Source organism: Rhodoferax sp. GW821-FHT02C08, assembly GCF_059421805.1.
Genome location: NZ_JBWKVR010000012.1, coordinates 1 through 114,212 on the forward strand (window position 1 = coordinate 1; position 114,212 = coordinate 114,212).

The 114,212-nt window shown below is 63.3% G+C and carries 101 protein-coding genes and 2 pseudogenes (1 of these 103 running past the window's edge); 54 read left to right on the forward strand and 49 right to left on the reverse strand.

Going from position 1 to position 114,212, the window contains the following annotated elements; genetic code table 11:
• Positions 1–7 precede the first annotated feature (7 nt).
• From AC07VY_RS15440 to AC07VY_RS15530, 19 genes and pseudogenes are all read right to left on the reverse strand, one after another.
• Positions 8–526, reverse strand: coding sequence for a hypothetical protein (locus AC07VY_RS15440; protein ID WP_495098325.1), 519 nt, complete (start codon positions 524–526; stop codon positions 8–10).
• 12 nt (positions 527–538) lie between these two features.
• Positions 539–1,324, reverse strand: coding sequence for a hypothetical protein (locus tag AC07VY_RS15445; RefSeq protein WP_495098324.1), 786 nt, complete (start codon positions 1,322–1,324; stop codon positions 539–541).
• Positions 1,305–1,853 carry a helix-turn-helix domain-containing protein gene (locus AC07VY_RS15450; RefSeq protein ID WP_495098323.1) on the reverse strand — a complete coding sequence of 183 codons (549 nt, stop codon included), beginning with the start codon at positions 1,851–1,853 and terminating at the stop codon, positions 1,305–1,307. The genes AC07VY_RS15445 and AC07VY_RS15450 overlap by 20 nt, the downstream gene beginning before the upstream one ends.
• Before the next feature lie 374 nt (positions 1,854–2,227).
• Complete coding sequence (locus AC07VY_RS15455; RefSeq protein WP_495098322.1) at positions 2,228–3,382, reverse strand: hypothetical protein; 1,155 nt, start codon at positions 3,380–3,382, stop codon at positions 2,228–2,230.
• 93 nt (positions 3,383–3,475) lie between these two features.
• Entirely contained in the window at positions 3,476–3,808 is a 333-nt protein-coding gene (locus AC07VY_RS15460) for a helix-turn-helix domain-containing protein (protein ID WP_495098321.1), read from the reverse strand.
• A complete protein-coding gene (locus AC07VY_RS15465) occupies positions 3,805–4,134 on the reverse strand; it encodes a type II toxin-antitoxin system RelE/ParE family toxin (protein WP_495098320.1) in 330 nt (109 codons plus the stop codon). The genes AC07VY_RS15460 and AC07VY_RS15465 overlap by 4 nt, the downstream gene beginning before the upstream one ends.
• Before the next feature lie 51 nt (positions 4,135–4,185).
• Positions 4,186–5,529, reverse strand: coding sequence for a tyrosine-type recombinase/integrase (locus tag AC07VY_RS15470; protein WP_495098319.1), 1,344 nt, complete (start codon positions 5,527–5,529; stop codon positions 4,186–4,188).
• Positions 5,530–5,867: 338 nt separating this feature from the next.
• Positions 5,868–6,206, reverse strand: a complete 339-nt coding sequence (locus AC07VY_RS15475) for a hypothetical protein (protein WP_495098318.1) — start codon at positions 6,204–6,206, stop codon at positions 5,868–5,870.
• Between the two features lie 293 nt (positions 6,207–6,499).
• A complete protein-coding gene (locus AC07VY_RS15480) occupies positions 6,500–8,074 on the reverse strand; it encodes an acyl CoA:acetate/3-ketoacid CoA transferase (protein WP_495098317.1) in 1,575 nt (524 codons plus the stop codon).
• Positions 8,075–8,090: 16 nt separating this feature from the next.
• Positions 8,091–8,501, reverse strand: coding sequence for a hypothetical protein (locus AC07VY_RS15485; RefSeq protein ID WP_495111321.1), 411 nt, complete (start codon positions 8,499–8,501; stop codon positions 8,091–8,093).
• Between the two features lie 63 nt (positions 8,502–8,564).
• A pseudogene (locus tag AC07VY_RS15490) lies at positions 8,565–9,293 on the reverse strand (thiolase family protein); the annotation flags it as partial.
• Positions 9,294–9,424: 131 nt separating this feature from the next.
• Positions 9,425–10,381 (reverse strand): alpha/beta hydrolase, encoded by a 957-nt coding sequence (locus AC07VY_RS15495; RefSeq protein ID WP_495098316.1) that lies wholly within the window; start codon positions 10,379–10,381, stop codon positions 9,425–9,427.
• 25 nt (positions 10,382–10,406) lie between these two features.
• Positions 10,407–11,237 carry an alpha/beta fold hydrolase gene (locus AC07VY_RS15500; protein ID WP_495098315.1) on the reverse strand — a complete coding sequence of 277 codons (831 nt, stop codon included), beginning with the start codon at positions 11,235–11,237 and terminating at the stop codon, positions 10,407–10,409.
• 28 nt (positions 11,238–11,265) lie between these two features.
• On the reverse strand, positions 11,266–13,683 hold the full coding sequence (locus tag AC07VY_RS15505; RefSeq protein ID WP_495098314.1) for an efflux RND transporter permease subunit: 2,418 nt from the start codon (positions 13,681–13,683) through the stop codon (positions 11,266–11,268).
• Between the two features lie 49 nt (positions 13,684–13,732).
• Positions 13,733–14,812 (reverse strand): WD40/YVTN/BNR-like repeat-containing protein, encoded by a 1,080-nt coding sequence (locus AC07VY_RS15510; protein WP_495098313.1) that lies wholly within the window; start codon positions 14,810–14,812, stop codon positions 13,733–13,735.
• Positions 14,812–16,170, reverse strand: coding sequence for a DUF1329 domain-containing protein (locus AC07VY_RS15515; protein WP_495098312.1), 1,359 nt, complete (start codon positions 16,168–16,170; stop codon positions 14,812–14,814). Before AC07VY_RS15515 ends, AC07VY_RS15510 begins: the two co-directional genes overlap by 1 nt.
• 37 nt (positions 16,171–16,207) lie before the next feature.
• Entirely contained in the window at positions 16,208–17,887 is a 1,680-nt protein-coding gene (locus AC07VY_RS15520; protein WP_495098311.1) for a DUF1302 domain-containing protein, read from the reverse strand.
• 30 nt (positions 17,888–17,917) lie between these two features.
• Positions 17,918–18,685, reverse strand: a complete 768-nt coding sequence (locus AC07VY_RS15525; protein WP_495098310.1) for a coniferyl-alcohol dehydrogenase — start codon at positions 18,683–18,685, stop codon at positions 17,918–17,920.
• Positions 18,686–18,724: 39 nt separating this feature from the next.
• Positions 18,725–20,179, reverse strand: coding sequence for a benzaldehyde dehydrogenase (locus AC07VY_RS15530; RefSeq protein WP_495098328.1), 1,455 nt, complete (start codon positions 20,177–20,179; stop codon positions 18,725–18,727).
• Between the two features lie 253 nt (positions 20,180–20,432).
• On the opposite strand from AC07VY_RS15530, the gene AC07VY_RS15535 reads away from it, so the two are divergent.
• Complete coding sequence (locus tag AC07VY_RS15535; protein ID WP_495076454.1) at positions 20,433–22,253, forward strand: sigma 54-interacting transcriptional regulator; 1,821 nt, start codon at positions 20,433–20,435, stop codon at positions 22,251–22,253.
• Positions 22,254–22,341: 88 nt separating this feature from the next.
• On the opposite strand, the gene AC07VY_RS15540 is transcribed toward AC07VY_RS15535, so the two are convergent.
• Positions 22,342–23,583, reverse strand: a complete 1,242-nt coding sequence (locus AC07VY_RS15540) for a thiolase family protein (protein ID WP_495098327.1) — start codon at positions 23,581–23,583, stop codon at positions 22,342–22,344.
• 208 nt (positions 23,584–23,791) lie between these two features.
• Here AC07VY_RS15540 and AC07VY_RS15545 point away from each other — a divergent pair, with 208 nt between their 5' ends.
• The 10 genes from AC07VY_RS15545 to AC07VY_RS15590 all read left to right on the forward strand — a co-directional run bounded on the left by AC07VY_RS15545 (position 23,792) and on the right by AC07VY_RS15590 (position 39,163).
• Positions 23,792–24,580, forward strand: a complete 789-nt coding sequence (locus tag AC07VY_RS15545; RefSeq protein WP_495098309.1) for a crotonase/enoyl-CoA hydratase family protein — start codon at positions 23,792–23,794, stop codon at positions 24,578–24,580.
• Between the two features lie 79 nt (positions 24,581–24,659).
• Positions 24,660–26,531, forward strand: a complete 1,872-nt coding sequence (locus AC07VY_RS15550) for a feruloyl-CoA synthase (protein ID WP_495098308.1) — start codon at positions 24,660–24,662, stop codon at positions 26,529–26,531.
• 1 nt (position 26,532) lies between these two features.
• Positions 26,533–28,110, forward strand: coding sequence for a methyl-accepting chemotaxis protein (locus tag AC07VY_RS15555; RefSeq protein ID WP_495098307.1), 1,578 nt, complete (start codon positions 26,533–26,535; stop codon positions 28,108–28,110).
• A 62-nt stretch (positions 28,111–28,172) separates the two neighbouring features.
• Complete coding sequence (locus AC07VY_RS15560; RefSeq protein WP_495076450.1) at positions 28,173–28,937, forward strand: SDR family NAD(P)-dependent oxidoreductase; 765 nt, start codon at positions 28,173–28,175, stop codon at positions 28,935–28,937.
• 34 nt (positions 28,938–28,971) lie between these two features.
• Positions 28,972–30,207, forward strand: a complete 1,236-nt coding sequence (mhpT, locus tag AC07VY_RS15565; RefSeq protein WP_495098306.1) for a 3-(3-hydroxy-phenyl)propionate transporter MhpT — start codon at positions 28,972–28,974, stop codon at positions 30,205–30,207.
• A 69-nt stretch (positions 30,208–30,276) separates the two neighbouring features.
• Complete coding sequence (locus AC07VY_RS15570; RefSeq protein WP_495098305.1) at positions 30,277–31,926, forward strand: acyl-CoA dehydrogenase family protein; 1,650 nt, start codon at positions 30,277–30,279, stop codon at positions 31,924–31,926.
• A 101-nt stretch (positions 31,927–32,027) separates the two neighbouring features.
• Positions 32,028–32,327 (forward strand): flagellar basal body protein, encoded by a 300-nt coding sequence (locus AC07VY_RS15575; protein ID WP_495098304.1) that lies wholly within the window; start codon positions 32,028–32,030, stop codon positions 32,325–32,327.
• A 299-nt stretch (positions 32,328–32,626) separates the two neighbouring features.
• Complete coding sequence (locus AC07VY_RS15580) at positions 32,627–36,457, forward strand: EAL domain-containing protein (RefSeq protein WP_495098303.1); 3,831 nt, start codon at positions 32,627–32,629, stop codon at positions 36,455–36,457.
• Positions 36,458–36,613: 156 nt separating this feature from the next.
• The gene (locus tag AC07VY_RS15585) at positions 36,614–38,326 is read left to right on the forward strand and encodes a tetratricopeptide repeat protein (RefSeq protein WP_495098302.1); all 1,713 of its coding nucleotides are present in this window, start codon (positions 36,614–36,616) and stop codon (positions 38,324–38,326) included.
• A 6-nt stretch (positions 38,327–38,332) separates the two neighbouring features.
• A complete protein-coding gene (locus AC07VY_RS15590; RefSeq protein ID WP_495098301.1) occupies positions 38,333–39,163 on the forward strand; it encodes an urease accessory protein UreD in 831 nt (276 codons plus the stop codon).
• A gap of 220 nt (positions 39,164–39,383) precedes the next feature.
• Here AC07VY_RS15590 and AC07VY_RS15595 read toward each other — a convergent pair whose 3' ends face one another.
• On the reverse strand, positions 39,384–40,466 hold the full coding sequence (locus tag AC07VY_RS15595) for an adenylate/guanylate cyclase domain-containing protein (RefSeq protein WP_495098300.1): 1,083 nt from the start codon (positions 40,464–40,466) through the stop codon (positions 39,384–39,386).
• 102 nt (positions 40,467–40,568) lie between these two features.
• A complete protein-coding gene (gene alaC / locus AC07VY_RS15600) occupies positions 40,569–41,780 on the reverse strand; it encodes an alanine transaminase (protein ID WP_495098299.1) in 1,212 nt (403 codons plus the stop codon).
• 311 nt (positions 41,781–42,091) lie between these two features.
• On the opposite strand from alaC, the gene hutC reads away from it, so the two are divergent.
• The 12 genes from hutC to hutG all read left to right on the forward strand — a co-directional run bounded on the left by hutC (position 42,092) and on the right by hutG (position 55,453).
• Positions 42,092–42,886, forward strand: coding sequence for a histidine utilization transcriptional repressor HutC (hutC, locus tag AC07VY_RS15605; RefSeq protein WP_495098298.1), 795 nt, complete (start codon positions 42,092–42,094; stop codon positions 42,884–42,886).
• Positions 42,887–42,947: 61 nt separating this feature from the next.
• Positions 42,948–44,483 carry a histidine ammonia-lyase gene (gene hutH, locus AC07VY_RS15610; RefSeq protein WP_495098297.1) on the forward strand — a complete coding sequence of 512 codons (1,536 nt, stop codon included), beginning with the start codon at positions 42,948–42,950 and terminating at the stop codon, positions 44,481–44,483.
• 11 nt (positions 44,484–44,494) lie between these two features.
• Entirely contained in the window at positions 44,495–46,189 is a 1,695-nt protein-coding gene (hutU, locus tag AC07VY_RS15615; RefSeq protein ID WP_495098296.1) for a urocanate hydratase, read from the forward strand.
• A 113-nt stretch (positions 46,190–46,302) separates the two neighbouring features.
• Positions 46,303–47,151, forward strand: coding sequence for a transporter substrate-binding domain-containing protein (locus AC07VY_RS15620; RefSeq protein ID WP_495098295.1), 849 nt, complete (start codon positions 46,303–46,305; stop codon positions 47,149–47,151).
• Positions 47,152–47,194: 43 nt separating this feature from the next.
• Positions 47,195–47,920 carry an ABC transporter permease gene (locus AC07VY_RS15625; protein ID WP_495076437.1) on the forward strand — a complete coding sequence of 242 codons (726 nt, stop codon included), beginning with the start codon at positions 47,195–47,197 and terminating at the stop codon, positions 47,918–47,920.
• Between the two features lies 1 nt (position 47,921).
• The gene (locus tag AC07VY_RS15630) at positions 47,922–48,644 is read left to right on the forward strand and encodes an ABC transporter permease (RefSeq protein WP_495098294.1); all 723 of its coding nucleotides are present in this window, start codon (positions 47,922–47,924) and stop codon (positions 48,642–48,644) included.
• A gap of 7 nt (positions 48,645–48,651) precedes the next feature.
• Positions 48,652–49,440 (forward strand): ABC transporter ATP-binding protein, encoded by a 789-nt coding sequence (locus tag AC07VY_RS15635; protein WP_495098293.1) that lies wholly within the window; start codon positions 48,652–48,654, stop codon positions 49,438–49,440.
• A 107-nt stretch (positions 49,441–49,547) separates the two neighbouring features.
• Positions 49,548–51,050: a histidine ammonia-lyase gene (gene hutH / locus AC07VY_RS15640; RefSeq protein ID WP_495098292.1), complete on the forward strand. Its 1,503-nt coding sequence runs from the start codon at positions 49,548–49,550 to the stop codon at positions 51,048–51,050.
• Positions 51,050–51,616 (forward strand): HutD/Ves family protein, encoded by a 567-nt coding sequence (locus AC07VY_RS15645; protein ID WP_495098326.1) that lies wholly within the window; start codon positions 51,050–51,052, stop codon positions 51,614–51,616. The genes hutH (AC07VY_RS15640) and AC07VY_RS15645 overlap by 1 nt, the downstream gene beginning before the upstream one ends.
• A 64-nt stretch (positions 51,617–51,680) precedes the next feature.
• Positions 51,681–52,907: an imidazolonepropionase gene (gene hutI, locus AC07VY_RS15650; RefSeq protein ID WP_495098291.1), complete on the forward strand. Its 1,227-nt coding sequence runs from the start codon at positions 51,681–51,683 to the stop codon at positions 52,905–52,907.
• Between the two features lie 359 nt (positions 52,908–53,266).
• Positions 53,267–54,646, forward strand: coding sequence for a formimidoylglutamate deiminase (locus AC07VY_RS15655; RefSeq protein ID WP_495098290.1), 1,380 nt, complete (start codon positions 53,267–53,269; stop codon positions 54,644–54,646).
• A 3-nt stretch (positions 54,647–54,649) separates the two neighbouring features.
• Positions 54,650–55,453 (forward strand): N-formylglutamate deformylase, encoded by an 804-nt coding sequence (gene hutG, locus AC07VY_RS15660; RefSeq protein WP_495098289.1) that lies wholly within the window; start codon positions 54,650–54,652, stop codon positions 55,451–55,453.
• Positions 55,454–55,468: 15 nt separating this feature from the next.
• On the opposite strand, the gene AC07VY_RS15665 is transcribed toward hutG, so the two are convergent.
• On the reverse strand, positions 55,469–57,025 hold the full coding sequence (locus AC07VY_RS15665; protein WP_495098288.1) for a sensor domain-containing diguanylate cyclase: 1,557 nt from the start codon (positions 57,023–57,025) through the stop codon (positions 55,469–55,471).
• Here AC07VY_RS15665 and AC07VY_RS15670 point away from each other — a divergent pair.
• Positions 56,998–57,159: a hypothetical protein gene (locus tag AC07VY_RS15670; RefSeq protein WP_495111316.1), complete on the forward strand. Its 162-nt coding sequence runs from the start codon at positions 56,998–57,000 to the stop codon at positions 57,157–57,159. The genes AC07VY_RS15665 and AC07VY_RS15670 overlap by 28 nt on opposite strands.
• A gap of 36 nt (positions 57,160–57,195) precedes the next feature.
• Positions 57,196–58,029, forward strand: a complete 834-nt coding sequence (locus AC07VY_RS15675; protein ID WP_495098287.1) for a M90 family metallopeptidase — start codon at positions 57,196–57,198, stop codon at positions 58,027–58,029.
• A 238-nt stretch (positions 58,030–58,267) separates the two neighbouring features.
• Here AC07VY_RS15675 and AC07VY_RS15680 read toward each other — a convergent pair whose 3' ends face one another.
• The 3 genes from AC07VY_RS15680 to AC07VY_RS15690 form a co-directional block, all read right to left on the reverse strand.
• On the reverse strand, positions 58,268–58,543 hold the full coding sequence (locus AC07VY_RS15680; protein ID WP_495098286.1) for a hypothetical protein: 276 nt from the start codon (positions 58,541–58,543) through the stop codon (positions 58,268–58,270).
• Between the two features lie 7 nt (positions 58,544–58,550).
• On the reverse strand, positions 58,551–58,763 hold the full coding sequence (locus tag AC07VY_RS15685) for a hypothetical protein (protein WP_495076425.1): 213 nt from the start codon (positions 58,761–58,763) through the stop codon (positions 58,551–58,553).
• 75 nt (positions 58,764–58,838) lie between these two features.
• Entirely contained in the window at positions 58,839–59,705 is an 867-nt protein-coding gene (locus AC07VY_RS15690; protein WP_495098285.1) for an AraC family transcriptional regulator, read from the reverse strand.
• Positions 59,706–59,779: 74 nt separating this feature from the next.
• Between AC07VY_RS15690 and AC07VY_RS15695 the strand changes: the two genes are divergently transcribed.
• The 8 genes from AC07VY_RS15695 (at position 59,780) to fahA (ending at position 68,781) form a co-directional block, all read left to right on the forward strand.
• Positions 59,780–61,171 carry a cytochrome P450 gene (locus AC07VY_RS15695; RefSeq protein WP_495098284.1) on the forward strand — a complete coding sequence of 464 codons (1,392 nt, stop codon included), beginning with the start codon at positions 59,780–59,782 and terminating at the stop codon, positions 61,169–61,171.
• Positions 61,172–61,284: 113 nt separating this feature from the next.
• Positions 61,285–62,163: an EamA family transporter gene (locus tag AC07VY_RS15700; RefSeq protein WP_495098283.1), complete on the forward strand. Its 879-nt coding sequence runs from the start codon at positions 61,285–61,287 to the stop codon at positions 62,161–62,163.
• Positions 62,139–62,684 carry a GNAT family N-acetyltransferase gene (locus AC07VY_RS15705; protein WP_495098282.1) on the forward strand — a complete coding sequence of 182 codons (546 nt, stop codon included), beginning with the start codon at positions 62,139–62,141 and terminating at the stop codon, positions 62,682–62,684. Before AC07VY_RS15700 ends, AC07VY_RS15705 begins: the two co-directional genes overlap by 25 nt.
• A gap of 350 nt (positions 62,685–63,034) precedes the next feature.
• Positions 63,035–63,748: a TetR/AcrR family transcriptional regulator gene (locus tag AC07VY_RS15710; protein WP_495098281.1), complete on the forward strand. Its 714-nt coding sequence runs from the start codon at positions 63,035–63,037 to the stop codon at positions 63,746–63,748.
• Between the two features lie 177 nt (positions 63,749–63,925).
• Positions 63,926–65,179 (forward strand): 3-(3-hydroxy-phenyl)propionate transporter MhpT, encoded by a 1,254-nt coding sequence (gene mhpT / locus AC07VY_RS15715; protein WP_495098280.1) that lies wholly within the window; start codon positions 63,926–63,928, stop codon positions 65,177–65,179.
• Positions 65,180–65,263: 84 nt separating this feature from the next.
• The gene (locus AC07VY_RS15720) at positions 65,264–66,061 is read left to right on the forward strand and encodes a cyclase family protein (RefSeq protein WP_495098279.1); all 798 of its coding nucleotides are present in this window, start codon (positions 65,264–65,266) and stop codon (positions 66,059–66,061) included.
• A 128-nt stretch (positions 66,062–66,189) separates the two neighbouring features.
• A complete protein-coding gene (locus tag AC07VY_RS15725; protein WP_495098278.1) occupies positions 66,190–67,332 on the forward strand; it encodes a porin in 1,143 nt (380 codons plus the stop codon).
• A gap of 162 nt (positions 67,333–67,494) precedes the next feature.
• Positions 67,495–68,781: a fumarylacetoacetase gene (gene fahA / locus AC07VY_RS15730; protein WP_495098277.1), complete on the forward strand. Its 1,287-nt coding sequence runs from the start codon at positions 67,495–67,497 to the stop codon at positions 68,779–68,781.
• 81 nt (positions 68,782–68,862) lie between these two features.
• Here fahA and AC07VY_RS15735 read toward each other — a convergent pair whose 3' ends face one another.
• From AC07VY_RS15735 to urtA, 6 genes are all read right to left on the reverse strand, one after another.
• Positions 68,863–70,212 carry an HDOD domain-containing protein gene (locus AC07VY_RS15735; RefSeq protein ID WP_495098276.1) on the reverse strand — a complete coding sequence of 450 codons (1,350 nt, stop codon included), beginning with the start codon at positions 70,210–70,212 and terminating at the stop codon, positions 68,863–68,865.
• A gap of 99 nt (positions 70,213–70,311) precedes the next feature.
• Positions 70,312–71,004, reverse strand: a complete 693-nt coding sequence (urtE, locus tag AC07VY_RS15740) for an urea ABC transporter ATP-binding subunit UrtE (protein WP_495076415.1) — start codon at positions 71,002–71,004, stop codon at positions 70,312–70,314.
• Between the two features lie 537 nt (positions 71,005–71,541).
• Positions 71,542–72,420: an urea ABC transporter ATP-binding protein UrtD gene (gene urtD / locus AC07VY_RS15745; RefSeq protein WP_495076414.1), complete on the reverse strand. Its 879-nt coding sequence runs from the start codon at positions 72,418–72,420 to the stop codon at positions 71,542–71,544.
• Complete coding sequence (gene urtC, locus AC07VY_RS15750; RefSeq protein ID WP_495098275.1) at positions 72,417–73,529, reverse strand: urea ABC transporter permease subunit UrtC; 1,113 nt, start codon at positions 73,527–73,529, stop codon at positions 72,417–72,419. Before urtC ends, urtD begins: the two co-directional genes overlap by 4 nt.
• Before the next feature lie 4 nt (positions 73,530–73,533).
• Positions 73,534–75,114, reverse strand: a complete 1,581-nt coding sequence (gene urtB / locus AC07VY_RS15755; RefSeq protein WP_495098274.1) for an urea ABC transporter permease subunit UrtB — start codon at positions 75,112–75,114, stop codon at positions 73,534–73,536.
• A gap of 210 nt (positions 75,115–75,324) precedes the next feature.
• On the reverse strand, positions 75,325–76,584 hold the full coding sequence (gene urtA / locus AC07VY_RS15760; protein WP_495098273.1) for an urea ABC transporter substrate-binding protein: 1,260 nt from the start codon (positions 76,582–76,584) through the stop codon (positions 75,325–75,327).
• A 228-nt stretch (positions 76,585–76,812) separates the two neighbouring features.
• Here urtA and AC07VY_RS15765 point away from each other — a divergent pair, with 228 nt between their 5' ends.
• The gene (locus AC07VY_RS15765; protein ID WP_495098272.1) at positions 76,813–78,222 is read left to right on the forward strand and encodes a CoA transferase; all 1,410 of its coding nucleotides are present in this window, start codon (positions 76,813–76,815) and stop codon (positions 78,220–78,222) included.
• 34 nt (positions 78,223–78,256) lie between these two features.
• Here AC07VY_RS15765 and AC07VY_RS15770 read toward each other — a convergent pair whose 3' ends face one another.
• Positions 78,257–79,036, reverse strand: a complete 780-nt coding sequence (locus AC07VY_RS15770; protein WP_495098271.1) for an arylamine N-acetyltransferase family protein — start codon at positions 79,034–79,036, stop codon at positions 78,257–78,259.
• A 116-nt stretch (positions 79,037–79,152) separates the two neighbouring features.
• On the opposite strand from AC07VY_RS15770, the gene AC07VY_RS15775 reads away from it, so the two are divergent.
• On the forward strand, positions 79,153–80,628 hold the full coding sequence (locus AC07VY_RS15775) for an aminotransferase-like domain-containing protein (RefSeq protein ID WP_495098270.1): 1,476 nt from the start codon (positions 79,153–79,155) through the stop codon (positions 80,626–80,628).
• A gap of 95 nt (positions 80,629–80,723) precedes the next feature.
• Positions 80,724–81,968, forward strand: a complete 1,245-nt coding sequence (locus AC07VY_RS15780; RefSeq protein WP_495098269.1) for a D-arabinono-1,4-lactone oxidase — start codon at positions 80,724–80,726, stop codon at positions 81,966–81,968.
• A 72-nt stretch (positions 81,969–82,040) separates the two neighbouring features.
• On the opposite strand, the gene AC07VY_RS15785 is transcribed toward AC07VY_RS15780, so the two are convergent.
• The 8 genes from AC07VY_RS15785 to AC07VY_RS15820 are packed head-to-tail and all read right to left on the reverse strand — an operon-like array spanning position 82,041 to position 89,938.
• A complete protein-coding gene (locus AC07VY_RS15785; protein WP_495098268.1) occupies positions 82,041–82,976 on the reverse strand; it encodes an ornithine cyclodeaminase family protein in 936 nt (311 codons plus the stop codon).
• A 49-nt stretch (positions 82,977–83,025) separates the two neighbouring features.
• Positions 83,026–84,600 (reverse strand): methyl-accepting chemotaxis protein, encoded by a 1,575-nt coding sequence (locus AC07VY_RS15790; RefSeq protein ID WP_495098267.1) that lies wholly within the window; start codon positions 84,598–84,600, stop codon positions 83,026–83,028.
• Between the two features lie 24 nt (positions 84,601–84,624).
• Positions 84,625–85,494, reverse strand: coding sequence for an amino acid ABC transporter substrate-binding protein (locus tag AC07VY_RS15795; RefSeq protein ID WP_495098266.1), 870 nt, complete (start codon positions 85,492–85,494; stop codon positions 84,625–84,627).
• Positions 85,495–85,505: 11 nt separating this feature from the next.
• The gene (locus AC07VY_RS15800; protein ID WP_495098265.1) at positions 85,506–86,909 is read right to left on the reverse strand and encodes an amidase; all 1,404 of its coding nucleotides are present in this window, start codon (positions 86,907–86,909) and stop codon (positions 85,506–85,508) included.
• Positions 86,906–87,592, reverse strand: a complete 687-nt coding sequence (locus tag AC07VY_RS15805) for an amino acid ABC transporter permease (protein WP_495098264.1) — start codon at positions 87,590–87,592, stop codon at positions 86,906–86,908. Before AC07VY_RS15805 ends, AC07VY_RS15800 begins: the two co-directional genes overlap by 4 nt.
• Positions 87,589–88,245: an amino acid ABC transporter permease gene (locus AC07VY_RS15810; protein WP_116603838.1), complete on the reverse strand. Its 657-nt coding sequence runs from the start codon at positions 88,243–88,245 to the stop codon at positions 87,589–87,591. Before AC07VY_RS15810 ends, AC07VY_RS15805 begins: the two co-directional genes overlap by 4 nt.
• Complete coding sequence (locus tag AC07VY_RS15815; RefSeq protein WP_495098263.1) at positions 88,245–89,033, reverse strand: amino acid ABC transporter ATP-binding protein; 789 nt, start codon at positions 89,031–89,033, stop codon at positions 88,245–88,247. The genes AC07VY_RS15810 and AC07VY_RS15815 overlap by 1 nt, the downstream gene beginning before the upstream one ends.
• Before the next feature lie 38 nt (positions 89,034–89,071).
• On the reverse strand, positions 89,072–89,938 hold the full coding sequence (locus tag AC07VY_RS15820; RefSeq protein WP_495098262.1) for an ABC transporter substrate-binding protein: 867 nt from the start codon (positions 89,936–89,938) through the stop codon (positions 89,072–89,074).
• Between the two features lie 111 nt (positions 89,939–90,049).
• Here AC07VY_RS15820 and AC07VY_RS15825 point away from each other — a divergent pair, with 111 nt between their 5' ends.
• Positions 90,050–91,126 (forward strand): GlxA family transcriptional regulator, encoded by a 1,077-nt coding sequence (locus AC07VY_RS15825; protein WP_495098261.1) that lies wholly within the window; start codon positions 90,050–90,052, stop codon positions 91,124–91,126.
• A gap of 49 nt (positions 91,127–91,175) precedes the next feature.
• Here AC07VY_RS15825 and AC07VY_RS15830 read toward each other — a convergent pair whose 3' ends face one another.
• Both AC07VY_RS15830 and AC07VY_RS15835 read right to left on the reverse strand, forming a co-directional pair.
• A complete protein-coding gene (locus AC07VY_RS15830; RefSeq protein WP_495098260.1) occupies positions 91,176–91,760 on the reverse strand; it encodes a YceI family protein in 585 nt (194 codons plus the stop codon).
• A 4-nt stretch (positions 91,761–91,764) separates the two neighbouring features.
• Positions 91,765–92,379, reverse strand: coding sequence for a secretin GspD/PilQ domain-containing protein (locus tag AC07VY_RS15835; protein ID WP_495098259.1), 615 nt, complete (start codon positions 92,377–92,379; stop codon positions 91,765–91,767).
• 181 nt (positions 92,380–92,560) lie between these two features.
• Here AC07VY_RS15835 and AC07VY_RS15840 point away from each other — a divergent pair, with 181 nt between their 5' ends.
• Positions 92,561–92,779 carry a hypothetical protein gene (locus AC07VY_RS15840; RefSeq protein WP_495098258.1) on the forward strand — a complete coding sequence of 73 codons (219 nt, stop codon included), beginning with the start codon at positions 92,561–92,563 and terminating at the stop codon, positions 92,777–92,779.
• Here AC07VY_RS15840 and AC07VY_RS15845 read toward each other — a convergent pair.
• Together AC07VY_RS15845 and AC07VY_RS15850 are read right to left on the reverse strand one after the other, a co-directional pair.
• Positions 92,776–93,597, reverse strand: coding sequence for a Rossmann-like and DUF2520 domain-containing protein (locus AC07VY_RS15845; protein WP_495098257.1), 822 nt, complete (start codon positions 93,595–93,597; stop codon positions 92,776–92,778). The two genes, AC07VY_RS15840 and AC07VY_RS15845, sit on opposite strands and share 4 nt — an antisense overlap.
• Entirely contained in the window at positions 93,594–94,886 is a 1,293-nt protein-coding gene (locus AC07VY_RS15850; protein WP_495098256.1) for a sensor domain-containing diguanylate cyclase, read from the reverse strand. Before AC07VY_RS15850 ends, AC07VY_RS15845 begins: the two co-directional genes overlap by 4 nt.
• Positions 94,887–95,035: 149 nt before the next feature.
• Between AC07VY_RS15850 and add the strand changes: the two genes are divergently transcribed.
• The 11 genes and pseudogenes from add (at position 95,036) to AC07VY_RS15905 (ending at position 104,791) form a co-directional block, all read left to right on the forward strand.
• On the forward strand, positions 95,036–96,055 hold the full coding sequence (gene add / locus AC07VY_RS15855; RefSeq protein ID WP_495098255.1) for an adenosine deaminase: 1,020 nt from the start codon (positions 95,036–95,038) through the stop codon (positions 96,053–96,055).
• A 146-nt stretch (positions 96,056–96,201) separates the two neighbouring features.
• On the forward strand, positions 96,202–96,414 hold the full coding sequence (locus AC07VY_RS15860; protein ID WP_495098254.1) for a YjfB family protein: 213 nt from the start codon (positions 96,202–96,204) through the stop codon (positions 96,412–96,414).
• A gap of 126 nt (positions 96,415–96,540) precedes the next feature.
• Positions 96,541–97,008 carry a CopD family protein gene (locus AC07VY_RS15865; protein ID WP_495098253.1) on the forward strand — a complete coding sequence of 156 codons (468 nt, stop codon included), beginning with the start codon at positions 96,541–96,543 and terminating at the stop codon, positions 97,006–97,008.
• A 73-nt stretch (positions 97,009–97,081) separates the two neighbouring features.
• Positions 97,082–98,113 (forward strand): annotated as a pseudogene (locus AC07VY_RS15870) (IS30 family transposase).
• A gap of 157 nt (positions 98,114–98,270) precedes the next feature.
• The gene (locus AC07VY_RS15875) at positions 98,271–98,885 is read left to right on the forward strand and encodes a TetR/AcrR family transcriptional regulator (RefSeq protein WP_495098252.1); all 615 of its coding nucleotides are present in this window, start codon (positions 98,271–98,273) and stop codon (positions 98,883–98,885) included.
• An 86-nt stretch (positions 98,886–98,971) separates the two neighbouring features.
• Complete coding sequence (locus AC07VY_RS15880) at positions 98,972–100,132, forward strand: iron-containing alcohol dehydrogenase (RefSeq protein WP_495098251.1); 1,161 nt, start codon at positions 98,972–98,974, stop codon at positions 100,130–100,132.
• A 23-nt stretch (positions 100,133–100,155) separates the two neighbouring features.
• Positions 100,156–101,190: an NADPH-dependent curcumin/dihydrocurcumin reductase gene (curA, locus tag AC07VY_RS15885; RefSeq protein WP_495098250.1), complete on the forward strand. Its 1,035-nt coding sequence runs from the start codon at positions 100,156–100,158 to the stop codon at positions 101,188–101,190.
• Between the two features lie 28 nt (positions 101,191–101,218).
• Positions 101,219–101,899: a type 1 glutamine amidotransferase domain-containing protein gene (locus AC07VY_RS15890; RefSeq protein WP_495098249.1), complete on the forward strand. Its 681-nt coding sequence runs from the start codon at positions 101,219–101,221 to the stop codon at positions 101,897–101,899.
• A gap of 78 nt (positions 101,900–101,977) precedes the next feature.
• Positions 101,978–102,406, forward strand: a complete 429-nt coding sequence (locus AC07VY_RS15895) for a hypothetical protein (RefSeq protein WP_495098248.1) — start codon at positions 101,978–101,980, stop codon at positions 102,404–102,406.
• A gap of 59 nt (positions 102,407–102,465) precedes the next feature.
• Positions 102,466–102,675: a hypothetical protein gene (locus AC07VY_RS15900; protein WP_495098247.1), complete on the forward strand. Its 210-nt coding sequence runs from the start codon at positions 102,466–102,468 to the stop codon at positions 102,673–102,675.
• On the forward strand, positions 102,659–104,791 hold the full coding sequence (locus AC07VY_RS15905) for a putative bifunctional diguanylate cyclase/phosphodiesterase (protein WP_495098246.1): 2,133 nt from the start codon (positions 102,659–102,661) through the stop codon (positions 104,789–104,791). Before AC07VY_RS15900 ends, AC07VY_RS15905 begins: the two co-directional genes overlap by 17 nt.
• Positions 104,792–104,851: 60 nt before the next feature.
• Here the strand turns inward: AC07VY_RS15905 and AC07VY_RS15910 are convergent, their stop codons facing one another.
• The gene (locus AC07VY_RS15910; protein WP_495098245.1) at positions 104,852–105,604 is read right to left on the reverse strand and encodes a phosphodiester glycosidase family protein; all 753 of its coding nucleotides are present in this window, start codon (positions 105,602–105,604) and stop codon (positions 104,852–104,854) included.
• 159 nt (positions 105,605–105,763) lie between these two features.
• Here AC07VY_RS15910 and AC07VY_RS15915 point away from each other — a divergent pair, with 159 nt between their 5' ends.
• The gene (locus AC07VY_RS15915; RefSeq protein ID WP_495098244.1) at positions 105,764–107,059 is read left to right on the forward strand and encodes a beta/alpha barrel domain-containing protein; all 1,296 of its coding nucleotides are present in this window, start codon (positions 105,764–105,766) and stop codon (positions 107,057–107,059) included.
• Between the two features lie 31 nt (positions 107,060–107,090).
• A complete protein-coding gene (locus AC07VY_RS15920; protein ID WP_495098243.1) occupies positions 107,091–108,038 on the forward strand; it encodes a sensor domain-containing diguanylate cyclase in 948 nt (315 codons plus the stop codon).
• Positions 108,039–108,175: 137 nt separating this feature from the next.
• Here the strand turns inward: AC07VY_RS15920 and AC07VY_RS15925 are convergent, their stop codons facing one another.
• The 3 genes from AC07VY_RS15925 to AC07VY_RS15935 all read right to left on the reverse strand — a co-directional run bounded on the left by AC07VY_RS15925 (position 108,176) and on the right by AC07VY_RS15935 (position 111,720).
• Positions 108,176–108,721: a hypothetical protein gene (locus AC07VY_RS15925; RefSeq protein ID WP_495098242.1), complete on the reverse strand. Its 546-nt coding sequence runs from the start codon at positions 108,719–108,721 to the stop codon at positions 108,176–108,178.
• Positions 108,722–108,882: 161 nt separating this feature from the next.
• Complete coding sequence (locus AC07VY_RS15930) at positions 108,883–110,133, reverse strand: hypothetical protein (protein ID WP_495098241.1); 1,251 nt, start codon at positions 110,131–110,133, stop codon at positions 108,883–108,885.
• A gap of 309 nt (positions 110,134–110,442) precedes the next feature.
• The gene (locus AC07VY_RS15935) at positions 110,443–111,720 is read right to left on the reverse strand and encodes a YihY family inner membrane protein (RefSeq protein ID WP_495098240.1); all 1,278 of its coding nucleotides are present in this window, start codon (positions 111,718–111,720) and stop codon (positions 110,443–110,445) included.
• Between the two features lie 21 nt (positions 111,721–111,741).
• Between AC07VY_RS15935 and AC07VY_RS15940 the strand changes: the two genes are divergently transcribed.
• The 3 genes in view from AC07VY_RS15940 to AC07VY_RS15950 are tightly spaced (at most 32 nt apart) and all read left to right on the forward strand, a layout consistent with a single transcriptional unit that may run on beyond the window.
• On the forward strand, positions 111,742–112,122 hold the full coding sequence (locus AC07VY_RS15940) for a DUF2069 domain-containing protein (protein ID WP_495077143.1): 381 nt from the start codon (positions 111,742–111,744) through the stop codon (positions 112,120–112,122).
• Positions 112,123–112,135: 13 nt separating this feature from the next.
• Positions 112,136–113,632: an FAD-binding oxidoreductase gene (locus AC07VY_RS15945; RefSeq protein WP_495098239.1), complete on the forward strand. Its 1,497-nt coding sequence runs from the start codon at positions 112,136–112,138 to the stop codon at positions 113,630–113,632.
• A 32-nt stretch (positions 113,633–113,664) separates the two neighbouring features.
• Positions 113,665–114,212 carry the 5' portion of a thymidylate synthase gene (locus AC07VY_RS15950; protein ID WP_495098238.1) on the forward strand. 292 nt of this gene lie beyond the right edge of the window, so 548 of the gene's 840 nt are visible here — the first part of the coding sequence; the start codon lies at positions 113,665–113,667; its stop codon lies off the right edge, out of view.

Consider the following 114,212-nt stretch of genomic DNA (forward strand, 5'->3'; position numbering starts at 1 on the left):
TTAATGGTCAGATGAGGGATGGCTGAGCGGCAGCAGGGAATCTTTTGAGCAAGGCGCCTTCTTTGCCTTGTGTGGGCACCACCACAGCAATCTGCTGGCCATGCACTGGCATAGGTTCGTCATCGGCTGGGGGCTGTGATACCTGGCCCACTTCCAACGCGCCAATGTCAATGCAGAACTCCTCGGCCAGCTCCCGCGTGCATTGCGAATAGGTGCGCTCGTAGTCAAGATCCGCATGATCGGAATCGGATAGGTTCCACAGCCAGTGGTCTAGGTGCTCAATGCGGTCGCGCAGCTTCTGCAATCGGCGCTCAAGCGTGGCAATAGCCCTATGGGCCTGCGCATCGCCGGAGCCGACCAGGCCGAACTGTTCGCAGACGGCGCGAAGCTGCCAGGGGTGGCAGATCACGGTGTTCGGGTCGGTCATCCCGTCCGACTGCTGCTCCAGGATGATGGCCTGGCCCTGCTCGTCGGTGAAGCATTCGACTGTCAACGGATGGTGTGTGAGTTTGGGTGCGTCGTTCATGGCTTTGGTCTTTCAATGCAAGGTGCCTGCGATGGCTGGTGTCGGTGCCATGCGCTTGGCTGGCTTTGTGGCTTGCCGACCAGCACTAGGGATGGCAACAATACTTAGGACTTCACTTTTTGAAGTATGGTTTTTCAGATTTGGAAAATGCTCTGAATTAGCGGAAGCCGCACCAGTGTTGGGCTCCCGGGCGTCTGAGGCTGTTTCGCCATGTTCATTTTTTGAAGCATGGCTAGGGGCCCATACTTCAATTTCTAAAGCGGTTTTTGGGGCTACCGCTTCATTTTTTGAACTGGTGGCGTTCAATTTTTGAAGTGGGGTTTTTAATTTTTCAGCCTTCTTTTTGGTGGCGTTGGTCCTGGCCAGTACCTCAGCCGCGCTGACAAGATTCAAGCCCATGCCGATATTCGTAACAGCCTTCCACTCGTTGGTTGCCTTGTAGGCGGGCACGTTCTTTTTGGGCAACTCAAAGCACGGGTAATCCGTCAACCGGTACAGAGTCGGCAGCCGCTGGCCGCCCTTGGTGCAGCCCCCCTCGCGGGTCACGGAAACCAGGCCCACCGCAATCAAGGCACGTAAGCTTTTCGCCAGCGTTGCTGATGACTTGATGCCGTGGTGTTTCACCAGGCTAAGCGGCAAAGACAGATCACCGTTATTGGTGCTGCGCAACTGGCGCAAGATGGCGACATAGGCGCGCTGATCGCTCGGTGTGAGGCTCCGCCATGCTGGGCTGTCGATAATTTCCCAGTACAGCCTGGCATGTCCCCCACGCGGATCATTAAACTTGTTCGCCGCCATGGGCCTCCAGCACGGCTGCACCGGAACCCAGAAGCGGGCCGCCAGCGGGATCAATGGCCAAGCTCAGCGGGTCACCGGGTGGCGAACTCATCAGTTTGTAGCGCGCCATCCGGGGGTGCAACAGTTGGTCGTCGGTCACAACATGCTCACGAGGCACCGCAATGACGTAGCCACGGTCCTCCAGATCTTGAATGCGGGTTGCAATGCGCCGGTAGCCCAAAGCCTCCGCCTCGACCGTGCCCAGCCCACGTGCGCCAAGGTAGCGCAAGACCCGCGGAAGCATCACCAACTGGCTATCACCCAAGGCGCTATCCAGGCGAAGGCCAGCGAGTGCAATTTCTGCACGGATTGCGTCACATGCAGCTTTGCCGATCCGAACGATTCGAAAATTTTGTTTTCCGCCTGTGAGCGGCAATAGTTCCTCTTGGATAAAATCGGTCGTACTGGTTTTTTGAGATTTGAGGCCTTCAGCATTTGCAGTGTTGGAGGTCTCGCCGTTTGTGGGGTCGGGTTTTGGGGCCTCGATCATTACCGCACCCCCAGCACACGTTTGATCTCTGCAGTGGGCCAGTGAAGCTTTGCACTGCCAGGGATACGCAGGGGACGGACTGGCCCCGATTCTTTGCAAGCGTGGATGCGTGCCGTCTGCTGAGCAATGTGCATGTAGTGTGCATATGCTGCAGTGTCCACAGTGGGGCGGGTTTCAAGCTCCAGCGGCGTGAAACGTTGATCGGTTTGAGTTTGCACTTAGGAACCTTTCTGCGCGTTGTGCGCTGTTGAGGTTCACTATTGGGATAGTGCTTTTAAGGCTTGCAAGCCGTTGTGAAAGTTTGCAAAGAGCCGCATGAATAAAGGCTTACAGCCCGATTTATGCAAAAACTTTCAGTGAAAGTTTGAGAGTTTTTAGCTCAGCTGCACCTTCGCGAAGGCCTTTAGAATCGTGCCGCTATCAAGCTTTTTTACGCCCCCACGCTTTTTAAATCCGGCATTGAAAAGTGCTGTAGATACTTGGTCAGCCAATAGGGTTCGGTTTGCAAGCAATGTTGGCTTCTCGATTCCCAGTTGACGCGCAAAGTACCTGGCGGGTGTATACCACGGCTGTTTGGCTGGCGGGTCTCTTTGGTCAATCGACAACCACGGCTTCGCATCGCTGGCAGTCTCCTCGGCCTTCACCGGAAAGATTGCCTGCTGTACCGTGCTTGGTGCTGCTCCTCTTAACGTATCCCAGTCCTTTACAGTGAAAGCAGGACGATCGTATAACTCCTGCAGACGTCGCAATCTAGCGCGAAGCTCGGTCAGCTCGACATGCTTGATCTTCGCTTCACTAGGCAAGACATCAGGTTTCAACTCCCAATCTCTTATCTCCGATTCGGTTTCGTGCACTCGAGCATTTAGTTCCCACCAGTATTCATTCTCCGGCTTCAATGATGGATCGTGCTGTATGTCATATTGACAGGCCAGCGATGCACGCTGGCTGGGGGCTAATTCGTCCCAGTGGGGCATGGGAGCAAAGGCCCTGGTCACAAGCTGCGCCAGCTCATAAGGCAGGCTGGCAAATGGGCCATTGATATACGGTTCTATGAGTTTTTCAAGTGCTTCATATGTGGCATCAGCAACGGTTACAGCAGACGTGCCAATGAAGGTAGGTCCAGCCATATCCGGGCACTCCGGCTGGTAATACTCAATTAATTGCGCATCCCCTATGGTCCTGGCGTAGATTAGCGCGGACCGACGAAACACTTCTCGTCGGCCGTCAATTTCCCTTTGCTGATTTGTCGTTAAAGTGCCTGCTGGGGATAGGTCGCCCACGTCACGAGCTGGAAATACTTCAGTCCAAATTGCGCGACTTCGTATTTCATAGTTGGCCAGGTCAGCCAGCGCGTTTGCGGCTTCTGTTTCCCGAAGGTTCAGACAATATCGCGCAGGCTCGCGCAGTAGAGGCTCGACCAATTCTTGATCGGCCTTCGGGTCATGATCACGCAGCCAATAGTGTGAGGCCGGGGTGAACCTCTGCAAATCGATCCTTGCAGAGGCCTTTAAGCGATTGTCTTGACTCACAGCACGCCCTCAGTGCAGCCCTAAATAAGAGCCCCAGCAGGCGGACAGGGAAATCCGCTTTTCAGCCGCTAAACCTAGCTGGGGCAAACTGTTTCAGGCGTGCGCAGCGGCGCGGCGTGCGGCGGGCCGTTTGGCATGGGCCACTTTGGGCATCGACACCTTGACGGTAGGCACCATGCCGGCAGTGGCTGCCATATCAATCAAGGTGTCCAGCGAGAACAGGTTCACCTTGCCTCGCATCAGGTCGGATATGCGCGGCTGGGTTACGCCAAACAACGTGGCGGCCTGGGCCTGGGTAATGTCCTGTTGGCGGATGACTTCGGTCAGGCTCATCATCAAAGACGAGCGAGCGCGCATGCTGGCCGCCTCTTGAGGGGTGTCCTCGATGGCATCCCACACACTGGCAAAACGCTGTTTATCGGTCATGGCGCAATTTCCTTCATCAAGTCTTTGAGCCGCTTCTTGGCTAGTTCAATATCCCGCTTGGCTGTTTGCTGGGTCTTCTTCTGGAAGCAATGCAGCACATAGACAGCATCTGCTAACTTGGCCACGTAGACCACACGGAAAGTGCCCGCCTCGTCCCAGATGCGCAACTCCACCACACCGGCCCCGATGCTGGGCATCGCTTTGGCATCATCAGGCGCCAGGCCGTTTTGCACCCTGTCCAGTTGATACCCTGCCTCACGCATCGCGGTTTGCGGAAAGCTGCGCAGATCATCAAGGGCCGCGCCTCGAAACTCAATAGGTTTCATGGATTGAATTATATAGAATTTTGTATTTTTATTGCGCCATGAAAACGCTCACTAGGCCACTGCACGCAGTTTGCCCGGCTCGGCATCAGCCATAAACGGCACTCCGGCCTGCTCCAATATCCACGCCTCGATGCGCTCATGGTGAACACGCAACAGGTCCAGCGGGCGCACGGTGTAGTGCTTCTCAGCGGTGGCGCTGGGCTTGTGGCCCATGATCTGCGCCACTACGCCGGCAGGAATCTCCAGCCACTCGGTCAGGCTTTTAAACGAACGGCGCAGACCGTGCAGCGTCAACCCTTCCAGGCCGGCCACTTTGCAGGCGTTGACGTGCTGCGCGCGCGGAGTGGCCAGCACATCGACATCAACCGCCGCGCTCGAAAAGACCCACTTATTGCGCTTGGGCAGCGTAGACAACAACTGCGACACATAGGGCGTCAGCGGTATGACGCGCTCCCCTTCCACCTTGTCGCGGATGGTCAGCCCCCGCCACTGGTGATTCATATCTTCCCAACGCATGGCCAGCACCTCACCCGGGCGGGCACCAGTCAACAGCACCGTCTGCAGGTAGGCGGCAATGGTGGGATTGCCGATATTGCGCACCGCCACGAACCAGGCCGCCAGTTGCTCACGCATCAAAGCATCCTGCTTGACTCCGGCACGGCCGAACGCCTCTCGCGCCTTCTTGGTTGAGGCCGGGTTCACCGAAGACAACAAGCCTGCATATTCAGGCTGTTCCGCGCACCAGCTCAGAAAGGCCTTCAACAGCCGCCAGGCCAGCCGGGCCGACGTAGGCCGGGTCTTGGCCTCCCGCTTGGCCCACGCCTCGATAACCGATGCATCTAGGTTGCGCAAGGGCAGCGCCAGCAGTGGATAGATCGGCCCGGCCACCGTCACACCTCGCCCACGCGTACCGCGTTTCGACACCTCGCCACCTGGCTTACTCAGCTTTGCATGGTCTTGGTAGTGGCGCTCGCCCCAAAACGGCAGGCGTTCTGCTTGGTACACAGCCCACACCTCGCCCACAGTAGCGGCTTCCTGCTTCGTCTGCGCCTTCAGTAGCTCAGCCTCCGCCTGCTTCTTTCGCTCCAGCTCTCGGGGATCATCGCCACCATCCAAGGTGACGCGCATCCGGTTCGCCTCATTGCGGGCGGCCTCAATGCTCCAGGCGCGCACGTCGCCAATAGTGCGCCGAATGGTCTGGCGGTTCAGCTTGGCCTCAAACACGAATGATTTGGCACCAGCAGCAGTAACGCGCACGCGCAATCCGGGGGCTTTTGCATCACGAAGGAATGCCTGGGCTTTGTCCGCCGGGCAGGCCAGTCGGTCGATCAAACCAGCCGTCAACTCATGCGTTTCTCGCAAATCGATTGCTGCATCCTTCTTTGGTCTTGCCATCGCTTGCCCCTTTTGCCGACCCATGTAGCCACCATGTAGCCACTTTTGCACTATTTTGGTGAATATCAATCAACACCATAGCTGTGAATATGACCAGCAAATGCTGGGTAAGCTGTTGATTTATATTGATTGTAGCAACGACAATCAACACAGCAAAATATACCGGTGCTCGGACTCTTAATCCGTAGGTCGACAGTTCGAATCTGTCAGGACCCACCACTTTCAAGCCCTATGGGCACTGCAAAGCCTGCTATTTAAACGATAGCAGGCTTTTTTGTTTTTTTGGAACAATATGAGACGGCTTACGTGACAAGTCTCATATCCAGCAGCAACGCGTCTTATTGCTCCTGCCGCTGTTCATCCGCCAGCCCTAGATGCGCCATCGAAGTGCGAATTAACTGCACATCCCCTATGCCAATTGCCACTTCCTCGCATTGGCTGAAACAGGGCTGCTGACGCAGGCGCGCAAGCCGGCGACACACTTCGATCAGGTCAACGATCTTCTCCACTACATAGTTGTCGCACGCTGGTTGACCGGGGCCGGCACTCGCGTTCGCCAAGCGATTTCGCAGCGCCTGTAGCTTTCCGATCTCTTCAGTTCTTTTGACCTCAGGCAGACTGCGAAAGCGTGACCAAAAGTCCTCGACGTCCCGAACGGCTTGCTCTCCATATTTCATGATGGCTCCTATGGAACAACTCCATCATGCGCCCGAGGGCCGCCAAAGCAGTGCGAACTATTTGGCAAATTCATAGAACCTAAGCATCCGCTGACGTAGCATCTTTAGTCCTCAGACAACGCTCCCACCCCTTCCAAGCCCACTCCCTCACATGTTCAGCCGCGCCGCGCGGAAAAACAAAACAAAAAGCCTCCAGCGCAGGTGAAATCTGCGCCAGATGCTTCCATTTTTATAGCAACTTCAACACACCTTTGGACCGTAGTGCGGTAAAACGTAGCACCGCAGCACGCAATTTATCCGGCGCGCGCGGTCTTCTGGGCCATGGCCTGGGCCAAGCCGCCCCACTGGGCGCGAAACAAACCCGCGTCCATGGTCTTGACGTTCTTCATGATGGGTTTGAAGCCCATGTGGGCCAGCACATCGAGCTCCAGGTCCACACCGGGGGCAATCTCGGTCAGCTCCAGGCCGTCGGTGGTCAACTGGAACACGGCGCGTTCGGTGACGAACAAGACTTCCTGCTGGCGTAGCGCCGCGTCGTGGCCGTTGAAGGTGATCTGCTCGACCTTCTCGATGAACTTGCGCGACTTGCCTTCTTTGACGATGGTGAGCTGGCCATCGGCGACCTTGACCTCCAGGCCGCCGGCGGTGAAGGTGCCGCAGAACACCAGCTTCTTGGTCGAGCGGGTGATGTTGACGAAGCCGCCACAGCCCACCGGCCGGCCGTTGAACTTGCTGACGTTGACATTGCCCCAGTTGTCCGCCTGGGCCAGGCCCAGGAAGCTGGCGTCCAGGCCACCGCCGTCGTAGAAGTCGAACTGCAGCGACTGCTCGATGATGGCGTCGGCGTTGTAGGCCACGCCGAAGTCGCCCAGCTGCGCCGGGATGCCGCCGGTGATACCGCTCTCGATGCTTAGCGTCAGTTGGTCGGACACGCCCTCTTCCGCCGCCACGGATGGCACGCCGGCGGGGATGCCGATGCCGAGGTTGGTGATGGCGCCGGGGGTCAGCTCCATCGCGGTACGGCGGGCAATGACCTTGCGCTCGTCCAGCGCCATGGGCTCCAGCGAATTCACCGGCACGCGCACATCGCCGCAGAGCGCGGGGTTGAACTGGGTGGCAATGGTCTGCATGTGGTTCTCGGGTTTGCTGAGCACCACGTAGTCCACCGACACGCCGGGGATCTTCACCGCCTTGGGGTGCAGCGTGCCAGCCTTGACGATGCGCTCCACCTGCACGATGACGATGCCGCCGCAGGCCTTGGCCGCGTGGGCAATGTTGATCTGCTCGAGCAGCATGCCTTCCTTGTCCAAGGTGATGTTGCCGTTTTCATCGGCCACGGTGCCGCGGATGATGGCCACGTCGATCTTGGGCGTGGGGTAGAACAGCCATTCTTCGCCGTTGAACTCCACCAGCTTGACCAAGTCTTCGGTGGACTTGCTGTTGAGCTTGCCACCTTCGATGCGCGGGTCGACGAAGGTGCCGAGCCCCACCTTGGTCAGCAGGCCCGGGCTGCGGCTGGCGATGTGGCGCGTCAGGTGCGACAGGCTGCCCTGCGGAAAGTTGTAGGCCTCGACCTGGCCTTCGAACACCATCTTCATCATCTCGGCACCGGTCTGGCCAAAGTGGCCGGCCACGGTGCGCTTGATCATGCCGGGGTGGGCGAAGTGGACCATGCCCGCGTCCTTGCTGTTGCCAATCGCGCCGCAGGCCCAGGTGGTCACGTTGCGCGGGTGGCCGGTGCCCAGAAAGGTTTGCTCCACACCTTTGAGCACTTCTTCGGGCAGGCTGGTGACGGCCAAGCCGCCGAGGAAGATGGTGGCGTCGTCCTGGATGAGGGCGCCGGCTTGGGCGGCAGTAATGATTTTCATGGTGTGTTTCTGTACTTTATTGGCTGCCGTCGGTGACGCGCAGAATGGTGGCGTAACCGCTGTCGCCGGCTGCACAGCCGGTAAACATGCCGGTGCCGCCGCCGCGCAGCACCAGCTCTTCGATCAGTTCGATGATGGCGCGCAGACCGGTGGGCGCTTGCGGGTGGCCCCAGATGATGGAGCTACCATAGTTATTCATCTTTTCCCAGGCAAAACCGGTGTCGCGCGCCAGAGCAATGTCGTTGACTGCGAAGGGGTTGTGGGTCTTGATGGCGTCAATGTCCTTGATGGTCAGGCCGGCGTTCTTCAGGGCGTTGAAGCTGGCCGGTGATGGGGCCATGGGCATGTAGCCGGGCTCCACACGGGCCATGCCAAAACCCAATATCTCGATTTCGATGTGCGGGTTGACGGACGCCGCGCGGGCCAAGTCGCGGGTGGTGACGATGGCGCCGGCATTACCGTCCGCCGGGTGGGTTTGGCCACCATAGGTCACAGTGCCGCCCTCTTTCACCGGCTTGAGTTTGGCCAAGCCTTCGGCGGTGGTGGGAAAGATGCCTTCATCGCTGCTGAGCACGCCGGTCTGCTTGCGGAATTTGGAGTCGCTCAGCGGCACATCGGCCATGTAACGCTTCTGGAAAGCACGGTCGTCTGCCAACGCCTGCTGGTACTGGGTGTAACGGTGCAGCTTCAGATCATGCTGCTCGGCGGTGCTGATGCCGTAGCGCGCAGCCACGTTTTCGCCGGTCTGCAGCATGGGGTTCTTGGCGTACGGGTCATGGCCCATGTTGTCGGGCACCCAATGTTCGCTGATGCCGTAGCCGCCGGCGCCACTGGAGTCAGGGTAGTAGACCACCGGGCCGTTGGACTGGCGGTCCGCCATCACCAGCAGCGCGCTGGTCGCCGTGCCACAAACCACTTCCTGCGCGGCCATTTGCAGAGCGCGCACGCTGGTGGCGCAGGCTTGCTGGATGGTGGGGCCAGCCACGCGGTCTATGCCCATCAGGCCGGTGACCCAGGGCAGGCCGTAGAAACTGCCTTTTTGCGGATTAGTCAAGCCCAGAATGGCCAGGTCGATCTGCGCCATGTCATAGCCGCGCGCTGCCAGTGCCTGCTTGCCGGTGTAGGCCGCCAAGGGCAAGGCATTCAGGTTGGCCAGTGCGCCCTGCCATTTGGCAAACGGAGAGGACCAGTAAATTCCGTAGGGAATATAGGCTTGCATGGGAGGTTTTCTCGCTTTGAGAACAGGTCAATTTAGTTATTTATCATAACCAAATTGACCGCCGTCCGACCTAGGGAAAACACTTGGTCACCCGGGCCGAACTACCCACCCAGGACGACAGATACGCGCTGTCAAACGTTCAAGCGCAGCCATTGCGCCAAGTCCGCCACCAGCTGTGTACCCACCGGCGACACGGCACTGAAGTGGATGCAGGCATGGATAGCGCCAGGATAATGCTGATGGGTCACCGCCACACCCGCCGCTGTGGCACGCAGGGCCAGCGCATGGCCTTCGTCGCGCAACGGGTCGTGCCCCATGGTGGCGAGCCAGGTGGCGGGCAAGCCCGCCAAGTCAGACTGCAACAGCGCCATATCGGGATGCCCGGGCGATTGCCCGCCCAGGTAGCTGGCAATGAACCAGCGCATCGCGTCCATGGTGAGGAACTTGCCCTCGCCGTTCTCCTGGTACGAAGGACTGGGTTCGTCGGGGTGCTGGGCGACTGGGTAAATCAGACCCAGCGCGCGCACCGCGGCGGCTTTCACCCGCCGCGCCGCTACCAAAGCCAGCTGCGCGCCCGCGCTGTCGCCCACGACGGCGATGCGCTGGGGGTCGGCACCCTGGCTGCCGGCGTTAGCCAGCAGCCAGCGCAATGTGGCTTCCACATCGTCGGGCGCGGCCGGAAATGGATGCTCGGGCGCCAGCCGGTAATCCACAGCAACAACCAGCATCTCGGCATGGTGGCACAGGGTTCGGCAGACGTTGTCATGGGTCTCCAGATCACCCATCACAAAACCGCCGCCATGTACGTAGAACACCAGCGGCAAAGGCTGCTGGCTCCTCGCGGTATCGGGCGCATAAACACGCAAAGGCAACGCTCCTTCGGGGCCGGTAATGGCGGTGTCAAACACCCGCCCAATCCCGGGGGGTGGCAGGCCCAGGGCCTGCGCCTGCTCGCGGTAAATTTGCCGTATCACAGGTGGTGGCAAGCTCTCCAGGGGCGGGTTGCCCTGGGCGGCGGCTTGGGCCAGAAATCCGGCCAGAGCCGGGTCCAAATCGGCCGAGGCCAGGGTCGGGAGATCGTTCATCATTTTGCTTGCTCTTAGGTGGTAGCTCTTAGGCCTCGACGACCAGCGCCCGCAAAGCGGCGTTGAAGACGGCAGGCTGCTCCAGTTGGGGCGTGTGGCCGCAGTCATCGATGGGCTGAAACCGGCTCGCCGGGGCCCGCTTGTGCGCGTGCTCCGAATGCGCGAACGGAATCACGCGGTCTTGCCGGCCATGCAACAGGAGCAGGGGCACCGAGGCCGAAGCGAGCGCCGTATGCGCATCGGCCACCAGCGACGCACGCTGCCCACCCAGGTCCGTCATCCGCCGCAAGGTGGCGAGGAAGGCGGCCTGGGCACCCGGTCGCATCACGCTGCGCTCTATCGTCTTGCGCAACTCGTCGGTGACAACAAACGATGGGCCGAAGATGGCCTGAATCTGCTGCGTGACGGCCATGGGACCAGCCCGCGACATCAGCGTGCCCAGCACAGGCAGCATCATCAGCCGGAAGGGCACGGGGCAGTCGCGCCCGAGGTTGGCCGCCGCGGCGAGCAGCACGGTCTGCACCCGCGCGGGCTGCTGGGCCTGCATCTGCAGGCAAATGGCCCCACCCAAAGAATTGCCGGCCAGATGCACCTTGTGCAAACCGAGCGCGTCGGCCACCTTCCATACGAAGGCGGCAAAAGTCTTGGGCGCATACGGCTGCCGACCGAAGCCGGACAGACCGTGCCCCGGCAGGTCCAGCGCGATCAGACGCATGCCCAGGTTGGCGTCGACAAACTGCGCCGACCAGAGTTCCAGCGAGCCGCCGATGCCGTGCAGCAGCAGCACGACCGGACCAGCACCACCCGAGTCGCAGTACCGCACCTGGACTCCATCGACCAAAATGAATGAATCGATCACGTCTCGTCCCCTTGAATACGCATATGTTTCATGCCGCGACCCGGCTCTGGACGCCCGCCACCCTCTCAGCCGTGGCAGGCCGAAGGAGAAAGTAGCCAAGCGCCGGCAGCAACACCAAGGCCCCCACCATGTTCCAGATGAACATAAAGGCCAGCAGAATCCCCATGTCGGCCTGGAACTTGATAGGCGAAAACGCCCAGGTGCCTACCGCCAGTGCCAGGGTGATGCCAGTCAACATAACCACGCGGCCGGTGAACTGCAGCGCGTGGTGGTACGCGTCCGACAGGCTGGCACCTTCACGCATGCGGGCCAAGGTGATGCTGAGCACATACAGCGCGTAATCCACGCCTATGCCCACGCCCAGGGCAATCACCGGTAGCGTGGCCACCTTTACGCCCATGCCCAGCCAGACCATCAAGGCCTCGCACAGAATAGAAGTCAGCACCAGCGGCAGCACCGCCACGAGCACCGCGCGCCATGAGCGGAAGGTGATCCAGCACAGCAGCACTACAGCTGCATACACCCACAGCAGCATCTCGTGCATGGCCTTGGCCACCACGATGTTCGTGGCCGCGGCGATGCCCGCGCTGCCGGCTGCCAGTTGGAAGTGGATGGCGTCGGTGTTGTTGGCTGCGGCGAACTTTTCCACCTCGGCGACCACCCGGGACAGGGTCTCGGCCTTGTGGTCCTTCAGATAGACATACAGCGCAAGAAAGGAGCAGTTCTGGTTAAACAGCTCGCGCGGCGCCCGCGTCTGCACGCCGCCCAGGGCTCCGTCATTCGGCAGCAGTTCAAACCATTTGAAGTTGCCTTCGTTGTAGCCCACCATCGCCAGTTTGGACAGCGCCGCCATGGAGTTGGTGGACTCCACGCCAGGCAGTTGCTCCAGCCCCCAAGCCAGAGTGTCGAGCTTGGCCAATGTGCCATAGCTGGTGCACTGGTCTTCCGGCGTGGTGACCATCACCGTCAGGATGTCGGCGCTGGCCGCGTAGTGCGCGATCTGGTAGGCGCTGTCGCGGTTGTAGCGGGAGTCGGGGCGCAGCTCGGAGGCGCCAGGGTCCAGGTCACCCACCTTCAGCTGCAGACTCACGGCGTAGCCGCCCACCGCCATCAGCGTGGAGACCACAATCGCCACAGCAGCCCAGCGCTTTTGCGTGAAGTGGTCCAGCAGCGCCCACAGCCAGGCACGTTGGGTGCCGTCCTGCACCGCGTCTTCACGCAGGCTACGCGCCGCAGCCTTGGCTCCAACACCGGTGTAGGACAGCAAAATCGGCAGCAGTACCAGATTGGTGAAGATCAGTACGGCCACGCCTATGCTGGCAATCACCGCCAGGTCCTGGATCACCTTGATCTGGATGATGACCAGCACTGCAAAACCCACAGCATCACACAGCAGGGCCGTCAGCCCGGCCATGAACAGGCGGCGAAAGGTATAACGCGCAGCCACCACGCGGTGCGTGCCACGACCTATGTCCTGCATGATGCCGTTCATCTTCTGCGCGCCATGGCTCATACCGATGGCGAACACCAGGAATGGCACCAGAATGGAATACGGGTCCAGCTCATAGCCCAGCAGCGCCAGCAAACCAAACTGCCAGACCACAGCCACCAACGAGCATGCCACCACCAGAGCCGTGCTGCGGGCACAGCGGGTGTAGCCGTACAGCACCACGGTGGTAATGGCTAGCGCCAACAGGAAGAACAGCAGCACCTGCTGCAGGCCCTCGATCAAATCGCCCACCACCTTGGCAAAGCCGGTCACGCCGATCTGCAGCTTGTCGCTGGCGTACTTGGCGCGTATGACCTCGATCTGGCGTGACAGGTCACCGTAGTCCAGCGCCTTGCCGGTTTGCGGGTTGCGGTCCAGCAAAGGCACGAAGATGATGCTGGACTGGAAGTCGCCCGCCACCAGCTGGCCGATCTCACCGGAGCGCTCCACGTTCGCGCGCAGCTCGGCCAGGCTGGCGGGGCTCCCGTCAAAGCTGTCGGGCACCACTGGGCCGCCATCCAGCCCCTCTTCGGTCACCGCTACCCAGCGCGTGTTCGAGGTCCACAGCGATTTCATAAACGGCCGGTCCACACCCGGCAGCAGAAACACCTCGTCGTTTATTTTCTGCAGTGTGTCCAGATAGCTCTTGTCGAAAATCGTGCCTTGCTTGGCCTGTACAACTAGGCGCAGTGCATTGCCCTGCCCCGCCAGATCGCCCTTGTGCGCCAGGTAGTTGACGATGTAGGGATGGCTGGTGGGTATCGTTTTTTCAAAACTGGCATTGAGCTGCAGGTGCGTCCCCAGCCAGCCCAGCACCAGGGTCAAGGCCAGGCAGATCGCCATCACCCAAGGACGGTGGTTGAAGAAGGCGCGCTCCACCACATTGCCGGAGCGGGTGTCGAAATCTTCCAGCCGCGCAACCACGGGCTGGGTTTGGGAGGATGTATCGGCGTGCATTATTCTTTCGCGGCTGCGCGCAGCCTTGTTCCAAAAATCAATTCCAAAATCAATGGGCAGACAGGGCCGGCAGGCGGCGCATGCCCCGCAAGCTGGCCACGACCAGGCTGCCGTCGTCGGCCTGCACCACACCCGATACGGGCACGGGTTCACGTGCCGCCACACGGCGCAGCGCCACGCCGTCGTCGCGTCCCACCAAGGCATCGCCGGCCTGGCTCATCAGCACAAAGCCACCGCCAGGCAAGCCCATGCCGGCACCCACCGCCATGGGTACACCGGTGTCCAATTTGTCCCAATGCACTCCGGCATCACTGGAGCGGTAGGCAGTACCGCGCAGACCGTAGGCCACCCACACGTCGCCCACGCTGCGCAACAAACCAAAGAAGCTGCCCTTGTACGGCGACTCCAAAGCCGCAAAGCTGGCACCACCATCGGCGGAGCGCAGCAGCAGGCCCTGTTCGCCAGCAATCAGCAGCGTGCTGCCGCTGGTACGCACGCCGTACAGGTGCAAGCTTTTGGGATTCGGCAAGCGCGGGGTCACGGCGGCCCAGGTTTTGCCCCCGTCCGCAGTGGACAGCATCAGGCCGTAGGCCCCCACTACATAGCCATGCTGGGCGTCGCTGAATTCCAGGTCAAAGAAGGGTTTGTCGGCGCCCTCCTCCACCAGGCGCTGGGCGTTGGCGATAGCCTTGGCATCACCCGTGGCCTGGGCGGCTTGCAGCACCAGCGCAGCGGCCTGGATGCCATCCAGCTGCTTGTGCCAGGTGGCGCCAGCATCGTCACTACGCAACACCACGCCCAGGTGTCCTGCGGCCCAGCCAGTTTGCGCATCGGCAAAGCACACTGCGGTCAGTGTGGCCTGCACCGGCACCTGGGCCTGCCGCCAGCTTACGCCGGAGTCGTCGGACAGCAGCACGGTGCCGCGCTCGCCCACCGCCACCAGGCGCTTGCCCGCGCGGGCCACGGCCAGCGTGGCCGCCCCCAAGGCCTTGGGGGTTTGCACGGCGGCCTGCGTCAACACAGCCGGCGTGCTGGCCGCCCGCGCTGGCAAAGCCAGCACCGTGGCCCAGCCGCACAAGCCCAGCAGGGCCGTGCGCCGCGCCACCCCATATTGAGCGGCCTGTTTCATCAGCGTGCGCCTTCGCTGGACAGGGATTCGGCGCTGAAGAAATTGCGCGGAATCGGCGGCACGATCTCGTACTGCTTGGGCAACTCGTTGGACGCCATGTTCAGGTAGTAGGAGCCGTTTTGCAGGTCATAGCCGCCCCACAGCACAAAGTTGGAGACCACAGGCACATCGGGCGCGGTCAACATCAATGCAAAGTTGGTGCGCCAGAGCTGGCCCTTGGCATCCCAACCGTCGAACAATGCGGTCTGCCAGCTGTCTTCATCGATGTAGTACTTGCGCTTGGGCACCACATGGCGCTTGCCAGCGGCCAGCGTGGCCTCCACTTCCCACACGCGGTGCAGCTCCCAGCGCACCTGGGCCGGGTTCAGCGTGTTGGGCGTCACCAGGTCTTCCACCTTGGCGGCAGCGGCGCGGTTGTTGTTGTAGGGGATGTACATCTCCTTCTTGCCCACCAGCTTCAACTCGTGCTTGTCTATGGGGCCAAACAAGGTAAACGCTTCGTCGAACAGGCCGATGCCGGATGTCACCGAATCGGGCGTGTCATAGGCCACGGACGGGGCCTTGCGCACGCGACGCTGGCCTACCAGGTACTGCCACAGCCCACGCGGGGCGGCATCAGAAACGCCGTCCAGAGCCAGAATGGCTTCACCGGCCTTGGAGCCCGGTGCATTGGCCACGAACTTGCCCAGGGAGTAGTAGCCATCGAACTTTTCCAGGCTGCCGTCCTTCGCAAAGAAGGGCTGGCTCAGCGTCTGCGTGCCCCCCGAGGCCATGGCGCGCCGACCATCCGCGGTCACCACCCATACCCGCATGGGTAGAGTGATATTGCCGCCGCGCCAGGCGGTGCGCTGGTTCCAGATGGCTTCATAGCCGTCCTGCGGAATAGGGAATGGCACACCGCCAAACGCCCCCTCCATGCCAAAGCCGCCTTCTATGGTCTTGGCACGGGTGGCATTCTTGAAGGTGTTGTCATACACCGCCTGGGGTGCAGCCGCCGTACGGTGCGTGGGGTACACGTCGATGCGGAAGTCGGGGTACTTCTTCATCAAGGCCTGCACGCCGTCTGACAACTTGTCGGCATACTGGGCCATGTTCTTGGCGCTGATGGACAGCGTCGGCTTCTCGCTAGGGAACAGATCGGGGCGCACATCCCCGCTCTTGTAGCCGGCCGGAGCCTTGGTGGCACCACCCTCCCACGAGGGAATCGTGCCCTCCTTGTTGCCCGCCTTTTCGGCCCCCATCGGGGTCAGGGTGGTTTTGAGCTTGGCTGCCTCGTCGGCGCTCACGGCGGCCTGGGCGCCTCCAGCGACCGCCAGCAAGGCGGCTGCGAGCAAGGTGTTTATTGCAAACTGCTTCATGGTGTGTCTCGTTGAAATAGATAGGGGTGTGACAGGTTCAGAAAGTGCGCGACATGTTGAAAGACACATAGCTGCGGTCCTTCAAGGTCTGGCCGTAAGACAACATCCGTGAACCGGCGGGGTCCACCACGGTAAAGGTGCTCTCAGGGCCGAAGTAGCTGGTGTAGGTCAGGCCGATATTCCAGTCGTGGTATTTACCTTTGACCCCCAGGTTGAAGTCGCCGGCCTTGCTGGCACCACCGGCAAAGTTCATGATGGCCGAGGAGCGGCCCGCAAAGTTGTAGCCCAAGCCCATGGGCAGCGACAGATCCAACCCCGGCAGTACCTGGAAGTACTGCGGTTCAAAGATCATGCGAAAAGCCGCCGCATCGCGCGTGGTGTTCGGGTCCAGGCCACCGTTGCCACGCGTGCTGGGGTTCTTGGTCACGCTCAGGGTGCGGTTCCAAGCCAACTCGGCCACCACCGAGCCGCCGTCCCACAGACCCGATTTGGTCAGCACATAGATGCCAGACAAGTTCAAATGGGCGGTCTTGCCGATGGCAAAGCAGGGGTTGCTGGGCGAGCCACTGCAGTCAGCAGCAGGCCCCCCCGCTCCCAGAAAGGCGGGCAGCAACACGGCAGGGTCGCCGGCTAGAGGTGCATCGGCACGGAACGAGCCTTCCAACGCCCAGTTCAGCGGCCCCACGGAGGATGTCACGCTGGCGCCTACCGTCTTGATGCCCTCTGCATACACCTTGTGCGCGTTGCCGTTGATGAAATCAAACACCGGCACCGCTGGCGTCTTTTCGTTATAGCGTGCGGCGTAGAAGCCATATTCAAACGCGCTACCAGCAGGAGCCCAGCGTACTTGCGCACCAAACTGTCCGTTGTTGCCCGGCGTCTGGTCCTTGCTGTCGTCGGTGTTCAGCACCGTGGTCGGCCCCAGGTAGACACGCCCACCGCCCAAGTAATCCTGGTTGGAGAAATAACTGCCCACGCCGGGCAGCTTGCTGGGCCGCCACTTGAGTTGGTAGTAGGCGCCCAGGGTCACATCTTCGGCCACCTGCAGGCTGCCGGATATCTGCTCCACCGGCAGCAACACTTCCTTGAACTGCCAGTTGGGCACCGACGAAATCTTGGCAATATCTACCGGACCCTGCGCGTTGGCTATACCGTTCTGACCGAAGAACAGACTTTCACCATATTGCAGCGCGTGCTTGCCTATGCGGATGGAGGCCGGCATACCGCCCAGGTTGCCCTTACCAAACACGAACACGTCCAGGAACTGGTCGCCCCGACCGCTTTGCATGGTGGTCAGCGGGATGTAGTCATTCACCGCCTGGTTGGCGTAGTTATTCACCCCCAGCGAACCGTCATTGCTGCTGTGGCCTGTGTACTTGGAGTCGTACCAGGCGGCATGGCTGACGCGCAAACCAAAGTTGCCATGGGTCACGTCAAACTCGGTCAAAAGGTCAAACCGGTTGGACACAAAGCCCTTCTTACGGAAGTTCACATCGCCGTCGTTTTCGTTCACAACACCGGCGTCGCTGGACGGCACGGTCAGTCCGGGTGAGGCATCCTTCAAGCGATAGGCCGTGCTGTACTTGGGTGTCAAGTCCAGGCGGATCTTGGTGTCCGGATCAGAGCCCAGTTCCAGGGCCTGGGCCGATACGGCGCACAGCAGGCCACTGGCTACCGCCAGCGCGCTGAGTGGAAAGGGCGTGGTTTTTTTTGTCATCAATGTCTCCTCGGGTAGTACTTTTTTGTTTTACAGATAGGTCGAAGCCAAACCACCATCGACCGGGATATTCACGCCGCTGACCCAGCGCGCGGCATCGCTGCACAGCCAGGCAATCACCGCCGCCACTTCGTCGGCAAAGGCCGGGCGCAGCATGCGGTGGGCGTCTTTTTGCACACGCTCTTCGCCCAGCATGGAAACGAAATCGCCCAGAATGGGTGTGAACACCGGGCCGGGTGCCACGCAATTCATGCGCACGCCCTTGCCCAGAAACCACTCTTGGGATTGCACGCCGTTCCACACGATCAGCGCCTCTTTGAAGTACTGGTAGCAGGTGGCCTGCGGCACCGGGTGGTCACGCAACCAATGCGCTCCGGCATCGAAGCCCTTGATCGCGGCCAGCTCTTTGTGCAAGTCCAGCCGCAAGGGCCATTCAGCCCCCAGGATGGACGCCACGTTGACGATGCTGCCGCCGCGTGGAATGCGCGGCAGCACCGCTTCGGTCAGATGGCGCAGGCCCAGGTAATTGACCCGCGCCACCAGATCCACATCCGCCGTACCGGGCACGCCGGCGATATTGCAGAACGCATCGATGTGCGCGGGCAGCTGGGCCACGGCCGCATCTATGGCTGCCGTGGTGCCCAGGTCGGCTTTGACAAAACCATCCAGCGTCAGGCTGGGGTCGTTGCGGTCCATCCCAATCACCTTGGCGCCCTGAAAGCGGGCCAACCGCGCCACCTCGGCACCAATGCCGGATGAGGTGCCCGTGACGACAATGGTTTTTCCTTGCAAGCTCATGTTGTTCTCCTGGTTGTTATGGATATGTCAGAACGTGTGTCAGAACGGGTACGTGGGGGCCTGGTCTTTGACCGTGACCCACTGCCACATGGTGTATTCCTCCAGGTCGGCAGGGCCACCCACGCTGGTGCCATTGCCCGCGATACCGGGGCCGCCGAACGGATTCACACAATCGTCATTCACGGTCTGGTCGTTGATGTGGACCATGCCGGACTTGAGCTGCTGGCCCACCGCCATGGCGCGGCCCACCGACTTGGAAATCACCGCAGATGCCAGACTGCCGGTGTTGTTGTTTGCCAGCGCAATGGCTTCGTCATCCGTCTTGTAGGTAATGATGTTGGCCACAGGCCCAAAGGTTTCTTCCTCGAACACGCGCATACCGGACTTGACGCCCGTCAGCACCGTGGGTTTGTAGAACAGGCCCTCATAGCTACCGCCAGCTTCCAGCTTGGCTCCGGCCTTCACGCTGTCTTGCACCAGGGCGTGCACGCGGTCACGCTGCTTGGCGTCGATCAGTGGGCCCAGGGCCACTTGGCCACTGGCGCCGTTGCCCATGGGCAGATGTGTGGCTTTGGAAATCAGGCGTTTGGTGAACTCCGCTGCCATGCTTTCGTGCACCAGGATGCGGTTCGATGCCATGCAGATCTGGCCTTGGTGAAAATACGCGCCCCAGGCGGCATTGCATGCGGCCACATCCAGATCGGCGTCGTCCAGAATCACCAGCGAGTTGGTGCCGCCCAGCTCCAGGGAAACCTTCTTCAAATGCCGGCCGGCCAGCTCGCCGATGCGACGCCCCACCGCGACCGAACCGGTAAAGGCAATCATGGGCACCAACGGGTCCACTACCAGGGCCTCGCCGGCTTCGGCGTCTCCGGCCAGCACCTGCAGCAGGTCTTTGGGCAGGCCGGCTTCGGCAAAGATGCGGGCAATCATGAAACCACCGGAAACCGGCGTACGGCTATCGGGCTTGACCACCACGCCATTGCCCGCAGCCAGCGCCGGCGCAATGGCCCGCAAGGCCAAGATCAGCGGAAAGTTGAAGGGCGAAATCACCCCCACCACGCCGTGCGGCACCCGCCGGGCAAAGCTGGTGCGGCCAGGCACACTGGGCAGCACATGGCCCTGCGATTGCAGGGGCAGATTGGCGGCCAGTTGGCAAATCAGCGCGGCCTCCCGGATTTCGTGCTGGCCCTTGGCCAAGATGCCGCCGGTTTCCCGCGCCGTGTACAGGGCCAGCGCGTCAAAATGCTGTTCAAACAAAGCCCCGGCACGGCGGAAGATGGCGGCTTTCTCGCGCGGGGGCATCGCTACCCAGCTCTTCTGCGCCGCTGCGGAAGCGGCCGTGGCGGCAGCCATGTCTGCGGCATTGGCAATGCCTACACGGCACAGCACCTCGCCGGTGGCCGGTTCAATCACATCCCGTACCCCAGCGCCCAGTGCGGCTTGCTGCAGGCCCACAAAGTTGAAAATTTCCGTCGCATCGGTCGCGCCCATGGCCATGTCCTTTAGGTGAATTACGTTCATCAAGTCGCCACATTTCTTTGCAGCACACCTACTTATCGCAATGCACGGACCAGCCTTCTCCCAAAGGCATGCCAAAGGCCGTAAATCAAGCCCTCCGCCAGAGAGGAATTAGGTAGATACCCGAGCCCGCTTTACCGCGCTGCAGCATAGGGAAATCACCCACCATTAATTTCAGCAATTCGTTACATTCCTGAATCAAATTTAACCAATTGATGAAGTCCCCATGCGCAATTCCCCACGGGTTTCCCTGGCAGATGTCGCCCGTGCCACGGGTACGGTGCTCAGCAACTTCGACAGCAGCTCCGTCAACAAGGCCTTGGGGGGTTTTGCCAGCACCCACATCGGCAGCGAAGCCCACCCCAACGTGGCCGACATCAGCGAATGCCTGTTCTTTTCGCCGGGCGATGGGCGCATTTGGCTGCAAGACCAGCGCATGGTCTTGCTGCACACCGAGGCCCTGGGTTCGCTGCGCCGCGAGATGATTGACAGCCTGGGCACCAAGCAGGCCCGTGGCCTGTTCACGCGTGCGGGCTACGTCAGCGGCGCGCGGGATGCCCATCTGGTCAGAAAGCAGTGGCCCGATGCCGACCCCTCGGCCGCCGCCATCGCGGGTACGCGCCTGCATGCCCTGGAAGGCGTCGTAAAAGTCGAGCTGGTGCAGGTGACGTATGACGCCAACACTGGCAGCTACGAGGGCGAATTCCTGTGGCACAACTCTAGCGAGGACGACGAGCACATCGCCGCCTACGGCATCGGCGGATCGCCTGCCTGCTGGATGCAGGTGGGCTATGCCACCGGCTACGTCAGCACCTTGTTCGGGCGGCTCATCGTCTTCCGCGAAACGCAATGCCGCTCCATGGGCGACGCGCAATGCCGGGTCATCGGCAAGTCGGCAGACCGGTGGGACAACGTGGAAGAAGACATGCGCTACCTGAACGTGCGCGACTTCGTGGACACCGCCGCCTACGCCCGCTCGCCCAGCGACGCCGCCGAGCTACCCGCTAGCGGTGCGTCTGCGGGCGACGCCATGGTGGGCGCATCCTCGGCATTCAACGCGGCCTGCCACCAGCTCAGCCGCGTAGCACGCACCACCGCCACCGTGCTGTTCACGGGAGAGTCCGGCGTGGGCAAAGAGAAGTTCGCCAGCATGCTGCACAAGATCAGCCCGCGCAAAGACAAGCCCTTCATCGCCGTCAACTGCGCCGCCATTCCCGAGACGCTGATCGAGTCCGAGCTGTTCGGCGTGGAACGCGGCGCCTACACCGGTGCCAGCGTGTCACGCCCGGGGCGGTTTGAGCGCGCCAGCGGCGGCACCCTGTTTCTGGACGAGATCGGCACGCTAAGCTTCGTCGCCCAGGGCAAGCTGCTGCGCGCGCTGCAAGAGGGCGAGGTGGAACGCGTGGGCGGCACCCGCAGCATCGCCGTGGACGTGCGTGTGCTGGCCGCCACCAACGAAACCCTGCGCCAGGCCGTGCGCGAAGGGCGCTTTCGCGAAGACCTGTTCTTCCGGCTCAATGTCTTCCCCATCCACCTGCCGCCGCTGCGCGAACGGCGCGACGACATTCCCCTGCTGATGAGCCATTTTCTGAACCACTACCGACGCAAGCATGGCTGCGACATCCAGGGCTTCACCCAGGCCGCCGTGCGCACCCTGCTGAACTACGACTTCCCTGGCAATATCCGCGAGCTGCAAAACCTGGTGGAGCGCGCCGTCATCATGGCCGATGTGGGCGGCCTCATCGACGTGCACCACCTGTTCACCAGCGGCGAGACCCTGGCCCCCGACGTCATGACACTCAAGTTGCAAGACGGCAGCGACACACTAAACCTGACAACTACACCCCACCCTGCCGCCAAACCGCCCCCCCCAGCCCCCGCCAAAACACCTACCGCTGCAAGCGCCCTGTCGCTGGAGCAAACCGAACGCGCCATGCTCCAGCAGGCCATCAGCGGCGCCCAGGGTAATTTGTCCGCCGCCGCCCGCCTGCTCAACACCACCCGCGCCAAGCTGGCCTACCGGGCCCGCAAGCACGGGCTGGTGTGATGCGGGCACACTTCCGGATTTATAGAAATAGGCCTCTGGCGCAGGTAAATCGTGCGCAAGCAGCTACTTATTTAATAGCAACCAGCATTTAAGCCTCAGGATTTTCGATCAGCAGCGCCATGCCCTGGCCGCCGCCCACGCAGGCGCTGGAGATACCGAACCGTTTGCCGCGCTGGCGTAATGCGCGGGCCAGAGTCACCGTCAGGCGCACGCCGGTGGCGGCCAGCGGGTGGCCCAGCGCGATGGCGCCGCCGTGCACATTCAGCTTGTCCAGGTCCAGGCCTAGCTCGCGGCCCACGGCCAGGGTTTGTGCGCCCTGGGCCTCGTTGATTTCAAAGAGGTCGATGTCGGCCAGCGTCAGGCCGCAGCGCTCCAGCAGCGCACGGATGGCGGGGGCCGGGCCTATGCCCATGTACTCGGGTGCCACGCCCACTGCCGCGGCACCGCGCAGACGGGCCAGGGGCTGCACGCCGCTCTTGCGTACATAGGCGTCGCTGGCCACCAGCGCGCTGGCGGCGCCATCTACCAGGGCCGAACTGTTGCCGGCCGTCTGTACGCCGCCAGGGTAAACCGTGCGCAAGGCAGCCAGGGCGTCCACCGGCGATGGCCGGGGGTGGGTATCGTGGGCTATCTGGGTCACTTTGCGCGGCAGCTGGATGCCACGGTTGGCATAGCCTTCCAGTGCAAACACCTCGTTGGCCACGGGCACGATTTCGCCGGCATGAAAGTCCTTGGCGCGCAGAGCGCGGTCAAACGACTGGGCCGCGAATGCATCCACGTCAGCCCGGCTGATGCCGTATTGCACAGCCAGGTTTTCAGCGGTCTGGATCATGCTGACCGGGCCTGCTGTATCGACCAACGCCTCCACCAAAAAGTCCTTGAACTCCACCGGCGCACCCAGCTTGAAGCCGCTGCGGTGGGTGTACGCAGCAATCGGGTTGCGTGTCATGGACTCGGTGCCTACCACCAGCGCCAGGTCGGCATAGCCCAGGGCGATCTGGTCGGCCGCCTGGCGGAACAATTCAAAACCAGTGCCGCAGATGCGCTGCACCAAGATGGAAGGCACGGCCAGCGGCACGCCGGCGTACAGGCCCACATGGCGTGGCAGCACATAGGCATCGAAGTCGGCCTGGGCCATGGAGCCCACCACCACCGACTCCACATCGGCCGCCGGCAGCCCGCTGCGCTCCAGCACGGCGCGCGCCACCTTGATGCCCATGTCGGTAGGCGACAGCGCACCAAAAGCGCCGCAATAGTCCACCAGCGGCGTGCGCACGCCGTCGACAAGCCAGGCATTGTGGAAAGAAGAAGAAAAGTGTTTCATAGAAATCCGTGGATAGTTGAGGCAGGCTGCAGCAGCTGGAAACCGCCGCAAAAACATACGCCGCAGTAGGTGGTGCAAGGTCTATTTTGATTATTAAATATAACTTTATATGCGCCCACCAAAGCTAGGGAAAGCACCTAGGATTCAAGCCTCTTTCAATCTTGTTTTAGTTATTTTTAATAACTATAGTTTGGCAAACTAAACCTGTATTCCCATGCGCACACCACACACCGACATCTCTTTGGAAATCCGCGGCGACAGCGAAGAAATCGCCGTCATCCGCCTGACCCGCCCCGCTAAGCGCAATGCGCTGAACGACGGCCTGATCCTGGCGATGCGCGACATCATGGACGGCCTGCCCGCCAGCGTGCGAGCCGCCGTGATCAGCGGCGAAGGCGAACACTTCTGCGCCGGCCTGGATCTGAGCGAACTCAAGGAACGCGACGCCGGCCAGGGCCTGCACCATTCCCGCATGTGGCATGCCGCGCTGGAGCGCGTGCAGTTCGGCCCGGTACCGGTGGTTGCAGCACTGCACGGCGCTGTGGTCGGCGGCGGCCTGGAGCTGGCCAGCGCCTGCCATATCCGCGTGGCCGATGAGTCCACGTTCTACGCCCTGCCTGAAGGCTCGCGTGGCATCTTCGTGGGCGGCGGCGGCGCGGTGCGCATCCCCCGCCTGATCGGCACCGCCCGCATGATGGACATGATGATGACCGGCCGCGTCTACAACGCGGCAGATGGCGAACGTGCGGGCTTCGCCCAGTACCTGGTGCCCAACGGCACGGCGTTCGACAAGGCCGTGGAACTGGCCGGCCGCATCGCCCAAAACGCCCCGCTGACCAACTACGGCCTGATGCACGCCCTGCCGCGCATCGCCGAGCAACCCAGCGACCAAGGCCTGCTGACCGAATCCATGATGGCCGCGATTGCCCAGAGCGCGCCCGAGGCCAAGGAACGCGTGCGCGCCTTCCTGGACGGCCGCGCCGCCAAGGTGAAAAAAGACTGAGGCCCCTCCGATACGCCCCCACCTAACCGTACGCGCCAGCCACACGACCAAGTTGCCCGCAGAGCACCGGAACCCAGACATGTCCGCCATCACTACCCCACCCCGCTTCCGCCCCTTGCAGTTTGGCGTTACCGAAGTCCGCACCCGCCAGGGTGAGCAGGGCTGCGTCTATGTGCAAGCCGCCCAGGAGCTGCAGCCCTACCCCACTCGGCTGACCGACCGGCTGGCCCACTGGGCCCAGACCCGGCCCGACCAAACCTGGATGGCCCAGCGCCAAAAGAATGCCGATGGCAGCCTGGGCGACTGGCAGCACATCAGCTACGCGCAAGCCTGGCAGTCGGCGCGCAACATCGCCCAGGCCCTGCTGGGCATGGAGCTGAGGCCAGAACGGCCGGTGGTCATCCTCAGCGAGAACGATCTGGACCACGCCCTGCTGTCGCTGGGCTGTCTGGTGGCCGGCATACCGCAGTGCACGGTGTCTGCCGCCTACTCCACCATCAGCCAGGACTTCGACAAGCTGCGCCATGTACTGAGCACCCTGACCCCTGGCCTGGTTTTCGCCAGCGTAGGCAGCCGCTTTGCCCGCGCCATCCAGACCACGGTGGCCAGCGATGTGCGGGTCGTGCTGGGCACCGGCAGCATTGAGGGCCGTGACACCATTCCGTTCAGCCAGTTGCTGCACACACCCGCCACCCCAGCGGTGGATGCCGCGCACGCCGCCATTACCGCGGACAGCATCGCCAAGTTCATGTTCACCTCGGGCTCCACCAAGCTGCCCAAGGCGGTCATCATCACCTACCGCATGTGGAGCGCCAATCTGCAGCAGATGAACCAGGCCATGCCCGTGCTGGCTGAGACGCCGCTGGTGCTGGTCGATTGGCTGCCCTGGAACCACACCTTTGGCGGCAACCACAACTTTGGCATCGTGCTCTACAACGGCGGCACGCTGTACCTGGACGAAGGCAAGCCCACGCCCAAGGGCATGGGCGAGACCATCCGCAATCTGCGCGAAATTGCACCCACCGTGTACTTCAATGTGCCCACCGGCTTCGAGGTGATCGCCAACCTCATGAAGACCGACGACCAACTGCGCAAGAACCTGCTGAGCCGGGTGAAGATGTTCTTCTTCGCCGCAGCAGCACTGTCGCAGCCGATATGGGACTCGCTATTTGAAAGCGCCGAGCGCGAAGTCGGCGAACGCATCGTGATGGGTACTGGCCTGGGCATGACCGAATGCACGCCCTACTCCCTGGGCGTGAACAGCCCCCACGTGCAAGCCGGCCACATCGGCGTGCCCGCCCCCGGCCTGGAGCTGAAGCTGGCCCCCGTGGACGGCAAGATAGAGGTGCGCTACCGCGGCCCCAACGTCACCCCCGGCTACTGGCGCAACCCCGAGGCCACGCGTGAGAGCTTTGACGAGGAAGGCTTCTTCTGCTCCGGCGACGCCGTGCAATGGATAGACGAAGGCGACCTGCACAAGGGCCTGCGGTTCGACGGCCGCATTGCCGAGGACTTCAAGCTCAGCACCGGCACCTTTGTCAGCGTGGGTCCGATGCGCGCCAAGATCATCGCCGCCGGCGCACCCTATGTGCAGGACGTGGTGCTGACCGGCATCAACCTGAAAGAAGTGGGCGCCCTCATCATCCCCACCAACGCCTGCCGCAGCCTCAGCGGCCTGCCGGACGACGCCAGCATGCAAGCAGTGTTGGAGAGCGCACCCGTGCAGGCCCGCTTTCAGCAGCTGATGGACCAGCTGGCCGCCAGCGCCACCGGCAGCGCCAGCCGCGTTGCCCGCGCCTACCTGCTGGCCGAGCCACCCTCGCTGGACAAGGGCGAGATTACCGACAAGGGCTCCATCAACCAGCGCGCCGTGCTCAAGCACCGCGCCGCCCTGGTGGAGGCCATGCACGCAGACCAGTTGCACCCCACCCTCAAGCCCACAGAAAAATAACATGGCAACGGCTCCATGGATCCTCCTGCCCGGCGTGCGGGTGATGGCACGCCTGAACGTGGGAGGCAAACTCGCCTTCGCGTTTGCCCTGCTGGCAGCCGCGCTCGCACCCGCACTCTGGGCCGCATTCGGCGCCAGCGCAGACGGCATAAATGGCGTATCGCGCCAGTGGCTGCTGTGCTGGACGGCGGTGGCAGTGGGTGCACTGGTCTACTTTGGCGCATGCATCCAAGCGAACTTGTCGACGGGTTTGCAGGAGCTGGCCCAGCTGGTGGAAGCCGTGTTGGCTGGCAACCTACGGCACAGCACGTCCATCACCGGAACGGACGAGTTGGCCCAGATCACGCGGCGCATGGAATCCATGAGCCGCAACCTGTCCGCCATCGTGGCCGCCATCCGCAGCGAGGCCGAACTGGTGAGCATGGCCGGCGACCAGCTGTCCAGCGGCACCTACAGCTTGTCGGAGCGCACCGAGCAACAAGCGGCCAGCCTGGAGCAGACCACAGCCAGCGTGTCCGAGCTGGCCTCTACCGTGCAGCGCAGCGCCGAAGACGCGCTGGAAGTACACCGCCATACCGAGCGCGTGCAGCTCACGGCCGACAACGGCGGCGCCATCGTGCAATCTGCCGTGGGCGCCATGGAAAGCATTGCCAAACGCTCCAAGCAGATGACCGAAATCATCAGCGTGATTGACGGCATTGCATTCCAGACCAACATCCTCTCGCTGAATGCCGCCGTGGAAGCCGCGCGGGCCGGCGAAGCGGGGCGCGGCTTTGCCGTGGTGGCGTCCGAGGTACGCACCTTGTCGCAACGCAGTACCAAGGCGGCCGGCGAAATCAAGAAGTTGATCGAGGGCTCGATCGACGAAGTCGCCAGTGGCGTGGTGCACATCCACAAGACCAGCCGCCTGCTGCAGGACATTGTGAGCGGCATCCACGAAGTGACCGTCAGGGTGGGCCATATCTCCGCCTCCAACACCGAGCAAAGCACCAGCATCCATGAAATAGCCCAAGCCGTGCGCAGCCTGGACGACATCACCCAGCGCAATGCGCAGCTGGTCGAAGTCTCCGCCCGCTCGGCCGACAAGCTGCGCTCGCAGGCCAGCAATCTGTCGTCCAGCGTCATCTCCATGCGGCTGCGCCAGGGCTGCGCCGATGAAGCCCGCGTACTGGTAGAAAAGGCCTGCGCACTCATTGCGGCTGAAGGGCTGGAGTCCGCTGTGCGCCGCATCCATGACCGGCAAGGCGGCTTCATGGAACGGGATCTGTTCATCATCATTCTGGACCGCCGGGGCTACTTCCGCGCCTTCGGCATGGATCCGAGCAAGGCCAACAAACCGGCCGTGGCCGCACCGGGCGTGAATCTGGAAGAGTTGAACCGCAAGACCACCGCAATCGCCGACGAAGGCGGTGGCTGGATTGAGTTCAAGGGCATACACCCCATCACCAAGCTGCCCGCAGACAAGATGGCCTATGTGCTGCCCGCTGCGAGCCATGACTGCATGGTCATGTGCAGCATCAACAAAAACGATGGCAGCCAGGCCGCTGCACGCCTGCAGCTTGTGACACCAGCCGTTTAAGCCCGCAGCGCATACAAACCCTACGACAACCGCTACACATTCAATAGCATAGAGAGCATCACATGAACATTCAAGGACACGCAGCACTGGTCACCGGCGGTGGCTCCGGCCTGGGCGAAGCCACCGCCCGCGAACTGGCCCGCCTGGGCGCCAAGGTCGCCATACTCGACGTCAACCTGGCGGGTGCCGAAAGGGTCGCAGCCGACATCAACGGCATCGCTTGCCAGTGCGACATCACCAGCCCCGACAGCGTCACCGCCGCCATCGAAAAAGCCGCCGCCGCCCACGGCCCGGCCCGCATTCTGATGAACGTGGCCGGCATCGGCGGCGCCAAGCGCGTGGTGCAAAAGGACGGCAGTGCCGCCCCGCTGGACGCCTTCAGCAAGGTCATCACCGTGAACCTGATTGGTAGCTACAACATGACCCGCTTGTTCGCCGCCGCCTGCGCCAAACTGGAGCCGCTGGAAGATGGCGCGCGCGGCGTGATCATGTTCACCGCCTCGGTAGCCGCCTTTGACGGCCAGGTGGGCCAGCAGGCCTATAGTGCCTCAAAGGGTGGCTTGGTCGGCATGACCCTGCCCATGGCGCGCGACCTGGCGCAGCACGGCATCCGCGTGTGCACCGTGGCGCCCGGCCTGTTCGCCACGCCGCTGATGCAGGAGCTGCCCGAGGCGGTGCAGGCATCCCTGGCGGCCAGCATCCCCTTCCCATCCCGTCTGGGCAAGCCTTCCGAGTTCGCCGAGTTGGCCGCGCACATCGTCACCAACGGCCACCTGAACGGCGAGGTCATCCGCCTGGACGGCGCACTGCGCATGGCGCCGCGCTAAGCGCTGCAGCCCCACAACAACAAGGAGACACAACATGCCCAGCCCCCAAGCCAACACCGGCGCTGCCAGCAGCAGCAAGGTCCTGACCCTCTTCCTCTGCTTCATCGTGGCCCTGCTCGAAGGCCTGGACCTGCAGTCCGCCGGCATTGCAGCCTCGGGCATCGGTGCCGAGTTCAAACTGCTGCCGCCGCAAATGGGTGGCATGTTCAGCGCCGGCCTGGTCGGCCTTCTACCCAGCGCCTTGTTTGGCGGCTGGCTGGCCGACCGCATTGGCCGCAAGAAGGTGCTGGTCGGCTCGGTGCTGCTGTTTGGCCTGTTCTCGCTGGCCACGGCCCATGTGTGGGACTACCAGAGCCTGCTGGCCGCACGCTTCATGACCGGGCTGGGCCTGGGCGCGGCGCTGCCCATCCTGATCGCCCTGTCGTCTGAGGCCGCCGACGAGCGCAACCGCAGCGTAGCCGTGAGCGTGACCTATGCCGGCATCCCGCTGGGCGGTGCACTGGCCTCGGTACTGGGCATGCTGAACGTGGGCGGCGGCTGGCGCGGCCTGTTCTACGTGGGTGGCGTGGTGCCGCTGCTGATTGCTTTTCTGCTGATCCTGCTGCTGCCCGAATCCCGCGCTTACCTGAGCCGCCAACAGGCTGCTGCCGCCACGGCGCGCCCCGTCTCCAGCGAGGGCCTGGCGGGTCTGTTCAAAGGCAGCATGTGGAAGTCCACCCTGCTGCTGTGGCTGGCCAGCTTCTTTGTGTTGACCGTGCTCTACATGCTGCTGAACTGGCTGCCGTCATTGCTGCAGGGCAAGGGCTTTAGCCGGGCCGATGCGGGCATGGTGCAGCTGCTATTCAACTTCGGCGGTGCGGCAGGCTCGCTGATGGTGGGCCGGCTGATGGATTCCAAGGGCCGCATGTTCACTGCCGTATGCATCTACGTGGGCATGCTGCTGTCACTGGCCGGGTTGGGCCTGTCGGACAGCTTCAGCATGATGTTGCTGGCCGGCTTGGGCGCGGGCTTCTGCGCGCTGGGCGGCCAACTGGTGCTGTATGCAATGGCACCGGCCCTGTACCCCACTTCCATCCGTGGCACGGGTGTGGGCGCGTCCATCACCGTAGGCCGGCTGGGTGCGATTGGCGGCCCGATGATCGCCGGGCAAATCCTTGCGGCCGGCATGGGCGTGGGCGGCGTGATGGCTGCGTCATCGCCCGGCATCGTGGTTGCAGCCGTGGCCGCCATGGCCCTGATGCGCACCCAGCAGGCGCTGCATAGCCACTAGAAATTTATATAAAAAAGACCTGTAGCGCAGGTATTACCTGCGCCAGCAGCTATCTAAAAAGAGCAACCCATGGCCGCACTGAGCGACATCGCCTTCCTGTTATCCGAGGTGCTTCAGGCACCGCAGCAATGGCAGGCCTTACCGGCATTTGCCGATACCGATGCGGACTTGGCGCTGCAGGTGCTGGAGGAAGCCGGCAAGTTCGTCAGCCAACAAGTGGCACCGCTGCAGCGCGTAGGCGACGAGGTGGGCTGCCGCTTCCACGCCGGCCAGGTCAGCACGCCGCCTGGCTTCAAGGAGGCCTACCAAGCCTTCTGGCAAGCCGGCTGGCCGTCGCTGTCCTGCGCCCCCGAAGACGGCGGCCAGGGCCTGCCAGCGGTGTTGGAATGCGTGCTGTTTGAGCTGCTGGCCGGTGCCAACCACGGCTGGACCATGGCGCCCGGCCTGCTGCACGGCGCCTATGAGTGCGTGAAGCACCACGGCAGCGACAGCCTCAAGGCGCAATACCTGGAAAAGATCGCCAGCGGCGAATGGTTGGCCACCATGTGCCTCACCGAAGCCCACGCCGGCAGCGACCTGGGTCTAGTGCGCAGCAAGGGCGTACCGCAGCCGGACGGCAGCGTGCAGGTGAGCGGCAGCAAGATCTTCATCTCCGGCGGCGAGCACGACCTGAGCGACAACATCATCCACCTGGTGCTGGCCCGCCTGCCCGATGCGCCGGCCGGGCCCAAGGGCTTGTCGCTGTTCCTGGTGCCCCAAATACTGCCGGGCGGCGAGCGCAACGCCGTAGTCTGCGAACGTATTGAGGAAAAAATGGGCCTGCACGGCAGCCCCACCTGCGTGATGCGCTTTGACGACGCGACCGGCTGGCTGGTGGGCGAACCGCACAAGGGCCTGAACGCGATGTTCGTGATGATGAACGCCGCCCGCCTGCACGTGGGTCTGCAAGGCCTAGGCCTGCTGGAAGCAGCTTGGCAAAAAGCCCACGCCTATGCGCTAGAGCGCCGGCAGATGCGCGCCCCGATGGCCGCACAAGGCCCCAGCACCATCGCCGAGCACCCCGCCATCCGCCGCATCCTGGACACCCAGCGCGCCTGGATAGACGGTGGCCGGGTGGTGGCCTACCACACGGCCTTGCAGCTGGATGTGGCCAAGCACAGCCCGGACGCAACCCAGCGCGCCAGCGCCCAGCGCTGGTGTGCCCTGGTCACGCCGGTGCTGAAGGCGGCTTTCAGCGACCAGGCCTTCCAGGGCGCCAGCGCCTGCCTACAGGTGTTTGGCGGCCACGGCTACGTCAGCGAATGGGGAATTGAGCAGATCGTGCGCGACTCCCGCGTAGCCATGATCTACGAGGGCACCAACGAAATCCAGGCCATCGACCTGCTGGTGCGCAAGGTGCTGGCCGATGGCGGCGCAGGCATCAGCGCCCTGCTGGCCGAGCTGCCTGCCACCGCGCGACGCGACGCCCTGCTGCAAGCCAGCGCGGACCTGATCCACGCCGCCAAGGCCGCGCCCGAGCTGCCCTACTGGGTGGCAGACGACTATCTGCGCGCCGTGGCCCTGGTGCTGCTGGACTGGGCCTGGGGCCGCATCCACACGACCCCGACCGCCAACGGTCCGCGCTGGAGCGTACCGGCCCAGGCCTTCCAGACCTGGGTGCTGCCAGAATTCGATATGCGCCTGGCCATCATCCGCCAACGGTTGGACGCGCAGACATAGCGATTACTTCACACCGCGGCCCGATTTGCGCGGGCCGCGCTTGTCCGTGGGTAGCCCGGCTTTTAAAATGGAGCTTCCTTTGCCCGCCGGAGCCCTGCCGTATGAATGCCATCTCGTCCATTTCGCTATCCGGCATGCAAGCTGCGCAAACCCGACTGGATGCGTCGGCCCACAACATCGCCAACCAGCAAACCGAGGGCTTCCAGCCCCTGGAGGTGCAGCAAAGCACCCAAGCAGACGGCGGCGTCAACAGCCAGGTGGAACGTAGCACCGGCGCCGGTCCCAGCCTGGAAGACGACGTGGTCGCCCAGCTGCAGGCCAAAAACAGCTTCCTCTCCAACCTCAACGTCTTCAAGACCAACGACAGCATGCTGGGGTCGCTACTGAATATTCGCGCCTGAGAAGGTGATGCCAACCAAGCCCTGAAGCGCGCTCGTTTAATCTTGAAGCAGTACCACGCGATGCTGCGACCGAATACCTAAAAACGTGATGGAAAAAGCGGTCGCAGGCTGAGCGAGGTCGTCGTTGTCGACCCCGGTCTTTGGGGCCCGCCCTTGCAGGGGTGCGACGCAGCCAATCCTTGGAGCGCTCGGGTGGAGCATTACAATTTTCGGGAGCATGTTGAATTCGAACATCATGGTGGATTTTCAAAACACTGATCAAGACAGTCCGAAGACCCAGCAACCAATAGGATGAATGGATGATCAGCGCAAGCATGCAAGGTGACGTTAGGCATCTGATCCTGACACGGCTGCGTATAGCTTACCAACGGGTCAGGCTTTCTACAGTTTCCAGCCTGCTGGTGTCATTACTGGTAGTGGTAGCCCTGTGGCCGGCCGTCGCCCGACCGGGGCTAATAGCTTGGCTTTTCGTGCTGTGGCCGATCTTGGCGATTCGCTACCTGTTCGCCCGCCGCTTTTTGAAGCTGGACCAAAGCGCCCGTGTCAAACCAAACAAGTGGATCACCGGCTATGTGATCGGTGCGGCAGCCACGGGGTTGTGCTGGGGGGTTACGGTTTTTTGCTTCCCGGAGTCGCCCCGGGATCAAACTGCCCTCCTGTTGGTCTTCGTGATCGCAGGGGTTAGCGCATTTGCCTGTGTGACCATGGCGTCGGTCCCGCTGGCATCCAACGCCTTCATGCTGTCCTCTTTGCTGCCGATGGCCCTGTGGCTGTTTTCATTTGACCAGTACGCCATGACTTTGATCACGCTGGTCTATCTGGGGCTGATGCTGCTGCTTTCGCGCCAAGTGCATGAAACCGTGCTCTCTTCTATGGTGTCGAACCAACAGAATAGGGAATTAACTTTGGCAGATCAGGAACGCGAAACGCGTTACCGCGCCCAAAACAAGCTACTGCATTCTGTGATGGAAGGCGCATCCGATGTAAGCATTTGGGCAATCGACCGAGACTGCCATTACCTGATGTTCAATGCCCAGCACCGGGCAAGTTCAAAAAAGCTGAGGGGGGTAGACATTGCCATCGGAATGAGCGCCATCGACATGCTCAAACGCGAGGAATTCCGGGCGTTTCTCGATCGTGGATTCGGGCCTGCGTCAGCAGGTAATGGTTTCGCCGCCGAGACCAGGGAAGAAGTTGTGCAAGATGGCACCACAACCTACGAATACTTTGAGCACCACGGTTCGAGAATTTACGATGATGATGGTGAAGTCTTCGGGCTGACCATCTTTTCGCACAACATCACCGAGCGCAAGCGTATGGAACTCGAGCTGGAGGAGTCGCGCAACTTCCTCAGCAAGGTCATCAATTCCATTTCCGATCCGATTTCCGTCAAAGACAGTGAGCATCGGTGGATACTGCTCAACGACACCTGTTGCGCCATGATCGGCCACCCCCGTGAGGTACTGCTTGGCAAATCTGACTATGAGTTTTTTCCCAAAGAACAAGCCGATGTGTTCTGGGAAAAAGACGATCTGGTGTACAAGTCCGGCCAAATCAACGTCAACGAGGAGACCCTCACGGATGCGAATGGCAACACACGCTATCTGCTAACCCAGAAATCTCCTTTCACGTTCCGTGATGGGCAGCGCTACATTGTGGGCATCAGTCGCGACATCACCGAGCGCAAAGCTATTGAAAAAGCTTATCGCGACAGCGAGCATATGCTCCGGGAAGCCCAGCGCATCGCCCATGTCGGCAGTTGGGACGTCGATATGGTGAACGACAAGCTCACCTGGTCAGACGAAATTTTCCGCATCTGGGAAATTGACAAAACAAAATTCAAAGCGGACTTCGTGGCGTTCCTCGAAACGGTACACCCGCAGGACAGGGAGCGTGTATTGCAGGCTTACAACGAAGCCGTTGTCAACCATTCGCTCTATGCAGTCGAGCACCGCCTGCTATTCCCGGATGGGCGGGTCAAACACATCTTGGAGCAGGGCGAGCCACAATACGATGGGCAAGGCAAGCCGGTACGTTTCATCGGCACATCGCTGGACATTACCGAACGAAAACGTCTGCAAAATGAGTTGGCCGAGCGCGAACGCGAGTTTCGTTCGCTGGCGGAAAACCTGCCGGACAATATTGCGCGCTGGGATGTGAACGGGCGCTATCTGTATGTGAATCCCGCCCATGAACGAACGCTGGGCATTGCGGCAAGCGATCTGATCGGGCAGCCGCTCCCCGATACGCACGCGCACGTCAGGGCGGCCATCGCACAGGTTGTTGCCACCGGGCAGATGGTTGAACTGGTGCGTCAATCTGTGCCGGTTGGTGACGAGATTCAAATCCACGAAGTCAGCCTGGTACCAGAGTTCGATGCCGAAGGCCGTCTCGTCAGCGTGCTGGGGTTGGGTCGCAACATGACGGAGTTTTACCGCATGCAGCAGGCTGTCGTTGAACGCGAGCATGAGTCGCGCACCCTTATCGACAACACACCAGACACCATCGCCCGTTACGACCGCGATGGCATCCGCATCTTTGCCAACCAGGCCTTGGCCAACGGCATAGAAGGCGGCTTGGATGCTGCACTTGGCAAGACCCCCACCGAGGTTCCTGGCGGAGAGCAATCTAAAACCTACGAGGCCAAACTGCGCGAGGTCTTGGCAACCGGTGTCAACACCGAATTTGAACTGGTCTGGCCGGGCAAGAATGGGCAGGCGCTTTGCAGCCACATCCGGCTCACGGCGGAGTTTGATGCCAGTGGCACCGTAGTCACGGTGCTGGCGGTGGGGCGCGACATCACCGATCTGTACAACTTCCGCCAGAAGATTCACCAGATGGCGTTCTATGACAACCTGACCTCGTTGCCTAACCGCGCCCTATTCAACGACCGCCTGCATCAGGTGCTTCACGATGCTGAATGGCACGGCCAACTTGCTGGAGTGATGTTGCTGGATCTGGACCGTTTCAAGGCCATTAACGATTCGTTGGGCCACCCCGCTGGAGATACCCTGTTGCGCGAAGCAGCGCTGCGACTCACCTTTTGTGTGCGTACCTACGACACCGTGGCGCGTCTCGGTGGGGACGAGTTCGCCATTTTGTTACCCGATATCCGCAGTGGCGCTGACCTCGGGCGAGTGGCCAGCAAAATTCTCACAGCGTTCAATGAACCGTTTTTGCTGGAGGGCAACGAAGTGTTCGTGTCCACCAGCATCGGTATTGCGGTGTACCCCAATGACGACACCGATCCCCACGGGTTGATCAAGCAGGCCGATTCGGCCATGTATTTCGCCAAGCGCTCCGGTCGCAACAATTTCCGTTTCTATTCCAAAGACCTCACGGCCAGCGCGACTGAGAAGCTGTCACTGGAGTCAGAGTTGCGCAGGGCGCTTGAACGCAACGAGCTGGAACTGTATTACCAACCGAAAATCCGCTTGGACGACAACATGCTGGTTGGCTCAGAGGCCTTGTTGCGCTGGAACAATCCGCAGCGCGGCATCGTGCCGCCGAACGAGTTCATCGCGATTGCAGAAGACAGTGGGCTGATCGTCGACATCGGCCATTGGGTACTGCGTGACGCATGCCGCACTGCCTGCGATTGGAATGGCGCGGAGAAGCCTTTGCACAAGGTGGCCATCAATCTGTCAGCACGCCAGTTCCAGTCCAACGATCTGGTCAGTGTGGTGTGCAATATTCTCGAAGAAACCGGCTGCCATCCGGAATGGATCGAGCTGGAGATCACCGAAAGTCTGTTGCTTGACGAGCAGGGTCAGGTGCTGGAGATGCTGAAAAGCTTCAGTGACATGGGCGTCACCATTGCCATTGACGATTTTGGCACCGGCTATTCGTCACTAAGCTACCTAGCACGCTTCCCAATCAACACCCTGAAAATTGACCGCTCTTTCATAGGCACCATCACTACCGAACATTTCCGCGGAGAGCTGGTCAAGGCTATTCTTTCCATTGCACGCTGTCTGGGGCAGGAAGTGGTGGCCGAAGGGGTCGAGACGCTTGAGCAAGCAACCTTCCTGCAGACCCATGGTTGCCAGATTGCGCAGGGTTACCTCTACGGCAAGCCTGTGCCCAAGGTGGCGTTTGAGGCCATTAAGTTCGCCAAGCGCGGTGGGTAACGGTTTACTATTCCAATAAATACAAAAATGCCCGTATCCGGGTAGTTTCTGATGGCCCTCGGGACGGCTACGCTATACATTTAGATACATTTGCTGTCATACAGCACAGTAGCCCCATTCCCTAGTCCGCCTGCGAGGCAGACGCCAAGGAGCCTTGTGAACCAACGTGCGGATGACCTCTCCACCAGCCAGGCCATGGTGATAGATAGTCACGCCACTTCGCGCTCCATCCTGGTGGCCCAGCTACGCGACTTTGGCGTGGGAAAGATAGTGCAATGCATGTCCACCGCCCACGCGCGCCGCCTGTTGGAGCACGAGCAGTTTGACGTTGTGCTGTGCGAACACCAGTTTGCCGGCAGCTCATCCTCTGGCCAGGATTTGATCGACGATCTGCGTCGCAACCAGTGGCTCCCCTTCTCCACCGTATTCATCATGGTGACCGCCGAAGCCACCTACACCAAGGTGGCCGAAGCGGCTGAGTCCGCGCTGGACGGCTACCTGCTGAAGCCGCACAGCGCCAACAGCCTGGGTGAGCGCTTGCTGCAGGCGCGCGTGCGCAAGATTTCGCTCAAGGACATCTTTGAAGCCATCGACGCGGGCGACTTTGAAAAGGCCGCGCAGCTTTGCGTCAACCGGTTCAACGCCAAAGGGCCGTTCTGGCTGTACGCCGCCCGCGTGGGTGCCGAGCTGCTGCTGCGCACCAACCAGTATGACCAGGCGCAGACCCTGTACGAGGCCGTGATTGCCGCCAAGACCCTGCCCTGGGCCAAGCTGGGCGTGGCGCGTTCGCTGCTGGATTCCGGCCAGACCGCCAAGGCCACCAGCGCCATCGAAAGCCTGATCGGCGAGAACCCGCAGTACGCCGATGCCTACGACATCCTCGGCCGCGCCCAATTCGAGCAAGGCAAGTACGAGCAGGCCATGGCCTCCTACCAGATGGCGGTGGACATGGCGCCCGACTCCATCAGCCGCGCGCAAAACCTGGGCCTGATGATGTACTACGTGGGTGACCGCAAGCAGGCCGAGAAAATGCTGGACCGCACGGTGCGCCTGGGGTTGGACTCCAAAATGCTGGACTGCCAGACCGTTGTGCTGCTGGCGTTCATGCGCCTGGAAGCCAAAGACCGCAAAGGCCTGCAGCGCTGCTTCGACGACTTCAAACGCGTCATGGAGCGCAGCACCGACACTGCACGCAATGAGCGCCTGCTCGGCATCATGCAAACCCTGCTGTACATCCACGACCAGTTGGTGGGTCAGGCCGTGCAGTCGGTACGCGAGCTCACCCGCAGCGTCAACCAACAAGCTTTTGACTTCGAGTCCGCATGTAATCTGCTGGCCCTGCTGAGCGTGCTGGCGCAGCGCAGCATCCAATTGGATGAAATCCAGACCGTCATCGACGCGCTCGGCAAGCGCTTTTCCACCACCCGCCCCTTGAGCGAATTGCTGGCAGCCTCTTGCGCCGCACATGAACCCTATGCAGAGCGCATCCGGGAATGTCAGCCGCAAATCGCCAAAATCACAGAAAGCGCCATGGCCCTCAGCCTGCGCGGCGACCCCAAAGCTGCCGTGGAAAATCTGATCCTGCATGGAACCAACACGCAGAATGCCAAACTGATCGAAACCGCCTTCCTGGTCCTGCAGCGCTACGAAGCCAAGATCGACGACCACGCCAAGCTGCTGGCCACGGTGCAGGATTTGCGTGCGCGCTTCGCTCCAGCCAACTCTCGTTCGGTCCTGGGTGAACCCAAGCGGCAGGCGGGCCAACTAAGCCTGCGCACGGGTGGTGCGGCAGCACGTACATTACCGGGTTTGACTCCTGCCGAACCCGCGCCCCAACGCCACGCCTTTTTGCCCCCTGGCTCCACCTGAATACCCATGTCCTGGCACGCCCAACTCGACCTGCATTACCAACAAGAAGCCGCCCGCAGCATTGCCCGCCACCTGCACAAGGGCCCGCTGCGCATTCTGCAAAGCCTGTACCCCGAAGGCGATGCCATCTGCCACAACGTGCTGGTCCACCCGCCCGGCGGCCTGGTCGGCGGTGACACGCTGGACATCACCGTGCGGGTAGACAGCAGCGCCCACGGCCTCATCACCACGCCCGGTGCAACCCGCTTCTACAGATCCGCCGGCCAACCCGCGCTGCAAAACACCCAGATCACGCTGGCGCCCGCGGCCCGGATGGAATGGCTGCCAAGCGAGGCGATTTGCTACAACCAGTGCCTGGCCGAAAACCGCCTGCGCTTCCAGCTGGAGCCCGGCGCCGAACTGCTGGGCTGGGACGTGACCGCATTTGGCCTGCCGCAGGCGCAGCAGCCGTTTGCGCAAGGCCGCTTTTGCCAGCACCTGGAGCTACCCGGCGTATGGCTGGAACGCGGCACCATAGACGCCAGCGACACCCGCCTGCTGGACAGCCCGCTGGGTCTGGCCGGCAACAAGTGCATGGCCTCGCTGTTCTTCCTGACCGGCAGTCGCCTAGAGAATGCGCGCCGCGCCGCCGCGCTGGACGTGGCCCGCCAAGTCATCGACAACCACCCGCTGCGCGACAAGGCAGGCGCCACCAGCCCCGACGGCCAGGTCGTCATCGTCCGCGCCCTGGCCCCGCTGGTAGAGCCAGCCATGGATTTGATGAAACAGGTCTGGGCCGCCTGGCGAGCCCACTTCTGGCAGCTACCCGCCACCAAGCCACGCATCTGGGCGATGTAGAAGAAAAAGGCCGCCAGCGCAGAGAAAACCTGCGCCAGCAGCTATCAAAAATATAGTATCCAGGTATCAAACAAACTCGGTGGAAAAACTGGGCACACCATCAAAAACGAGACTGTCTGTTCCAGAAACACCGCAGAACCGGCTCCGCCGGGCTGCTGGTGTTGCCCCCTGCAAGGGGGGAGGAGGCCACACGAAGTGGGCAAGCCTGGGGGTGAGCCAGCTAAGCCGCTCCGACCAGCATCTGCACAAACATCTGCAGCTTGGTATTGGTCTCGGCGCTCAGGGCGGTGAATTCCAGCCCGGCCAGCAGCAGGCCTTCTTCGTGCTTGGTCTTCATCACGCGGGCATAGATGTCTGTGACCGGGTATTCCACCAGGGTCATGTCGAAGTTCAGCTTCACGTCGAAGCCGACTTCCAGCGGCAGGTCCAGCTCCAGCAGTACGCCGTGGTAGCCGATGTCCAGGATATGCGCGCGGATCGGGTGGGGCAGCACCGTGCTGCCTTCCAGCACCTGCAGGTCGCAAGGAATGCGCACCTCAGCACGGTGGCTGCGGCGAAACTCCTGGCGGGGCACTTTAAGGTGTAGCGCGGGTATGGCGATCAGCTCGCGCACCTTCACCGGCACCAGCTTGCCCGCCACGAACACGTCCACCGGGTCGGTCACCACCACCGAGCCATCGCAACGCTGGTAAGTGTTCTCGCTGATCAGCACCTGGCCGCGCAGGCTGAAGGATTCGATGCGCGAAGCCAGGCTGACCTCGTTGCCAATCACTGTGTACTGTGAAAAGGCTTCGGAGCCAAAGCGCCCGGCCATCACCGTGCCGGTGTTCAGGCCTATGCCCATATACAACTCAGGCATGCGGCCGCGTTGGTACTGGTCGTTCAGCAGGCGCATGGCGATCTGCATTTCCACCGCGCAAGACAGGGCGCGCATCACATCGTCCGGGCGCTCCACCGGCGCACCGAACAGCACCGTCATGGACTCGCCGGTGAACTTGTCGATAGTCCCCTGGTAGCGGTAAATCACCTCGCTCATGCGCTCCAGGCACAGGTTGAGCATGGTCACGATGGTGCCCGCAGGCTGGGTGGCGGTCAGCGCGATGAAGCCGCGCAAATCCGCCACCAGTATGGTCACCTCGCGCTTGACCACCGCCAGCTCGGGCCCTGAATCGGGGGCGCCCAGGGCGCCGTCCACGATGGCCGACAACTCGGCTTGCAGCGCGGGCGACACAGCTGTGCCGGTTTCGCGCGCCACCAGTGCTTGCAAGCGGCGTTGTGTCTCCGTCCGGGTATCAGTTTTCATGCGATTGGACATTCTGTAATGGTTGCGCGGTATGCGCTACCAACAGAATAGTGCCGCACCCGGTGGCGGTCAAGCTGCAAGACCCGCAGCCTGCGCGCCGCATCAATGGCCCAGCAGCCCGTCTGCCTTGAACATGGCTTTGATACCGCGCACCGCCTGGCGGATACGTGCCTCGTTCTCGATCAAAGCAAAGCGCACATGCTCGTCACCATGGTCGCCAAAGCCTATGCCGGGCGAGACCGAGACCTTGGCCTTGGCCAGCAGCTGCTTGGCAAACTCCAGCGAACCCAGCGCACGGTAGGGCTCGGGAATGCGTGCCCAGATGTACATGCTGGCCTTGGGGCAATCCACCTGCCAGCCCGCTTCGATCAGGCCTTTGTAGAGCACGTCGCGGCGGCTCTGGTAGGTGGCGGCAATCTCAGTCACGCAGCTCTGGTCGCCCTCCAGCGCGGCGATGGCTGCCACCTGCAGCGGAGTGAAAGTGCCGTAGTCGTGGTAGCTCTTGATGCGCGCCAGCGCCGCCACCAAATCCGGGTTACCAACCATGAAACCCACGCGCCAGCCGGCCATGTTGTAGCTCTTGGACAGGGTGAAAAACTCCACCGCAATATCCTTGGCGCCCGGCACCTGCATAATGGACGGAGCCTTCCAGCCGTCGAACACGATGTCGGCATAAGCCAGGTCATGCACCACGAAGATGTCGTGTTTCTTGGCCAGCGCAATCACCTTCTCGAAGAACGGCAGCTCCACGCACTGCGCCGTCGGGTTACTGGGGAAGCCCAGCACCATCATCTTCGGCTTGGGGTAGCTGCCGCGAATGGCCTTCTCCAGCTCGGCGAAGAAGTCCACGCCCTCGGTCAGCGGCACGCTGCGGATGTCAGCGCCAGCAATCACCGCGCCGTAGATATGAATGGGGTAGCTGGGGTCCGGCACCAGCACGGTGTCGCCCCGGTCCAGCGTGGCCAGCATCAGATGGGCCAGGCCTTCTTTCGAGCCGATGGTGACGATGGCCTCGCTGTCGGGATCAATGTCCACCTCATAGCGCGTTTTGTACCAGTGGGAGATGGCCCGGCGCAGGCGCGGAATGCCCTTGCTTGCCGAATAACCGTGCGTGTCGGGCCGCTGCGCGACCTCGGTGAGCTTGGCAACGATGTGCGCAGGCGTGGCCCCGTCGGGGTTGCCCATGCTCATGTCGATGATGTCCTCGCCACGCCGGCGCGCCGCCAGCTTCAGTTCGGCCGTGATGTTGAAGACGTAGGGGGGTAGGCGGTCAATGCGCGCAAAGCGGCGCTTGCCTGCAGAAGAAGCAGCCATGTTGATAAATCTCACGTAAGCGCCCGGAACCGTCCGAGCGACGTGGTTTGCCATGTGGGCAAACCCGTTTGAATGCTAGCAGAAAGCCTGGCCGCCCCAGACAAGCCAGCGCACGCAAAACCTGGCACGCAAACTGCATAGATAAACCTGTCTATACAGATTAAACAGGCCTACTTTCTAAATTTTCACCAAATTTGTGCCTGACATGACCCGAATCCAGCCGTCAAATCCAGCCTCACGCACCATTCGGGTGAAAATAATGGTTTACCTGTATGTACAAGTTGTCAAGTAACGCCGACCATCGCACCACTATGAGCACATCCACACCTTCCGTACGCCGCACATCCAGGCCCCGCGCCCATGTGGCGGAATCCCCGCTGGAGCCTACCGTGGCCCGCTACCAGCAGGTCAAGGACTTCATTGCCGGCAAGATCCAGGACGGCACCTGGCGCGCTGGCGACCGCCTGCCGTCCGAGAGCGAGCTGGTGGCCCAGTTCGGCATTGCCCGCATGACCGTCAACCGCGCCCTGCGCGAGCTGGTGGAGCAAGGCCGCATCACCCGCACCGCCGGCGTGGGCAGCTTTGTGGCCGATGAAAAGCCCCAAGGCAATCTGCTGCAGATCGCCCGCCTGTCGGACGACATCCGCCGCCGGGGCCACGACTACCGCTGCCAGATCGTCACCGTGGAGCGCATCGCCGCCCCGCTTGAAGTGGCGGCAGCGCTGGGCCTGCACACAGGGGAATCGGTGTTCCACGCGGTTTGCGTGCACCTGGAAGACGGCGTGGCCATCCAGCTGGAAGACCGCTTCGTGAACCCGCGTATGGCACCCGAATTCATGGAGCAGGACTTCACGCTGGAGCAGCCCTCCGACTTCCTGGTGCGTACCGTGCTGTTCGACCAGATGGAGCATGTGGTGGACGCCGTGCTACCCACCCGCGAACAGGCCGAACTGCTGCAAATGGAGCCCAGCCAACCCTGCCTGCTGCTCACCCGCCGCACCTGGATGCGCGAAGTCCCCATCACCCTGGTGCGCTGCCTGCACCCCGGCGCGCGCTACCGCCTGGGCAGCCGCGTACGTACCGATGGCAATGCCGTGACCAGCTAACTTTTACCCCCACACAACACTGCGCTTTCGCTCGCAATCACTTGTCTATACAGGATTAGAAATGTCCACACTCACACTCCACCCCGGCCAAGTCACTTTGGCCCAGCTGCGCAGCATCCACGCAGGCAACATCCAGCTCAGCCTAGCCGCAGAAGCCCGTGCCGGCATGCTGGCCGCACAGGCCACCGTGCAACGCATCGTGGACCAGGACCAGGTGGTCTACGGCATCAACACCGGCTTTGGCAAGCTGGCCAGCACCAAGATCGCACCCGACCATCTGGCCGACCTGCAGCGCAACCTGGTGCTGTCGCACAGCGTGGGCACAGGCGAACACCTGGCAGCCCCGGTGGTGCGCCTGATCCTGGCCACCAAGGCGGTCAGCCTGGCGCGCGGCCATTCCGGCATCCGCCCCGCATTGGCCGAAGCCCTGCTGGCACTGGTCAACGCCGGCCTGACGCCATGCATTCCAGCCAAAGGCTCGGTCGGCGCATCCGGCGACCTGGCGCCGCTGGCGCACATGGCCTGCGTATTGATAGGTGAAGGCCAGGCCACCAGCGCCAACGGCGAAGTACTGACCGGTGTGGAAGCCATGGCCCGCATCGGCCTGAAGCCTTTTGTACTGGGCCCCAAGGAAGGCCTGGCGCTGCTGAATGGCACGCAGGCATCCACCGCGCTGGCGCTGCACGGCCTGTTTGGGGCAGAGAACGTGTTTGGCGCCGCCATGCTGTCTGGCGCCCTGTCGCTGGAAGCGGTGCAAGGCTCCATCAAGCCCTTTGACGCCCGCATCCACGCCGCGCGCGGCCAGCCCGGCCAGATGGCGGTGGCCGGTGCGGTGCGCGCCCTGCTGGACGGCAGCGAGATCGTGCCGTCTCACTCGAACTGCGGCCGCGTGCAAGACCCGTATTCCCTGCGCTGCATTCCGCAGGTGATGGGCGCCTGCCTGGACAACCTGACCCATGCCGCCCGTGTACTGCAGACCGAAGCCAATGCCGCGTCCGACAACCCCTTGGTGTTTGACAATGGGGACGTGATCTCCGGCGGCAACTTCCACGCCGAACCCGTGGCCTTTGCCGCCGACATCATCGCCCTGGCGGTGGCCGAAATCGGCGCCATTTCCGAGCGCCGTCTGGCCCTGCTGCTGGACACCGGCTTATCCGGCCTGCCGCCCTTCCTGGTGCGCGATGGCGGGCTGAACTCGGGCTTCATGATGGCCCAGGTCACGGCTGCAGCCGTGGCGTCCGAAAACAAATCCCTGGCCCACCCGGCCAGCGTGGACAGCCTGCCGACATCCGCCAACCAGGAGGACCATGTGTCCATGGCCACCTTTGCCGCGCGCCGCCTGGGTGAGATGGTGAACAACACCGCCGTGGTCATCGGCATCGAGGCCATGGGCGCCACCCAGGGCATTGAGCTGAAACGCGACCTGAAATCCTCGCCCCTGGTGGAAGCCGCCTTCGCCGACATCCGCCAGCGCGTTGCCTTCCTGGACCAGGACCGCTTCCTGGCCAACGACATCGAAGCCATGCGCCTGTGGGCCCACCGCAGCGACTGGCCTGCCGCCGTACTGAACATCTTGCCCAGCCACATTCCAGCCTAAGGAGAATTCCCATGACCCAACAAGACCCCCGCTTCGACGCCAGCCGCGTCATCCGCGCCCCGCGTGGCACCGAACTCAGCTGCAAGAGCTGGCTGACCGAAGCCGCCTACCGCATGCTGCAAAACAACCTCGACGCCGAGGTGGCCGAAGACCCGAAGAGCCTGGTGGTCTACGGCGGCATCGGTCGCGCCGCTCGCAACTGGGAATGCTTTGACCAGATCCTGGCCAGCCTGCGTGAACTGAACGACGACGAAACCCTACTGGTGCAATCCGGCAAGCCCGTCGGCGTGTTCAAAACCCACGCCAACGCACCGCGCGTGCTGATCGCCAATTCCAACCTGGTGCCCAAGTGGGCCAACTGGGAGCACTTCCACGAACTGGACCGCAAGGGTCTGTTCATGTACGGCCAGATGACCGCCGGTAGCTGGATCTACATCGGCAGCCAGGGCATCGTACAAGGCACGTTCGAGACCTTCGTCGAAGCCGGCCGCCAGCACTACAACAACGACCTGGCCGGCAAGTGGATCTTGACCGCTGGTCTGGGCGGCATGGGCGGTGCCCAGCCACTGGCCGCGACGCTGGCCGGCGCCGTGTCGCTGAACATCGAATGCCAGCAGAGCAGCATCGACTTCCGCCTGCGCACCCGCTATGTGGACAAACAAGCGCGCGACATTGACCATGCGCTGGAACTGATACAGCAGCACTGCGACGCGAAAGAAGCCGTATCCATCGCCCTGCTCGGCAATGCGGCCGACATCCTGCCCGAGCTGGTGCGCCGCGCCAAGGCCGGCGCCATCAAACCCGATCTGGTGACCGACCAGACCTCCGCCCACGACCTGGTCAACGGCTATCTGCCCACGGGCTGGAGCGTGGCCGACTGGAAGGCTGCACAGAAAGACCCGGCCCAGCACGCCGCGCTGGTGGCAGCCGCGGCCCAGAGCTGCGCCGTGCACGTGCAAGCCATGCTGGACTTCCAGGCGATGGGCATCCCCACGGTGGACTACGGCAACAACATCCGCCAGGTGGCGTTCGATGTCGGCGTGAAGAACGCCTTCGACTTCCCCGGCTTCGTGCCGGCCTACATCCGCCCACTGTTCTGCGAAGGCAAGGGCCCGTTCCGCTGGGTGGCCTTGTCGGGTGACCCGGAAGACATCTACAAGACCGACGCCAAGATCAAGGAGCTGTTCCCGAACAACCACCACACGCACCGCTGGCTGGACATGGCGCGTGAACGCATCAGCTTCCAGGGCCTGCCCGCGCGCATCTGCTGGCTGGGCCTGGGCGAGCGCCATATCGCCGGCCTGGCCTTCAACGAAATGGTGAAGAACGGTGAGCTCAAAGCCCCGATCGTCATCGGCCGCGACCACCTGGACACCGGCTCGGTGTCCAGCCCGAACCGTGAAACCGAATCCATGAAAGACGGCACCGACGCGGTGAGCGACTGGCCGCTGCTGAACGCGCTGCTGAATACCGCTGGCGGCGCCACCTGGGTCAGCCTGCACCACGGCGGCGGCGTCGGCATGGGCTATTCGCAGCACTCGGGCATGGTCATCGTGGCCGACGGCACCGATGCCGCCGCCGAGCGCCTGGCCCGCGTGCTGGTGAACGACTGCGGCTCCGGCGTGATGCGCCACGCCGATGCCGGCTATGACATCGCCATCGCCACCGCCAAGAAGCAGGGCCTGAACCTGCCCATGGTGAAGTAAACGCTCCTATATCCATAGCTGCTGGCGCAGGTAATTAGTGCGCTGGCGGCATATTTAACCCCTATTCCCCTGTCCCGCTGTTCCTCTGTCCTTCAACCTTTGAAAGTCTCACCATGAAAACCTCGAAACTCGTATCCGCCAGCCTGCTCGCCCTGGGCGCCATGTCCTGCCTGGCACCCGCGCAAGCCAAAGACTGGAAGTCCGTCACCATCGCCACCGAAGGCGCTTACGAACCCTGGAACCTGACCTTGCCCGGCGGCAAGCTCGGCGGCTTCGAGGTCGACATGATGGAAGACCTGTGCAAGCGCGCGCAGATCACCTGCAAGCTGGTCGTGCAAAACTGGGACGGCATGATCGCCGGCCTGAAAGCCGGCAAGTACGACGTGATGATGGACTCCATCGTCATCACCGACGAGCGCAAGAAAGAGATCGCGTTCTCGGCCCCCTACGCCTCCACCTCGGCCAGCTTTGTCGCTGCCAGCGGCAAGCTGCTGCCCGAAGCCAAGGGCCCCACCATGAAGCTGGGTACCGACGCCAAGGCCGTACGCGCCGCCATCGAGCCACTGCGCACTGCGCTGAAGGGCAAGACCATCGGCATCGCCTCCGGCACCGTCTACACCGCCTTCATGGATGCGCATTTCAAAGACATCGCCACCATCCGCGAATACAGCGCCTCGGCCGACACCATGCTGGACCTGAAGGCCGGCCGCATCGATGCCGCTTTTGACGACGTGACCCTGATCAACTCCATCCTGGAAAAGCCCGAAAACAAGGGCCTGGCCTACACCGGTCCGAAGATCGGCGGCCTGGTATTCGGCGAAGGCGAAGCCCTGGGCTTTCGCAAAGCCGATGCCGACCTGAAAGCCAAATTCGACGTGGCAATCAAGGCTGCATTGGCCGACGGCACCATGAAAAAGCTGTCGCTGAAGTGGTTCAAGACCGACCTGACGGGCACGCTGTAATCCACACTGCGGCCACCGCAACAACCATTACCGAAAGACCATGATGGAATTGTTCGAAATGCTGGGGTTTGGTGAGCAAGGCTGGGGCTCGGCCCTGCTGCTGGCCACCCTGTTGACGGTGGCCCTGACACTGTGCGGCTTGCTGGTAGGCTCGGTGTTCGGCGCGCTGGTCGCAGCCGCCAAGCTGTCGCCGCGGCGCAGCCTGCGGGCTGTGGGCGAGCTGTATTCCACGGTGTTCCGCGGCATCCCCGAGCTGCTGGTGATCTACCTGTTCTACTTCGGCGGCTCGACCCTGATCACAGCCATCGGCCAGTGGTTTGGCGCCGAAGGTTTCATCGCCACGCCGCCGTTTCTGGTGGGTGCGCTGGCCGTCGGCATGATTTCTGGCTCCTACCAGGCCGAGGTCTACCGTGGCGCCTTCCTGGCCGTGGTGCCGGGTGAGCTGGAAGCCGCGCGCTCCATCGGCATGCCCACCATGATGCTGGCTCGGCGCATCCTGCTGCCACAAATATTCCGCCTGTCGCTGCCCGGCCTGGGCAATGTCTGGCAGATGAGCCTGAAGGATTCGGCACTGATCTCGGTCACCGGCCTTGCCGAGCTGATGCGCACCACGCAAATTGGTGCCGGTTCAACACGCCAGTACTTCACTTTTTATATCGTTGGCGGCATTCTGTATTTGCTGCTCACCGGCATGTCGAACCAAGTGTTCGGTCGTGCAGAAAAACACATGGGCAAGTCGCAACGACGCAGCCTGGCAGGAGGCCACTAAGATGGACTACGACTTCCTCCTCAACACCATGGGCAAGCTGTTGGCCGCCGTTCCGACAACGCTGGGCCTGTTCTTTTTGTCCATGCTGTTCGGCGGCTTGCTGTCGCTGCTCATCGTCGCCATGCGCGTTGGCCCGTACCCGGCGCTCAGTTGGTTTGCGCGCGGCTATGTGCTGGTGTTCCGCGGCTCGCCGCTGCTGATCCAGCTGTTCCTGATTTACTACGGCCTCGGCCAATTCGATGCGGTGCGCGAAAGCATGTTCTGGATCGTGCTGCGCTCGCCCTATGCCTGCGCGGTACTGGCGCTGGCCTTGTGCACGGCAGGCTACACCGCCGAGATTCTGCGCGGCGGGTTGCTGGCCGTGCCGCACGGCCAGATCGAGGCCGGCCTGGCCACCGGCATGTCGCGCTGGACGCTGCTGCACCGCGTCATCGCCCCCATCGCGCTGCGCCAGTGCCTGCCCGCCTACTCCACCGAGCTGGTGCTGCTGGTCAAGTCCACCGCACTGGCCAGCCTGGTCACGGTCTGGGATGTGACCGGCGTGGCCCAGCAGATCATCCAGCGCACCTACCGCACCATGGAGGTTTTCATCTGCGCCGCCGCCATCTACCTGGTGCTGAACTTCCTGCTGGTGCGCGCCGTGGCCATGCTGGAGCACCGGCTGTCGCCGCATCTGCGCAAGCGCCCCACCACCGCTGTGAAACCCCACGCCCAAACCGTTTGACCCGACCATGACCACCACAACCGCGACCCTGGCCGTCACTGGCATCCACAAATCCTTCGGCAGCCACCATGTGCTGAAGGGCATCTCCATGACCGCCCAGAAGGGCGATGTGATCTCCATACTCGGTGCCAGCGGCTCGGGCAAGAGCACCTTTCTGCGCTGCATCAACCTGCTGGAAACGCCCGACCAAGGCAGCGTCTGCCTGGACGGCGAAACCCTGGAGATGCGCCAACGCAAAGACGGCCGCATGGAGCCGGTGCACCGCAAGCAGGTCGAGCGCATGCGCTCGCAGTTGGCCATGGTGTTCCAGAACTTCAACCTCTGGTCGCACATGACGGTGCTGCAAAACCTGATCGAAGGCCCGATGCGGGTGCAAAAGCGCGCGCGCGCCGAATGCGTGGAAGAAGCCGAGGCCTTGCTGCAGCGCGTAGGCCTGTTCGAGCGGCGTGACTATTACCCCGCCCATCTGTCCGGCGGCCAACAGCAGCGCGTGGCGATTGCCCGGGCGCTGGCCATGCGCCCGCAGGTGATGCTGTTCGACGAACCCACCTCGGCCCTGGACCCCGAGCTGGTTGGCGAGGTGCTAAAGGTGATGCGTTCCCTGGCCGAAGAGGGCCGTACCATGCTGGTGGTGACGCACGAAATGGGTTTTGCCCGCAATGTGTCGAACCGCGTGGTCTTCATGCACCAAGGCCTGGTCGATGTAGAAGGCGCGCCGGCCGATGTGTTTGGCGCCGCCAGTTCCGAACGCTTTCGCCAGTTCAACTCCGGCCACCAGGAAAGGGCTGCAGCGTGAAAGACACTCACCCCCAGGCTACAGCGCAAGCGCTTTCCGCCCACCCCCTTGCAGGGGGCAACAGCAGCAGCCTGGCAAAGCCAGTTCTGCGCTGTTCACCGGAAGAGATGGTCGCCACCACCGTTTTGCTGGGTGATGCCCCTCTGGGCTGGCGCGAGCTGGTCGCCGTGGCCCGCGACGGCGCGCCGTTGGCATTGTCGTCCGCTGCCTGGACCCGCATCGCCAACGCCCGCGCCATCGTGGACCGCATCGTGGCCAGCGGCGAGCGCGCCTATGGCATCAGCACCGGCCTCGGCGCCCTGAGCAATGTGCTGCTGCACGGCGAGCAACTGGCCCAGCTGTCGCGCAACACCTTGCTCAGCCATGCTGTCGGCGTAGGCCCGCTGCTGACGGTGGCGCAGACCCGCGCCATCCTGGTCGCGGCGCTGGCCAATTTTGCGCAAGGCTATTCGGGCCTGCAGCCCAAGGTGGTCGAAGGCCTGCTAGCACTGCTGAACCACAGCGTCACGCCCTGCGTGCCGTCCCAGGGTTCGGTCGGCTACCTCACGCACATGGCGCACATCAGCGTGGCGCTGCTGGGCGTGGGCGAGGTGCAGTTCCAGGGCCGCACCCAGCCGGCTGCCGAGGCGCTGGCCACCATCGGCCTGCAGCCGCTGTTGCTGGGCGCCAAGGACGGTTTGAGCCTGGTCAACGGCACGCCTTGCATGACCGGCCTGGCGGCGCTGGCGCTGGCCGATGTGGAGCGCCTGGCCGACTGGGCCGACGTGGTCGGCGCCATGAGCTTCGAAGCCCTGCGCGGCCAGATAGCCGCCTTCGACGCCGAGATCATCGCCCTCAAACCCCACCCCGGCATGCAGCAGGTGGGCCGCAACCTGCGCAGCCTGCTCGAAGGCAGCGAAGTCATTGCCAGCAGCCGTGGCATCCGCACGCAAGATGCCCTCAGCATCCGCTCCATACCGCAGATCCACGGCGCCTGCCGCGACCAGATCGCCCACGCGGCAAAGCAGATTGAAACCGAGCTGAATTCCGCCACCGACAACCCGCTGCTGCTGGGCACACCGGATGCCTACCGCGTGGTCTCACAGGCCAACCCGCACGGCGAATCGGTGGCCATGGCGGCCGACCTGCTGCGCATTGCGGTGGCCGAACTCGGCGGCGTGGCCGAGCGGCGCATCGACCGGCTGGTGAACCCGCTGGTCAGCGGCTTGCCCGCGTTTCTGGTGGCCGAGCCGGGGGTGAATTCCGGCCTGATGATCACCCAGTACACCGCCGCCTCCCTGGCCGGCGAAAACCGCCGCCTGGCCCAGCCGGTGGTGGTCGACAACTTCATCACCTCGGGCAACCAGGAAGACCACCTGAGCCTGGGCACCAGCGCCGCGCTGGACCTGCACAAGTCCACCGAGAACCTGACGCAGATCCTGGCCATCGAATACCTGCTGGCCGCGCAGGCCTTCGAGTTCCTGAAGGACCAGCGCTTCGGCCAAGGCACCGGCCAGGCCTGGCGCAAGCTACGCGAGCAGGTTCCGGCCTTCGATGCCGACCGCTTTCTGGCACCCGACATTGCCAAGGCCGCTGCAATATTGCGTTCACCCTCGGGGCTACTGCCGTGATCCACAGCTTCGACACCGCTACCCTGCCCGCCACGCCGTGGAAGAACGGCGGCGGCACCACGCGTGAAATCGTCTGCCAGCCTGCCGGTGCGGGCATGGACAGTTTCGACTGGCGCATCAGCATCGCCCGCATCGCCCAGGCCGGGCCGTTCTCGGCCTTCCCCGGTGTCGATAGGGTGATCATGCTGCTGGATGGCGACGGCGTACGCCTGCATGCACCCGGCATAGACCACGCACTGGACACCCCTGGCCAGCCCTTCGCATTCTCTGGCGATGTGGCGCTGGACTGCGACCTGCTGGGCGGCGCGTCCACCGATTTCAATGTGATGACACGGCGCAGCCGCTTGCGCGCCGAGGTGCAGGTGCTCAACGCCGCCCGGCAAATTCCAGCATCCACCCAGGGCCTGCTGCTAGTACTACGCGGCGCCTGGCATCTGCAGTGCGGCGCGCATGATTTCCGCTGCGCCAGCGGCCACGGCCTGTGGTGGGATGCTTCGACCAGCTGGCAGGCCACGCCGCTGGAGGCCAACGCGCAACTTGTATGGGTCGGCCTGCATGATTTATAAAAAATAGGCCGCTAGCGCAATAAATACCTACGCAAGCAGCTACACATTCAATAGCAAACAGAATATGACCACGCCCCAACACCCCAGCGCTGACGGACTCTGGTACAACCTGCGGCTGGCCGATGGCGGTACGGCCAACGCCCTGGCGGTGCAGCACGGCCAGATAGCCTGGATGGGAGACCTGGCGGCAATGCCCGCAGCCTTCGCCGGCCTGCCACGCATCGACGCCGGCGGTGCATTGGCCACGCCCGGCCTGGTCGATTGCCACACGCACCTTGTCTACGGCGGCCAGCGCGCCAATGAGTTTGCGATGCGCCTGGCCGGCGCCAGCTACGAAGAGGTGGCGAAAGCCGGTGGCGGCATCATCTCGTCGGTGAAGGCCACGCGTGCCGCCAGTGAAGACGAACTCTATGCCCAGGCCGCATCGCGGCTGCAGCAGCTGCTGGACGACGGGGTCTGCGCGATCGAGATCAAATCCGGCTACGGCCTGAGCCTGGAGCACGAACGCAAGCAGCTGCGCGTGGCCCGGCGGCTCGGCCAGGACTTCGGCGTAACCGTGCGGACCACCTTCCTCGGCGCCCACGCGCTGCCGCCGGAGTACGCGGGCCGCAGCCAGGATTACATCGACTTGGTGTGCCACGAAATGCTGCCCGCGCTGCATGCCGAAGGCCTGGTGGATGCTGTCGATGTGTTCTGCGAGCGCATCGCGTTTTCGCTGGCCGAGACCGAGCAGGTATTCAAGGCGGCGCAGTCCCTGGGCCTGCCGGTGAAGCTGCATGCCGAGCAGCTGTCCGACATGGGCGGCTCGGTGCTGGCGGCGCACTATGGTGCTTTGTCTTGCGACCACATCGAGCATTTGTCGCAGGCCGGTATCGATGCGATGCGTGCTGCCGGTACGGTGGCGGTGCTGCTGCCCGGCGCCTACTACACGCTACGCGATACGCACCTGCCGCCGATTGCCGCCCTGCGCGCCGCGGGTGTGCCGATGGCAGTCTCCACCGACCACAACCCGGGCACCTCGCCGGCGCTGAGCTTGCTGTTGATGGCCAACATGGCCTGCACGCTGTTCCGGTTGACGGTGCCAGAGGCACTGGCAGGCATCACCACGCATGCAGCCCGCGCACTGGATTTGCAGGACACGCACGGCACGCTGGCCGTGGGACGGACTGCGAACTTTGTGCTGTGGGATTTGCGGGAACCGGCGGAGCTGGTGTACTGGTTGGGGCAGCAGCCTGGGCGCACTATTGTTCGGCAGGGTTTTGTTGCGTTGGACAGTTTGGGGTTGCTGTGAGCTTGATGGGTTTTTATGGGCGTCCCAGGGGATCGGGATCGGTGGCGCAGCGCGCCACATCGCGCCTAGGGCGCGAGCCCGGCGCAGCCGGGACGGATGTCCGCTCCCGACCCCACGCCGTGTGGCGTCGGCGAGTAGCGCAGGGCTGGGCGGATCAGGGCCCGCGATTGTCTGAGCGCAGCGAGTTCGAGCGGGACCCCGCCCAGACCGAGCAACGCAGCGTACCCCGAAGCGCAGCGCAGGGGGCGACGACTTCGGCTGGCCTTTTCTTTGGTGACTTTCTTTTGGCCACGCAAAAGAAAGTTACTGCGCCGCCGGGCGCACATCCCGGCCGACCATCTCTATAAACACCTCCGGCCATGACCAACCAAATCTTCGCCAAAGACGCCCTACTCCCCACCGGCTGGGAGACCAACGTCCTGCTGCAATGGAACAGCCTGGGCGAACTCACCACCGTCACCCTCAACACAGAGCCCAACGGCGCACCGACAGCCGCAGGTCCCGTCACCCCCGGCCTGCCCAACCTCCACAGCCACGCCTTCCAACGCGCCATGGCCGGCCTCACCGAATTCCGCGGCGCCGCGCAGGACAGCTTCTGGAGCTGGCGCAGCCTGATGTACCAGTTCGCCGCCCGCCTCTCACCCGAACAGGTCGAGGCCATCGCCACCTGGCTGTACATCGAAATGCTGGAAGCCGGCTACACCTCGGTCTGCGAATTCCACTACCTGCACCACAGTGCCGACGGCACACCCTACGCCGACGACGCCGAGCTGTCCAAGGCCCTGCTGCGCGCGGCAAAAACCGCCGGCATCGCCATCACCCTGCTGCCCGTGCTGTACCAGACCAGCGGCTTCGGCGGCACGCCGCCCAACGAAGGGCAACGCAGATTCATACGCTCCACCGACTCGATGCTGCGCCTGCTGGAAACCCTCAAACCCCTGTGCGACGCGCAAGGTGCACGCCTGGGCATGGCGCCACATTCGCTGCGCGCTGTGCCGCCCGACAGCCTGCGCGACGCCGTGGCTGGCCTGCACGCCATCGACGCCAGCGCGCCGGTGCACATCCACATAGCAGAACAGACCGCCGAGGTCGATGCCTGCCTGGCCTGGAGCGGCCAGCGCCCGGTGGAATGGCTGCTGGACCACGCACCGGTGGACGCCCGCTGGTGCCTCATCCACGCCACGCACATGAGCGAAGCCGAATACCAACGCGCCGCCACCAGCGGCGCCGTAGCGGGCATCTGCCCGAGCACCGAGGCGAACCTGGGCGACGGCCTGTTCGACATGCCGCGCTGGTTGGCCGCCGGTGGCGCCTGGGGCCTGGGCTCAGACAGCCATGCCTGCGTGAATGCGGCCGAAGAACTGCTGCTGCTCGAATACGGCCAGCGCCTGCAGTTCCGCCAGCGCAATGTGCTGGCAAGCGCGCAGCAGCCCCAGGTCGCTACGGCCACCTTGCTTCAAGCTGTGGCCGGCGGCGCGCAAGCCTCGGGCCGCAACGCACAAGGCCTGGCCGTGGGCCAGCGCGCCGACTTCTGCGTGCTGGACGCGCAGCACCTGGCGCTGGCCGGCTTGTCGGCACCCGAGATGCTGTCGGCCCATGTGTTCGCCAGCCACCGGACTTCGGCGCTCGATGCCGTCTGGGTAGCCGGCCAGCAGCGCACCCAACAAGGTCGGCACCCGCAGCACGACGCAGCAGCCGCCGCCTTCATCGCTGCCCGAACCCAACTCACACAGGTGTAAAAAATGGAACCCTTCAAATTCATCCAAGGCACACAACCGCTGCTGATCTCCATGCCCCATGTCGGCACCTATGTGCCACCGACCCTGGCCACGCGCCTGACCGATGTGGCCCAACAAGTGCACGACACCGACTGGCACCTAGAACGCCTGTACGGCTTCGCCAAGGAACTCGGCGCCTCGCTGCTGATAGCCACGCATTCGCGCTATGTGATCGACCTGAACCGGGACCCCTCGGGCGCCAGCCTGTACCCGGGCCAGAGCGTCACCGGACTCTGCCCGGTGGACGACTTCGACGATCTGCCGCTGTACCGCGACCCGCGGGATGTACCCGGTGAAGCCGAGATCGCCGAGCGCCGCGACAGCATTTGGCAGCCCTACCACCAGCAGCTGCAGGCCGAGCTGGCGCGGCTGAAATCCGTGCATGGCAAGGCCGTGCTGTGGGATGCGCACTCAATACGTTCCGTGCTGCCGCGCTTCTTCGAAGGCAAGCTGCCGGACCTGAACCTGGGCAGCGGCAACGGCACCAGTTGCGACCCGGCGATGGCGGCCCAGCTGCTAGCCATTGCCGAATCCGCACCGGGCTACACCGCGGTGCTGAACGGCCGCTTCAAGGGCGGCTACATCACCCGCCAGTACGGCCAGCCTGCGCAGAGCATCCATGCGATCCAGCTGGAGATGACGCAGTGCAGCTATATGCAGGAAGCCATGCCCTTCGACTACCTGCCCGAGGTGGCCGCCCGCATCCAGCCGCATCTGCGCCGCATGGTGGAAGCCGCGTTGGGCTTCGCGCAACAGGGCACACGCTGACATGGCGAGTCATGGCTAGATGACCGCCCATGCACTGACCACCTGGTTCCTCCCCAAGCCCTTGGCGTGGTAGAGCAACTCATCGGCTGCAGCAATCAGCTGCGGGGCTTGCATGGGTGGCACCAGCTCGGAAACCCCGCTGCTGATACTGACACAAGAACCCGCCGAGGAATGGGCATGCGCAATGCCCAGGTGGCTGACTTCACGGCGTATCTCCTCCGCCATCCGCGCGGCGGCCCGCAGATCGGTATCGGGCAGGATGAAGGCAAACTCTTCGCCCCCGTAGCGCGCCACCAGATCAGCCGGACGGTGCGAGCAGGACGCGAGCACGCGTGCAACGCGCTTCAGGCAAGTGTCACCCGCCTGGTGTCCGTAGTGGTCATTGAAATCCTTGAAATGGTCTATGTCGCAAAGGATCAAGGCCAACGGCCTGTGGAAGCGGCTCGCAACAGCAATCTGCTCCGCCAGATACTCATCAAAATACCGCCGGTTCGCCAGCCCCGTCAATCCGTCATGCCGCGCTAAATTCGCCAGAACCTTGTTGGCCGCGCCAAGCTTGATCGACAGCTGGAACAGCCGCTGGTGCTGCTTCACATCTTCAATCAACAAAGCAATCAGCAAAAAGCTCGCGGCCAGCAGACCGTAGATCCGGCCTACATACCAACCCAAATCGTATCGGCCGGTATTCAAAAGCGCCGCCAGTGCAATATCGAACAACCACACGCACATGACGACCAGCAGCCATACATCCAGTACCGTGTGCGGCTTCTTCTTCCACACCGCCACCAAGGCGGCCAGGCTGAGAGCCCACACGCCGAATAAAAACCTGTGCCCCATATCGGTGGTGCGGTTGCCATTGAGAAAAATCGGAATATAGGCCTGGCCCTGCGTGGCGAAGAGCCCAAACCCAGCCACCAGAACAAATATGCCCACCACAGCGACAGCAATCGCAATGGATGGGCGATCCCGCATCAGCTGCTGCGGTTGAAAGGGTTTGAAAACCTTGCCCTTCAACAACGTATAGCCCATGATGGCCAGCGGAAACCCGCTGTGCCAGAACATGTACATCGCAGAAGAAGTCTGGGGCCCCGACCCGAACAGGCCGGTTGGCGACAAGAGACCAGGAAAAATCGACAGATACTCCAGCGTGGCGGTTGCCGTGAACAGATAGCCACAGGCCAGCAGCAGCAAAGCCGGCGTGCGCACCACGCTGAACTGACCAAACAACAGCACGGCGGTGATCAGATCGCAGATCACCAGCACCGACACATACATGGGAATAAAGGCGGGAATCTGTACCAGCGGCATCCTGGCAAAAGGCACGGCCGCCGCAAACACCAGCAGAGAGACGGCGACTGAAATGGCAGCATGCCGAATCTCCCGGCGCCCGGCGGGCTCCGTGGAAAGCAAGCCCGCGGGCGGCTTGGCCGAGTCACAGTCTGTTTGCATCATGTTATCGGCGGGCATTTTCCACACCCGCCCAGTGTCCACATTGAAACGACTCGACGAAAGGCAGCCGGCTTGGTGCGCGCGTCTGCCCCACTGTGCTGCACCAGCCCAGCGCCACCGCATTCGCACCCAGCCTGCACCACAGCCTATGGATCTTGCACCTGCTGCGCCGCTTTGTACCTAGGGTGGACCCTCCCACGTCCACCGGCAAAATCATCATCGCCGGCATTGCAAACGCCGCGTTGGCACCCAGCTAGCAGGTTCCGCACCGATTTGTTGCCACACCGATTTCCATGGACACACCCACCGCCACCTTTATTGCCTTGCTGATCCTGACCCTGGTGTGCGCTCTGGGCTGGTTGCTGCCACGCTGGTGGGTGGCGCGGCGCCGGCGCAAGCTGCAGCAGCAGGCATTCCCTACCGCCTGGCGCAAGATATTGCGGCGCCGGGTGCCGCTGTTTCGCCGCCTGCCAGCCGATCTGCAGCTGCAGTTGAAGAAGCACATGCAGGTCTTCATCGCCGAAAAAGCCTTCATAGGCTGCGCCGGCCTGGAGGTGACGGAGGAAATGCGCGTGGTCATCGCCGCCCAGGCCTGTCTGCTGGTGCTGAACCGGTCCATCGACCGCTATGCCAATTTGCGGCAAATCCTGGTTTACCCCGGTGCCTTCGCCGTAGACCGCGCCATGTCTGATGGCGCTGGCGTACTGCAGGAGCAGCGCCATGCGCTGGCGGGCGAATCCTGGTCGCAGGGCCAGGTCATCCTGTCCTGGCAGGACAGCCTGGAAGGCGCGGCCACGGCCAACGACGGGCGCAACGTGGTGATCCATGAATTTGCCCACCAGCTGGACCAGGAAACCGGCCACGCCAATGGCGCGCCCCGGCGCCTGCCCGGCACCGACCCGCAGCGCTGGTCACGCGTATTCCACGCCGCCTACGCCAAGCTGCGCCGCGAAGCGCATGTGGGCGAGCCCGGCCTGCTGAACCACTATGGCGCACAGGACCCGGCCGAGTTCTTCGCCGTGGTGTCAGAGGTGTTTTTTGAACAAGGCGCCGCGCTGGCCGAGTATGACCCGGCGCTGTACCGCGAGCTGCAAGGCTATTACCGCCTGGATACGGCGGCCTGGTAGCGGGCGGACATCTAGGCAAAAACACCTGATTAGATACATGCCTCAGATGGCAACCTCGCACATTACAGTCCCCGTTCGCCCTGAGCTTGTCGAAGGGCCTGCTGCTAATGGAGCCCTTCGACAAGCTCAGGGCGAACGGTTGTGGTAGTACGTCTGAGGTATGCATCTACTCAGGCAAAAACAGGCTCTAGCGCAGGAAATACCTGCGCAAGAAGCTATCATTTATGTAGCAAACAGATCAAACGCTGACGTTGATGATCAAACCCTTGGTCTGGCTGGCGCGGCGCAGTTGCTGCGCGTAGGTGGCGTCCATTTGCTTGCTGCGGCTGTTCAGGTCGTTGGCCGTGTCCTGGCTGTTGCGGGCCGAGCGGTCGGCCTGGTCGGCGGCGGCGCGCAACTCGTCCGCCCGGCTCTGGGCGGCGTCCGCATCCCGCCGCGCCTGTGCAACCTGCGCCTTATCGGGGCCGGTTTGCACCTGCGGAATCGACAGACTGGTGCCAGTGATGGCGACCATGGCCGACTCAGGCGGTGGTGTTGACTATGCGACCTGTGGTCTGGCCCTGGCTGTTCACCACAGGCGGCGGCTTGGCCGGTGGGTTCTGGTCTTGGGCGACCTTGCTGACCTCGGGGTCGTCGCGCTGGGCGGCGCGGCGTTGCGCGTTGCGGGTTTCCGACGCAATGTCGGTAGGCTGGGTAGGCTGAACGGATTGCCGATAGACCGATGAAACATCCATGTCTGGCTCCTGGAGTGGATCGTTTGATTTTACGAGTGCGGCCTGGCACATGCAATCCGCGCCCCGGAAGGGGGTTCAGCTCCAGATGCGGTAAACCCAGAAGCTCTCGTCGTCCTGCACGCGCTGGCGCAGGGCCTCGGGGCTCAGGCCGGTGACACGGCGCGTCTCGCGGCACAGGTGGGACTGGTCGGCATAACCCGCACCGGCCGCCAGGTCGGCCCAGACAACGTTGCCGGCATCCTCTGCCTGGCGCACCTGGAAGAACGCGGCCTCGGCCCGGCTGCGGCCCTGCAACGCACGCAGGGACTGGCCCGTCCAGGCCTTCACCCGGCGTTCGGCCTGGCGCAGGCTCTGGCCCGCGCCGGATGCCAGGGCGCGCACCGCCAGAGTCTCGGCCCAGTCCTGAAAGCTGCGCACCGGCACCGCGCCCTGGGTGCGCGCCTGCTGCCAGCGCGGCAGCAAAAAGGCCTCGATGACCCGCACCCGATCCGCGTCGTCGGGCGCCTGCAGTGCGGCCTGGGCCATCTCGCACCAGCTGGCATCCAGCACCTGGTGCAAGGGGCTTTGCCGGTTTACCTGGGCCGCCACATCCACGCCGGTCATGGCGTGCAGGGCGTCGGGCAGCATGAGCAGCATGAAGCCCTGGGCCGGGCCCGGGTTGTACGACACCGTGGGCCGTGTATGCGGACCAAAAAACGAGATGGGCGGCAGACGCTGGAGCCAGTCGCCACTGCCGTCGGCCGGCAGCATATCGGCCACGCCATGCGTGAACCAGGAGATGCCGCACAGCGGGCTGGCAGGAAAATGGTTGTAGCGTTCCTGCGGCAGCAGATCCACGCCCAGGGTGCTGCGCGAGATATAAGCCCGCACGCAGGCACCCAGGCCCATGCCGGGGGCAATCAGGTGGGCCGTGGCGCCCTTGGGCGAGGTGTGGGACAACATCACGGCAGTGTAGCCAGCCGGGCTTGTCGCAATCGTTCAATACACGCCGGCCAAGCAGGCGCACAGTAGCCACCATGACCCCATCCAACGCAAGCTTTCCTCCAGGCCCCCTGCCCCGCTTTTTCGGCTTCCCCCTGCTGGGCCAGATGCGCCGCGACTACCTGGGTACGGCGCGGCATATGCACAGCCACTACGGTGACGCGGTGCACGCGCGCATAGGCCCGGAGCAAACTTTCGAGTTCTTCCGCCCCGACTGGGTGCGCGAGGTGCTGGTGGAGCAGGCGCGCAACTTCATCCGCTGGGAGCGCGGCACGGCGGTCTTCGCCAAGGTGCACGGCCAGAGTGTGCTGGTGACCGAGGGCGATACCTGGCAGCGCCAGCGCCGCATGCTGCAACCCGGCTTTGGCCCCAAGCGCATGGCCGGCTACGCCCAGCACATGGTGGCCGCCGCCGCCCAGGCCCTGGACGCCTTGCCGCCCCTGCCCACGCAGACGCTGAACTTCGAACACATGGTGACCCAGCTGACCATGGACGTGGTGCTGCGCACTCTGTTCAGCCAGCAGATCAACGACAGCAACCGCGCCGAAGCGCTGGCGGCCGAGCAGGCGGTGCAGGTGATCAGCCGCGCCGGCATGGAGGAATTCTTCTGGCCCTTCAGCCTGCCCGACTGGATGCCGCACAAATGGGCCACCCGCCGCGCCAAGCACACGCTGGACGGCCTGGTGCGCCGCCACATCCGGCAGCGCCGCCAGGCCAACGGCACCGCACAAAGCGACCTGCTGGCCATGCTGATGGCCGTGCGCGATGACAGCGACGACAGCGGTGATGGCGCCGCGCTGAGCGACGAAGAGGTGCGCGACCAGTGCATGACCATCTTCCTGGCCGGCCACGAAACCACCGCCGCCGCCCTCACCTGGTGGGGCCACACCATGGCTGCCCACCCCGACTATGCCCAGCGCGCCCAGGACGAGGTGGACCAGGTGCTGGGCCTGCGCCCGCCTTGCTATGAAGACCTGCCCCAGCTGCCCTACCTGGCCCAGACGCTGAAAGAAACCATGCGCCTGTACCCGCCGGCCCCCTCGCTAATCAGCCGGCGCGCGCTGCGCCCGGTACAGATCGGCCCCTGGCAGCTACCCAAAGGTGCACTGGTGCGCGTCACGCCCTGGGTGCTGCAGCACGATGCGCGCTGGTTCCCCGAGCCCGAGCGCTTTGACCCCGAGCGTTTTTCCAGCACCGGCCAGGCCCTGCACGAGCGCGGCAGCTACCTGCCGTTTGGCGCCGGGCCACGGGTGTGTATAGGCAATCTGTTTGCGACGACCGAGATGACGCTGATCGCCGCCATGGTGCTGCAGCGCTTCCGCCTGGCGCCGGGCAGCGCGGCGCCGCCCCAACCGGTGTTGAACGTCACGCTGCGCCCGGCGGGTGGCATGCCGCTGCAGCTGACACGCCGCCAAATCCTGGCATAAAAAGTGCCGCTGGCGCTGATAGACCCTGCGCCAGCAGCTACTAAAAGGGTAGCGTACACACGGGGGTAAAGCACAGGCCCCACAATGGCGGCCTTTTCACTTATTTCCGTTACATGTCTACACAACTGTCCCTGCGTCGCTTTTTGCTGGCTCTGGCCATCGTGGCGGTGTGGGGTAGCAACTTCGCCATCATCAAGATCGCGCTGGCGCACTTCACGCCGCTATGGCTGGCCACCTGGCGCTTTGCGCTGGTGCTGCTGCCGGCGGTGTTCTTCATCCCACGGCCGACCGTGCCCTGGCGCAACCTGGCCACCTATGGCGTGCTGATTGGCGTGGGCCAGTTCGGGCTGATCTACTGGGCCATGCAGGGCCATATCTCGCCGGGGCTGGCCTCGCTGGTGGTGCAGACCCAGGTGTTCTTCACCATTGCCCTGGCCATGCGCACCACCAAGGAACGCATGCAGGCCTACCAGTGGTGTGGCCTGCTGCTGGCGGCCAGCGGCATCGTGGTCATCATGCTGCACACCGACGGCAGCACCACCCCGCTGGGTCTGGCCGTGGTGCTGCTGGCAGCACTGTCCTGGGGTGGCGGCAACACCGCATCGCGCCAGGCAGGCAAGGTGAACATGATGGCCTACGTGGTCTGGTCCAGCCTGTTTGCCGTGCCACCGCTGCTGGCGCTGGCCTGGGTGTTTGAAGGCAGCGCAGCCCTGGTCACCAGCCTGCACACCGCCGACCTCGGCACCTGGGTCGCCGTGGTGTGGCAGGCCTGGGGCAACAGCCTGTTTGGCTACGCCATGTGGGCCTGGCTGCTGGCACGCCACCCAGCCGCCACCATCTCGCCCCTGGCCCTGCTGGTGCCAGTGTTTGGCATGGGCACCTCGGCCTGGTGGCTGGGCGAACCCCTACCAGCCTGGAAGCTGATAGCAGCCGGCCTCGTGATGCTGGGCCTGGTGATCAACCTGCTGTGGCCGCGCTGGCGTGGGGCTTAGGATGGCTTCGCCGCCCGCAGAGCTTGTCGGTTGAGACTGTAAAAATCTCTCCAGAGAAATTTTCTATAAATCAAACTCTAAACCCTATGGTTCAAGCTACGTGGCGATATGCGAAAGAAAATGATCGAGAGTTCGTCTTCGAAGCCTACAAACAAGCACTGCAAGAGCATGTGCGTTGGGCATGGGGCTGGGACGAGGAGTTTCAAAGGAATGGCTTCTGGAAACATCATCCATTCGGGCAATTTCGAGTCGTTGAAGTTGCAGGGCAGCGGGCTGGAGGTGTCCATGTGGAGACCACAGACTCCGCCCACTTTGTTCGGCTCATATTCCTGCTACCCGAGTTCCGGGGCAAAGGGCTGGGGTCGTTTCTTTTGCTACAGGCTGCAGAACAGGCCAAAGCGGAAAAGAAGCCGCTCGGACTGAAAGTGATTAAAAGCAACCCCGCAAAATCTCTCTACAACAGACTTGGGTTCGTTGAGGTCGCTCAAGATGAAGTTTCGTATGACATGCGCTTGAATTAACAGATTAGTCGAGAGCGTATTTCCCTACCTTTTCACCATCGTCATGCGGTCTCTCGACCAGGAACGTCTGCGCAAGGTACAAAAGAATGACAGCCAACCCATAGAGGAGAACATTGCTGGATCGCCCCACCTGCTGTGGCCGCGCTGGCGCGTCGCCCACCAATCCTAGCCAAATCAGCCCCTAGTGTAGGAAGCATCTGCGCCAGCAGCTATCAAATCCATAGTACCCAGGCCATCCCTGGGTATTTCTTTAGCATGATTTGTACAAACGTACAACATTGCAAAGTAAAAGCAGGTATCGGTGTTTGTACGAGTGTTCAACATTCTTGTACAAGCGTATAAACCAGCCTATGCCATCACCCAAAACCACATCTACCACCCGCAGCACACCGGCCAGCCGGCGCAAGGCGGCCACCGAACCTGGCGAGGACGCGCTGGCGCCGAATCGGCAGCAAAACATCCTGCTGGCGGCAGAGCGGCTGTTCGCCACGGCCGGCTTCCATGGCGTATCGATACGCGACATCGCCGAAGAGGCCGGCGTGCCCTTGGCCCTGGTGGGCTACTACTACGGCCCCAAACTGTCGCTGTACCACGCCATCTTCCGCGAGCGTGCGGGCTACATCGGCGAGCGGCTGGAGTCGCTGGCCGCGGCCCAGCGGAATGCCGCGCCGGGCCAACTGCTGGAGGACATCGTCAATGCCTTTGTGCTGCCGGTGCTGAAGGTGGCGGCCCAGCCCACAGGGCAGAACTTCATGCGCATCCTGTCGCGTGGCATGAGCAACCACCAAGAGGAAGACGAGCCGGTGATACGCGAGCTATTCGACCCGCTGGCCCATGCCTTCATCGACGCGCTAGCCGCCGCCCTGCCCCAGGCCACGCGCAGCCAGGCCGCCTGGTGCTACCAGTTTGCGCTAGGCGCGCTGCTGCACCATGTGAACGACCGCCGCATAGAACGCCTGTCGCTGGGCCAGAACCAGCCGGGCGACTTCGACACCAGCGGGCCGCTGCTGGTGGCCTTCATCACCCACGGCCTGCGCGGCGCCTGCGCCGCCCCTACCCACTGAGCACGGAGGGCCGCCATGCCAACACAGCCTAGACACGGCGGCCAGGCCATGGGGCCATAAGCCCCCCGCCGCTCTCCCACTCCCTTCGCCTGCCAAGCAAGGCGCAGTCGCACGCCGACCGCGCCGGGGGTGCGCACGCCCCTACCAGCCACAACACAAACCACCAGGAGACCTGAAATGACCAGCCCTACCGCCAGCGCCCCTACCGGCGCGGCCCTACCCAACACCAGCAAGTGGCTCACCCTGTTGCTCTGCTTCATCGTGGCCCTGCTCGAAGGCCTGGACCTGCAGGCCGCCGGCATTGCCGCGCCCGGCATCGGTGCCGAATTCAAGCTGCTGCCGCCGCAGATGGGCGGCATGTTCAGCGCCGGCCTGGTCGGCCTGCTGCCCAGCGCCTTGTTTGGCGGCTGGCTGGCGGACCGCATCGGCCGCAAGAAGGTGCTGATCGGCTCGGTGCTGCTATTCGGCCTGTTCTCGCTGGCCACGGCCCATGTGTGGGACTACCCCAGCCTGCTGGCCGCTCGCTTTCTGGCCGGTTTGGGCCTGGGCGCGGCGCTGCCGATCCTGATCGCACTGTCGTCCGAAGCGGCCGACGAGCACAAGCGCGGCATGGCCGTCAGCCTGACCTATGCCGGCATTCCGCTGGGCGGGGCCCTGGCGGCGGTACTGGGCATGCTGAACTTTGGCGGCGGCTGGCGCGGCCTGTTCTATGTGGGCGGCGTGCTGCCGATGGCGATTGCGCTGCTGCTGGTCGTGCTACTGCCGGAGTCGCGCGCCTTTGTGAACCGCAACCTGGGCCAGGCGCAGCCAGACCGGCCGCGCTCCAGCAACGCTGGCAGCAGCATGGCCGGTTTGTTCCAGGGCGGTATGTGGAAGTCCACCCTGCTGCTGTGGCTGGCCAGCTTCTTCGTGCTGACTGTGCTGTACATGCTGCTGAACTGGCTGCCCTCGCTGCTTCAGGGCAAAGGCTTTCGGCGCGCCGATGCAGGCATGGTGCAGCTGTTCTTCAACTTCGGCGGCGCCGCCGGCTCGCTGCTGGTGGGCAAATTGATGGACGGCAAGGAGCGCGTATTCACCGCCGTCTGCATCTATCTGGGCATGCTGCTGTCGCTGGCCGGGCTGGGCCTGTCGGAAGGCCTGGGGCTGATGCTGCTGGCCGGGCTGGGCGCGGGATTCTGCACCCTGGGTGGCCAGCTGGTGCTGTATGCGATGGCGCCCACGCTCTACCCCACGTCCATCCGTGCGACCGGGGTTGGTGCCTCCATCACAGTCGGCCGGCTGGGTGCCATCAGCGGACCCATGATTGCCGGGCAGGTATTGGCCGCGGGCATGGGCCTGGGCGGGGTGATGGCGGCTTCAAGCCCCGGCATCGTGGTGGCAGCCGTAGCGGCCATGGTGCTGATGCGCGCGCAACAGGCGCTGCACCGCTGAGTATTTATACAAAAACAGCCGCTAGCGCAGACATAACCTGCGCAGGTAGCTACTAAATCCATAGCAAACCACGAAAGACCAAGCATGACCCGCCGCTTCATCGACATCTCCATGCACCTGGAAAACGACGTGCCCTCCGACCCGCCCGGCCTGGGCCCCAAGATCAGCTACATCGACCACCAGACCAGCTACCCGGAGATGGCCCGCTTCTTCCCCGGCCTGCAGCAAGAAGACATGCCCGACGGCGAGGCCTGGGCCGTGGAAGACGTGCAGCTGAACACCCACAACGGCACCCACCTGGACGCCCCCTGGCACTTCGCCTCCACCATGGACGGCGGCCAGCGCGCCATCACCATCGACGAGGTGGACCTGAACTGGTGCTTCCAGCCCGGTGTGAAGCTGGACTTTCGCCACTTCCCCGACGGCTATGTGGTGCAGCCTGCCGATGTACAGGCCGAGCTGGCGCGCATAGGCCACACGCTGCAGCCACTGGACATCGTGGTGGTCAACACCGCCGCCGAGGCCGCCTACGGCTCGCCGGGCTATACCCGCGCCGGCTGCGGCATGGGCCGCGACGCCACGCTGTACCTGCTGGAGCGCGGTGTGCGCCTGACCGGCACCGACGCCTGGAGCTGGGACGCCCCATTCGCGCAAACCGCCAAGCGTTATGCAGACACCCACGACGCCAGCCTGATCTGGGAAGGCCACAAGGCCGGCCGCGAGATCGGCTACTGCCATCTGGAGAAGCTGCACAACTTGTCGGCCCTGCCGCCGCACGGCTTCTACATCAGCTGCTTCCCGGTCAAGGTGCGCGCCGCATCGGCCGGCTGGACCCGCGCCGTCGCCATCTTCGACGACGCACTGCAGGCCAGCGCGCGATGAACACCTAGCCAAGCTTAGCCAAACCAAGCCCTTCCCGCTGATTCCGCTTGTGGCGCAGTCGCCCGCCGACTGCGCCAGGGATAGCCACGTTTCGAAATTCACCACCACCCCACCAAGGAGACAACACCATGCAATCCAAACTATCCACACTCACCCCTTTGGCCCTGGCCGCCCTGTGCTCTTACGCAGGCACCGCCCAAGGCCAGCCTGCCGTCACGCCGGGCCTGCAGATGTACGGCCTGGTGGACAACGTGGCCGGCAGTTTTGCCAGCTCCATCAGCGGCATCAACACACAAAGCGTGCGCACCACCAAGCTGGAAGACGGCGGCATGTCGGCCAGCCACTGGGGCGTTCGCAGCAACGAAGACCTGGGCGGAGGGCTGAACGCCTTGTTCGAGCTGTCGGCCTTCTTCCGCAGCGATGTCGGTGCATCCGGCCGCAGCGGCGCACTGCCGGCACCGGTCAATGTGGCGGCCGACCCATTTTTTTCGCGGGCTGCGTGGGTGGGCCTATCCAGCCCCAGCTGGGGCCGGCTGCGCGCTGGCACCATCATCTCGCAGCTGTTCCTGAACACCATTGGCTCCAACGCCTTTGGCGACTCCATGGTCTTTGGCCCGCTGCCGCTGCTGACCTTCACCGGCGGCATTCTCGGCGGCGGCACCAGCTGGACCAACTCACTAGTGTATGAAACCCCCACGTTTGCTGGCGCCTCGGCGACGGTGGCGCGCTCGCTGTCCGAAGGCCAGGGCGGCGGCAACAGCGCGCTGCGCCTGGCCTATGCCCAAGGCCCGTTGGCCACCTCGCTGGTGTGGCAAAGCGTGAAGAAGGACCCGCTGACTTTTGCCGATGGCACCACGCCGAACGACACCAGCAGTTGGCAGCTGGCGGCCTCGTACGACTTCGAGGTGGTGAAGCTGTATGCCCACATCGGCCATATCCAGAACGACGGCACACAGGCCGCACCGCAGAACGTGGGCTATCGCTTGTGGGACATCAGCGCCGCAGTGCCCGTAGGCGCTGGCCGCTTCCTGGCAGGCTATGCCGCCCGTACCACCCACGACGCCGTGGCGCCCGTGCCGGCCAGCGTGGCCGGTGGCAATGTGGAACGCAAGATCCTCAGCCTAGGCTATGACCACAAGCTGTCGCAACGCACCGACGTCTACGCCATGTGGATGCACGACGCCACCCGCACGCGCACCCTGCCCGCGCCGCTCAGCGTCATCGACGCCAGCGGCAATAGCTATGGCATCGGCATACGCCATCGGTTTTAAGGCACACCCCCAGGCTCCAGCGCTGCGCGCTTTCCGCCACCCCCCTTGCTGGGGGCGATACCAGTGGCCCGGCAAAGCCGGTTCCACGGTATCTCTGAAAGAGGACTTTCCACCAGTTGCTAGAGCCTCACAGCACGTAATTTGTTTATGAAAGGCAGCTCCATGCTCAACGAAACCCATGATCCCAGCTTGCGCAGCTGGGTCACCTCCGCCCAGCAACCGGGCAGCGATTTCCCCTTGCAAAACCTGCCCTACTGCGTGTTCCGCCGCAGCGGCGACCAGGAGGCCTGGCGCGGCGGCGTGGCCATTGGCGATGCCATCCTCGACCTGGCCGCAGCCTATGCGCAGGATGTGTTCACCGGACTGGCCGCGCAGGCGGCCGAGGCGGCCAGAGCCAGCACGCTGAATGGCCTGATGGCCCTCGGCCCCAGTGCCTGGTCCGCGCTGCGGTGGGCCCTGTCGCGCCTGCTGCGCGAAGGGGCGCCCGAAGTCGCGCAGCTGCAAACCGGCCTGGTGGCCCAGGCGGATGCGGAATACGCGGTGCCGGCGCAGATCGGCGACTACACCGACTTCCTCACCTCGCAGTACCACGCGCTGAATGCGGGCCGCGCCTTCCAGCCCGACAACACGCTGCCCCCCAACTTCAAGTGGCTGCCCATCGGCTACCACGGGCGCGCATCTTCGGTGGCCATCAGCGGCACCGGCGTGCCCCGGCCGCAGGGCCAGACCCGCGCACCCGACGCCGCCACGCCCCGCTTCGGCCCTATCGCCAAGCTGGACTATGAGCTGGAGCTGGGCATCTACGTCGGCCCCGGCAACCTGCGCGGCAGCGCCATCGCACTAGACGATGCAGAGCAGCATGTGTTCGGCCTGTGCCTGCTGAACGACTGGTCGGCACGCGACGTGCAAGCCTGGGAATCCATGCCGCTGGGCCCCTTCATGGCCAAGAACTTTCTGACCACGGTGTCGCCCTGGATCGTCACGCTGGAGGCGCTGGCGCCCTACCGCTCGGCCCTGCCGCGCGCAGCCAACGACCCGCCCGCCCTGCCCTATCTGCATTCGCCCCGGGTGCAGGGCATAGACATCCAGCTGGAGGCCTGGCTGACCCCGGCAGGCCAGACCCAAGCCGCACGCTTGTCGCACACCAGCTACCGGCATGCTTACTGGTCGGTAGCGCACATGCTGGCCCACCACAGCAGCAATGGCTGCAATCTGCAAACCGGCGACCTGCTAGGCACCGGCACCCAGTCCGGCCCCGAGCCGGGGGAAGAAGGCTGTTTGCTGGAGCTGACGCGTGGCGGCCAGGTGCCGCTAGCGCTGCCCGACGGCGTGCAGCGCCGCTACCTGGAAGACGGCGACCGGGTGGCGCTGCGCGGGTGGTGCGAACGTGCCGGGCAGGCCCGCATAGGCTTTGGCCCCTGCGTAGGCACGGTGCAGACTGCGCTATAGGGATTCAGATAAAAAGTGGCTCTAGCGCAGGAACTACCTGCGTCAGCAGCTACCAAATAGATAGCAACCAAATCCAGCGGTTCAAGCCGGCTTGGCGCCGTCTTTCACCGCATTGGCCTCGGCCCAGGCCCAGGCCTGGCTGGAGAGTTCCAGCACCCGTTCCAGGCTGCTGAAGCCGTCAGCCGCCACACTGGCGTCGCTGACGGTCTGGTTCTCTACCTGCGCGGCGGTATGCAGGTAGACGTGCCAGGGGCCGGCCTGGCCCAGCAGGGCCTGCTCGGCCTCAGGCGGCAAGCTGAGAGTAGCGACTACTTCCTCAGGACTTATTTTGAGGATCAGGCCCAGCATGGACGCCAGCCCCAGGGTGAAGAAGCGGCCTGGCTCGGACTCGCCACGCTCTATGGCCAGCAGCTCGACCAGGCGCGAGCGGCACAGCGCGATCTCTTGCAGAGCCGAGGCCATCTTGCGGCTGCCAGCGAACTGCATCAGCATCAGCGACAACCAGCGGTGCAGATCGTTGCGGCCCAGCATCTGCACCGCCTGGTCCACGCTGGAAATGCCGCCCAGATGCGCAAAGCTGGCGCTGTTCATGCGCTGCAGCAAACGGTAGGTCAGGCTCACATCGCCCTTGATGGCCGCCACGATCACCGGCGTGTCGGCACCAGCGGAGAGCTGGCTCAGCAGCTGGGACAAGCGCCCCACCTCGGGTGCCAGGGCCTGGGCCTTGGGTTTGGCCACGCGTGCCGTGCTGCCCATAGCGCCGCTGGCAAACTGCGCGCCGCCGTACAGCACCAGTTCCATATGCTCAACCTGGGCCAGGTCGGTGACGATGGCCGGTATCTTGGCTGCCGCGCCGGCCTGGGTTTTCAGCTGCTCCAGCAAGGCATCCACACCGGCCGCGCCGGGTCGCAGCAGCCAGAAGTCCGGGGCCACGCCCATGTCCAGGCTGCTGCTCCAGGCCAGGCGGGCCCCGGCCGTGCGGAAGGCGGCCACCGTGTCACGCAGCGCCTGCTGCGCCTCGGGTGCCAGCGGCTGTGCCGCATCGGCCTCCACGCCGACCACCACGCCGGCATCGTCCTTGGGCACCACAGCCTGCGCCAACCACGCCGCAGGCAACCGCGCAAAACCGGTGCGCCCCTGCATGGCCACCAGCCGGGCCGCCACCAGCACAGCCGCCACCTGGGCGGTTTGCGCAGCAGCATCGCCACTGGCACTAAGACTGCGCTGCACAGCGTCGTCGATTCGGAACTCAAACCCGGCCACATCGCCATTGGCAGAGACCAGAGGGCGGCGCGCCACCACCGGCTGCGGGCGCGGCGGCACGGGCGGCTTAACCACGGCGGCAGGTGCCGGAGCGGACTGCGCCGGCGCCGCGGGCTCGGGCGCGGTCTGACCAAACTTGGGAATCAGGCGTTTTAGAAAAGAAGTCATGGCGGGTACGGCAAAAGTACGTAGTACCAGACTCTAAGGCCTTCCTGGATCGATGTCAGACCTTTACGGGTTTTTTATCTACCCCGGATACAGCAGGAATCAAATCGCCACCAGATTGCGTACGCCGTTGGCTTCCATATCCTTGCCCAGGCCACGGGCGATGAACTCGCCGCGCTCCATCACCAGGTAGTCGTCGGCCAGCTCCTGGGCGAAGTCGTAGTACTGCTCCACCAGCAGAATGGCCATGTCGCCGCGGTCGGCCAGCATGCGGATCACGCGGCCAATGTCCTTGATGATGCTGGGTTGTATGCCCTCGGTGGGTTCGTCCAAAATCAGCAGCTTGGGGCCGGCCGCCAGCGCGCGGGCAATCGCCAATTGCTGCTGCTGCCCGCCAGACAAGTCGCCGCCGCGCCGGTTAATCATCTGCTTGAGTACCGGGAACAGCGTGAACAGCTCGGGCGGAATAGGCGTACTGGCGCTCTTATAGGCCAGGCCCATGCGCAGGTTTTCTTCCACCGTCAGCCGGGCGAAGATTTCGCGGCCCTGCGGCACAAAGCCCACACCGGCGCGGGCACGCTCATACGGCGTGTAGCCCTGGATGGCTTTGCCATCCAGCTCGATGCTACCGGTCTTGATAGGCACCAGGCCCATCAGCGACTTCAGCAAAGTGGTCTTGCCCACGCCGTTGCGGCCCAGCAGCACGGTGACCTTGCCCTTGGTGCATTGCAAACTGACGTCGCGCAGGATGTGCGAACCGCCATAGTACTGGTTGATGTTCTTAACGTTCAGCATGGTGGAAGGATCTAGTTAAGGGTGAAGTACAGGCGGCTAACGGCAACCCGCCAATAGGGGCCCAAATGCGAGACGCACTGCGCTCGATCTACCTGCATACGGCGCGCAATTGGGATCTGACCCCCATTGGCTACACGCCCTGTCTCGCGCCCTAGGCGCGATGTGGCGCACAGCGCCACCGATCCCGATCCCCGGGGTCCCCCTCTAGATGCGCCGAGGAGCGCAGCTTCAGGCGGATAAGGGCTGGCGTTGTTTGAGCGCAGCGAGTTTAGCCAGACCCCGCCTGAAGCGAGCACCGCAGGTTTCCCAGTGCGATAGCACTGGGACGCAGCTAGTGGGGGCGCCTTTCTTTTGGTGACTTTTCTTTTGCGCAAAAGAAAAGTTACTGCGCCGCCGGGCGCATCACCCGGCCGGGGATGCGAGTTGACGCTAACCCGCCAATGGGGGTCAGAGCCCCAATGCGAGACACACCCTGCTTGATCCGCCAGCACACGGCGCGCAATAGGGATCTGACCCCCATTGGCTAGGAGCGCAGCTCTATCGGCCAAGATAAACCTCAATCACGCGCTCATCGGCCTGCACCTGGTCCAGCGTGCCCTGTGCCAGCACCGAGCCATCGCACAGCACGGTGACGATCTCCGAGATGGTCTTGATGAAGCTCATGTCGTGCTCCACCACCATCAGCGAATGCTTGCCCTTCAGCGTCAGGAACAGCTCGGCCGTGCGGGCGGTTTCCTCGTCGGTCATGCCGGCCACTGGTTCGTCCAGCAGCAGCAGCTTCGGGTCTTGCATCAACAGCATGCCGATCTCCAACCACTGCTTCTGGCCGTGGCTGAGGTTGCCGGCCTGGCGCGTCACGCTGTCAGCCAGGTGGATGGTAGTCAGCATCTCGGCCAGCTTGTCGCTCTGCGCCGAATCCAGCTTGTGCAGCATGGACGACTTGACGCTCTTGTTCATCTTCAGCGCCAGCTCCAGGTTCTCGAACACGCTGAGCTTTTCAAACACCGTGGGCTTCTGGAACTTGCGGCCAATGCCCAGCTGGGCGATCTCGGGCTCGTTGTGGCGCAGCAGGTCGATGGTGCTGCCGAAGAACACCTTGCCGGAATTCGGCCGAGTCTTGCCGGTGATGATGTCCATCATCGTCGTCTTGCCGGCGCCGTTGGGGCCGATGATGCAGCGCAGCTCACCGGGCGCGATGTCCAACGACAAGCCGTTGATGGCCTTGAAGCCGTCAAAGCTGACGTGCACATCTTCCAGGTACAGGATGCGGCCGTGGGCAATGTCCACCTCACCAGGGGTATGGATGCGTGAGAAGCCGGCTTCGCGGCCGCCAGATTCGGTCTGGCCGGTTCCGTGTTGCTGCTTTTCCTTGCGGTCCAGGCGCTCCGTGCCTTCGTCCATCAGGTCGGGCGTCATGCTTTATTCCCTTTCAACTTCTTCACCAAACCCACCACGCCGTCGGGCAGGAACAATGTCACCGCAATAAACAAGGCACCCAAAAAGTACAGCCAGAACTCGGGATAGGCCACGGTCAGCCAACTCTTGGCGCCGTTGACGATGAAGGCGCCCAGGATGGGGCCGATCAGCGTCGCCCGGCCACCGACTGCGGCCCACACGGCGATCTCGATTGAGTTCGCGGGGCTCATCTCGCTGGGGTTGATGATGCCCACTTGCGTCACATACAAGGCCCCGGCCACGCCGCACATCACGGCAGAAATCACCCAGATGCTCAGCTTGTAGCCCAGCGGCGAATAGCCGGAGAACATGACACGCGTTTCCGCATCGCGGATCGCCTGCAACACCCGGCCGTACTTGCTACCGACCAGCCATTTGGCGAACAGGAAGAAGCCCAGCAAGGTCAAACCCGTGAGCACAAACAAGGTCATGCGCATGGAAGTGGTGGCCATGGGGATGCCCAGGATGCGCTTGAAGTCGGTAAAGCCGTTGTTGCCGCCAAAGCCGGTTTCATTGCGGAAGAACAGCAGCATGGTGGCAAAAGTCATCGCCTGGGTGATGATGGAGAAGTACACACCTTTGATGCGCGAACGGAAGGCAAAGAAGCCAAAGATGCCCGCCACCACCGCCGGTGCCACCACGATCAGGAACAGCGTGGCGCCGAAGCTGCCACTCAGCGTCCAGTGCCAGGGCAAGGCCTTCCAGTCCAGGAACACCATGAAGTCGGGCAGGTCGCTTTTGTAGTTACCGTCGCGGCCGATCTGGCGCATCAAATACATGCCCATGGCATAGCCGCCGAGCGCGAAGAACAGACCGTGGCCCAGGCTCAAGATGCCGGTGTAGCCCCAAATCAAGTCCATGGCCAGCGCTGCAATGGCGTAGCACATGATCTTGCCGACCAGCGCAATGGCGTAGTCGCTCAGATGCCAGATGCTGTCGGCCGGGGTCAGCAGGTTCAGCACTGGCGCCACGGCGCAGACCAGAATCAGCGCGACGATGAAGCTGCTCCAGCCCGAACGGGTCAGCAGCGGGCCTTTGACAGGCAAAGTTACTTTCGAGGTAGTGCTCATAATCTCACGCCTCCGCAGAGCGGCCCTTCATCGCAAAAATACCTTGGGGACGCTTCTGGATGAAGATGATGATCAGCACGAGCACCGCGATCTTCGCCAACACCGCACCGGTCAATCCCTCCAACAGCTTGTTCAAGATGCCCAGGCCCAGGGCCGCGTACACGGTGCCGGCGAGTTGGCCCACGCCGCCCAGCACCACCACCATGAAGGCATCCACGATATAGCCCTGGCCCAGGTCGGGGCCCACGTTGCCCACCTGGCTCAGCGCGCAACCGGCCAGCCCGGCGATGCCGGAGCCGAGTGCGAATGCGTAGGTATCGATGCGGGCCGTATTCACGCCCATGCAGGAGGCAATCGGCCGGTTCTGCGTCACGCCGCGCACGAACAGGCCGAGGCGTGTCTTGCCAATCAGCCAGCCCACACCCAGCAGCACAGCGATGGCGAAGGCGATGATGACCAGGCGGTTATAGGGCAGCGACAAATTCGCCAGCACCTGCACACCGCCGCTCATCCATACCGGGTTTTCCACGCCCACGTTTTGCGCGCCGAAGATGCTGCGCACCAGCTGCTGCAGCATCAGGCTGATACCCCAGGTGGCCAACAGGGTCTCCAGCGGCCGACCGTACAGAAAGCGCAACACGCTGCGTTCCAGCGCCGCTCCGACCAGGGCCGCCACCAGAAAGGACACGGGCACGGCAGCCAGCAAATACCAGTCAAACGCGCCAGGCAGGTATTTTTGGAAAACAGTCTGCACAAAGTATGTGGCGTAGGCGCCGATCATCATCAGCTCGCCGTGCGCCATATTGATCACGCCCATCAGGCCGTAGGTAATGGCCAGGCCCAGGGCCACCAGCAGCAGGATGGAGCCCAGGCTGATGCCGCTGAAGATGGAGCCCAGGCGGTTGCCCCAGGCCAGTGCCGCATCCACCTTGGCCAATGCGGCCGAGAGGGCCACTTTGACATCTGGCTCCGCCTCTTCCTTCAGGCGCGCCAGCAGCACCGTCTTGGTGGCAGGGTTGCTGCTGTCGGCCAGGGTTTTGATGGCGTCCAGACGGTGCGCCTTGTCGGTGCTGTTGAGCAGCAAGGCGCCGCGCAGCAGGCCCAGCTGCTCTTTGATGGCGGCATTGGCCTCAGAAGCAAAGGCTTTTTCCACCAGGGCCAGCTTGCTCTCGTCGGGCTCGGCCAGCAGGGTTTTGACGGAGGCGGCACGCACCTTGTCGTCTTTGGAAAACAGCTTCAGGGCGGCCAGCGCATTGTCCAGCTCGCCGCGCATTTGATTGTTGTTGATGACGTCTTCGGCGTCTTCCGGCAGGGCCACGGCGGCGCCGCTGGCAGGGTCCACGGTCTTGTCGCCCTGGACCCAAAAGACTTTGTCACCCTGGATCTTGATCTGGTCGTCGGACAGCGCCTGGATGAAGGCAACGGTCTTCTCGTCGGCGTTGACGACGGCTTTGTTGAGCGCCTCGATGCGCGTCTCAGCTTCGCCGGTTGCCATGTCTTTTACCTCGTCAGCGCTTAGTGCATAAGCGTGACCAGCTATTAAAAGCAGAGCAGCAGTAAAAATGGGAAGGATGGGGCGGAACATGTCCCAGCTTTCAAAAAAGAAAAGGAGATGGGGGCGCGCCGCTGGCGTCGCCCCCACCCTAGCCCTCTCCGTAAGAAGAGGGAATGGAACCAGCCATCGAGAACGCCCCTGCTCCCTTCCAGGGATACCGCGGAACTGGCTCTGCCAGGCCGCTGGTATCGCCCCCTGCAAGGGGGTGGGCGAAGACACGAAGTGCGTAGCCTGGGGGTGTTACTTTTTCACAGGTGCGTCGGGCTTGCCGGCATTGCCTTCGATGTACGGGCTCCATGGCTTGGCTTTCACAGGACCAGGCGTCTTCCACACCACATTGAACTGGCCGTCGGCCTTGACTTCACCGATGAACACCGACTTGTGCAGGTGGTGGTTGGTCGCGTCCATTTCCGACACGATGCCGGACGGTGCATTGAACTTCTGGCCGGCCATGGCGGCGATGACCTTGTCGGTATCGGTGGACTTGGCCTTCTCGACCGCTTGCTTCCACATATTGATACCGATGTAGGTGGCTTCCATCGGGTCGTTGGTCAAAGGCTTGTCGGCGCCTGGCAGGTTCTTGGCCTTGGCGTAGGCAGACCACTTCTTGATGAACTCGGTATTGGTCGGGCTCTTGATGGACATAAAGTAGTTCCAGGCAGCCAGGTGGCCGACCAGAGGCTTGGTGTCCACGCCGCGCAGCTCTTCTTCACCCACGGAGAAGGCGACGACGGGCACGTCCTTGGCCTTCAGGCCGGCGTTGCCCAGTTCCTTGTAGAACGGCACGTTGGAGTCACCGTTGATGGTGGACACCACAGCAGTCTTGCCGCCTTGAGAGAACGTCTTGATGTCAGCCACGATGGTTTGGTAATCGCTGTGGCCAAACGGGGTGTACTTCTCGTCGATGTCCTTGTCGTCCACACCCTTGCTCTTCAGGTAGGCGCGCAGAATCTTGTTGGTGGTGCGGGGGTACACATAGTCGGTGCCCAGCAGAACCCAACGCTTGGCGCCGCCGCCGGCCTTGCTCATCAGGTAGTCCACCGCAGGAATGGCTTGCTGATTAGGCGCAGCACCGGTGTAGAACACGTTCTTGGACAGCTCTTCACCTTCGTACTGCACGGGGTAGAACAACAGGCCATTCATTTCTTCCACGACCGGCAGCACCGACTTGCGCGACACCGAGGTCCAGCAGCCAAAGATCACGGCGACCTTGTCCTGGCCCAGCAACTGCTTGGTCTTTTCAGCGAACAGGGGCCAGTTGGAGGCGGGGTCCACCACCACGGGCTCCAGCTTCTTGCCCAGCACGCCGCCCTTGGCATTGATTTCGTCAATCGCCATCAGTACGGTGTCTTTCAACACGGTTTCCGAAATGGCCATGGTGCCCGACAGGCTGTGCAGCACACCAACCTTGATGGTGTCAGCCGCATGCGCGGGAATGACGGACAGGCTGCTCAGAGCCACGGCGGCGGTAATTGCCTTGAGAGTGAATCGACGTTGCATGTGTGCTTCTCCGGTAGTGAAATAAACCCTGACTGAACCCATACGCCACCCGGCATGTGGGCCTGTGTGTGGCGATGGATGGACTGTAGGCACGCATGCGCTTTGAAGAAATACGCCGGGTGGCGTATGCGCGGCATTGGCAGCGCGTAGGGGTGCATCACCTCCCAATTACTGGGCTATACGGTCCTGACTAAACTGGCTTGCCAGCATCTCCACCGCCACTACCCCATGCACACTGCCGCCCACCGCCATTTCCTCAGCGCCCTCTGGTCCGCCCTGGAGGGTGATGCAGCCGCCTTGCCGCGCGTGCGCTTCAGTGGCGACGGCGAGCTGCCCTCTGTGTTCGAGACCACCGCCCTGGCAGCTGCCTCCATAGGGGCGGCCGGGCTGGCGCTGTCCAGCCTCAGCCATGCCCTCGGACTGCCTGCGGACACGGCGGCCGAGGTGCAGGTGGATAGCCGCCTGACCTCGTTCTGGTTCGCCACCTCGCTGCGCCCGCAAGGCTGGGCCGTGCCGCCCCTGTGGGATGCAGTGGCGGGCGACTACCGCACGGCCGACGGCTGGATACGCCTGCACACCAATGCACCCCACCACCGCACCGCAGCACTCGCCGTGCTGCAGGTACCGGCAGACCGCGCGGCCGTGGCGCAGGCCGTGGCCGGCTGGACCGGCGACGCCCTGGAGGCAGCCGTCGTGGCCCAAGGTGGCTGCGCTGGTGTCATGCGCAGCGCGAGCCAATGGATGCAACACCCGCAAGGCCAGGCCGTGCAGGCCGAGCCGCTGATGCATTGGCAAATGGGTGCCAGCGCTGCTGCGCCCGCCTGGCAGGCGTCCGCCCAGCGGCCCTTGCGCGGAGTGCGGGTGCTGGATCTGACCCGCGTGCTGGCCGGCCCCGTGGCTACCCGGCTGCTGGCGGGCCTGGGTGCCGAGGTTTTGCGCATAGACCCGCCCTGGTGGGATGAACCAGCCGTGGTGCCAGAAACCACGCTGGGCAAACGCTGCGCCCGGCTGGACCTGCGCCTGCCCGCCGACCGGGCCCGCTGGGAAACGCTGCTGGCCAGTGCCGATGTGCTGGTGCACGGCTACCGTGGCGATGCGCTGCAACGCATGGGGCTGGGCGCGGACCGGCGCCAGCAGCTGCGCCCGGGCCTGGTGGATGTGTCGCTGAACGCCTATGGCTTCAGCGGCCCGTGGGCACAGCGCAGAGGTTTCGACAGCATTGTGCAGATGAGCACGGGCATCGCCGAAGCGGGCCAGCGCGCCGCCCAGGCCGACAAGCCAGTGCCTCTGCCGGTGCAGGCGCTGGACCACGCCACCGGCTACCTTCTGGCCGCGGCGGTGCTGCGCGGGCTGGAGCGGCGCGTGCGCGAGGGCAGCGGCAGCATCGCAAGGACCTCGTTGGCGCGCACCGCAGCCCTGCTGCAGTCACTGCCACGCACGGCGGACGCAGCAGCGCAGCCACTGGCGCCCGAGTCGCAGCATGATTGGAGTCCGGGCATCGAACAGAGCTTTTGGGGGCCAGCACGGCGGGTGACCTGGCCGCTATCGATACAGGGTATTGGATTCGCCTGGGACACGCCAGCCGGCCCGCTGGGTAGCGTGGCAGCACACTGGCTGAACGAAGACCCAGCAGTGTAGGAACACCAGGGGGCCAGTGCGCTCCCCAAGTTCGCTATGGGCGCGGCGCGACCACAGGCAGCCCAAACTTGCTACCCATGACGGTCTTGAGTTCCTCTGGGTCCAGCGTTCGCTCTTCGAGCTTTCCGTGCGTGACCGTCTTCAGCTGATTGCCGACCAGGATGTCCCGCCCCTGCGGGTTGTGCAAAACCACCACCACTTTCTGCACGAAGATCGCACCGGGGTGGGTCGAGTTCATGTAGTTGGCGGGCTCGAAGTCGATCCACTCCTGCGCAGACAGATCGAAGCCGTACTGGTTCAGCCACCGCCCTCCCGCATAGGCCTGCAGCAGGTATTCGCCGTTGTCGGATCGGCTCAGCTTAAACCGGTCTGCATCCTGCGGCACCTCCACGTCCAGCAGTGCTAGCCGCATGGGCGCACGGATGCCATAGCTGCCAAAGCCCAGGTCGCACAGCCAGTCTTCCCCGTCCACCGTGGCAACGATGGCCATGTGCGTCTTGGGTCGCCGCACCGGGTAGAACATGGGCCGTGCCGCAATCAGGCGAAACGGTATGCCCAACGCACACAGGGCCATAGAGAAGATGCCATTGACCTCGTAGCAATATCCACCGCGCTGGCGGTCGATGATCTTTTCAACGATGTGTTCCGGCACCAGCGAGACGATCTTGCCGGCCTGCACGTCCAGATTCTCGAAGGGCACGGTAAACAGCTGGCAACGCATGATCTCAGCGAGCGTGGCGGCATCCGCCTTGGCGTCACCTTTGTATCCGATCCGCTGAAAGTAGCGCTGCAGGTTGAAATTCTCGGCATGCATAGGAAAGTCCTGTTATGGGTTGGGGTGATGTAGCGATGATGCGCGGAAAACACTAGCGAACAGCGCCAGCTATTAGGACATGTGTGCTATACAGATAACGATAAACCATATCTGTCATGCAGCACAGTTACATCCAGCTTTCCAAGCTTTTGAAGCTCGACATCCGCCGCCAACGCTACCAGGTAGGCGCCAAGCTGCCCTCCGTGCGGCAGTACGCCACATCCCAAGGCGTCAGCGCGTCCACCGTGGTGCGCTGCTACCGCCAGCTGGAGAGCGAAGGCTATGTGGAAATCCGTGCCAAGTCGGGCATGTACGTGGCCGACTGGAAAGCGCAACAGCAAACACGCTCCCCCGCCAGCGCCGCTATGGGCACCCCACCCCCATCGGCCGTGCAGTACGAGCAGTTGGCGTCCCTGCAACACCGTATGACGCAGCTGTATGCGCTGACGTCCCAGCCGTTGACGCTGCCGCTGCACCTGGCCCATGCCGCCCCACCGTGGTACCCCTGCGATGCCTTGGCACGCATAGGCCAGCGCGTGCTGCGCCGCGACCCTTTGGCATTCGGTGCCTATGCCACAGGCACCGGGCTCCCCGCATTAAAAACTGCCTTGGTCGGCCATTTGACACGCTGCGGCATCGAGCTGGGCCCGCAAGACCTGCTGGTGACCAACGGCGCCACCGAGGCATTGCAGATCGCGCTGCGTGCGGTCACCCGGCCGGGGGACACCGTGGCGGTGGAGTCGCCGGTGTATTTCGGCATTGTCCAGATGCTCGAACACCTGGGACTGAAGGTGCTGGAAGTGCCTTGCACCGCTAGCCAGGGCATCAGCCTGGAAGCGCTGGAATACGCCCTGGAACAGCACGGCAGCGTGCGCGCCGTGGTGGTGATGCCCAGCTTCCAGAACCCGCTGGGGTCATGCATGCCAGACGCGGCCAAGCGGCGCCTGCTCGGCATCATAGAAAAGCACGACACGGTACTGATCGAAGACGATGCCTTTGGAGACTTGGCGTCCGCGCCCGAGCGCCCACGCCCCGTGAAGGCCTGGGACCGCACAGGACGGGTGATCTACTGCGGCTCGGCCAGCAAAAGCATGGCACCCGCCATGCGCCTGGGCTGGGTAGTGGGCGGCCGCCACCAGCGGCTGCTGGAGTCGCTGAAGCTCAGCAACTCTTTGACCACGCCGCTGTTCGAGCAAGCGGTGCTGGCGGAATTCATCGCGTCCGGGGCCTTGCCCTCGCACCTGCGCAAGCTGCGGGAACGGCTGGCGGCCACAGTGGGACCCGCAACGCAGGCCGTCCTGCAGCACTTCCCGCTGGGCACGCGTGCCGGGGGCCCGGCTGGCGGCTGGTGGCTGTGGATCGCTTTGCCTGACACGCTGGACACCATGGCGCTGCTGCACGCTGCGGCGCAACGCGGCATAGCCTTCACACCGGGCGCCTTGTTCTCTGTGTCGGGCAAGTTTGCCAACCACCTGCGCCTGAACATCGCCCGCCCCTGGGACCGTGAACTGGAGCAAGGCATCAAGACCCTGGGCCTGTTGGCCAAGGCGCTGCAAAGCCAGCTTGCGCCGGACTCTGGTGTGAGGCCTTGAAACAACGGCTGAATCTGGATATGTTGGCGGGCAACAGGCGGGCATGATTGCTGCATTCCAGTGGCAACCATCCTCAGCCTTCAACCGGAGTCAACATGCAATTCGAAAAAGGCGGCCTGTGGCGCAATTGGGTCGGCAACCAGTCGTGCATAGCGCGCTACAAGGGTGCGCCCACCTCCGAAGACCAGTTGCGCGAGATGGTCGCCGAAGCGGATCGGCTCGATCTGAACCTGCGCGTCGCCGGCTCGGGCCACAGCTTCACCCCGGTGGTGGGCACCGGCGGCGTGTTGCTGTCCTTGGCGCAGATGCAGGGCGTGAACGGCTTTGACGACGCGAAGAAGCAGGTACGCGTGGCTGCCGGCACGCGCATCCACGACCTGGCGATTGCGCTGAAGGCACACGGTTTTTCACTGGTGAACCAGGGCGACATCGATTCGCAGGCAGTGGCGGGCGCCTTCACCACCGGCACCCACGGCACCGGCACCACGCTAGGCTGCCTGGCCTCGTCAATCGCCGGGCTGCGGCTGGTACAGGCCGATGGCAGCGTGCTGGTGGTCGATGGCAGCGATACCGATCTGCTGCACGCCGCCCAGGTGTCGGTGGGCACGCTGGGCGTGATCTCCGAGCTGACCCTGCAGGTCACCGATGCCTATCAGCTGCACGAGCATGTGTGGCGCGACGACTTCGAGACCTGCATGGCGCGGCACGACGAGCTGGCCGCCACGCACCGGCACTTCGGCTTCTTCTGGTGCCCGACGCCGCAGAGCCGGCACCTCTACTGCCTGGCCGACACAGCGGATGCGCCGCTGACCACCACAACCAAGACCGCCGATGTTTGCGAGATGAAGATCATCGACATCACCGACCGACCGGCGCTGGACACGCCGTTCGAGAAGATCGCCTACTCGTCGGAAATCTACCCCATCGAGTACGTGCCGAACTTCCATGAACTGGAGTACGCCGTGCCGCTGCAACACGGCAAAGAGGCGGTGCGCGCGGTGCGCGAGCTGATGCTGACCAAGCACACGAACTGCATCTTCCCTATCGAATACCGATTCACCGCGGGCGACCCAGCGTGGATCAGCCCGTTCTACCAGCAAGACAGCATCACCCTGTCGGTGTCCGGCCAGCCGGGCGTGGACTACTGGGACTATCTGCGCGATGTCGATGCCATCTTGCGCCGCTACGGCTCACGCCCGCATTGGGGCAAGATGCACTTTCTGGACACCGACGACGTCACCGCGCTGTACCCGCGCGCCGCCGATTTCCGCGCGCTGCGGCGCAAGCTCGACCCGCACGGCCGCTTCCTGAACGACCATGTACGGGCGCTGCTGGGCTAAACCAGTCGCTAGCAAATTTATAGCTACTTGCGCAGATAGTACCTGCGCCAGAGGCATGAAAAGCTTGTAAATTCAAACCAATTTCTGTGCCGCGATGTGGCGGTTGTAAGCCAGGTAGGCGCAGGCCACATCGGCCAGGCCCACCCCCACCGACTTGGCAACAATGATGTCGCCGCTGCTGCCGCGCCAAGGCTGCCCATGGCGATACAGCTCGGGCAAATCCACAACCTTGGCGCGCTCGAAGTCGTTTTGCGGGCGCCACAGCACCAGCTCGCCGGCCTCGGCCAGGCTTTGCGGCTTCCATTCCACGATGATGCGGCTGGCGCGGGACAAGGTGGCGTCGTCCAGCTCGCGCCCCTTGGGCGCGCTGGTGCCGATGGCGCAGACAAAGGCCCCGGGCTCCAGCCAACGACCGTCGAACACCGGCACCTGCGAACGTGTGGCGGTCACCACCAGGTCGGCGCCGCGCACGGCGGCTTCCGCACTGCACAGCTGCACCCGGCTGCCGGTTTGCAGCGCCAGGCGGCTGCACCAGCTGTCGTCGCCCAGTGGGTCGACCACGGCGATCTCCTCAAAAGAAAAGACTCCGCACAAGGCCTGTGCCTGGGCCCGCCCCTGCAGGCCGGCACCAAACAGCGCCAGCTTCTTCGGCGCCGGGTTGGCCGTTTTGGAGGCGATCAGCGCCGTCAATGCGGCAGTGCGAAAACGGGTCAGCTCGGCGCCATCCAGCACGGCGATCGGCACATTCTTTTCCAGGTCAAACAGCGTGACCAGAAACGCAAACTGGCCTTGCACCGTGGGGTAGACCTTGATGCCGCCGACCTGGCGCGCACTCCACAGCGCGCCCATGCTGCTCAGCCGAATGTTGCCGCTGCCGCTGCGCTGGCGCGGGTGAATTTCAGCCTGCTCTGCAGCCAGGTCGGCAAATGCGGCGTCCAGAATGGCGGCCACGCCGGCAAAGTCGAGCAGTTGGGAAATGGCGGCATCGTCGAGATAAAGGGGGTTCATATTTTCAGGTCGTCAAAAAAGGAATCGGGTGCCCACTGGCCGGGCTGGGCTATGCCAGCCGCAAGGCCCCCAGGCGAAAGGTGCCGACCACCTGGGCCAGCTTGTCGGCCTGGCCTTTCAGGCTGTCTGCGGCGGCGGCGCTCTGCTCCACCAGGGCGGCGTTTTGTTGGGTCATTTCATCGAGCTCACCCACGGCGGTGTTCACCCGCTCTATGCCCACGCTCTGCTCGGCCGCGGCGGCGGTGATCTCGCTGATGATGTCCGTCACGCGCTGCACCGAATCGACGATGTCGCGCATGGTGCTGCCGGCCGACGACACCAGCCGCGAGCCGGCCTCGACGCGGTTGAAGCTGGCGTCGATCAGCTGTTTGATCTCGCGTGCGGCCTGGGCCGAACGGGTCGCCAGGTTGCGCACCTCGGCCGCCACCACCGCAAAGCCCCGGCCCTGCTCGCCGGCGCGGGCAGCTTCCACCGCGGCGTTCAGGGCCAGAATGTTGGTCTGGAAGGCAATGCTGTCAATCACCGAAATGATGTCGGCGATCTTGCGCGAGCTGTGGTTGATCTCGTCCATGGTGGCCACCACCTGGGCCACCACCGCGCCGCCGCGCGCTGCCACTTCTGCGGCGGAAGACGCCAGCTGGTTGGCCTGCCGGGCCGACCGGGTCGACTGCCCCACCGTGCCGGTCAGGTCCGACAGCGACGATGCCGTGCCTTGCAAATTGCTGGCCGCCTGCTCGGTGCGTTGGCTCAGGTCCTGGTTGCCGCTGGCGACCTCGGCACTGGCGGCCTTGATCGACTCGGCAGAATCGCGCACCTCACCAACCACGGTACGCAACGAGGCCTGCATCGCATCCAGCGCCCGCAGCAACTGCGCCGTCTCGTCCCGCCCCTGCACCACGATGGTCTGGCCCAGATCGCCGGTGGCGATGCGCCGGGCCAACGCCACGGCATGGTCCAGCGGCCGGCAAATCGACTGCAGCGTCAGCCACATCAGCGGCACGAACAGCAGCAGGGTCAGGCCTACCAGGCCCAGGCGCAGCAAGGATGCGGCGGTGGACTGTGCCTGCATCTGCTGGTGCGCCTGCACCGCCGCCTCTTGCTGCGCGGCGATCAGGCGTAACGTGTTATCGCCCAGCGCCTGGAAGCTCTTGTCCACCTTGGTCGAGAACACCAGCGCCGACAGGCTGTCGATCACCGCCGACTCCAGCTGTTCCAAGGCCGGCCCCATGGTCGCGGCGTAGTTCTGCATCAGCCTATCCTGGTTGGCCACCAGCTTGGCGATCTCGGCGTCGGCCGGGTTCGCCTGGCGGATTTTTGCGCCGACCTGCTGCACTTTCTGCACCTCGGCTTTCCACCGGCCGATCAGCGCATGCACCTGGTCGGCGTTCGAGGTGCCGATGGCAATCGCCGAGCTTTCCCAGCGCCGCACCAAGCCCAGCGATTCACGCATCACGGCCACGTCGGCGGCAGCCGCATTGGCGCGGGTAAACAGATCGGCAGTGCTCTGGTTGGCCTGCACACCCGAGACCCAGCCCCAGCCGCCGAGCACCAGCAAGGACAGGGAGACGCAGGCCAGCACCAGATAAAAGCGCAACCGGATACTGAAATTGTGGAGGGACAACATGACGTTTCAGTCTTTCAATGGCGATCAGGGGACGCCGTATTTGCTGGGGAAGCGCAGGTTCTCCTGCATGTAGACATTCATCGGCACGCGCAATGCGACGGTGTCAAACCATTTCTTGTAGAGGCCGAGCAGCTCGCCAGACGACATCAAACCCAGCAAGGTCTTGTCGACAATTTCGCGCAGCGGTACATCGCCCTTGGGCAACATGAAGGCGTACGGTTCGACCGACATGAAACGGCCGCTCACCATCAGCTGGTCTTTGCGCGGCGAGGCGCTGAGCAGGCCGTAGAGCAGGATGTCGTCCTGCGCAAATGCATCTGCCTGGCCTCGCTCCACCAGCGCAACACCTTCCGGGTCGGTGCCTACGCTGATCACCTGCAGGTTCTGTTCAGTTTGCAGCTGGCGCACCAGGCTCTCGGCCGTCGTGCCCTTGCTGACGGCCACACGCTTTTGCCACAGGTCGTTGTTGCCCTGCACCGGGAATGATTTCAGCGTCAGCAGCCGGGCACCGGTGGTGAAGAAGGTGTAGGAGAAATCCACGTCCTTTTGCCGCGCAACCGTATTCGTGTTGCCACCGCACTCGATGTCGATCTCGCCGGCCTTCAACATCGGGATGCGCTGGGCGCCTGTGAGCTGGGTGTAGCGCACCCGCAGGTCCGGGCGCTTCAGGCTCTTGCGGATGTTGTCGATCACACGTAGGCACAGGTCGATGGAGTAGCCCACGGTATTACCCTGTGCATCCTCGAAGGCAAACGTGCCGGGCGTAGCGATATAGCCAACACTGACCACGCCCTTGGCGGCGATGCGGTCCAGCGCCACGCTTTGCGCAGTGGCAGCCCCGACCCAGCACAATCCGGCAAATACCAGCAGCGATAGCGCAAGCACGGGGCACATGGCAAGCAGCCTCAGGCCAGGCCGGGCGGCACAGCCTGGCCCCACGGCGTGGCTTGCTCGAAAGCAAACGCGGCGCACAGAATCGTCGGCTCGGCAAACGGCCGGCCGATGAACTGCACCGAGATCGGCATGCCGGCCGACGACAAGCCCGCCGGCACGGCCACCGAGCACAGGTCCAGCAGGTTCACAAACCGACCGAAGCGCGACAGCGGCGTGGCCAACTCGTCCACTTCAGTCAGCGGTATCGCGCTGATGGCATTCGTCGGGAACACGCACACGTCCACCCCGTCCATGGCCTCCAGCATCGCGGCCTTGGCCTGTTCGCGCTGGCGTAACAAATGGATGTACTGCGCCGCGCCGATGTCGCGGCCCAGCAGGATGCGGCGCTGGATATTCGGGTCGAACTGCAGCTCGCGGCGCTCGAACAAGGGGCCCAGATGCGCATAGCCCTCGGCACTCATCAGGCTGCCGGCGATGCGCATGGATTGCTCCAGGCTGTGCGGCAGTGGCCGCTCCACCAGCAGCATGCCCAAGCCCGCCAGCGTATCTAACGCCCGGTCGTAGGCACGCAATACCTCGGCGTCCACATCCTCTCGCTCGGCCCATGGCAGCGTCCACACCCGCAAGCCCTGCATGTCTTTCTCCAGCCCCTGCGCCACCGAGCGCGTGGGCGCCAGGCGCGACACCGGGTCCAGCGCGTCCGGCCCGGCCAGCACGTCCAGCATCGTCGCGCAATCTCGGACGCTGCGGGTCAGCGGGCCGACGGTATCGTGCGTCGGGCACAGCTCCAGCAGGCCGTGGCGGCTCACCAGGCCGTGGGTGGTCTTCAGCCCGACCAGGCCACACAGGCCGGCGGGGATGCGCACCGAGCCTCCCGTATCGGTGCCTATCGCCGCGCAGGCCATGCCGGCCGCCACGGCCACGGCCGAGCCGCTGCTGGAGCCGCCGGGCACGCGGTGTGTCTGCAGGTCCCAGGGGTTCCAGGGCGTGCCCATGGTCGTATTCGTGCCCCAGCCGCCAAAGGCAAATTCCACCGTGTGCGTCTTGCCCAGCACGACGGCGCCGGCGCTGCGCAAGCGCTGCACCGCACTGGCCGTCAGCGTGGAGGTGCGCGGTGGCAGCGCGGCCGAACCGCCTGTGATGGGCTTGCCCTGGATGTCGAACAAATCCTTCACCGCCACCGTCACGCCGTGCAGCGGCCCCAGCAGCGTGCCGGCCTGGCGCAGCCGGTCCAGGCCTTCGGCAGCGGCCAGCGCCTCGTCGGCATACACATCGATGAAGGCGTGCAGTTGCGGGTCCCAGCGGGTGATGCGGTCCAGATGCTCCTGCACCAGCGCCACGCTGGTCAGCGCGCCGGATGCCAGCGCCTGCTGGGTCTGCTCTATCGAGCCAAAAGCCACATTCGCCACGCTCATACGGCCCCCATCACACGGCGGCCGCGCGCCAGCCGCCGCTCGAACAGGCGCGACAGCATGGACAGCGGAAAGGCGATGCCGAAGTAGAACAAGCCGACCAGCAAAAAGATGTGCAGCGGCAGAAAGAATTCGCTGGCCATGGCCCGGGCCGTCAGCATCAGCTCGTCGGTGGCAATCAGAGCGCAGAGAGAACTGTCTTTCAGCAGCGCCACATAGGTGTTCAGCAGCGGCGGCAGCATCAGGCGCAGCGCCTGCGGCAACACCACGCGGAGGAACACCTGGCGCGGCGCCAGGCCGACGGCCAAAGCCGCTTCGCGCTGGCCCTTGTGGATGGCGTTCAGCCCACCGCGAAAGATCTCGGCCACATAGGCAGCACCATGCAGGCCCAGGCCCAGCGCGCCGGCCCAATAGCCCGACAAGGTAATGCCCAACGGCGGCAACGCAAAGTACAGCGCCAGCAGCAAAGCCAGCAGCGGCACGGTACGCAGCGTCTGGATGAACAGATTGGCGGCATGGCGCAGCAGGCCGTTGCCGCTGCGCAGCATCGCCACCAGCGCCGCGCCACCCAACAGCGCAGCGATGAAGCCGACCGCCGACAGCTGCGCCGTCACCACTGCGGCGCGGGCCAGGCGCGGCAACCACTCGGGCAAATACTCCAGATAGGCCATGAAAAATACGGTCATCGCTGTGTCTCCAGGCGGCGTTCGGTGCGGGCGAAGGCCCAGCTGATCGGCAAAATCATGGCGGCGTACAGCAGCATGGCCGCCAGGTAGATCAGCGTGGTCTCGAAGGTGGAAGTCACCAGATTGCGGGCGAAGAACATGATCTCCGGCGCGGCGATGGCAGAGGCAATGGATGTGTCTTTCAGCAACTGGCTGACATAGTTGCCCAGCGACGGCAGGGTCACGCGCAGCATCTGCGGCAGCAGCACGTGGCGCAGTGTCTTGACAGGCGTCAGGCCCACCGACAAAGCCGCTTCGCGCTGGCCGACATGCAGGGATTTCAGGCCCGACGCGAACACATCGCACAGAATCGCCGCCCCCACCAGGCCCAGGCCGATGACGGCCGCCGTCAGCGGCGACAGCCGCAGTCCGACTGCCGCCAGTCCGAAGTACAGCAGAAACAGATGCGCCAGCGCCGGCACATTGCGCATCCATTCGATGTAGCCGGCAATCGCCCATTGCAACAACCGGCTGTGGGTGAAGGTGCGGCAGATCGCCAGCAGCAAACCCAGCAGCGCAGCGATGGCGAATGCGCCCACGGCCACCTGCACAGCGGTGACCGCACCCAGCGCCAGAGTGGCCAGGATGCGCGCAAAAATATCGAACGCGGCCATCACGACACCGCTTCCGCCGCGGCGCCGACCTGGCCGAGAAAGCTGCGCGTGCGCTCCATCTGCGGCCGGTTGATCACATCGGCGGCGGCGCCCTGCTCGACGATGTGGCCACCGTCCATGAAGATCACCCGGTCGGCCACGTCGCGGGCAAAGCGGATCTCGTGCGTGACCAAAATCATCGAGCGGCCCTCCTCCGCCAGCTCGCGGATCACGCCCAGTACCTCGCCGACCAGCTCCGGGTCCAGCGCCGAGGTCGGCTCGTCAAACAGCATCAGCTTGGGCCGCTGCGCCAGCGCCCGGGCGATGGCTACGCGCTGCTGCTGGCCGCCAGACAGGCGCTCCGGGTATTCGGTCGCTTTGTGGCGAAGATGCACCTTGTCCAGCATCTCGTCGGCCAGCTCGTAGGCCTCGGCCTTGGACATGCCGCCAGCGCGGATAGGCCCCAGGGCGACGTTGTCGCGCACGTTCAAGTGCGGCCACAGGTAGAACAGCTGGAACACCATGCCGATCTCGGTGCGCTGCGGCGCCAGCTCTTTGTCGCTCATGAAGCGGAATCCACCGCGCTTGTCCGGCAGCTGGCCGATGCGCTCGGACTCCAGCAGGACGGAACCTTCGGAGGGCCGCTCCAGGTAATTCAGGCAGCGCAGGCAGGTCGATTTGCCCGACCCGCTAGGCCCGATCAGCGACAGGGTTTCGCCTTTGGCCAGATCAAAGGAAATGCCTTTCAGCACCTCGGTCTGGCCGTAGCTTTTCTTCAGGCCTTGGACCTGCAACAGGGAGTTGTTCATGGCAGCGTGGGTGGGCTATTGGAAGACTGGGCAGTGGATTACTTGCAGGAAGGCAGCTTCCAGTCGGCCGGGCGGTCGACGCCGGCGCGGAAGTTCTGGCCGGCGGGCACGTACCACACGTCTTGCACCAGGCCGTACTTGCTGCCGATCTTCTTCAGCTCGCAGCCCTGCCAGAGCTTGGCGATTTCAGTATTCACCGCCTGGGCCAGTTCCGGGTTGTCCTTGTTCAAACCAAACACCACCTGGCCCAGACCGGTCAGCAGCGGGAAGTCGGGGTTGGCGTCGACGAAGGCGTTGAAGCGCACGTTCCACTGCGGATTGCGCGAGATGGCGTACTGCATCACCGGCGGGTCGCCAATCACCGCGTCGATGCGGCCGGCCAGCAGATCGCGCACGGCAGCGTCCGAGGTGTCGTACATGGTCAATTGCAGACCGGCAATCTTGCGCAGCTCGGGGATGAAGGAGAAGCCGGTGATCGTGCCGACCTTCTTGCCTTCCAGGTCCTTCAGGTGCGACCAGTTGGTCTTGTTCGACTGGGTGATGCCGTTCTTGAAGTAATGGATCGGGTCGCTCAGCGTCATGATTTTTGAGCGCTGCTCTGTCCAGCCCATGGTGCCGGCCATCACGTCCACGCGCTTGGCCTGTACCGAGGCGATGGTGCCCGACCACTCCATCAGTGCCGGTTTCACCTTGAGCTTCACCGCGTCAGCGATGCGCTGCAGGATCTCGCCGTCGTAACCGACCATCAGGCCGTCCTGGTAGCCGGTGCCGGGCATGTCGCCGGTGAAGGCGATGGTCAAATTGCCTTTGTCTATGGTGGAAGGGGTTTGCGCCTGCACGGAGGGCAGCAGCGCGAAAGCGCCGAGCACGGTGCACAACAGCCGGGTGATAAAGAGTGGTTTCATGGTGGTTCCTGCAAGTTGGAAGAAGGCTTCTGGGTTACGCGTTGGCGTGGCACGATTGTTCAAAATCACCCCCCACTTGGCATAGGAAGCGCTTGCCTGTAAATTGAACGTATGCGACATACGGTAAAAACCCCTAAACCCCCGGCCAAGCAAGGCGCGAACGAACTGGTCGGCCTGCTGGACGCCTCGAAGGAACGTCCGCCGCTGAACCCATCGGGCGTGGAGCTGCGCATCGGCATCCTGCTGTGGCCGCGCTTTCCGCTGCTGTCGCTGGCCGGCCTGTGCGATGCGCTGCGGCACGCAGCCGACATAGGCGACCAGAGCCGGCAGGTGCGCTGTACCTGGACGGTGCTGGGCGTGCCCGACCAGCCTATCCAGGCCAGCTGCGGCGTGGAGATTCCTGTGCAGCAGTCGCTATCGAGCCAGCACCAGTTCGACTACGTGGCGGTGATCGGCGGGCTGCTGCCCTTCATGGACAAAGTAGACCGGCGCTACACCAGCTTTCTGCAAGAAGTGGCTGCAGCCGGTACGCCGCTGATCGGCATCTGCACCGGCAGCTTCGCGCTGGCCCAGGCCGGGCTGCTGCAGGGCAAGGTGGCCTGCGTGCACCCCTTCCACGTGAACGACTGGAAGAAGATGTTCCCGGCCCAGGCGTTTGCGACGAATGCCGACTACCTGTTCGACGGCGACCGCATCACCTGCGCCGGCGGCATTTCCATCATCGAGCTGGCCACCGAGCTGATCCGCCGCCACTGCGGGCCGGACCGCGCGGCCAAGGTAGTGCACCAAATGACGGTGTCGCAACGATCCTCCACCCACGTCACGCGCCGGCACGCGCTGGGCTATGCGTCAACGGAGAACGACAAGCTGCGCCAGGCCATCATGCTGATGGAAAAAAACATCACCACGCCGCTGGAGATCGCCGTGATCGCCCGCCTGGTGGAGACCAGCAGCCGCCAGCTGGAGCGGGTCTTCATGGCCGAGACCGGTGCGTCGCCGTCCGAGTTCTACCGCAACTCGCGGCTCAAATACGGCCGCTGGCTGCTGACCACATCCGACTCGCCCGTCAGTTCCATTGCCTATGAATGCGGCTTTGCCGACGCCTCGCATTTCATCCGGCATTTCCAGCAGCTGTACGGCGTGGCGCCGGGTCGGCTGCGCCGGGCGGTGCAACCCCAAAGCGCTTGAAAATTTATAGAAATTGAGGCTCTAGCGCAGTAGATATCTGCGCAAGCAGCTATTGAATTAGTAGCGCATCTGCCACAGGCGGACGCACTGCTTCCATCTGTACCAAGAGGTGCACAGCCTTGGGCAAGCCCCAACTGACGCCCATGTCCATACCGTAGTCGGTGCGGTCTATGGTGGTTTCAAAGCGACCGGAGCACGCCTCGGGCGCGGGCGGGACTGTGCAGACAAAATGAGTGACGTGCAAGACCACGGGCAGGGTCTTGCCTAGCAGGGTCAGACTGCCGCCCACCTCGGTCAGGGTGTCGCCGTTGAACAGAAACTGGTCACCCACGAAACGGATGGTCGGGTACTGGCTGGCGTTGAACAGCTCCGCGCTTTGCAAAATGCTGTCGATGAAAGCCACGCCTGAGCGCACTGAAGCCGCGGCAATATTGACATTGGCCCAGCCGGTTTTGGCCTGCAGGTCCAGTTGAATGCTGCCCGAGTGCTGCTCGAACCGGCCGCTCTGAAGACTGCCGAGTTCATATTGGGTCACGGTGCGCGCAGGATCGATCGCATAGACCACGGGCTCGGCATGGACCAGCCCCGCAGCCAGCGCCAGCACCCCATAACGCAACAAGCGCAGCCAAACCATGGCGTCAAGGCGCCAGCACACGGATCTGCACCAGGCGGCGCGTCTCCGCCACGGCTTCGCTGCTGTAGGTATTGGCCTGGGCCTGCGCACCGGTAGCGGCCACCGTGACCCACTGGCCCAGCGCCGCGCTGACCGTGGTGGCCATCTGGCTGCGCGACTGGCTGGGCAGCTCGGCGTTGCCCGTGGGCGCCTCCACGCTGGCGGCCTGGACCTCGATCTGCACCGCCACCGGCTGCTTGCCACCGGGCCAGCGCGGCTGCACCGCCATGCTCTGGCCAGCCTGCATCCACACCATGCCGAAGCTGACGCCGCCGCCACTGCTACTGCCGGTTCCGCTGCTGCCCGACTGGCTGCTACTGCCCCCCACCACCGACTGCACGAAACGGATCGGCACGGTCTGGCCCATGTGCAGCGTGGCCTTTTCGCCATTGCGCACCTGCACCTGCTGCGCCACCAGCGGGGCGCTGGTGGCCTGGGTGCTGACGGTGTAGGCCGCGGATTCGTCGATCTGGCGCAGCTCTACCGTGAGATTGCGCTGCGGCAGTTGGGCCAGTGCAGGCAAGGCCAGCCACAGGCCGGTAACGACCAGAAACAGGGATTTACGTGCATTTTTTGGCATTGCAATATTGTTTCACGTTTGTTTCAGGTAGCCGCTTTGTGTGCCTGATGCGTTATGTAAATAAGGCCCCATATACAGCCTATCCAGGGCTTTATTCCAGCCCTTGTTCTGCATGGCCTTGCCTATATTGAAATGGACAGCCAGCCTCATTTTCGGCGGAGCTTTTATGTATACGGACACGATGACATTAGACAGCGGCACGGCGGGGGCATCGCCCAGCGGCCTGCTGCTGGAGGTGGACTTCAAATGGCTGATGGCTGGCCAGGGCCGTGATATAGACCCCGCACGGCTGATGCATGACCGTGGCTACGCCAGCAGCTGCCTGGAGTTTGCACTGCACTCGCCCTGCGCTCCCTTGCGTGCCTGTGCCAGCCGCCTGATGGTGGTACTGGGGCTCTAGGTTTTACCGGCCATCCGCAAAGCCAGCGCACTCAACGCCTCATAGGCCGCGCCGGCCTGGGCGTCCCAGGCCGTGACGGCCTGCGCCTGGCGGGCAATGGCCGCGGTGTCGCCGCGCGCGGCCGGCCCGGTCAGCGCGGCGGCGGGACCCAGCGCGGTGATATTGGCCACGGCATTGTTCAGCAACATGCGGCGCAGGCCTGGGATCAGCTCCGCCGGCACGCCACTGCTACGCCAGGCGTCTTCAGCCACGCTCTGCAGCACCGGCAGAAAGTTGGTGGCAAACACCGCCGCAGCGTGGTACAGCAGCTTGTGCTCCGTGGCCACGCCAAAGCATTGCGCACCAATGGCCGTGAAGGCGCTCCGCAAAATTTCGCAGGCCGCCGGGTCACCTTCCAGCGCGCAGGCGGTACCGGCAAACTGGGCCACGGCCGCGTCTACCGAGGTGAAACTCAGAATGCAATGCGCACTGGCCGTCTGCCAGCCCCGCTCAGCCAGCGGTGCTAGCAGCCCATGGCCCAAGGCCCCGCTGCAGTGGAAGGCCAGCGCAGGTGTGGCATTGGCAGGCAAGGCCGCCGCCAGCGCCTGGGCTGCGGCGGAAATCTGCGCATCCGGCACGGCCAGCATCCACACATCGGCGGAGCGCAGGGCCTGCGGGTTGTCCACCGCCCGGCCCGCGCCAATGGAAGCACAGGCAAGCTCGGCGCGTGGTAAGGAGGTGGTCAGCACGTCCTGTACGGCGAAGCTGCCCTGCTGCTGCCACAAGCGTGCCAGGGTCTGGCCCACGCGCCCCGCGCCCACCAGGTTCAGGGTTTTCATGGCGGGTCGCTGGGCAAATGCCATACACGATTGCGCCCGGCACGCTTGGCGCGGTAGAGCATGCCATCGGCATGGGTCAGCAACTCGTCCAACGTGGCATCGGGCTCGGACATCACCACGCCGAAACTGGAGCTCAGGCGCACAGGCCTGCCGTCGTTGGACAAGCACAGCGCCTGCTCCACGCCCTGGCGCATACGCTCGGCCAGAGCCAGGGCGCCCGCCAGGTCGGAATCCACCGCCACCACCACGAATTCATCGCCGCCGATGCGGCCGAAGAGGTCGGTCTCGCGCAGATTGCGCTGGCAAGCCTGCACCACGGCGACGATGGCGCGGTCGCCCACCGAGTGGCCGAAGCCGTCGTTGACCAGTTTGAAGTTGTCGATATCAAAGGCGATCACCGCGATCTGCGTCTGCGCGCGGCGCACGCGCTTGAGCTCCTGCTCGGCCCGCTCCAGCAGATGCCGGCGGCTCAGGATGCCGGTGAGTGCATCGGTATTGGCCAGCAGGCGGAACTGGTTTTTCAGCCGCACGACCTCGGTGATATCGGTGGAGATGCCCACATAGGCGTCCACCACGCCGTGGTTGGTGATGGGCACCTTGATGGACCAGTAGTGGCGCGTCACGCCGTCGGCGTCCACCAAGGTTTCTTCGCCGGTGGATTTACGCCCGCTGTCAAACACCTGCTGGTCCATCACGCCGAAACGCTCCGCTTCCTCCGGGGGAATCATCTGCGCATCCGTCAGGCCCACGATGCTCTCCTGCGTCTGGCCGAACAACTCGGCGGCGTTGATATTGGCGTACAAATAACGGCGCTGCCGGTCCTTCATATAGACCAGAGCCTCCAAATTATTCAGCACCGTACCCAGCAGCGTCTTCTGGGCCATCAGCGTACTCTCCAGGCGTCGACGCTCGGTGATGTCGGTAGAAATGCCGCACAGACCAACGATCTCGCCACTTGGTGCGCGCAGCGGCAGCTTGACGGACCAGCAGATCGTGGGCTGCTGCTGGCCCTTGGCCAGAGTGACCTCTTCCAATTCGACCTTCTCTCCCGTGGCGATGACGTGGCGGTCATTGGCCATGAATTGGTTGTGGACCGTCAGATCGAAAAACTTGTCGTCCGCAGCGCCCACCACCTCGTCCAGGCGACAGCGGAACTGCTTGCACACCATGCTGTTGGCATAGGTGTAGCGGCCCTGCAAATCCTTGGCATAGACATAAGCGCCCACATGGTCCAAGGTGGTTTGCAATGTGAAGACCTGCGCGATCAACTCTTCATAAGAAGCTTCCATGCGCACTCCTTACTTTTGAATACATTCATTCTAGGGGCTCCCCTGCTCTTGCGCCGTCCTTCAGTAGGCGGGTATTCCACGGCTAGAAACCTGTTCAAAGTCTTTTTTTGGGCCTCCCAAAAGACTTTGAACTCGCTCTAAGATGCCGTATGCATACGTCTCCCGTCCCCACCAGCATCGCCCAAGACCGCCTGCGCACTCTGCCCAAGGCCGAGGTACATGCCCACCTGGAGGGCTGTTTCGAGCCCGCCTTGCTGGCAAGTTGGGCACAGCAGGCGGGTGTAACGCTGCCACGGCCGGTAGATCAGCTATTTGCCTTCCAGGGCCTGGGCGACTTTCTGCACTTTCTGGACTGGGCCTGCGGGCTGGCCGACACGCCCGAGCGCCTAGCCCAATTGGCCTATGCCTACAGCCAGCGCTTGGCCGACAACGGCGCGGGCTATGCCGACCTGATCGTCAACCCCAGCCACTGGAAGGCCTGGCATGGCCGGCTGCCAGCCATGCTGGACGCCATAGACGCCGGGCTGAGCGCCGCCGAGCAGGACGGTCTGCCGCCGGTGAATCTGTGCATCAGCCTGCTGCGCACCCAGTCGGCCAACGCGGCGGTGCAGTTGGTGGAGCAGTTGGTAGCGCTGCGCCATCCGCGCGTGGTGGCCCTGTCCATAGACGGCAACGAAGCCGCGGCCGGCCGCACCGGCCCACGCTTTGCCGAAGCCTTCCAGCGCGCCGGGGCCGCCGGCCTGCGGCGCACCGTGCATGCGGGTGAATCCAGTGGAGCCGAGGGCGTGCGCGACGCCATCTTGCTGCTGGGCGCGGACCGTATCGACCACGGCGTGCGCGCCATTGAAGACCCCTCCGTGGTGGCCCTGCTGGTGGATCGGCAGATACCGCTGGGCATCTGCCCCAGCTCGAATCTGCTGCTGGGCGTTTACCCCTCGCTGGCCGAGCACCCGGTAGACCGGCTATACCGAGCCGGCGTACGCGTCTCACTGAACACCGACGACCCCTCGCTGCTGGGCGCCAGCCTGGTGGGTGAATACCAGCGCTGCCAGGCCGCGTTTGGCTGGACCGACGCCGACCTGCGCACCATTGCCCGCACCTCCATCGAAGCCAGCTTTGCCCCGCCAGCCACGCGCCAGCAGCTTTTCCAGGCGCTGGCCGCCTGGTAGTTGCTATGTATTCAATAGCTGATTGCGCAGTTAATACGTACGCCACAGCCCTTTTTTCATAAAAACGGGAAATCCCGACTCCAGACTGCCCGCAAACCGCCGATAACCAGGAACCGCGTTCTACGCCCCGCCAGGAGACCCGCACCATGGGAATTGCCAACACCACGGCCGTGCAGTCGGCCACCGCCGCCGCACAAGCCCCCGCGTCCGACAGCCTGAACATCCGCGTGCTGAAAAAAGCCCTGGACCAACAGGAAAGCAACGCGCAGACATTGTTAGACGCCCTGCCCCAGCCCGCACCCGCACCGACACTGGCCACCTCAGGCAGCCTGGGCACCCAGCTCAACACCTACGCCTGAGTTTCAGGATAAAAACCGGCGCTAGCGCAGATAGATCCTGCGCTGGCAGCTATAGATTTAGCAGCATGCCGTGGGCCCAGGGACCGGAGGCGGTCACAATGCAGCTTTCCCCCACGAGATACCGCCATGTTGTTTGAAGCCTTTGCCTTTCTCCATTTAGTGGCCGCCATCGTCTGGATGGGTGGCATGACCTTCATGCTGTTCGCCCTGCGCCCCGCCGCCCTGGTCGCCATGGAGGCCCAGCCGCGCGCCCGGCTGATGGTGCAGGTGATGCAGCGCTTCTTCCGCCTGGTACTGGGCGCCATCGTGCTTCTGCTGTCCACTGGCGGCCATATGTATGGCAGCAGCATGAAGGCCGCCCGCGCCGCCGGTGCGGGTCTGCCCCTGGGCTGGAGCCTGATGGCCGGCCTGGGCCTGCTGATGGTGCTGGTGTTTGGCCATATCTACTTTGCCGGCTTTGCCAAGTTCAAGCGCGCTGTAGCCGCCGCCGAATGGCCCACCGCCGCGCGCGCCGCCGGCCAAATCCACAACCTGGTGGTGCTGAACTTTGTGCTGGGCTGGCTGGCGATTGCGGCGGTGAAGTTCATCCACTAGGAACGAAACAGGCCTCTAGCGCAAGGCGGACTCAAATCTGAAGTGCAACACCTTATTCAACTAAGGTGCAGAAATGACAAAACCCCGCCAGTACCAGCAACTGCAGCCAGACGAACGCATCGCGCTGGCGCAGTACCGAGAGCAAGGCTTTAGCATCCGCGCCATTGCCCGCATGCTGCACCGTTCGCCCTCTACCGTCAGCCGCGAGATTGAGCGCAATGCACCTGTGGCCGCTTACAGTGGCACCTTTGCCCAGCAGCGCTGCACCCGCAGGCGCAAGCGCTCGCGTCCAGCACCTAAACTTGTCCACACTGGGGCTTTGTTTGTTCAGGTCTGCTCACTCCTCAAACGCAAATGGTCTCCTGAACAGATATCCCTTTACCTGGCCCGTCAATTCCCTCTGGAGGGGACGCAACGCGTGTCCTCTGAAACCATCTACAACGCCATCTACGCCTAGCCCCGAGGCGAGCTGCGCAAAGAGCTGATTGCCTGCTTGCGCTATGCGCGCTCCAAGCGCATGCCACGCACCCGAGGCACGCAGCGGCGGGCCCGCATCGCGGACATGCTCAGCATCCATGTGCGCCCGCCGGAGGTGAACGACCGGCTCTTTCCCGGCCACTGGGAAGGGGACTTGATCAAGGGCCAGGCCAATGCCAGTGCCGTGGGCACGCTGGTGGAGCGTTCCTCGCGTTTGCTGATTCTGGTGCACCTGCCCCACCCCAAGCCCGGCTGTGCGGCCAACGTGTTGCAGGCTTTTACAGACAAGCTGCGCTCCATTGCCCAGCCTATGCGCCACAGCATGACCTATGACCAGGGCAGCGAGATGGCCCGCCACAAGGAGCTGAGCGCCAATACCGGTATTGCGGTGTACTTCTGCGATCCCCACAGCCCTTGGCAACGCGGTACCAACGAGAACACCAATGGCCTGGTGCGCCAGTATCTGCCCAAGGGCATGGATCTGTCTGAAGTGACCCAGGAGCAACTCGATGCGATTGCCGACGAGATCAACAACCGTCCGCGTAAGACCTTGAATGCGCATTCGCCTATCGAGGTCTATCGCGACTTCTTGCTCAAACACCATCCCCAGCACGCTACTATCCAATGACCCTCGTGTTGCACTTGGGATTGAATCCGCCCAATATCTACCTACGCAAGAAGCTACATATTTCATAGCAAAAGCCTTCCACTAAAACCCGCCTCTATGGCGGGTTTTTCATGCGCCCAAACCAGACGACTGGTCTACTTGATCCACAATCCAACCCATGCTTGCCGACGCCTCCCCCACCCGTAACCAGATCCTCGACTGCGGAGAACGCCTGATCTCCAGCAAGGGATTCGTGGGCGTGGGCCTGGCCGAGATACTGGCCAGCGCGGGCGTGCCCAAGGGCTCGTTCTACCATTACTTCAGCTCCAAGGAACGCTTTGGCGAGGTGCTGCTGGCGCGCTATATCGAGCGCTATCTGCAGCAGCTGGACGCGTTGCTGCGACCCGACGGCACGCCGGCACGTGCCCGGCTGATGCGCTACTGGTCGTACTGGAACGTCACGCAATGCGGCGTGGGCGACAGCACAGAGCCTGCGTCCAGCCCCAAATGCCTGATCGTCAAGCTCAGCGCCGAAGTGGCCGACATCTCTGAGCCCATGCGTAAGACCCTGCGCGAAGGCACCGACGGCGTACAAAAACGCCTGGCCCTGTGCCTGGAAGAAGCCCGGCTGGACGGCTCCGTGCCCGCCAGCCTGGACGCCCCCAGCACCGCCGAAACCCTGTACGCGCTATGGCTGGGCGCCAGCCTCCTGTCCAAGCTGCGCCGCGACGGCAGCGCGTTTGACCAAGCCACCCGCAGCACCGAACTGCTGCTGGGCCCACGCACCGCCTGAGCCATGCATGTCCATCATTTTTTTCGCCGACCCAACTAGCCGACCGGTCTATTTAAAACCATTCGTTCTACAAACAAGGAACCCCCATGCTGAACTTTGACTTCCACAACCCCACCCACATCGTCTTTGGCAAGGACCGCATTGCCGACCTCGCCAAGCTGGTGCCCGCCAGCGCCAAGGTGCTGATCCTGGTCGGCGGCGCCAGCGCCGAAAAAACCGGCACCCTGGCCGAAGTGCGCCAGGCCCTGGGCACGCGCCAGCACAGCACGTTTGCCGGCATCGAGCCCAACCCCAGCTTTGATACCGCCCTGCAGGCCGTGGCCCGCATCCGGGCCGAGGGCTTCGACTTCCTGCTGGCCGTGGGCGGCGGCTCGGTAATTGACGCCACCAAGTTCATCGCCGCTGCGGCCCTGTTCGAAGGCGATGCCTGGGACATCCTGCTGCAGCGCGGCCGCAACATCGGCCAGGCCCTGCCCTTTGGCGCGGTGCTGACCCTGCCCGCCACCGGCTCGGAGATGAACAACGGCGGCGTCATCACCCGGCGCGACGTCGGTGCCAAGCTGCCCTTCCGCAGCGCCAAGGTGTTCCCGCTGTTCTCGGTGCTGGACCCGACCAAGACCTACACCTTGCCGCCCCAGCAACTGGCCAATGGCGTGGTCGACGCCTTCGTCCACACCGTGGAGCAGTACCTGACCTACCCGGTCAACGCGCCGGTGCAAGACCGGTTTGCCGAAGGCCTGCTGCAGACCCTGGTGGAGATCGGCCCGCGCCTGCTGGCAGCACCCACACCGGTGTACGACGACCGCGCCAGCCTGATGTGGGCCGCCACCCTGGCACTCAACGGACTCATCGGCGCCGGCGTGCCGCAAGACTGGGCCACCCACATGGTGGGCCACGAGCTGACCGCCCTGCACAACATCGACCACGCCCGCACCCTGGCCATCGTGCTGCCTGCCATGCTGGAAGAGCGCCGCGTGCAAAAGCGCGACAAGCTGCTGCAGTATGGCGAGCGCGTTTGGGGCATACACACCGGCACGGACGATGAACGCATCACCGCCGCCATCGCCCAGACCCGCAACTTCTTCGAGCGCATGGGCATCGCCACCCGCCTGAGCGGCTACGGCCTGGGCGCGGACGCCATCGATACCGTGGTGCAGCAGCTGCAGGACCACGGCATGACCCAGCTCAGCGAACACGGTGACATCACGCCCGCCATCAGCCGCCGTATCCTGGAAGCCGCACTGTAACCCCCACCCGGAGAACCCAGAACATGAACCAAACCACCACTGCCAACCGCCAAATCCAGCTGGCATCCCGCCCACACGGCGCGCCCACCGCCGCCAACTTCCACCTGGCCAGCGGCCCCGTACCCGTGGCCGGCCCGGGCCAGGTGCTGCTGCGCACGGTCTACCTGTCGCTGGACCCGTATATGCGCGGCCGCATGAGCGATGCGCCCAGCTATGCCGCACCGGTGGCCGTAGGTGCCACCATGGTCGGCGCCACCGTCTGCCGCGTGCAAACCAGCCAACACCCCGGCTTTGCCGAGGGCGACTGGGTGCTGGCCTATACCGGCTGGCAGGATTACGCCGTGTCCGACGGCAAGGGCCTGACCAAGCTGGACCCGAAACTGGCACCGCCCTCCTACGCCCTGGGCATCCTAGGCATGCCCGGTTTTACCGCCTACATGGGCCTGCTGGACATTGGCCAGCCCCAGCCCGGTGAAACAGTGGTGGTGGCCGCCGCCACCGGCCCGGTAGGCGCCACCGTGGGCCAGATCGCCAAGCTCAAGGGCTGCCGCGTAGTGGGAATCGCCGGCGGCGCAGAAAAATGCCGCTGGGCCGTGGAAGAACTGGGCTTTGACGCCTGCATAGACCACCACAGCCCCGACCTGGCCGCCCAACTAGCCGCGGCCTGCCCCCAGGGCATCGACGTGTACTTCGAGAACGTGGGCGGCAAGGTGTTCGACGCCGTGCTGCCGCTGCTGAACAACAAGGCCCGCGTGCCGCTGTGCGGCCTGATCGCCCAGTACAACGCCACCGAGCTGCCCAGCGGCCCGGACCGCAGCAGCCGCCTGATGCGCACGGTGCTGACCAAGCGCATCCGCATGCAGGGCTTCATCATCTTCGACGACTACGGCCACCGCTACCCCGAGTTCGCCAAGGACATGGGCCCCTGGCTGGCTGCCGGCAAGGTCAAGTTCAAGGAGCACGTCGTGGACGGCCTGGAAAACGCCCCCGATGCCTTCATAGGCCTGCTGGAAGGCAAGAACTTCGGCAAGCTGGTCATCCGCGTGGCCAACGACTAACTCCACCCCACCAATACAAGGAAACAAGATGAGCAAAATTCTGATGGTGCTGACCTCGCACGACCAACTCGGCAACACTGGCCGCAAGACCGGCTTCTGGCTGGAAGAATTCGCTGCGCCCTACTACGTCTTCAAGGACGCGGGCGTGGACGTCACCCTGGTCTCACCCCTGGGCGGCCAGCCCCCGCTGGACCCCAAGAGCGACGACCCCAGCGCGCAGACCCCGGCCACCGAACGCTTCAAGGCCGATGCCGCCGCCCAGGCCGTGCTGGCCAGCACCCACAAACTCGCCAGCCTATCGGCCGCCGACTATGACGCGGTGTTCTACCCCGGTGGCCACGGCCCGCTGTGGGACCTGGCCGAAGACGCCACATCCATCGCCCTGATCGAGGCCATGCTGGCCGCCGGCAAGCCGGTGGCGACGGTATGCCACGCGCCCGGCGTACTGCGCCACCCCAAGAATGCCGACGGTACATCGGTGGTCGCGGGCAAGGCTGTCACCGGCTTTACCAACACCGAAGAAGCCGCCGTAGGCCTGACCGAGGTCGTGCCGTTTCTGGTGGAAGACATGCTGCAAGCCCGAGGCGGCAGCTACTCCAAAGTGGCCGACTGGCAGCCCTATGTGGTGGCCGACGGCCTGCTGATTACGGGCCAAAACCCGGCCTCGTCCGAGCCCGTGGCCAAAGCCCTGTTAAAACACCTGGCTTAGCCTGCGCACAAGCGGGCGGTTTGCGTGGCGTCGATACAATGAGTTACGCATAGCGGGCCCGAGGCGGGTAGAACAGGTATGAACCTTTTTACCCAGCGCCGGTCCGATACAGCGTATGAACCTCAAGCCATCGACAAGGGAGATCTGCAGTTGAGCGACGATTTTGACGAACTGTTTGACAGCCCCGCATCGACGCCAGCAGCCCCAGCCACGCCTCTCCAGGTCACTGCGCCCACGGCCGCGCCAGCCGCCACTCCAGCAGCGGCACCGGTACCCGTCAAGGCCCCGTTTCTGGACCCACCCACGCTGTGGATGCCCTTGCTCAAGCCGGGCACCGAGGTGCGCTTTCAAGACAAGCCCTACACCGTGGGCCACGTCCTCATCAGCAAGGGCGATCTGTTCGTCAACCTGCGGGAAGTAGAAGGCGCGATATCGGCTGAAAAGGTCCGCGTCAGGCTCACGCAGATCAACCTCAACCTGCCGTCCAAGTCCGGCAACACACGTTAGCGCGCGGCCACCCGGTAGCGTCCATGGTCCATCCAAAACGCTACGTATTTAATAGCGCCATGCGCACGTTCAACCTGCGCTGGAAGCCTTTTTCGCTTAAATCCCCCTGGCCGCTGCTGCGTACCCGCAACGCCGCACCCGCACGCGCCCCTGGTCAACGTTGGCAGTTGCAGGTAGATTGCGGGCATATTTGCCTGCCCTGTGACCCCGCCCGCCAGCACCACACCGCTGGCCTCCCAACGCCCACGGCCTATGCACCCCTTGGATGACCTGCTAACTGCGGCCCTGGCAGACAGCACCGCGCCAGCGGCGACCGACCCGCACGCCGCCCTGGCCCTGCTGCGTGCCATGCTGGACGCATCGCCAGACGGCGCAACCGCCATCGGCCCACAGGGTGAACTGGTGGCTTTCAACCCCTGTTTCGTGCAGATCTGGTCCATCCCGCCGGACATGCTGCAGCGGCTCAACCCGGTCGAGCTGCGGCAACATTGCTGGCAACAGATCCGTTCGCCAAAGGCAGAACCTGAGGACCTGCATGCGTACTGGGGCACACCCGGCCAGCCTGAAGAGTTCGAGCTGCACGACGGCCGCATCCTGGAGCGCTATGTGTCCACCCCACTCACTGCCGCCGGCCAGCAGGTGGTGATCGTGTACTGGCGCGACATCACGGCGCGCAGGCGTACCGAGTTGCAGCTGCAAGAGACGCAGATCTTCATGGGCAACCTGCTGGACTTTGCGCCGGTATCCATCTACGTCACCGGTCGCGATCAGCACCTGCAGCTGGTCAACCGCCAGTGGGAATACGACACTGCCACCCCGCGTGCCGACGCCGTGGGCCGGCGCATGGAAGAGGTCTTCCCCGTCACCCTGGCGCAGCAATACGCGATGGAAAACCAGCAGGTGCTGGACAGCGGCCAGCAACGGGTCAACGAAGGCTGGGCCGAAACGCCAAACGGCCGGCGTTGCTACTACACCATCAAATTTCCGCTACAGAACCGCCAGGGCCAGTTGGATGCGGTGGGCGGCATCTCCATCGACATCACCGACCGCAAGGACGCCGAGGCCCAGGCCAAGCACCTGGCCTTCTCCGACCAGCTGACCAGCCTGCCCAACCGGCGCCTGCTGCTGGACCGCCTGGACAAGGCCATGGCTGCCTGCCTGCGCCACGCCCGCCATGGCGCCCTGCTGTTCATCGACCTGGACAACTTCAAGACCCTGAACGACAGCTACGGCCACGAAATGGGCGACCAGCTACTGCAGCAGGTGGCCCAGCGGCTGATAGATTGCGTGCGCGATAGCGACACCGTGGCCCGCCTGGGCGGCGACGAATTCGTGGTCATGCTAGCCGACCTGGACGCGCAGCCCCCCCTGGCCACCCAGCAGGCGCGGTCGGCCGGCGAGAAAATCCTGGCCACCCTCAACCAGGCCTACCTGCTGGGCAGCACCCGCTACCACGTCACGCCCAGCCTGGGCATCACCCTGTTCGGCCCCCAGCCCGAGGGGCTGGAGGAGCCGCTCAAACGCGCCGACATGGCCATGTACCAGGCCAAGGCGGCGGGCCGCAACACCCTGTGCTTCTTCGACCCGCAAATGCAGGCCGTGGTGCATGCGCGCTCGGCACTGGAGATGGGCTTGCGCGAAGCCTTGGCGCAGAGCGAATTCCAGCTGTACTACCAGCCGCAGATGCTGGGCTCGCTGCAGGTCACCGGCGCCGAGGCCCTGGTGCGCTGGCTGCACCCGCAGCGTGGCATGGTGTCGCCGGCCGAATTCATCCCGCTGGCGGAGGAGTCCGGCCTGATACTGCCGCTGGGCCTGTGGGTGCTGCACGCGGCTTGTGCGCAATTGGCGCAGTGGGCCGTCATTCCAGAGTTGGCCGCGCTGACGCTGTCGGTCAACGTCAGCCCACGGCAGTTTCGCCAGCCCGATTTTGTGGACCAGGTGCTCAGCGTGCTGCGCCACACTGGCGCCAACCCGCAGCGCCTGAAGCTGGAGCTGACCGAGAGCCTGCTGGTGGCCTCTATCACCGAGGTCGGCGCCAAGATGAATGCGCTGAAAAGCGTGGGCGTGGGCTTCTCGCTGGACGACTTCGGCACCGGGTATTCGTCGCTGTCCCACCTCAAGCTGCTGCCGCTGGAGCAAATCAAGATCGACCAAAGCTTCGTCAAAGACCTGCTGACCGACCCGAACGACGCGGCCATCGCCTGTATGGTGATCAACCTCGCGCACAGCCTGGGCGTGGACGTGATCGCCGAAGGGGTAGAGACCGAGGCCCAGCGCGACTTCCTGGCCCGCCACGGCTGCCACGCCTACCAGGGCTATCTGTTCAGCCGCCCGTTGCCGCTGCCGGAGTTCGAGGCCTGGGTACGCAAAACGCTACACAATTAATAGCTGCTGCCGCCGGTAGCATCTGCGCGAGAGCCACTATTTCCTTAAATTTTCAGTTGTTCATTTGAGCGGCACGGCCACGCCCAGCATGGGCCCCAGCGGCGCGCCTAGCCCGCCTTCCAGTGGAAACAGCTCGGAGATGGAGCCGTCGAGGTACAGCGCGTCCTGGCAGCCCAGGCTGTCGCGCAGCATGTTGGCAAAATCGTAGAAGTTGATGGGGTAGCGGCTCTTGGCCAGCACCACCTCTTGTGGCGTGCGGGTGCACACGGCGTTGCGCACCAAGCGGTTGTCCGATCCGGGGGTAAACAGCGGGTTGATCTGCCGGTTCTGCAACAGCAGCGGCCCCGACTGCGTGGCGAAGCGCACACTGGGCGCCAGCTGGTCCCAAACAGTGGCCAGAGCATCGGTTTCCCAGATGGTGGCGCTTTGCTCGGTCAACACCAAGGCACCGTTGGGCTGCAGGTAGAAGTTGCCATAGCCGTCCTTGCGGGTGCTCAGGCGGCGCAAGACCTGGCGGTCCTCCACATACAGCCCGATGGGCCGCAGGTCCTTGCCGTAGATGCCGGCATTGCTACCGCACAGCAGCCGCTCGCTACGGGTACGCAGCCAGCCGTCCACCTGCGGCAGGCCGGCAAGAGCCTGGCCATCGGGCCCGCGCCAGAAGGTACGCAAGGCATCGCCTGGCAAATGGATCTTGCACACATCCAGCACCAGCGCGCCCTTGCCCACATTGGCTAACTCGGCCGCCTGCAAACCGACGGCGCAAACACTCCACCATAGTCCCAGGCCCCAGGCCAGGGAACGCTTCAACACACGATCAAACATCCGCCCTTTTTACCTGCTTTCACCGCCATTCCGACGCGGGCCGCGCTTCTTTACCTGGCATTGTTCTGGGGGCGGTCATGACCCTGCCATGCCGCAATGGTTAAATACCGCGTCACGCTCTCCACCAACGCCACGGAACACGTACCGATGCACTCTGCACCCCATGCCTTGCAGCACGCCCACCAGCAACTCGCCGCAGCCCGTCAAAAGACCGCACTGCTGCGCAACATCGACCCCTATCTGATCGACCTGTCGCTGCGCGAGAACCCGGTGGGCTCGCGCGTGGGCCAGACCCTGCGCGACAAGCTAGCCATCCTGCCCAAGCTGCGCGAGTTCGGCTTCAAGAACATCCACCTGGGCACGCTGGACTATTCCATGCCCGAAGACCTGGAGGTGGACGACGATTTCATGGTCTACCTGCGCGACCACGCCATCGACACCACCGGCTGCTTTGCCTTCACCGCGCTGGGCCTGGAGACACCGGACGGCGTCTTCACCCCCGCCCCGTCGATGCTCAAGCTCAGGGACTACGGCGTGCCCAACACCCTGCACGAAATCTACCTCAGCCCGGCCGGCATGCAGTCCGCCGGCTACGACCTGGCCACGCTGGAGCGCAGCCTGCCGGCAAGCATCCAGTGGCTGATGCAGAACATCCGCGGCGACCATGGCGGGCCACCGCGCATCCTGATCAACATCGTGGACGGCTGCGACGCCCTGGCCGAAGACCCGGACGCCACCTTCTCCATCCTGCAGCTGCTGGCCCAGCAACCCATAGAAGGCGTAAGCATCGAGGACGACCGCGGCACCTATATGCCGTTCCAGGTTGGCGCCTATGTGGCGGCCGCGCGTAGCTTCTTGCCGCCACCGCTGAAACTCGTGGTGCACATGCACGCCGGCGGTGGCTTTGAAAACGCATCCGTGCTGGAAGCCCTGCTGAACGGTGCCGACGGCGCCTGGGGCGGCCTGCCCAAGCGCGCCGCCGTCATCGGCCACGCCTCGCTGGGCGAGCTGATCGCCAACCTGGTGCGGGTGGGCAATCCGCATATGCAGCAATACCAGCTGGACCAGCTGCTGCCCATGGCGACCAAGCTACAGGTGCTGGACGACGAGGAACGCGTGCAGGACGACATCCCCATCCTGGGCCACAACGCCTACCGCCTGCCGCTGAGCTTCTTCCGCCAGGTACCCGACCGCTTCATGGACCTGCCGCCCGAAGCCATTGGCGGCCAGTACCGTTACCGCATCTGCCCGGTGGTCAGCGACACGGCGGTCATCGCGGGGCGGCTGGCCGAAGTCACCGGTGAACCGGCCGACCATTTCACCGACGAGGTACTGAAGCAGATGATCCGCCTCATGCGCCAGGACCTGCGCGAAGGCCTGCGCATCGCCTACGACGAACCCGGCAATTTGTTGAATCTGTACGCAAGAGCATTAAGCTCCTGACCTTTATCCGCCCACCGCCCGCACACACGCCATGCAAATCGATCCCAACGTTTACAAGACCCTGCTGGAATCCACCAAGGCCATTCCCTGGCGCATCGACTGGAAGACGCTGACCTTCTCCTACATCGGCCCGCAGATTGAAGAACTGCTGGGTTGGTCACCCGAGAGCTGGGTGGGCGCCCAGGACTGGGCCGACCGCATACACCCCGAGGACCGCGAGGCCACCTTCAACTTCTGCGTCGGCCAGTCGCAGGCCGGCATAGACCACGAGGCCGACTACCGAGCCCTGACCAAGGACGGCGGCTATGTGTGGATACGCGACGTGGTGCACGTGGTGCGCAAGGACGGCGAAGTCGAGGCCCTGGTCGGCTTTATGTTCGACATCAGCGAACGCAAGAAGACCGAAGAGAAGTTGATCGCACTACAAAAGGAATTCGAAGTACTGTCCTTCAAGGACGGCCTGACCGGCATCGCCAACCGCCGCCGCTTCGACGCCATCATGGACATCGAGTGGAGCAACGCCCGGCGCAACTGCCAGCCGCTGTCGCTCATCATGCTCGACATCGACTACTTCAAGCAATACAACGACCAGTACGGCCACCTCAAGGGTGACGACACGCTCAAGCGCGTTGCCGAAACCCTGGCCGCAGCCGCTACCCGCGCACGCGACTTCGTGGGCCGCTACGGCGGCGAAGAGTTCGTGCTGGTGCTGCCCGAGACCGACGCCACGGCCGCGCTGAAAATCGCCGAACGCTGCCGCAGCATGATCGCCCAGCTGCAAATCTCCCACGAGGGCTCGCAAGTCAGCCCCTACCTGAGCATCAGCATCGGTGTGGGCACCGTGCTGCCGGGCGTGGACAGTGTGCTGGCCGACTTCATCGACAGCGTGGACAAAACCCTGTACCAGGCCAAGCAACTAGGGCGGAACCGGGTGGAATGCATGCCGGCCACTGCGGTCAGCCTGCCCGCGCAGCGGTGAAGCCCATCAAACTCAGCCCTTGATTTCTTGGCCGCATGCCTCCGGTCAGAAGTGGTCGGAAGGCCATGGTGTAGCGGCCGTAGTCAACACGAAGGAGGCACTCAAGTTCGGCTCTCACCTGAAGTCGTGACCGAAGCCTAGTCGCCGCCTTTTATGGCTGCACCAGCCATTTTTCTCCCCTGAAACCCACCGTCTTTTAGCCCCCATTTCTCGCTCAGAAGGGCACGCAAGTTCAATATTTCTGAGTTCTCGGAAAGTTCAGGAGCCAAACTGAAAAACGAGCTTCGCTCATTCGGTGAACGGAATGCAATACGCAGCGATTCTCCACCACTGATTGAAACCAACTCCAATAGGTTCGTCGTATTTCGACTTCCCACCAAGATGGACCGAATGGCTCCAAAATGGTCTAGCTTGAAAGTGGCCGTCCTAACCTCGCCAAGAAACCCGCTCTTGTGGAGAATCACCGTCCCGTCCGTTTGGACCTCAATCTCTTCCTTGCTTTGAAGCCAAAACCATCTGAAAAGCAGAGCCGAAATTACAAATATTATTAGACCCAGAGATTCCGCAAAGGTGCTCCACCCATGTTGAAGAACAAACATGCCATAGAAAAACAAAGCAGAAAAAAATCCAAATATAGCAACTCGACCCCTACCATCCCTCCGTCGATAAAACCTCAGGTTCATAGAGTTTCCTATTGAGCAGTCACGTTATTGTGCGTTGCGCACAATTTTTCGCAGACAGTTATGACTGACACAGTTGAGCAAGATGACGACCTGCTTCGGAGCAATGGAAAAGAACTCTTCGGGCCCGACGTAGCCGCCCCGCCAAACTTTATTTATTCCCATCAAAGCGGCCGCTTCAAGTAGGGTTGAGCTTTACCCCATGGAATGGTTAGCATGATGCCTCTGCAACCTCTGACGGCCTCAGAGAAATCGTTACTCACCACAGCAAGCCCATCAAACTTTGGCATCAGCTCAAAGCTGAACCGATATTCCGGCTTTGGTGGGTGCCAGTCAGCCTTTCTGGCAACCATCACCCCTTCCTCGTCGCCTGCCGAGATAGCAGGCAGACTTTCTATCCAATCTTCAACACAAGAGTTATCAACTTGATAAGAAATTAGGAATGGATTCAACTTACTTTTGGTATCGAATTTGCTAGCCTCTTTTAGGATCAGTGACTCGATAACCCGTTGGCTTTTTAACCATTTCTCTGGAATCCTGGCCTCGTTGTAGTTATCTAGGTAACGATCTAGCGTTTTATCTGACAAATGCTGGAAAAGAACTGTTCTCGCATCAACAGGCTCACTCGTTCGCAAGTCAAACACTTGAAAAGAATAACCAAATAGACCATGAGCACCACCGTAGTAACCGCCGCCCCCTCCACCCCAGACCAACCAACGAAGGGATTGAAACTGAACCTCGTTGCTGTCCTCTTCACTTCCATCTAAAGAAATATTTTCAAGTCGTGCTGCGGCTTCAGCAACTAGGCGTGATTTCATTCTTTTGTTGAAACGCTCCATTACCTCGTTGGAGTAACCTGAAATCAGTTGAGGGACTTTGGCTTGTGACCGCGTGTCAGTCAAAACCCCGGCAGTCACAGAGTTTTTCTTCGGGAATCGCACCAGTTTTGTCGCTCCAGTTCCAAGCAACTGACTCCAGGCATGCTCTGCATCTAATTGAACTGCCGTCAATTGCACCTCTACAACTGTGGTGTTTTTTGCCCCCTTCCACTTTGCTGTGAGCGAGGTCTGTCCTTCGTTCGTACTTCCGGCTGACAACAGCCAATAGCCAGTAGGCTTTGCACAATCGATGTTGTGGAAATCCGCTTTGCATTCTGCCAACCACCCGTCTTCGGTTTTGATCAACGGAATGATTCGTCCTATTGCTCGGTAAAAATATTTAGCCCGTTGCGCTTCCCCGTAAAGGTCCTGTTGGCTCTTCATCTCATTCTCGGAGAGAAACTGAAACACGATTTCTTTCTGTGCTAATTTTCCAATGAGCGTTGGTAGGGGTGTTTCGACTGCAGCTCTTGCAGTGCCAAAGGCCGCAGCCAGTGACAAGAAAAAAATACCAACGCCACAAATCGAAAACTTCATAGCTCCCCCTGCTGTTTTAAAGTAATCCTAAACGAACAGGCAGTGAAAGCAACTTCACGTAGAGCGTTGGTGTACACCGCCAACACACTCATGGACCTACCAAGCCCAAGATGACACCAATCGCGCGGTTTTCCGTCAATCAGGAGGCGCCGATCGGGAAGCTGCGCCACCACATCATCCCCCCATCATCGACACGCGCTGCATACCGGCAACCGCACCATGGCCGTAGGCTATGCCATGCGCCAGGGCAACACCGTGGTGTATGACACCTACCTGATGGAATAAGCCAGCGCCAATCCGCTCTTGAATTCAGAGCACATCACGCAGGCACATACTGCGCCGATCGCTCTTTTTCCATAAATTTTCCAGAGCGGGCGCGGGTGTCAGCAGCAGCTGCTCTACCAGGGGCAACAAGGCCGTGGTGTCGGGGTTGACCAGCAGCAGCAGGCGCGGCTCGCGCAGCGGAGTGCCCTGCTCCACCACCTCGTCGAGTCGGCCCACCCAGTCCAGGCTGCTCAAGGTGTTCAGCACGGGCTCCAGGTGCAACGTGTCCACCTGCAAGGCCTGGCCCAGTTGGGCCATGGTCAGGCCTTTTTCACCTCGGGACTGGGCGCGGTACAGCTGCTGCAGAGCCTCGATGGCCAGCAAAAAATGCCAGCCATGGGTGGTCGCTCGGCGGGCCACACCCTGCAGCAGACTGGGCAGGTAGGCAGTAATCACAGCCCCCAGCAGCACGATCACCCAGGCCAGGTAGATCCAGATCAGCATGATGGGTAAGGTGGCAAACGCGCCGTACACCACAGAATAGGTGGGCACAAAGGCCAGGTACAGGGTCAGCAGACGCTTGGCCACCTCGATGCCCAGAGACACAAAGATGCCGCCCACCCAGGCGTGGCCCCATTTAACGCGGGTGTTCGGCACAAAGCGGTACAGCGCCGCCATGCCGGCGGCCAGCAGGCCCATCTGCAACAGGCTGAACAAAAAGCGCACGCCACCGGGCAGGTTGTCGGCCAGGTCGCGCGAGGCCGACAGTACATAGGAAGTCAACGCCAGGCTGGCGCCTAACAGCAGCGGCCCCAGGGTGATGGCGGCCCAGTAGATCAGCACCCGCTGGCCCAGTGGCCGGGCGCGACGCACGCGCCAGATAGCGTTCAGCGTGCGGTCTATGGTCAGTATCAAGGCCAGGGCGGTGAACAGCACCGCCGCCAGACCTACGCTACCCAGCTTGCTGGCCTTGCTGGCGAACTGGGTCATATAGCCGAGCACCTGGCGCGCAATGCTGTCCGGGATCAAGCTTTGCACCAGCCAGCGCTGCAGCACGCTTTGCACCGTGCCGAACATGGGAAAGGCGGTAAAGATGGCCAGCGCCACGGTAAAGAATGGCACCAGGGCCAGCGAGGTGGTGAAGGTCAGGCTGCTGGCCGTCAGGCCCAGGCGGTCCTCACGGAAGCGCTCACGCAAGGTATGGGCGGTGGTTTTCCAGGGGAATTGCGACAGATCTTTGAGAAACTGGTCAAAACGCTGGGACAGGCGAACAAGGCGCGGGATCAAGCGGGGGGCTAGGCGGGAAATAAGGCGGGTAGGCATGGCCGCTATGATGCCATCGCTATGCCTACGAACATCCAATCTGTGCAATGGAGCCGCGCCGTCGCGGTAAGTAGCCTGCTGGGCCTGATTGTGCTCAGCCTGGCATGGGAGCTGGTGCTGGCGCCGCTACGCCCGGGCAGCGTGGTGCTGGCCCTGAAAGCCCTGCCCCTGTGCGTGCCGCTGATCGGCCTGCTGAAAAACCGCATGTACACCTACCGCTGGGTCAGCCTGATGGTATGGCTGTACTTCACCGAAGGCGTGGTGCGCGCCTACAGCGACGCCGCACCCAGCCGCTGGTACGCGCTGGCCGAGGCACTGCTGTGCGTCTGTCTGTTTGCCGCCTGCGCGCTGCACGTACGCCTGCGCTTCAAACATGCCAAGGCCGCGGTCCCGGCAACTTAATTTTTCACTTCCTATGCAAAACCTGCTTGAAAGCCTGCGCCAGGCCGTTGGCGCGCAATATGTACTGACCGAAGGCGACCTCAGCGCCTATGAGAACGACTGGCGCAAGCGCAGCCGCGGCAAGTCGCTGGCCGTGGTACGCCCGGGCAGCACGGCCGAGGTGGCTGCCGTGGTCAAGGCCTGCGCGGCCGCTGGTGTCAGCATCGTGCCCCAAGGCGGCAATACCGGCCTGGTGGTCGGCAGCACGCCCGACACCTCGGGCAAGCAAGTGGTACTGAGCCTACAGCGCATGCACGCGGTGCGCGCCATCGACGGCGCCAACCTGACCATGACGGTAGAGGCCGGCTGCATTCTGCAAAGCCTGCAGGAGGCGGCAGACAAAGCCGGCTTCCTCTTCCCGCTGAGCCTGGCCGCCGAGGGCAGCTGCACCATAGGCGGCAACCTGGCAACCAACGCTGGCGGCACCCAGGTGCTGCGCTACGGCAATGCGCGCGAGCTGTGCCTGGGCCTGGAAGTGGTCACCGCCCAGGGCGAAATATGGGACGGCCTGAGCGGCCTGCGCAAGGACAACACCGGCTACGACCTGCGTAACTTGTTTGTCGGCAGCGAAGGCACGCTGGGCATCATTACCGCCGCCACCATGAAGCTGTATCCCCAGCCCGCCGCCCAGCTCACCGCCTGGGCCGCCGTGCCCAGTCTGGACGCGGCCGTCACGCTGCTGGGCCTGGCGCACCAGCACCTGGGTGCGGGCCTGACCGGCTTTGAGGTGATGGGCCAGTTCGCCCTGAGCCTGGTGGCCAAACACTACCCACAGCAACGCGTGCCGCTGTACCTGGACACGCCCGCCGCCGCGCAGGGCCGCCCCAAGCCAGGCGCAGCCCCCTCGGGGGGCAGCGAACCACACGAAGTGGGGAGCGTGGGGGTACCCTACTGCGTGCTGCTGGAGAACTCGGACAACGAGTCCGAAACCCATGCGCGCACCCAGTTTGAGAGCCTGCTGGAACTGGCGCTGGAGCAAGGCTGCGTGACCGACGCCGTGGTGGCCGAGAACCTGGCCCAAGCCCATGCGCTGTGGCATGTGCGCGAAAGCATCTCCATGGCCCAGGCCGAGGAAGGGCTGAACATCAAGCACGACATCTCCATCCCGGTGTCGCGCATCCCCGAGTTCGTACGCAGCACCGACCTGCTGCTGCAAGAGCGCATACCGGGTGTACGCCTGGTCAACTTCGGCCACCTGGGCGACGGCAATCTGCACTACAACGTGCAGGCCCCGGCCGAGGGTGACCCGGCCCAGTTCCTGCGCGAAAAGGAAGGCGAGGTCAACACCATCGTCTTTGACGCGGTGGTCACGCACGGCGGCTCAATCTCGGCCGAGCATGGCGTGGGCAGCCTGAAGGTGGGCCACCTGGAGCACTACAAATCGCCGGTGGCGCTGCAGCTGATGCGCGGCATCAAACAGGCGCTGGACCCGCAGAACCTCATGAACCCGGGCCGGGTGGTGGTCCCGTAAGGTCTTGGCGGGGGACTTAAAATCGCGGTCTTATGACCCGCCCCATCCGCTCCCAATACGAAGATTTCATGCGCCTGGTGCATACCACCGGCGTGGCCAAGACCGACCGCACCGGCACCGGCACGCGCAGCGTGTTCGGCCACCAGATGCGCTTTGACCTGAACGAAGGCTTCCCCCTGGTCACCACCAAGAAGGTGCACCTGCGCTCCATCATCCAGGAGCTGCTGTGGTTTCTGCAGGGCAGCAGCGACAACAACTGGCTGAAGGAACGCGGCGTCAGCATCTGGGACGAGTGGGCCCGCCCTGACGGCAGCCTGGGCCCGGTGTATGGTGTGCAATGGCGCAGCTGGCCCAAGCCTACCCCTGAAAATCCGGGCGGGCATATCGACCAGATCGCCGAAGTCATCAAGACCCTGAAGACCAACCCCGACAGCCGCCGCATCATCGTCAGCGCCTGGAACGTGGCCGACCTGGACAAGATGGCGCTCATGCCCTGCCATGCATTCTTCCAGTTCTACGTGGCCCCTTCGACAGGCTCAGGACAGGCCAAGCTCAGCTGCCAGCTGTACCAGCGCAGCGC

What these genes read in the sequence shown, in the direction of transcription:
- AC07VY_RS15440 (WP_495098325.1), bottom strand. Translation starts at nt 526, where the DNA reads ATGAACGACGCACCCAAACTCACACACCATCCGTTGACAGTCGAATGC.
- AC07VY_RS15445 (WP_495098324.1), bottom strand. Translation starts at nt 1,324, where the DNA reads ATGGCGGCGAACAAGTTTAATGATCCGCGTGGGGGACATGCCAGGCTG.
- AC07VY_RS15450 (WP_495098323.1), bottom strand. Translation starts at nt 1,853, where the DNA reads ATGATCGAGGCCCCAAAACCCGACCCCACAAACGGCGAGACCTCCAAC.
- AC07VY_RS15460 (WP_495098321.1), bottom strand. Translation starts at nt 3,808, where the DNA reads ATGACCGATAAACAGCGTTTTGCCAGTGTGTGGGATGCCATCGAGGAC.
- AC07VY_RS15465 (WP_495098320.1), bottom strand. Translation starts at nt 4,134, where the DNA reads ATGAAACCTATTGAGTTTCGAGGCGCGGCCCTTGATGATCTGCGCAGC.
- AC07VY_RS15470 (WP_495098319.1), bottom strand. Translation starts at nt 5,529, where the DNA reads ATGGCAAGACCAAAGAAGGATGCAGCAATCGATTTGCGAGAAACGCAT.
- AC07VY_RS15475 (WP_495098318.1), bottom strand. Translation starts at nt 6,206, where the DNA reads ATGAAATATGGAGAGCAAGCCGTTCGGGACGTCGAGGACTTTTGGTCA.
- AC07VY_RS15480 (WP_495098317.1), bottom strand. Translation starts at nt 8,074, where the DNA reads ATGAAAATCATTACTGCCGCCCAAGCCGGCGCCCTCATCCAGGACGAC.
- AC07VY_RS15495 (WP_495098316.1), bottom strand. Translation starts at nt 10,381, where the DNA reads ATGATGAACGATCTCCCGACCCTGGCCTCGGCCGATTTGGACCCGGCT.
- AC07VY_RS15505 (WP_495098314.1), bottom strand. Translation starts at nt 13,683, where the DNA reads ATGCACGCCGATACATCCTCCCAAACCCAGCCCGTGGTTGCGCGGCTG.
- AC07VY_RS15510 (WP_495098313.1), bottom strand. Translation starts at nt 14,812, where the DNA reads ATGAAACAGGCCGCTCAATATGGGGTGGCGCGGCGCACGGCCCTGCTG.
- AC07VY_RS15515 (WP_495098312.1), bottom strand. Translation starts at nt 16,170, where the DNA reads ATGAAGCAGTTTGCAATAAACACCTTGCTCGCAGCCGCCTTGCTGGCG.
- AC07VY_RS15520 (WP_495098311.1), bottom strand. Translation starts at nt 17,887, where the DNA reads ATGACAAAAAAAACCACGCCCTTTCCACTCAGCGCGCTGGCGGTAGCC.
- AC07VY_RS15525 (WP_495098310.1), bottom strand. Translation starts at nt 18,685, where the DNA reads ATGAGCTTGCAAGGAAAAACCATTGTCGTCACGGGCACCTCATCCGGC.
- AC07VY_RS15530 (WP_495098328.1), bottom strand. Translation starts at nt 20,179, where the DNA reads ATGGGCGCGACCGATGCGACGGAAATTTTCAACTTTGTGGGCCTGCAG.
- AC07VY_RS15535 (WP_495076454.1), top strand. Translation starts at nt 20,433, where the DNA reads ATGCGCAATTCCCCACGGGTTTCCCTGGCAGATGTCGCCCGTGCCACG.
- AC07VY_RS15545 (WP_495098309.1), top strand. Translation starts at nt 23,792, where the DNA reads ATGCGCACACCACACACCGACATCTCTTTGGAAATCCGCGGCGACAGC.
- AC07VY_RS15550 (WP_495098308.1), top strand. Translation starts at nt 24,660, where the DNA reads ATGTCCGCCATCACTACCCCACCCCGCTTCCGCCCCTTGCAGTTTGGC.
- AC07VY_RS15555 (WP_495098307.1), top strand. Translation starts at nt 26,533, where the DNA reads ATGGCAACGGCTCCATGGATCCTCCTGCCCGGCGTGCGGGTGATGGCA.
- AC07VY_RS15560 (WP_495076450.1), top strand. Translation starts at nt 28,173, where the DNA reads ATGAACATTCAAGGACACGCAGCACTGGTCACCGGCGGTGGCTCCGGC.
- mhpT (WP_495098306.1), top strand. Translation starts at nt 28,972, where the DNA reads ATGCCCAGCCCCCAAGCCAACACCGGCGCTGCCAGCAGCAGCAAGGTC.
- AC07VY_RS15570 (WP_495098305.1), top strand. Translation starts at nt 30,277, where the DNA reads ATGGCCGCACTGAGCGACATCGCCTTCCTGTTATCCGAGGTGCTTCAG.
- AC07VY_RS15575 (WP_495098304.1), top strand. Translation starts at nt 32,028, where the DNA reads ATGAATGCCATCTCGTCCATTTCGCTATCCGGCATGCAAGCTGCGCAA.
- AC07VY_RS15580 (WP_495098303.1), top strand. Translation starts at nt 32,627, where the DNA reads ATGATCAGCGCAAGCATGCAAGGTGACGTTAGGCATCTGATCCTGACA.
- AC07VY_RS15590 (WP_495098301.1), top strand. Translation starts at nt 38,333, where the DNA reads ATGTCCTGGCACGCCCAACTCGACCTGCATTACCAACAAGAAGCCGCC.
- AC07VY_RS15595 (WP_495098300.1), bottom strand. Translation starts at nt 40,466, where the DNA reads ATGAAAACTGATACCCGGACGGAGACACAACGCCGCTTGCAAGCACTG.
- alaC (WP_495098299.1), bottom strand. Translation starts at nt 41,780, where the DNA reads ATGGCTGCTTCTTCTGCAGGCAAGCGCCGCTTTGCGCGCATTGACCGC.
- hutC (WP_495098298.1), top strand. Translation starts at nt 42,092, where the DNA reads ATGAGCACATCCACACCTTCCGTACGCCGCACATCCAGGCCCCGCGCC.
- hutH (WP_495098297.1), top strand. Translation starts at nt 42,948, where the DNA reads ATGTCCACACTCACACTCCACCCCGGCCAAGTCACTTTGGCCCAGCTG.
- hutU (WP_495098296.1), top strand. Translation starts at nt 44,495, where the DNA reads ATGACCCAACAAGACCCCCGCTTCGACGCCAGCCGCGTCATCCGCGCC.
- AC07VY_RS15620 (WP_495098295.1), top strand. Translation starts at nt 46,303, where the DNA reads ATGAAAACCTCGAAACTCGTATCCGCCAGCCTGCTCGCCCTGGGCGCC.
- AC07VY_RS15625 (WP_495076437.1), top strand. Translation starts at nt 47,195, where the DNA reads ATGGAATTGTTCGAAATGCTGGGGTTTGGTGAGCAAGGCTGGGGCTCG.
- AC07VY_RS15630 (WP_495098294.1), top strand. Translation starts at nt 47,922, where the DNA reads ATGGACTACGACTTCCTCCTCAACACCATGGGCAAGCTGTTGGCCGCC.
- AC07VY_RS15635 (WP_495098293.1), top strand. Translation starts at nt 48,652, where the DNA reads ATGACCACCACAACCGCGACCCTGGCCGTCACTGGCATCCACAAATCC.
- hutH (WP_495098292.1), top strand. Translation starts at nt 49,548, where the DNA reads ATGGTCGCCACCACCGTTTTGCTGGGTGATGCCCCTCTGGGCTGGCGC.
- hutI (WP_495098291.1), top strand. Translation starts at nt 51,681, where the DNA reads ATGACCACGCCCCAACACCCCAGCGCTGACGGACTCTGGTACAACCTG.
- AC07VY_RS15655 (WP_495098290.1), top strand. Translation starts at nt 53,267, where the DNA reads ATGACCAACCAAATCTTCGCCAAAGACGCCCTACTCCCCACCGGCTGG.
- hutG (WP_495098289.1), top strand. Translation starts at nt 54,650, where the DNA reads ATGGAACCCTTCAAATTCATCCAAGGCACACAACCGCTGCTGATCTCC.
- AC07VY_RS15665 (WP_495098288.1), bottom strand. Translation starts at nt 57,025, where the DNA reads ATGCGGTGGCGCTGGGCTGGTGCAGCACAGTGGGGCAGACGCGCGCAC.
- AC07VY_RS15675 (WP_495098287.1), top strand. Translation starts at nt 57,196, where the DNA reads ATGGACACACCCACCGCCACCTTTATTGCCTTGCTGATCCTGACCCTG.
- AC07VY_RS15680 (WP_495098286.1), bottom strand. Translation starts at nt 58,543, where the DNA reads ATGGTCGCCATCACTGGCACCAGTCTGTCGATTCCGCAGGTGCAAACC.
- AC07VY_RS15685 (WP_495076425.1), bottom strand. Translation starts at nt 58,763, where the DNA reads ATGGATGTTTCATCGGTCTATCGGCAATCCGTTCAGCCTACCCAGCCT.
- AC07VY_RS15690 (WP_495098285.1), bottom strand. Translation starts at nt 59,705, where the DNA reads ATGTTGTCCCACACCTCGCCCAAGGGCGCCACGGCCCACCTGATTGCC.
- AC07VY_RS15695 (WP_495098284.1), top strand. Translation starts at nt 59,780, where the DNA reads ATGACCCCATCCAACGCAAGCTTTCCTCCAGGCCCCCTGCCCCGCTTT.
- AC07VY_RS15700 (WP_495098283.1), top strand. Translation starts at nt 61,285, where the DNA reads ATGTCTACACAACTGTCCCTGCGTCGCTTTTTGCTGGCTCTGGCCATC.
- AC07VY_RS15710 (WP_495098281.1), top strand. Translation starts at nt 63,035, where the DNA reads ATGCCATCACCCAAAACCACATCTACCACCCGCAGCACACCGGCCAGC.
- mhpT (WP_495098280.1), top strand. Translation starts at nt 63,926, where the DNA reads ATGACCAGCCCTACCGCCAGCGCCCCTACCGGCGCGGCCCTACCCAAC.
- AC07VY_RS15720 (WP_495098279.1), top strand. Translation starts at nt 65,264, where the DNA reads ATGACCCGCCGCTTCATCGACATCTCCATGCACCTGGAAAACGACGTG.
- AC07VY_RS15725 (WP_495098278.1), top strand. Translation starts at nt 66,190, where the DNA reads ATGCAATCCAAACTATCCACACTCACCCCTTTGGCCCTGGCCGCCCTG.
- fahA (WP_495098277.1), top strand. Translation starts at nt 67,495, where the DNA reads ATGCTCAACGAAACCCATGATCCCAGCTTGCGCAGCTGGGTCACCTCC.
- AC07VY_RS15735 (WP_495098276.1), bottom strand. Translation starts at nt 70,212, where the DNA reads ATGACTTCTTTTCTAAAACGCCTGATTCCCAAGTTTGGTCAGACCGCG.
- urtE (WP_495076415.1), bottom strand. Translation starts at nt 71,004, where the DNA reads ATGCTGAACGTTAAGAACATCAACCAGTACTATGGCGGTTCGCACATC.
- urtD (WP_495076414.1), bottom strand. Translation starts at nt 72,420, where the DNA reads ATGACGCCCGACCTGATGGACGAAGGCACGGAGCGCCTGGACCGCAAG.
- urtC (WP_495098275.1), bottom strand. Translation starts at nt 73,529, where the DNA reads ATGAGCACTACCTCGAAAGTAACTTTGCCTGTCAAAGGCCCGCTGCTG.
- urtB (WP_495098274.1), bottom strand. Translation starts at nt 75,114, where the DNA reads ATGTTCCGCCCCATCCTTCCCATTTTTACTGCTGCTCTGCTTTTAATA.
- urtA (WP_495098273.1), bottom strand. Translation starts at nt 76,584, where the DNA reads ATGCAACGTCGATTCACTCTCAAGGCAATTACCGCCGCCGTGGCTCTG.
- AC07VY_RS15765 (WP_495098272.1), top strand. Translation starts at nt 76,813, where the DNA reads ATGCACACTGCCGCCCACCGCCATTTCCTCAGCGCCCTCTGGTCCGCC.
- AC07VY_RS15770 (WP_495098271.1), bottom strand. Translation starts at nt 79,036, where the DNA reads ATGCATGCCGAGAATTTCAACCTGCAGCGCTACTTTCAGCGGATCGGA.
- AC07VY_RS15775 (WP_495098270.1), top strand. Translation starts at nt 79,153, where the DNA reads ATGCAGCACAGTTACATCCAGCTTTCCAAGCTTTTGAAGCTCGACATC.
- AC07VY_RS15780 (WP_495098269.1), top strand. Translation starts at nt 80,724, where the DNA reads ATGCAATTCGAAAAAGGCGGCCTGTGGCGCAATTGGGTCGGCAACCAG.
- AC07VY_RS15785 (WP_495098268.1), bottom strand. Translation starts at nt 82,976, where the DNA reads ATGAACCCCCTTTATCTCGACGATGCCGCCATTTCCCAACTGCTCGAC.
- AC07VY_RS15790 (WP_495098267.1), bottom strand. Translation starts at nt 84,600, where the DNA reads ATGTTGTCCCTCCACAATTTCAGTATCCGGTTGCGCTTTTATCTGGTG.
- AC07VY_RS15795 (WP_495098266.1), bottom strand. Translation starts at nt 85,494, where the DNA reads ATGTGCCCCGTGCTTGCGCTATCGCTGCTGGTATTTGCCGGATTGTGC.
- AC07VY_RS15800 (WP_495098265.1), bottom strand. Translation starts at nt 86,909, where the DNA reads ATGAGCGTGGCGAATGTGGCTTTTGGCTCGATAGAGCAGACCCAGCAG.
- AC07VY_RS15805 (WP_495098264.1), bottom strand. Translation starts at nt 87,592, where the DNA reads ATGACCGTATTTTTCATGGCCTATCTGGAGTATTTGCCCGAGTGGTTG.
- AC07VY_RS15810 (WP_116603838.1), bottom strand. Translation starts at nt 88,245, where the DNA reads ATGGCCGCGTTCGATATTTTTGCGCGCATCCTGGCCACTCTGGCGCTG.
- AC07VY_RS15815 (WP_495098263.1), bottom strand. Translation starts at nt 89,033, where the DNA reads ATGAACAACTCCCTGTTGCAGGTCCAAGGCCTGAAGAAAAGCTACGGC.
- AC07VY_RS15820 (WP_495098262.1), bottom strand. Translation starts at nt 89,938, where the DNA reads ATGAAACCACTCTTTATCACCCGGCTGTTGTGCACCGTGCTCGGCGCT.
- AC07VY_RS15825 (WP_495098261.1), top strand. Translation starts at nt 90,050, where the DNA reads ATGCGACATACGGTAAAAACCCCTAAACCCCCGGCCAAGCAAGGCGCG.
- AC07VY_RS15830 (WP_495098260.1), bottom strand. Translation starts at nt 91,760, where the DNA reads ATGGTTTGGCTGCGCTTGTTGCGTTATGGGGTGCTGGCGCTGGCTGCG.
- AC07VY_RS15835 (WP_495098259.1), bottom strand. Translation starts at nt 92,379, where the DNA reads ATGCCAAAAAATGCACGTAAATCCCTGTTTCTGGTCGTTACCGGCCTG.
- AC07VY_RS15840 (WP_495098258.1), top strand. Translation starts at nt 92,561, where the DNA reads ATGACATTAGACAGCGGCACGGCGGGGGCATCGCCCAGCGGCCTGCTG.
- AC07VY_RS15845 (WP_495098257.1), bottom strand. Translation starts at nt 93,597, where the DNA reads ATGAAAACCCTGAACCTGGTGGGCGCGGGGCGCGTGGGCCAGACCCTG.
- AC07VY_RS15850 (WP_495098256.1), bottom strand. Translation starts at nt 94,886, where the DNA reads ATGGAAGCTTCTTATGAAGAGTTGATCGCGCAGGTCTTCACATTGCAA.
- add (WP_495098255.1), top strand. Translation starts at nt 95,036, where the DNA reads ATGCATACGTCTCCCGTCCCCACCAGCATCGCCCAAGACCGCCTGCGC.
- AC07VY_RS15860 (WP_495098254.1), top strand. Translation starts at nt 96,202, where the DNA reads ATGGGAATTGCCAACACCACGGCCGTGCAGTCGGCCACCGCCGCCGCA.
- AC07VY_RS15865 (WP_495098253.1), top strand. Translation starts at nt 96,541, where the DNA reads ATGTTGTTTGAAGCCTTTGCCTTTCTCCATTTAGTGGCCGCCATCGTC.
- AC07VY_RS15875 (WP_495098252.1), top strand. Translation starts at nt 98,271, where the DNA reads ATGCTTGCCGACGCCTCCCCCACCCGTAACCAGATCCTCGACTGCGGA.
- AC07VY_RS15880 (WP_495098251.1), top strand. Translation starts at nt 98,972, where the DNA reads ATGCTGAACTTTGACTTCCACAACCCCACCCACATCGTCTTTGGCAAG.
- curA (WP_495098250.1), top strand. Translation starts at nt 100,156, where the DNA reads ATGAACCAAACCACCACTGCCAACCGCCAAATCCAGCTGGCATCCCGC.
- AC07VY_RS15890 (WP_495098249.1), top strand. Translation starts at nt 101,219, where the DNA reads ATGAGCAAAATTCTGATGGTGCTGACCTCGCACGACCAACTCGGCAAC.
- AC07VY_RS15895 (WP_495098248.1), top strand. Translation starts at nt 101,978, where the DNA reads ATGAACCTTTTTACCCAGCGCCGGTCCGATACAGCGTATGAACCTCAA.
- AC07VY_RS15900 (WP_495098247.1), top strand. Translation starts at nt 102,466, where the DNA reads ATGCGCACGTTCAACCTGCGCTGGAAGCCTTTTTCGCTTAAATCCCCC.
- AC07VY_RS15905 (WP_495098246.1), top strand. Translation starts at nt 102,659, where the DNA reads ATGCACCCCTTGGATGACCTGCTAACTGCGGCCCTGGCAGACAGCACC.
- AC07VY_RS15915 (WP_495098244.1), top strand. Translation starts at nt 105,764, where the DNA reads ATGCACTCTGCACCCCATGCCTTGCAGCACGCCCACCAGCAACTCGCC.
- AC07VY_RS15920 (WP_495098243.1), top strand. Translation starts at nt 107,091, where the DNA reads ATGCAAATCGATCCCAACGTTTACAAGACCCTGCTGGAATCCACCAAG.
- AC07VY_RS15925 (WP_495098242.1), bottom strand. Translation starts at nt 108,721, where the DNA reads ATGAACCTGAGGTTTTATCGACGGAGGGATGGTAGGGGTCGAGTTGCT.
- AC07VY_RS15930 (WP_495098241.1), bottom strand. Translation starts at nt 110,133, where the DNA reads ATGAAGTTTTCGATTTGTGGCGTTGGTATTTTTTTCTTGTCACTGGCT.
- AC07VY_RS15935 (WP_495098240.1), bottom strand. Translation starts at nt 111,720, where the DNA reads ATGCCTACCCGCCTTATTTCCCGCCTAGCCCCCCGCTTGATCCCGCGC.
- AC07VY_RS15940 (WP_495077143.1), top strand. Translation starts at nt 111,742, where the DNA reads ATGCCTACGAACATCCAATCTGTGCAATGGAGCCGCGCCGTCGCGGTA.
- AC07VY_RS15945 (WP_495098239.1), top strand. Translation starts at nt 112,136, where the DNA reads ATGCAAAACCTGCTTGAAAGCCTGCGCCAGGCCGTTGGCGCGCAATAT.